Below are 113,624 nucleotides of genomic sequence, written 5' to 3' on the forward strand. Positions count from 1 at the left end.
GGTCATGGCGACCCACCGCCTCGTCGTAGATGAGTCAGTGGCGCAGGATGCCGTCCTGATGTACCAGCTTACCCACATCACGCGCGAGCGTGGCTGCTTGAGTCACGATGACCGCCTGGACGCACTGGCGGGCGCTGTGGCCGCTCTGGCGAACACGCTGCGGGTCGACGAGGATCAGGCGGTGCGGGAGATGAAGGAGGCTGAGGAGGACGAGATGCTCGAGGAGTTCATCGAGGGGTGTCTACGATCTGCTGCCGGTGAATACCAACAGCGAACCGTCTACGGGGAAGAGGTCTGGTCCTACGAGTCTGGGCGCCACCTGTGACGTCTTACGCCCCCGCGTGCTTGTCCAGGAAGGCCCGGAAGTCCAGGGCCATCTTGGCGTAGTTCACGCGTCCCCGAGGCGCGTACACCTTCGGGTCAACCGATAACCGGAAGACCTCGAAGGCGGCGGGATACATCCTCTGCATCTGCTCGACTTCGAGCCGGGCACGGGGACTCCCCGAGAAGGCCCAGAGGAGCGCGGCGATCGCCACGAGGGCAAGGACGAGTGGGATAGCGAGCATGGTCAGTACAGTTCTCTGGTGCGCCTCTGCTCCGCATTGAAGTCTGAGCATCCCTTGAGTGCCGCCTGCTGCATACCCGAAGGGGAAGCGCCACGGTACTCCTGGGACGTCCATACGTCTCGCTGGAGGGCTTGGTAAGTGTCGATGAAGCTTTGCCCCGGGCGGGCGTGTCGCAGGGTAGCCTGGGCCGTCTCAAGGCTCTCTCCGGCGTCCCGGGACACCACGGCCTCACGGGCGATCTCGGCGTAGGTCTGGCAGTCTATGATCTGCGGGCGATGTGCCCATGCGGCGGAGGTGGAGAGAAGGAGGAGCGCTGCGATGGCGGTTGTTTTCATTGTGGTCTCTCAGAGGTCCCCGGGTCGTCCCGGTGTTGGGCAGATTGTAATATCGGCTGTAAACTCCTGACAATAGAGGGGCGCCTTAAAAAATATCCCGAAAATGCGTGACAAGGTGTGTTGGCCCGCGCGGCCGCGAATCCCCCGTGGCCCCCGGGTCGGCTCATGGCCGGCACCACCCCGGAATGCTTGCTGGCGGACAGGGCGCGGGACGGACTGAGACGGCGGGCGAGTCCCCACGGCAGACCCCACGTAGCGCAGGACGGCGGGCGCAATGCCTTGCTGCATAAGGGTTTGAGGGCGATGACCATCGGACTGGTATGACGATGTTCGAGGAGGCAGGGGACGGTGGGCGGGTCTCAGGACGTCACTGGGCTGAGGGACGGCTGATGGTCAAAGCGGGTGTTTGTGAGTGCATGCGTGCACTTGCGAGCACCTGTTTTATTGCTCTCACGGTCCGGAGGCATAGGGACGTCCTAGGGACGGCTTAGGGCCGCTCCTTCGGCTTCGCCTCAGTCGCGAACAAACGAGGGACTCACCGGCCGCGCATGCCCTCCTATGACTCACCGTGAGTCCCTCTGATGGTCTCTGATCTGCCTGGGCGATTGGCGGGCGCATCGTCCCTATGAGTCATGGTGACGGCGGGCGCATTGATTAAACCGCCACAGGGTGAAGGCCTAAGCCAGTACGGGCGATTGGCGCTGTGCTTTCTCTTTTGGGTGCGGGTGCTATCGACCACTGAAGACCGGCGGGCGCATCGCTGTGAGTCACTACGCTGGCTAAGGGTCTGCCGCTCACGATCGGATTAATGTCCCCACGTTTCACTCAACTACTCAACAACTCGCTTTACATGCGCTGAGACCTGTCCTATAGTCCGTCTCACGGTGCTCAAACGCGCCACCCGACTAACGCAAGTTGCTGAGTGCAAGGGGCTTTACCATGACTCAAATCGACATCACGCTGGCTATCAACGACGCGGCGAATCACATCATCGCGAACGACTTGGACTATGCGGACCATGCTGACCTGCCGGAAGGCTACACGCTGGCCGCGCACGCTGACGGCGTCTGGATTGTGGATGCCCGCTTTACCTGCAACATGGACGACATGCCGCGCATCGTCCGCGTCATCAACGCGCCTCTCTGGGGCCGCAACTTAATCGAGTGCTGACCATGACTGACCGCATCATTGCTGCCTGCACGTATGCCGCTATCGGCCTCATGCCGTGCGTATCTGGCCTCATGGCCGTCATCGTTTTTCGTCTCTATGGGGTATGACAGGTCGAAACCCGGGACGTCTCCGGGTCCGCACGTGAGGCGTGCGCTGACGAGACCAGACACTCAACCATCAAGGGGAATCACCATGACTGACGCACGCTATAACGGCTGGACCAACTACGCTACTTGGGTCGTCGCGCTCTGGCTCGATAACGAGCAAGGGACGCAAGAGCATTGGGCGGAGCAAGCACGCGCGGCCGTCGAAGCGGAAGACTTCGATATGGACGCGGCACGGCGCACGCTGGCGGGCCAATTGAAGGACGAGCACGAAGAGGCCATGCCGCAAACCACGGGCGTCTTCGCGGACCTCATGGGTTACGCGCTGGGGTCCGTCGATTGGGACGAGGTCGCGGACCATTACATGAGCGACATCGAAGTCTATTCGTCCGGATGGAACATGCCTGGTTACATGCCGGACGAGACGCCCGCGCGGTTCCTGTCCGCTGAAGAGGCGCGTGAGTACGTAGCTGAGTCGATCGAAGATGCCTCAGAGACCGTACGCGAAGAGGATGATGCACTGTCCGCTGAGATGGCTGACGAGGCCCAGCGCGTCCGCGAGGGCGCGGGGGAATACGGGAAGACTCTTGGCGATTACCACTACTTCGTCACGCGCCTCTAAGTAGCGCGAGTCACTGTGAGGTCGAAACGCTACCTCGCGTAGCGTCTGCCGGTAGTGCCGGCACTGACGAGACCATCAAACACTGGAGAGGCACCATGCCCCGTTTTAACGGCGTCGAGTTGACGCCCGAGACCATCACCGCGACTCACGCATGGTTTGCGAACAACGCGCAAGCGTGCATCGACGAGGCCGTGTCTGGCGCGGTGCGCGTCAATGACCTTTCGTCCTATGTCGCGTGGCGGCAGCAAGACATCGACCGGCACCGCGCGGGGATCGGAGGGACGTCATTCGCCTTCCTGCAACGCGCGTACTACATCCAGACGGGCGAAAGCGTCCCTCTGTTCGCTTGAAGTAGCGCGAGTCAAAGAGGTCGAAACGCGCTACACGGCGCGTCTCACGGTTTCGCCGTGACTGATGAGACCAACACGAAGAGGTGAAGAGATGAAAGGAAAGCCGTGGTTTGCAGATCACGCGTTTGGGTATGAAGACCGCACCGTGCTCGCTGTAGAGGTCATGCTGGGTTCTGTGTCGCTTTGCGTCGATCCGACAGAGTGCGGTGCGGGGTGCATGGAGGTCATAGCGTCCGGACTGGACTTTGAGACGGCTGAAGCGTTCGCCGTGGCACTGGGGATTCACTACGGCGCGGAGGTCACGAAATGACGCCCCGTGACCGTTTCCGCAACGCCCTCTACGCTGTCGCATGCTGGTTCTGCCTCTGCGCTCCTCTCTTCGTCGATGTCCTGAAGCGGGGGTGACCCATGAACCGCTACGGATTCAAGGTGACTCACACGGACGGCGCGGTGCACTTCTGGTATGCGTATGCGGACGCAGAACGCGCGGCCTGGATTGATTTTGCGGCCCATTACGCGCCCATCACGCAAGTTTTCTGCGTGGCACTGGTGACCGACGAGAAAGAGGAGGAGGTCAATTAAAACGCGTTTTGAGCGGCCGGACGTCGAGTGACTACCACCCTATTCACCCGCCCATCCCAGAGGCACCACGGCCCGCCCAATGCCCCACGAAATGCAGTTTAACTCCGCGCCTGTCCATCAATGGACCGATATGGGGCACCTTTCTGTTGCATATCGACGAATGGACGATTTAAAGGGACGCGTAAAGTCCCGATTCGTCGGTGTAATGCAACACATCGTTACATAAGCCGGTCAGCGTTACCGGGTTCCTCAGAGCACTGGCGGCAGTTGAGCCGGAGGTCGGATTAAACCGACACAGGGTGATCTCTGAGCGTCCCTATGACTCTATAAGAGGTCTCTATGAAGAGGGGGAGCCACCCTCAGAGTCCTCCTACAGACTCATACACAGAAGTTACTTCTGAGTCTGAAGCCACGCCCTCCAATAAGAGAGGGCTGGAGATTTCATTGCTTGAGACGGGAACAGACGCATCGTATGCTTCCGATTATTTTTACTCAGGGGAAAGTGAATGACTGTGAAGTTAGAAAGGTCCGCAGAGACACTGCGCAAGCGATTCGGCCTGTGGTTGAAAGCGAAGCGCGAGGAGCATGGCCTGACCCAGCTAGACATCGCGGCGCACGTGCCTTACTCGTATCCGGTCTTTGTGAGCCAAATCGAGCGGGGTGTGTCCGCGCTACCGTCCCATGACATGCTCCAGTGGGCGGAAATACTGAGAGTGAGCCCGAAGGATTTCGCCAAGGAGTACCTCTACTTCTACGAACCCTTCATTTATGAATGTATGTTTGGAATCGACCCATATGCACGCGAAAAACTTCCCCGAGGGGGGAAAACAACTCGGAGCGCACCCGTCCCACGCACTGCGCGACGTCCATCAAAAAGCTAACGAGGCATGGCCTGAGGTCGTGGGCGAATACGAGGATGAGTACCCGGAGACTCCGTGGTTCTCATTGGGGGCTGGGGATTTTGAGATGGTGGTCGAGTCGACGGATCGCTACAACGTCCGTCTTTTCGCGGGTCACCGTCTCGTCGCCACCGACTGCATTGAGACCCTCTGGGCTGCGCTGGTCCGCGTGATGGCTGCTCAGGGGTTTAGCCTCCGAGGGGTGTGAGATGGGACTCTATAAAAGACCGGGCAGTGAAATCTGGTGGTATGAATTTGTCCTAACGGGAAAGCGTTACCGCTCGAGCACGCGCTGCACGAACAAGCGCGAAGCCCAAGCAGCAGAGGACAAGGCCAGGAAGCAGGCGCAGGACGATCAGCGTAACGAGCGCGACGGCATCCACCGCATGAGCCTCTACGAGGTCGCGCAGAAGTGGCTGGTGGCCTCGGAGATCACCCACACGGACCACAAGAACAATTTGAGCCGTGTGCGCAAATTGTTCGGCGACGAGATGCAGCAGCGCGGAACGTCGTGGGTGCTGGCAGAGGGCGCCCGCCCGGGCTTAAGTAAAGACCTGATGGTCCACGAGGTGTCCCAGGCTGTCCTAGTGGACCTCAAGAACAAGCGCCTCACGGAGAAGAACTCCGCTGGGACGATCAACCGCGAGTTGAGCCTCGTTCAGGCGCTGATGGGATACGCGCAGTCTCTGGGCGTCGTCATGCCGAGCAAGCCGATCGTGTGGTCGGAGCGGAGGAACCGCGCGGCGAGCCTGAAGATGCGCGAGACGAAAGGGAAGCTGCGGTGGCTGACCCTAGGTGAGGAGCGCAAGCTCATCGAGCACCTCGCGAAGAAGGTGGACGAGGCCCCGAAGGCTGACCGGGCGGCACAGGACGGCCTAGACCTCGCAGTGATGCTCTTGGACACCGGGGCACGCTATGAGGAGATCGCGGGACTACGTCGGGCGCAGGTGGATGTGGAGCGAGGGGAGATCAGCCTCTACCGCAGCAAGACGCGGAACGAGAGTCGCCTGAAACTCCCGCGCCGTTCCCGGGACATCCTCGAGCGGCGCATGGTTGAGACGCGCGGCCGGTCGTACGTCTTCCCGGCCCACCGCCTGACGGGCGACGGGACGACCACATGGGCGGACGAGGACACGCACCGAGGCCATTCGACCGGTACGATTCAGGCAGCGATTGAGGCGTGTGGGCTGAACGACGACCTCGGGCAGGACAAGGTGACGCCGCATACCTTCCGGGACACCTACGCCTCCCGGCTGGTCCAGGCCGGCGTGAGTCTGCTGAAGGTGAGTCACCTGCTGGGTCACGCGAATGTCAGCATGACGCAGAAGTACGCCCATCTGTGCCCAGACATGGCCGGCGCAGAGGCGGTCGCGGTCCTCGACGGGCTGCACGCGGATTAAACCGACACAGGGTGACGACCCTATCGCTGGGCAGGCGGTAGGGTTTCTTTTTGTCCCACGGTAAAGCAAGTTGATGAGTTGTGAGATACTTACGCCTTCCCGTAGTCAGGAAGGCCCGGGAGATACCCGGTGAGTTTGAAGACGGCGGTGAATTCGTACTGGCAGGACTCACAGACGAATTCCTGTAGCACGTGGACAGGTCCGACCGCACATGCGCCCATCGTGATGTCGGGTGAATTGCAGGAGGGGCAGATGGACGCTTCGGTCTCAGTCACGAGGACCATCCAGTCGTCAGAGTCGATCAAGACGGCTCCCACGGGTAGAACCGGCGGAAACGCAGTCCCCTTTTTTGTCCCACGGTAAAGTGTCCCACGCTAAAGTGAGTCGCTTTACCGAGCGGCATAAAGCTCAAGGGAATCAAGGTATTAGGTGGTGGGGCGTGAGTGACTCGAACACTCGACCTACGGATTAAGAGTCCGCTGCTCTACCAACTGAGCTAACGCCCCAACAGAAGCGAAATTATAGCGGTGGTTTTCTGGACAGCGCAAGCCCATTTGCGCAAATTTCTGAAAAATTCCTGTGCACCGCGTCATGGCGGAGAGGCCCAACCCACCTCACCCGCCCGTTATCATTGGCGAATTCCCCGCCCTACGCCCAAGCCAAAACAAACCTCATGGACGATCCCGCCATCCGCGCCTTGCTCGACAGCATTCTCGCGCCCTGGGTCAAAGACCTGCACCTCACCCCGGCCGATATCACCGCCGACGCCGTCACCCTCCGCCTGCCCCATTCCGATCACTTGCGCCACGCAGGCGGCGTCATCTGCGGCCAGGTCTTCATGGCCGCCGCCGATACCGCGATGGTCGTCGCCATCTCGCACGTGATGGGCGGTTTCTCGCCGATGACCACCGTCTCCCTGAACACCACCTTCATGCGCCCGGTAAAGTCCGGCGACGTCCTCGTCACCGCCCGCGTGCAAAAGCGCGGCCGCAATCTCGTTTTCGGCGACATCGAAATGCGCGACGCGCAAGGCGAGCTCGCCGCCCACGCCACCACAACCTACGCACTCATCAACCAATAAATGTTCGACCAAGTCGTATTCGCGGGCGGCGGCAACCGCTGCTGGTGGCAAGCCGGCTTCTGGGACGTCATCCGGCCCGAGTTGAATCTGAAGCCGCGCATCATCGCGGGCATCTCGGCGGGCGCCGCCACGGCCTGCATGCTCTACACGAACGAATCGCGCCGCGTGATGGCGTACTACGTCCACGTCCTGCGCGACAACACGAGAAACGCCTACTGGGGCAACCTGCTGCGCGGCGAGTCGGTGTTCCCGCATTACCGCATCTACCGGCAGGCGCTGCTCGACATCTTCGCGGACCGCTTTGCTGAACTCCGGCATGCGCCCGAGATCCGCATCGGCGTGTCGCATCTGCCGCGCTGGCTCGGCGCGCGCAGTGCGGTCGCGGCCGGTCTCATCGCGTACAACATCGAGAAGTACCTGCGCAAGACGCTCCATCCGACGCTCGGCCAGACGCTCGGTTTCCATCCGGAGTTCGTCAAGGCACAGGACTGCGCCACGGTCGAGGATCTCGCCGACCTCATCCTGCAATCGTCGAGCACGCCGCCATTCACGCCGATCCTGCGTCGCCAGGGCCGTCCCGTGCTGGACGGCGGCATGGTCGACAACGTGCCCGTCTCCGCGCTCGATGCCTTGCCGGGTCTCGTCCTCGTCATGGTCACGCGGCTCTACCCGCGCGAGCGCATGTTCGTCGTGCCGCATGGCGCGCAGCGGCGCATCTACATTCAGCCGTCGCGCAAGGTGCCGATTTCAAGCTGGGACTACACGAGTCCGTCCCAGATGCAACATGCTTACGACCTGGGCCGCGCCGACGCCGATGACTTCCTCGAACGCCTGCCGCGTCTCATGCAAACCGCATCGCAACCTGTCTGAAGATGAGGAGCACATCGTGGCGAAGCAGCACACCTATGAACTGACCGTCGATTGGACGGGCAACCTGGGATCGGGCACCTCCGCCTACGACGCCTATTCGCGCGATCACCTCGTGCGCATCGGCAGCAAGACGGCGATAGAAGGTTCGAGCGATCCCGCCTTCCGCGGCAATCCCGCGCGTCACAATCCGGAGGAGTTGTTCGTGGCGTCGCTGTCGTCGTGCCACATGCTCTGGTATCTGCATCTGTGCGCGACGAAAGGCATCGTCGTGACCGGCTACGTCGATGAAGCCGTCGGCACCATGCAGGAGGAAGCGCAGGGCCATGGCCGCTTCGTCGATGTGCTGCTGCGCCCGCACGTGACCATCGGCGCGGGCGGCGATTCGGCTCTCGCGGCGCGCCTGCATGAAGAGGCGCATCGCTATTGCTTCATCGCCAACTCGGTGAACTGTCCGGTCCGTTACGAGCCCGCCATCGATATATCAACGCTATGACACCGCGCTAGCGCCGTCGCACGTGCTGCAACGCTTCCTTGTTTGAGACGCTCGACGTGTCGCCCGCATCGAACGCAAGGATGTTCTTGAACGCGGCGCTGAAGTACAGCTCGTAGCTCTCGCGCTCCACATACCCGATGTGCGGCGTGCAGATCACGTTCTCCAGCCGCAGCAGGCCATAGCCTTGCAGGATCGGCTCGCTCTCGAAGACATCCACCGCCACCATGCCCGGCCGGTTGTGATGCAGCGCGTTCAGCAGCGCATTGTCTTCCAGCAGTTCGGCGCGGCTCGTGTTGACGAACAGCGCCGTGGGCTTCATCCGCATCAGATCGTCTTGCTTGACCATGCCCGTGGTCTCTTCGGACAGACGCAGGTGCAGCGTCAGCACGTCGCTCTGTTCAAAGAGCGCTTCGCGGCTCTCGGCGACCGCATGACCATCTTCACGCGCGGCAGTCTGTGAATGCTCGCGGCCATACACGAGCACGTTCATGCCGAACGCCTTGCCATAGCCCGCCACCAGCTTGCCGATCTTGCCGTAGCCCCAGATGCCGAGCGTCTGGCCGCGCAACACCTGGCCGAGACCGAAGTTCGGCGGCAGCGCCGACGTCTTCAGGCCGGATTGCTGCCACGCGCCCTGTTTGAGATTGGCGACGTACTGCGGAATGCGTCGTTGCGCCGCCATGATGAGCGCCCACGTGAGCTCCGCCGGCGCCACCGGCGAACCCGTGCCCTCGAGCACCGCGATGCCGCGTTCGGTACAGGCATCGATATCGATGTGCCCGCCGCCTGCCCGTCCGGTCTGGCTGATCATGCGCAGCTTCGGGCACTTGTCGAGCAGCTGCGAACTGATGCGCGTCCGTTCGCGAATCAGCACGAGGGCGTCGACTTCCGAAAGTCTGCTGGCCAACTGTCCGAGCCCGCGCACCGTGTTATTGAAGACTTTTACCTCATGGTCATCGAGCAGATGGAAGCAATCGAGCTTCCGGACGGCGTCCTGGTAGTCGTCGAGGATGGCGATTTTCATGGGCATTGGTTGGCTTTTGTTAGGCATCAAACGTGCTGTATTTCGGGCAAGCGCGAGAATAGAGCACTTGAATTCGGGTTAATACCGACAAATTGTGCTCCGGCGGCCCTGCTTCGATGGCATCACGGCACCCGCGCGATGCGATGTTATGCTTGACTCCCACATTTCAGGAGCCCTGTATCTCAGCGCCAAAAGAAAGAATTTCAGCGCAACTTGCGGAAACCACGGTAATCCGCGACGAGACCGGCCACTTAGTATCTCTTTTTAACAGTTTGTTCCTTCGCGACGCAAGCCGTGGAGCAGTACGGCACTTATGCTGAAGGATTCATGCCCGTGACGCCGCAACGGCTGGCGAACCGCATTTCGTGCGATGAATCCGTCCATCGCGACCGCACGAAAACGCCCGGCGGTTCGCCTCGCAAGCCTCTCGCACGCAGCGTCTGAGGGCCCAGGTTTTCATTGCAGAGAACGGAGACAAGCTCGATGAACCAGCCCGCAGTAGTCGAAGATCACAATAACAAGTCCATCGAAGTCGATGCGCCGGCGCATGTCCGGCACCGCAAGCTCATCGAATGGGTGCAGCGCATCGCCGCCGTGACGAAGCCGGACCGTATCGAATGGTGCGACGGCTCGCAGGAAGAATACGACCGGCTCTGCCAGCAGATGGTCGATGCCGGCACGATGAAGAAGCTCAACCCCGAGAAGCGCCCCAACTCTTTCCTCGCGTGCTCGGATCCGTCCGACGTGGCGCGCGTCGAGGACCGCACGTTCATCTGCTCGCAGCGTCGTGAAGACGCCGGCCCCACGAACAACTGGATCGATCCGCAGGAAATGCGCGTCACGCTCGACGGCCTGTTCGACGGCTGCATGCGCGGCCGCACCATGTACGTCGTACCGTTCTCGATGGGCCCGCTCGGCTCGCCGATCGCGCATATCGGCGTGGAGTTGTCGGACAGTCCGTACGTCGTGACGAACATGCGCATCATGACGCGCATGGGCCGCGCGGTGTACGACGTGCTCGGCGAGGAAGGCGAGTTCGTGCCGTGCGTGCACTCGGTGGGCGCGCCGCTGGCGGACGGCCGCCAGGACGTGCCCTGGCCGTGCAACGACACGAAGTACATCGTCCACTTTCCGGAATCGCGCGAGATCTGGAGCTTCGGTTCGGGCTACGGCGGCAATGCGCTGCTCGGCAAGAAGTGCTTTGCGCTGCGCATCGCCTCGACGATGGGCCGCGACGAAGGCTGGCTCGCCGAACACATGCTGATTCTCGGCGTGACGTCGCCGCAGGGGCGCAAGTATCACGTCGCGGCGGCGTTTCCGTCGGCGTGCGGCAAGACCAACTTCGCGATGCTGATTCCGCCGAGCGACCTGAACGGCTGGAAGGTGACGACCATCGGCGACGACATCGCGTGGATCAAGCCGGGCCGCGACGGCCGCCTGTACGCGATCAATCCGGAAGCGGGCTACTTCGGCGTCGCGCCGGGCACGAGCGAAAAGACCAACTTCAACGCGATGGCCACGCTGAAGGAGAACGTGATCTTCACGAACGTCGCGCTCACCGATGACGGCGATGTCTGGTGGGAAGGCATGACGGATACGCCGCCCGCGCATCTGATCGACTGGCAGGGCCGCGACTGGACGCCGGCGATCGCGAAGGAAACGGGCGCAAAGGCTGCGCATCCGAACGCGCGTTTCACGGCGCCGGCGTCGCAGTGTCCGTCGATCGACGCGGACTGGGAGAATCCGGCCGGCGTGCCGATCGACGCGTTCATCTTCGGCGGCCGCCGCTCCAACACGGTGCCGCTGGTGACGGAAGCACGCGACTGGAACGAAGGCGTCTACATGGCCGCGACGATGGGCTCCGAAACCACGGCGGCCGCGGCGGGGCAGCAGGGCGTCGTGCGCCGCGACCCGTTCGCGATGCTGCCGTTCTGCGGCTACAACATGGCGGACTATTTCGGCCACTGGCTCAAGATGGGCGAGCGCCTGGACGCGATGAACGCGAAAGTGCCGAAGTTCTTCTGCGTGAACTGGTTCCGCAAGGGCGACGACGGCAAGTTCGTGTGGCCGGGTTTCGGCGAAAACATGCGCGTGCTGAACTGGATGATTGGCCGGATCGAAGGCACGGCGCAGGGCGAGGAGCACGCGTTCGGCATTTCGCCGCGCTACGAGGACATCGACTGGGGCGCGCTCGGTTTCTCGCGCGAGCAGTTCGAACAGGTCATTTCGGTCAATGACACGGCCTGGCGCGACGAACTTGCCCTGCACGACGAGCTCTTCACGAAGTTGCAGCAGGGACTTCCGGGCGCTTTGCCGCAGGCCAAGGCAGGGATGGAGAAGCGTCTGGCGGCTTGAACCGGTTTGATCGGCGGGGCGATCAGTCGCGGCATGTGCCGGATTGGTAACGCCGATCAAATCAATCCCCAATATAGGGCCCGCCGTCGCGGGCCCGTTTTCTGCGCATCTACACCGGCAAAATCCGCCGCGCCAGCCTCGACAAAATTCCGCTTGCAGGAATCCGGCCGATCAAGCGTTGTGTGATCCGCAACAATCGGTGATCTTTCATCTGCGTAACAGGCCCCGCCGACCGTTTTTTTTCGACTTTTTCCGGTTTCCCGGCAACTTCTGCACGAAACGCCCAGTCCTAGGATAATCCTGAATTGCGTTGCAGCAGAATTCAAGCCGCATGGCGGCAGGAGTTGTCTTATGGATCATTTGCAGTCGATGAGAGTGTTCGTCCGCGTCGCCGATCTGGGGAGTTTCGCCCGGGCCGCGAGCGCGATGGACATCTCCAATGCAGTGGCGACCCGTCACGTGGCGGACCTCGAAGGTCGCCTCGGCACGCGTCTTCTGAATCGCACGACGCGCAGTCTCTCGCTCACCGAGTCCGGTCAGGTTTATCTGGAGCGGGCGCGGCAAATTCTCGACGAACTCGAAGACGTCGAACAAATGGTGGTGGCGCGCAATCACGAACCGCTGGGTTCGCTGCGAATCGTCGCGCCGGTGGTCTTCGGCTTGCACAATCTCGCGCCGGTGTTGCAGACCTACGCCCAGCGCTATCCGAAAGTCATTCCGGACGTGACGCTGGTGGACCGCCAGGTCGATCTGGTCGAGGAAGGCTTTGATGTCGGCATCGTCATCGCGCGGCAGGTGAAGAGCGCGAGCGTCGTGACGCGGCGCCTGACGACGGGTTGCATGACCGTCTGCGCGACGCCCGCGTACCTGGAGAAACACGGTACGCCGACGCGCCCCGAACATCTGCTCGAACATCCGTGCCTGAGCCTGCCTTCGGAATACTGGGGCGACGAGCGCGTGTTCACGGGTCCGGAAGGCGAAGTGCGCGTGCGGCCGCAGAACGTGATCATCGCGAACAACACCGAGATGCTGAGACAGTTCGCGCTGCTCGGCATGGGCATCGCGATCCTGCCGAGTTATCTGATCGGCAACGATACAACGCGCGGCCAGCTCGTGCGCCTGCTCGGCGATCATCAATTGCCGCAGGTCGAGATCAATGTCGCGTATCCGAGCCGGCGTCACTTGCCGGCGAAGGTGCGTACCTTCATCGATCATCTGGTCGAGCATTTCAGCCAGACGCCGAATCACCAGCTCGGCGAGCAATGGATTCGCGACGGCCGTGGCCAGCCGGTCGCGCCGGCGGCTCAGTCGCACTACGAGCACGCCGACGACGAACCGGCCCCGCCTCCGCGTGCGCGTCCGATCGATGGCGAACTGGGCCCCAAGCTCGCCAAGCCCTCACGGACGCGCGGGCGGGTGCCGGCGGCATCGCCGTTCTGAAAGGCTCGCGCCAGGCGCAGATGAAAAACAACCCCCGCGAAGATGCTTCGCGGGGGTTTTTCTTTGGGACCGGCGGAACCGGCTGAACCGCCGGCCAGGGAACTGAAACGCGCTCAGCTCGTCTTGCGCGCCGTGGTCTTCTTCGCGGCAGCTTTCTTCGCGGGCGCCTTCTTGGCGGCGGCAGGCTTGACGCGCGTGGTCTTGGCGGCCACGGCGACGTCGCTGTCGCCGGCATCGTCGCCGCCGTCCACCGGCGCTTCGGCCGACGCCGCGCCACGCTTCGCAGCGGCCGACTTCGCCGCCGGCTTGCCTTCCTTCTTCTCGAATTCGAAGCCGATCTTGCCGTCCGGCTGCTTGACGAGAAACGCCTTGAAGTTACGTCCGGTACGCGACGACTTGAAACCCGTCAGCAGGTCCGTGCGGCCTTCGCCGAGCAGCTTCTGCATCTGCTCACGCGCGATTTCCTGCTGCAGGATGACCTTGCCCGAACGGAAGTCGCAGGTCTTCGGATTCGCGACCGAGTTCTCGCACACATAGCTCATGCCGTGCTCGAACACGCGCGCCCGGCACTTCGGACAGGCGCCGACCGGCGTCTGCTCGGAGAAATCGGGCGGTTCGCCGTCTTCGCCGCCGCTGTCCTGGCCGAAGTCGAATTCGAGCTTGTAGTTCTTGATCTCGTCGTCGAGCGCGAGTTTGAGAATGGCCGAGAACGGCCGGCCCATCTTGCTGCGGAAACCCGACAGCGGGCCGATGGTCTTCTCGCGCAACAACTCCTCGACTTCCGGAATCTCGAACTGCCGGCCGCCCGGAATCTTCGAGATCGAAAATTCGCACTTGGTGCAGGCGAAGCGGCGATAGTTCTCCTTCACCTGCGAGCCGCAGTGCGGGCAGGGCGTTTCGAGCGTCGCGTAATCGCCGGGGATCGTGTCGGAGTCGTATTCCTTCGCCCGCTTGACGATGGTCTGCGTCATGCGCGCGATTTCCTGCATGAAGGCATCGCGATGCAGGTTGCCGCGTTCCATCTGCGAGAGCTTGTGCTCCCATTGACCGGTCAGCTCGGGCGCGGTGAGTTCCTCGACGCCGAGACCGCGCAGCAGCGTCATCAACTGGAACGCCTTGGCGGTCGGAATCAGCTCGCGGCCTTCGCGCACCATGTACTTTTCGCCGAGCAGCCCTTCGATGATCGCCGCGCGCGTGGCCGGCGTGCCGAGCCCCTTCGCGGCCATCGCATCGCGCAACTCTTCGTCTTCAACGAGCTTGCCCGCGCCTTCCATGGCCGAGAGCAGCGACGCTTCGTTGTAGCGCGCCGGCGGCTTGGTCACGAGGCCGTGAGCGGCGACCTTCTCGACATCGACCTTCTCGTCCTTCTGCACCGGCACGAGATTGCCGTCCTCGCCCGCGGCTTCGCGGCCGTAGATCTGCAGCCAGCCCGGCTCGACGAGCACCTTGCCTTCGGTCTTGAAGTGATGCCCAGCGACCTCGGTGATACGCGTGGTCACGAGGAATTCCGCAGCCGGGAAGAACACGGCCAGGAAGCGCTTGACCACCAGGTCGTACAGCTTCTGCTCCGGCTCGGACAGCGCCTTCGGGGCCTGGAGCGTCGGGATGATGGCGAAGTGATCGCTGATCTTCGAGTTGTCGAAGATGCGCTTGTTCGGCTTCACCCAGCCCTTGTCCAGCACCTGCTTGGCAAACGGCAGATAGTTATTGCTGTCCTTGAGCATGGTCATGGTGTCCTTGACCGTGCTCAGGTAGTCCTCGGGCAGCGCGCGTGCATCGGTACGCGGATAGGTGAGGACCTTGTGCTTTTCGTACAGCGCCTGCGCGAGACCGAGCGTGTTCTTCGCCGAGAAGCCGAAGCGGCTGTTGGCTTCGCGCTGCAAGCTCGTCAGGTCGAACAGCAGCGGCGACATCTGCGTGGACGGCTTCGATTCTTCCGTGACGGTGCCGGTCTTGCCACGGCAGGCCGCCACGACCGATTCCGCCGCCGCCAGGCTCCACAGGCGCGAATCGCGCTGCTCGGGGTCGTTCTCGACCCGCTTGAACTTCGGATCGAACCAGCGACCTTCATACAGGCCCTTCGCGGCGATGAATTCGGCGCGCACTTCCCAATAGTCGCGCGGCACGAAGCGACGGATTTTCTCTTCACGTTCAACAACGATCGACAAGGTTGGCGTCTGAACGCGTCCGACCGTGGTCAGGAAGAACCCGCCGCCCTTGCTGTTGAACGCGGTCATCGCGCGCGTGCCGTTGATGCCGACCAGCCAGTCGGCTTCGGAGCGGCAGCGGGCGGCGTCGGCGAGCGGTTGCATGTCGGCGTCGCTGCGCAGGTTCGCGAAACCTTCGCGGATCGCGGCGGGCGTCATCGATTGCAGCCAGAGCCGCTGGACCGGATGCTTGGCCTTCGCGTGCTGCGCGATCAGGCGGAAGATCAGTTCGCCCTCGCGCCCCGCGTCACATGCGTTGATGAGACGGTCGACGTCCTTGCGCTTCATCAGCTTGGTCAGCACCTTGAGGCGCGACTCGCTTTTGGCGATCGGATTCAGGTCGAAATGCGGCGGAATGACCGGCAGATTGGCAAAGCTCCACTTGCCGCGCTTGACGTCGTATTCCTCGGGCGCGGCGATCTCCAGCAAGTGGCCGACGGCCGACGAGAGCACGTAGTCGTCGCTCTCGTAGTACTCGTCATGCTTGGTGAAGCCGCCCAGCGCCCGCGCGATGTCGTTCGCGACGGAGGGCTTCTCAGCGATGATCAGGGCTTTGGACATGACTCAATAAATTTGGTAACTGGCAGCGGCCCAGTTTGGGCTGCTTCAACGACCGCTTTATAGCACAGGCTTTGCGCGGTGGGCGCCGAAGCGCGATGGCGGCGTTGCGGCCGGCTGCCTCAAAAGGTGAATTGAACATGGCGTTGCGCGCGATTCGTGCCCGCATTTTGTCCGCTCCCTGTCCCTTTTTACGCGCTCGCTTCACATCCCGCGCCGGGCCGGGCGACGGTCACGCCATGGCAAGCGTGGGCCGCAGCTTGGGCGCGCCGGCCATATCGGGCAGCGCGGTGAGATCGGTCAGCAGACGCTGGACGATCGACGCTTGCGGCAGCACGGTGCCGAAGAAACGGGTCGTGACCGAATCTTCGATCAGAATCGTCGGAAAATTTTCCACGTCGAGGTCGTCGAGAAGGTCGGCATGATTTTCAATGTCGATCCACGCGAAACAGATGTCGGGATGAGAGTCCGCCAGCGCGTTGAACCCATCCAGATACTCGCGGCACGTGCCGCACCATTCGGCGCACAGGCAGGCGACGAACAGCGTGCCGGGCTCGGCGACGCGCTCAGCGATGCGCTCGGCATCGGTATCGAGATTCAGCGCGGGCATGGTTTCAACGAAATCCTCTTGTTCGACGGCGGGGACAGCGCATTTTTTCGCGAATGTAGCATGACGCCGCGTTACGGTCGCCCTACTGCCATGTAGCGCCCGCCCGGCAGCGGCGCCACGTGGCCGCTCATCTCGAGCTGTAGCAGCATGCCTTGCAGCGCCGCGCCGTCGAACTGGGTGCGCGCGGCGAGTATTTCAAGGGTTGCCGGCGCGTGGCCGAGCGCGGCGAGCACTCGCGCGGTCTGTTCGCCGGGTTGGCTTTCCGAGGGCAAGCGCGCCGAAGCCCACGACGCGCTGACCGGCTGCGGTGCCGCGCTGCGGCTTGCGGCGGCGGTGGCTGGCGTCGGAAAGCCGAATTCCTCGAGGATCTCCTCCGGCGTTTCCACAAGCTTGGCGCCTTGCTTGATCAGCCGGTGGCATCCCTGGGCCAGCGGCGCGTGAATGGAACCGGGAAGCGCGAAGACGTCGCGCCCCATTTCGTTGGCGAGGCGGGCCGTAATGAGCGAGCCGGAGCGCATCGCAGCCTCGACGATCAGCACGCCGCCCGACAGGCCCGCAATCAGCCGGTTGCGTTGCGGAAAGTTGGCCGACCGCGCGGGCGTGCCGAGCGGCCATTCGGACAGGATGGCGCCGTCCCGGGCGATCTCGTGCGCGAGCCCGCGATGCGCAGCCGGATAGACGAGATCCGCGCCCGTGCCGATCACGGCGACGGTGCCGGCGGCGCTGCCCAGCGCGCCGCGATGCGCGGCGGCGTCGATCCCGAGCGCCAGCCCGGAAATCACGGCGAGCCCCGCGCCCGACAGCGCATGCGCGAACCGGCGCGCGTCCTCAAGACCTTGCGGCGTGGCATGCCGGCTGCCGACGATGGCCACCGCGCGTGCCTGCAGCCGCTCGAGCCGGCCTTTTGCGTACAGCAGCGCGGGCGGATCGGGCATGTTGAGCAAGGCCTGCGGATAGTCGCTGTCGGCGAGCGTCAGGATGCGGTTGCCCGGCTCGGCCGCCCACGCCAGCGCCCCTTCAATATAGCGGCCGAACGGTGTCCCTTCGATTTCGGCCGGCGGCCCCAGCACGGCTTCGGCGGCGCCCGGACCGGCGACCTGCGCGAGCGACGCGAAACTCTCCGCCAGCACTTCGCACGGCCCGCCGAAAGCCGCGAGCAACAGACGCAGAGCGAGTGGCCGCAATCCGCGGGCATGCGCGAGCCGCAGCCACGCGCGAAGTTCTTCGGCGGCGGGCGTCGAGGCGCTGGCCTCGGTCGGCGGGGCGGCGGTCGTCATGTTAAGATTTTTGATCCGAAAGGCATTGAAAGACGTCGCCTGGCCTCTTGCTCAGGCCTGATGCGACGCGTACGGGCCGCTTGCCGGCGGCGTTGAATCCAGCAGATTCACCCGCATATTTTTTGGCAGGCCGCCCCTTCCCCGCAACCTGGCCGAATGGCCGATTTACACGCGTCGCGGCGCGCGTAGACAATCCGAATCATGGCTCTGCTCAAGATACTCAACTACCCGGACAAGCGCCTGAACAAGGTGGCGAAGCCCGTCGCCGTCGTGGACGACCGCATCCGCAAGCTCGTCGCCGACATGGCCGAGACCATGTACGCCGCACCGGGCGTCGGCCTTGCCGCAACCCAGGTGGACGTGCATGAGCGCGTGATCGTGATCGACACCTCGGACGCGCATGACGAACTGATGGTCTTCATCAATCCGGAAATCGTGTGGTCTAGCGAGGGCAAGAAGGAGTGGGAAGAAGGGTGTCTGTCGGTGCCGGGCATCTATGACTTTGTGGAGCGGCCGGACAAGGTGCGCGTGAAGGCGCTCAACGAAAAGGGCGAAACCTTCGAGATCGACTGCGAGGGGCTCCTTGCCGTGTGCATCCAGCACGAAATGGATCATCTGGCAGGTCACGTGTTCGTCGAATACCTGTCTACGCTCAAGCAGACGCGCATTCGCGGCAAGATGAAGAAGCTGGAAAAGGCGCTGTAATCCATGAGCCAGTCGCTGCGTGTGGTTTTCGCCGGTACGCCCGAGTTCGCTGCCGCCGCGCTGGCGGCCATTCATGCAGCGGGCTTTGCCGTGCCTCTTGTGCTGACGCAGCCGGACCGGCCAGCGGGACGCGGCATGAAGCTGACTGCCAGCCCGGTCAAGCGTTTTGCCGTCGAGCACGGTCTGGCCGTCGCGCAACCTACGTCGCTGCGCCGCGCGGGCAAGTATCCGCAGGAAGCCGCCGAAGCCATCGATCTGTTGAAGGCCACGCCGCATGACGTGATGGTGGTCGCCGCGTATGGCCTGATCCTGCCGCAGGAAGTGCTCGACATTGCGCCGCGCGGCGCCATCAACATCCACGCGTCGCTGCTGCCGCGCTGGCGGGGCGCCGCGCCGATCCATCGCGCGATTGAGGCGGGCGACGCCGAAACCGGCATCACGCTGATGCAGATGGACGCCGGCCTCGACACGGGCGCGATGATCCGCGAAGGGCGCACGGCCATTCTTCCCGACGATTCCACTGCGTCGCTGCACGACCGGCTCGCGCAGATGGGCGCGGAACTGATCGTGGCTGCGCTGCGCGACCTGGAACGCGATGGCGCGCTGCCGTCCACGCCTCAGCCGGAAGAGGGCGTCACGTATGCCGAGAAGATCGCCAAGAACGAAGCGGCGCTCGACTGGCGACGCTCCGCCACAGAACTCGGGCGCCAGATCCGCGCGCTCGATCCCTTCCCCGGCGCGGTCGGCACGCTGGACGGCGCGGCGATCAAGATCTGGGCGGCTCGGCCCGTCGAGTCTGACGCGTCTCAGGGCGACGCCGGCACGATCGCAGAGATCGGTCCGGACGGCATTGTCGTGACGTGCGGCAGCGGCGCGCTCAGGCTCACGCAACTGCAAAAACCGGGCGGCAAGCGTCTGCCCGTGCGCGAGTTTCTTGCCGGCGCACCGCTGGTCAAGGGGCAGCGTTTCACGCTGATCTGACGGACGTTCAAACAGGCGCGGCGCTAAAATAAAGAGCGGTCAACACGCGCCTGTCTGTCTGGAGTTCCCGATGCTCGGCATTACCGGTTTCACCTTCTTCCTCATCGCTGTTTTCCTGCTGAACGTCACGCCGGGTCCCGACACGGCCTATATCGTCGGGCGGAGCGTCGCGCAGGGGCGCGGCGCGGGCGTCGTGTCGGCGCTCGGCATTTCCGCAGGCTGCATCGTGCACACGCTTGCCACTGCGTTCGGCCTGACGGCGATTCTCGCGGCATCGGCTACGGCTTTCACCGTCGTCAAGATTGCCGGCGCGATTTATCTGATTTATCTCGGCGTCCGTTTGCTGTTCGCGACGCACGAGGACACGGCCGCTTCCCGCGAGGCGCAAGCGCCCCAAAGGTCCGCGCCGAAGCCGCTGCACCGGCTGTTTGCGCAAGGCTTCATCACCAACGTGCTGAATCCTAAAGTCGTGCTGTTCTTTGTCTCCTTCTTTCCGCAATTCGTTGCCGCCGATAGTCAGCACAAGACGCTCGCCTTCCTGACGCTCGGCATGGTGTTCATTGCCATGAGCACGGTCTGGAACAGCTTCGTTGCCTGGATTGCAGGCAGCGTGACTGAACGCTTCGCCGGCAAGACGGGGGTGCGCAAATGGCTCGACCGCACGGTCGGCGGCGCCTTTGTCGGGCTGGGCATCAAGCTCGCGACGTCGCATCGATAAATCTCGTCCGGCCAATTGAATTATCGACGAACACCCCTATCTAACATTTTGCTTACAATCATCGTTCCGGCCACCTTGGCCGGGAGCACCGCGCCTCGGGCGCACCGTACATAGGGAGAGGAGTTCCGCGTATGTTCAACTGGGTCAAAACCGCGATGCTGATGGCTGCGATCACGGCCCTCTTCGCCGTGATCGGCGGCGTGATCGGCGGGTCGAAGGGCATGATGCTCGCGCTGCTCATCGCGCTGGGCATGAATTTCTTTTCATACTGGTTCTCGGACAAGATGGTCCTGCGCATGTACAACGCGCAGGAAGTGGACGAGACAACCGCGCCGCAGTTCTATCGCATGGTGCGGGAGCTGGCCACGCGGGCGCAGCTGCCGATGCCGCGCGTCTACCTGATCAACGAAGACGCGCCGAATGCGTTCGCGACGGGCCGCAATCCGGAGCACGCTGCCGTGGCGGCGACCACAGGCATTCTGCGCGTGCTGTCCGAGCGTGAAATGCGCGGCGTGATGGCGCACGAACTGGCGCACGTGAAGCACCGCGACATCCTGATCTCGACCATCTCGGCCACCATGGCCGGCGCCATTTCCGCGCTCGCGAACTTCGCGATGTTCTTCGGCGGACGTGACTCGGAAGGCCGGCCGTCGAATCCCATCGCGAGCATTCTGGTGGCGATTCTCGCGCCGATCGCGGGCGCCATGATCCAGATGGCCATCTCGCGGGCGCGCGAGTTCGAAGCGGATCGCGGGGGCGCCGAGATTTCGGGCGATCCGCAATCGCTCGCAAGCGCGCTCGAGAAGATCCACGCCTATGCGTCCGGCGTGCCGTTCCCGGCGGCGGAAGCGCATCCGGCCACCGCGCAGATGATGATCATGAATCCGCTCTCGGGCGGCGGCATCGCCAATCTGTTCTCGACGCACCCGGCCACCGAAGAGCGCGTCGCGCGCTTGATGGAAATGGCGCGCACGGGCCGCTTCTGACGCTTCCAGGCGTGTGACGAAGGCCGTTCCGGTCATGCCGGAACGGCCTTTTTTTGCGTGTCGAACATGTCTCGCCGCTGCGTGTCCGGGCGCCCGAATCCTGCACGTTACAATCCCCGTTCCACGCAAGCTGTCCGCTTGCCGTCCGACCGTTTCCGTTTCCTCATGACCGAACAGCCTTCCCGCCGGCCCGCCGCCGCGCACGCACGCCTGAGCGCGCTTCGCCTCGCGCCCGATTCACTCGGGTTCGCGCTCGATTGCGCGGCGCAGGCCGTCGGCGCGGTGCGTGCGGGCTCGGCATTGCCGGCGGCGTTGCAGACGGTCATCGCGGCATCGAAGCAGGCGAGCGCGCGCGGTGCGGTGCAGGACATCGCGTATCGCACGATGCGCCGCCTCGCCCTCGCCGACGCCCTGCTGCGCAAGCTCGTGAAGAAGGCGCCGCCGCCGCACGTCGGCAACGTGCTGTGTTGCGCGTTCACGCTACTCGCCGATGACGAAGCCCACGCCGCCTACGCGCCCTTCACCGTGGTGGATCAGGCGGTGGGCGCAATCGCGGCGCGCCGCGAATTCGCCTTCGCGAAGGGCCTGGTGAACGCAGTGCTGCGCAGCTTCCTGCGCGAGCGCGACGCGTTGATCGACGGAGCCCGCGCGCAGCCCGTCGCGCGCTGGAACTACCCGCAGTGGTGGATCGACGCGGTGCAGCGCGCGCAGCCCGAGGCCTGGGAACACATTCTCGAAGCGGGCAACCATCAGGGGCCGCTGACCTTGCGCGTGAATGCGCGCCGGGCGAGCATCGAAGCGTACCTGTCGCGCCTGCATGAAGCCCATCTCGAAGCCGATGTCGCCGGCCCGCACGCAGTGCGGCTGAGAACGCCGCTTGCCGTGGACCGCATTCCCGGTTTCGACGAAGGCGTCGTCTCGGTGCAGGACGCGGGCGCGCAAGTCGCCGCGCAACTGCTCGGCGTGCAGGACGGCATGCGGGTGCTCGATGCCTGCGCGGCGCCCGGCGGCAAGACGGGTCATATCCTCGAACTGGCGAATGTCGATCTGATCGCGCTGGAGAGCGACGCCGAGCGGGCCAGGCGCATCAGAGAGAATCTCGTGCGTCTGAAGCTCGAAGCGCACATCCAGACCGGCGACGCCGGCGAACCGGCGCACTGGTTCGACGGCAAGCCGTTCGACCGCATTCTCGCCGACGTGCCCTGTTCGGCCTCGGGCATCGTGCGTCGTCATCCGGACATTCGCTGGCTGCGGCGCGAGTCGGACATTGCCGCGCTCGTCGCCGAACAGCGGCGCATCCTGTCCGCGCTGTGGCCGTTGCTGGCGAAGGGCGGCGAGCTGCTCTACGTCACGTGCTCGATCTTTCCCGAGGAAGGCGAGGAGCAGGCCCGCTGGTTTGGAACGGTCCATGAAGATGCGGTACGATTGGACGCGCCGGGGCAATTGCTGCCGACAGCGGCGCACGCAAGCGCGGGCGCGGCGCACGGTTTACCGGACGGTACAAATCTCGCAGGCTCTGTTCCGGTCGAGGCGCCAGGCGCCGGTTCATCGTCCGGTCGGCACGCGGCGGCCATCGCGGATCACGACGGATTCTTCTACGCGCGCTTTCAGAAACGGTGACGATCAAACGCTTCCTTCCGCTCAGGCTCGCGGCTGTCATCTGGACTGCGCTGGCGTTCTGGCTGAGTTTCGCCGCGCCCAATGCCGCCCACGCCGAAACCATCGGCGTGCAGCGCGCATCGTTGCAGGCGGACAGCAACGGCTGGAGCCTCGACGCGCATTTCGACTTCGACCTCAACAGCAGCCTCGAAGAAGCCGTGAACCGCAGCGTGCCGCTCTATTTCACGATCGACTTCAATTTGTCGCGGCCGCGCTGGTACTGGTTCGACGAAGAGCCGGTCAACGTGTCGCAAAGCATTCGCCTGTCCTTCCAGCCGCTGACCAACGAATATCGCGTGTCCACGGGCGGCTTGCAGTTGCGTTTCGCCTCGCTCGACGAAGCGCTCGCCGTCATCAAGCATGTCACTTCGTGGCATGTGATCGACCGCAATCAGGTGCATGGCGGAGAAACCTATACCGCATCGGTGCGCATGCAACTCGACATCGCGCTGATGCCCAAGCCGTTCCAGATCGACGCAGTGAACAACCGCGACTGGAACCTCGCTTCCGACTGGAAGCGCTTCACCTTTACGGCGGCAGAACGTGCGAAATAGATTTCGACGCGGCCGCACGGACATGAAGAGTTTCGTTGTCCGCTTGCTGGTCTCCACGGTGGCGATCACGGCAGTGCTCCTGCTCGTGATGCTCGCGCTCGCAAGCGCGAACACGGAGTTCTTCGACCGCTACTACGGCTGGCTGTATGCGGCCAACGTCGCGGTGGCCATCGTCTTCATGCTGATCGTCATCGCCCTGTTCATCATCATCGTGACGCGGGTGAGACAGGGGCGCTTCGGCACGCGGCTGCTCGCCAAGCTCGCGTTCATCTTCGCGCTCGTCGGCGTGGTGCCGGGCGCGATCATCTATGTGGTTTCGTATCAGTTCGTCTCGCGCAGCATCGAGTCGTGGTTCGACGTCAATGTGGAAACCGCCCTCACGTCGGGCCTGACGCTCGGGCGCGGCATGCTTGAAACCTCGCTCGCCGACTTCAAGAACCGCGGCCGGCAAATGAGCGACCAGCTCGCGAGCGCGGATCCGTCGAGCCTCACGCTCGCGCTGCTGCGTCTGCGCGACCAGTACGGCGTGCAGGATGCCGTCGTGTTCGAGCGTCCGCGCGATCAATACAACCGCGAAGACCTGTCGGTGAATGGCGGCTCGTCGCGCGTGCCGGGATTGCGCACGGTCGCGCAGGCATCGGGCAACTACTACGCGCTGCTGCCTGCCAACGAGCCCACCGGCACGATGCTCAAGCAGGCGCAGGATCATCCGTATGGCGCGATCGAAGGCGAGATCGACGGCGATCCAAGCTCGAACGGGCCGAAGGGCGCATTGCGGCTGCGCGTGGTCACGAAGATTCCCGATCCGTCCACCACGACGGAATTCCAGCACGTCGACCGCTTCCTGCAGATCGAGCAGCCCGTCAGTCAGGAGCTCGCGCGCAACGCGGATGCCGTGCAGCGCGCGTATCGCGAGTATCAGGAGAAGCGCCTCGGGCGCACCGGTCTGCGCAAGATGTATATCGGCACGCTGACGCTCGCGTTGTTCCTCGCCACCTTCATTGCGATGATGCTGGCGCTCGCGCTCGGCAATCAGCTCGCGCGGCCGCTGTTCCTGCTGGCGCAGGGCACGAAGGAGGTCGCGGAAGGCGACTACACGCCGAAGCGGGAAATCAATTCGCGCGATGAACTCGGCTTCCTCACGCAGTCCTTCAACGCGATGACGCGCCAGCTGTCCGAGGCGCGCGCGGCGGTCGAGAACAATCGCATTGCGCTGGAACATTCGAAGGCTTATCTCGAAAGTATTCTCGCGAACCTGACGGCGGGCGTGTTCGTGTTCGATCGCCAGTTCCGTCTCACTACCGCGAATCGCGGCGCGGAACGCATCTTCCGCCAGCAGTTCGGCGCGCTGCTGAATCACCCGCTCGATCAGATCGGCGTGCTGGCCGAATTCGGCGCGATGGTCAGGAAGGCGTTTGCCGAACGCGATGCGGCGGCGGGCGGCAGCGATCATCGGATCGGCGACCGCGGCCACTGGCAGCAGCAGGTGGCGGTGACGGTGCCGGGCGAGAACGATCCGCTTACGCTGCTGGTGCGCGGCACGCAGCTGCTGGGTGTGACCGAGAGCGATTCCGACGATGCGGAAACCACCGGCTACGTGGTCGTGTTCGACGACATCTCCGATGTCATCTCCGCGCAGCGTTCGGTGGCGTGGGGCGAAGTCGCGCGGCGGCTCGCGCACGAGATCAAGAATCCGCTCACGCCCATTCAACTCTCGGCCGAGCGCCTGCAGATGAAGCTCGCCGACAAGCTCGCGCAGCCGGATGCCGAGGTGCTGAAGCGCGCGTCGACCACCATCGTCAATCAGGTACAGGCGATGAAGCAGATGGTCGACGACTTCCGCGAATACGCGCGCACGCCGCCCGCGGTGCTCGGCAACCTGCAACTGAACGATCTCGTCGCCGAGGTGCTGACCTTGTATGGCATCGAAGACGGCAAGACGCCGATCAAGGTCGATCTCACGAAACTGCCGGTGATCCGCGGCGATGCCACGCAGATCCGCCAGGTGATTCACAACCTGCTGCAGAACGCACAGGATGCGGTGGCGGACGTCGCGGAGCCGCGCGTGCTGCTCGAAACGAGAACAGTAGAATATGGCGAGCCCGATGCCTCAGGACATGCGCGTGTCGCGGTTCGGCTGACGGTATCGGACAATGGTCCGGGCTTTCCGGCGCGCATTCTGTCGCGCGCGTTCGAGCCTTACGTGACAACGAAGGCGAAAGGCACGGGCCTGGGACTTGCAACGGTGAAGAAGATCGTCGATGAGCACGGCGCGCGCATCGACATACGCAACCGCTCGAAGGCCGCGGATGTGGTTGAAGGCGCGCAGATATCGATCCTGTTTCTCCAGCTGGCGGACGATACCGCGGCGCCCGGCGCCACGGCATCGGGCGGCGGAGCGGCGGCGAGTCACGGAACGACAAAAGCAACAGTGCAGACAAGGGCAGCGTAAATGGCAACCATCCTGGTGGTAGACGATGAAATGGGGATCCGGGAACTGCTTTCGGAGATCCTGAGCGACGAGGGCCATGTCGTGGACGTGGCGGAAAACGCGCAGCACGCGCGCGACTACCGTCTGCAACAGACGCCCGATCTCGTGCTGCTCGACATCTGGATGCCCGATACCGACGGCGTCACCCTGCTCAAGGAGTGGGCCGCGCAGGGCAAGCTCACGATGCCGGTGATCATGATGTCGGGTCACGCGACCATCGACACGGCGGTCGAGGCGACGAAGATCGGCGCGCTCAATTTCCTGGAGAAGCCGATCGCGCTGCAGAAGCTGCTGAAGGCGGTCGAGCAGGGTCTGGCTCACGGCACGGCGCCGGCGCCGGTCGCGATCCCGGCGAAGCCGCCGGCGGGCGCGGGCGCGGTGGGCGTGCCGGTGGCCGCGGCGCTGCCGAGCGCGTCGGGCATGGGCGCCGGCTTGTCGAGCGAGGCGGCAGCGGGCGCGGCGCAAGGGCAGGCGGGACAAACGGCGTCCATCTCGTTCGACATCCCGTTGCGCGATGCCCGCGACGCCTTCGAACGCGCCTACTTCGAGTATCACCTCGCGCGCGAGAACGGCAGCATGACGCGCGTGGCGGAGAAGACCGGCCTGGAACGCACGCACTTGTATCGCAAGCTGAAGCAACTGGGCGTGGACCTCGGCAAGAACAAGAACGAAGTCTGATCCGCTGGCTTCGTCGTGTGCGCCGTGCATTCCAACGCCTCTTTGCACCGCAGCGAGCAAAAAGTTGCGTCAGGGGGCTTGAGGCGTGTGTCGGATGCTGCTATAGTTTCACCTCTTCGTTGGCCCGGTAGCTCAGTTGGTAGAGCAGCGGATTGAAAATCCGCGTGTCGGTGGTTCGATTCCGCCCCAGGCCACCAGAATATTTCGCTGCGTTATCAGTACCTTGGCGCAGCAGCAGCACCAGAAAAGGCCTCCTTCGCGAGGCCTTTTTTGCGTTTTCTGGCAGAAAATCTGGCGCGGCCACTGCGCACGGGTGCGCCCGACTGCGCACCACGCTGCCTGACTGCGCGCCCGGGCGACCGGGCCGCGCGGGATTTAAAGGCGCCGTGGCCGCGCAGAATTTAAAAGTGCCGTTTTAAACGCCCTCGCCCCGGTCATTACACGCAACTCCACCCACCAGGAGTTGCCATGTACCGCATTTCAGTTATCGCTCTTTTCCCGGCCTGTGCGCCGGCGCACCCGGCCAGCACGGTCCTCATCGGCGGGGGGCTGTAATGGCGAGCATCTACCAGGAAGGCGCCGGCTGGGCCGTGCGCAACCGCTCGCGCCACGACACGTTCTATCAGTCCGGTTTCGACTCCAAAGCCAAAGCGACGGCCTGGCTGCGCCAGCGTGAGCAGGCTATCCAAAACCGCGGCAAGCCCTACGGCCTGGGTCCCGAAAAAACCACGCTCGCCATGGCCCTGTACGACTACACGCCCGAGCGCGTGCCGTTTCTCAAGTCCGGCGACCAGTTGTGCCGCCGCCTCAATCGCTTCATTCGCTTTGGCCGCTTGCCGACCTATCAGCCGACCCGGCTGGACCGCCGCACGCAGGAAGCGCGAGGGTGTGACACGGCCACCGTGTATTTCGAACTCACCGCCGTGCCTTATGCCGTCGAACGCGTCATTCCACAGGGGCTCGACGAGCATCGGGCGGCCCTGGCGCAGCGAGCCGACACATCGGAACGGCTGCGCGAGCGGCTCGCCTGCACGAGAGTCGCAGATATCACGCGGCATCAAATCCAGGAATTTATGAATGTCCTACGGGAGGAAGGCAAGGCCGCGCAAAGCATTACCCATGAGCAGGCCGTGCTCAGGGAATTTTTCAATCACGCGCGACGACACTGGAACTGGTCCACACCGACTGAAAACCCTGCCACGCAACTGGACATGCCCGTTATCGACAACGCCCGCGACCGCGTGCTGACGCCGGACGAGCAGGCGCGGCTGCAGACTGAACTTCTGGCGTGTCGCAACCGTTACGTCGCGCCCTTCGTCGGTCTGTTGCTTGAGACCGCGATGCGTCAATCCGAGTTGCTACTCACCGCACAGTGGCGGGATATCGACTGGAAGCGTCGGGTGCTCAAGCTATGGGATGCGAAAGGGGGTGGGCGAGGCGTGCCGCTGACCCAAGGTGCATTGCGCATCCTCGAGGCGCTGCCACGAGGCGCCGATGACGACCGTGTTTTTCCGATTACGCTCGACGCGTTGGACTCTGCGTGGAACCGGGCCATTGCGCGCGCCGGCATCGAAAACTTTTGCAAACACGACCTTCGACACTGTGCGATGACCCGGTTCGCAGAGCTGCTCGGCGGCGACATTTTTCTGCTCAAGCTGTTCGGCGGACACAAGACCCTGTCGCAACTGGCGCGCTATGTGAATCCGACCGCCGCAGACGCGCTCGAGGCGGTCGATGCAGCCGAAGCGGCGCGCAATGCGCACAAAGCGCCGTTGCACGCGCGTGCGCCGTCGAGAACCCCCACGGTCGGCGACGCGGTTCGCGCGCTGGAGTCGGCTGAAGGCGAAGCGTCACGCACGGCCCCGGCGCTGCCCGACGTCAGCGCCGCGGATGCGCTGGCGCCCGACGCGGGGGCGGCGTCGGATGTGTTCGACGCATCGGCGGCGCCAGGCATCGCGGGTCCACGCGCGATGCAGGGCGGCACTGCGCCGCTGGCTGAGCAGGGGGCTGCGGAGGTCGTCTCGTTTGCGGCGTGGCGCGCACGTCATGCGGCATAAGCGGCGGCCGACGGGCTGTCGATGAAAGCGGGCGCCGGTCTCATCACAGGGACCGGCGCTTTTTGTTCGTGTCCTGCTTCGCCAGGTGGCGCGCGTGATGCCGCAGGACCGACGGCGGACCGGCCGTCGAATAAAGAAAAGCGCCGGGCTCATCCGAGCGACCGGCGCGTTGTGTTTTGAGTCGGGTCCGACATCCAGGCAGTCGGCAAGCACGGCGCAGCCGGTGAGTCCGCGCTGCGCCCGCCTCCCGACCGACGGGCCTAGCGGCGTCCCGGCTGCCATACCTCCTGTGCATGAAAAAAGCGCGCAAGCCAGGCTTGCAGCGCGGTGTCGGTCCAGAAGTTCTTTTTGCCCAGACGGGTGGGCGGCGGAAAGTCGCCGCGGGTAATCATGTTTTCGAGGCAGCGTGGAGAAACGCCCAGCTGGGTGCAGATTTCGTCTTTCGTCAACAGCGTCATTGTCATCGTCTCATACGAGGTTGGAGACGACGTATAGCACCCGCGCTCGCCGAGCCTGGCCATGACTTTAAGATTTTCCTGTCTGGCATCGCGGCGTACGAGTCGCCTATCAGGCGCCCGGCCTTTTAAATACCTGGCACGGTCTTTCATGCGGAATAGCCCGAGCCGCCGTCTCCGCTAGCCGAGCCAACCTCGCAGATTTTAAAAAGCGAGCGGGACCGTGCGACGCTTTTAAACTCCCGTCGCCACGCTGACTACACGCAACTCCACCTAACGAGGAGTTGTCATGAGTCTGTTTCGTTCTGCCGCAGCGCTGTGTGTTTCCGCTGGCACGCCGGCGCACCCGTCCATCGGTGCTTCCCTTCACAGCCATGAGTCGAAGGCGACCGAGGGGGACCCGCCCTGTAGTCTTGGTCCGCGCGAGACGACGCTCGCCATGGCGCTACGCGACTACGTGCAGCAACGCGCGCCGTCCCTCAACAACGGCGACCTGCTGCGCCGGCGCCTGCATCGTTACCTCCGGCACGCGCCGTTGGCCACCGGCGCGATTGAGCCGGTGCCGCCCGGCACCCCCGAATCCGACGAGGGGCGCGACAAGGTCCGCTCCAGGCCGGAGCAGATGGGCGCGAGGCGCGAATGCACCGAACGGCGAGAATCGGGACCACTCGGACGCGAGCGGCCACCGCGCCGCAGGACAGCAGAAAAGCTGCGCGAACGTCTCGCGCATATGACCGTCGCGGACGTCACGCGAGACGACATCCAGCAGCTCATGGACGCCCTGCGCACGGAACGTTTGTCGGCCCACGCCATCGCGTCCGAGCGGGCGATTCTGCGGGCGTTTTTCAGCCATGCGAAGACCGCGTGGAACTGGGCAGCGCCGGAAAACAACCCGGCAACCAGGCTTGACTGCCGTGCTGTCCTTTAAGGGTCTCGATTTGCAGTCACTACACACGCTGTGTTGCCATCGGGGCACACGAAACTTCTCTTTCAACGGACTGGACCGAACCGCATGATGGCAAATTACGAAGACCAAAGCGCCCGGCAGACGCGCGCAGCCTTTCTCTCGTTACTGGAAGCACAAGGGTGGCGTTATCAAATCAGCTGGCGCTGGAACCGTCGTAGCCGCGACGGTGTTGTAAAGGTTGAGGGTGACGGTGGTGACCTCATTGCCGAGCTGGGGTATTTCCGCAACACACAAACCTGGAGTGCCACCGACGGCACGCTCTATCGTCTGAGAACAGGCTCTGCCAAACATCAGGCCCTGCTTTGCGCTATTGACCAGGCTGCAGCCGCTGGCACAGGGGAGGCGGTGATATCAGGCAGGACGCCATCGGACCGCGAATACACGACAGACTGTGTTGCCCATGGGCGTGTGGCGTGCATGTCAAAGCCACAGACATTGCTGAACAGCAGACAAGCACACGCGTCGTGATGCGCGCTGACGGTCAACACTAACGCGTCATCCATGACGCACCGGGCGGAGACAGGTGGATGGACGCTGACCGTCCTGCCTTGCGCGCCCGCAACACGACGTCCGCTAATGAGGCGTCGTCACACTAGAAGGAATTCTGATAGATATGCAAGAAGTACCCGCTTTGTCGCCCGATTTTTCCGCAGACGATGGCGCGCAAGCCGCCCGGCGGCTATTTGAAATTTGCAGGCGTCATGTCGAGTTCGGCACGCGACCCATTGCGGCGTTTCTGCTGAGCCTGCATAACGCCTCGATAGCCTGTCCCGACATGTATCTGCTAAGCCGGTGGATTGATGACGACCATTTTGAGGATGTGATGACGGTCGTGCGGTGGTTTCGTGACATGCCCGGCCGACGCGACCTCATCGATATATTCGAAGGCGATGGCAAGCGACTTATTGCTGCGCTGATGCAGGACTTCGACCGCGATGCCCACGCTTGACCTGCGCGCTGTCATTGCTCGGACCGGGCCGACCCGGTCGTCCAATCGTCTGGCGCGTGACCGGACGCCCGCTCGATTTTCGAGATGACGGCATCCGGCGGGGCAATTCTACGGCTCGAGCCGGAAGGATGCGACCGAGCCGCCACAACCGGGGTCAGGCTTGTGGATATCGCGCCCGTTCGACCTCACGCATTGCCTCGGCGACCCCCGCGTGCAGTGTCCGCAGGCCATCGTCGACCTCAAGGTGCGCGTACTCCTTCATCACCGTGGCGAGCGTGTCGTGCAGCAGATGCGCGACAGTCAGATAATCCCTGGGATGTCTTTTCAGATGGTCGGTGGCAATGATGTGGCGAAAGGCGTGGCCACCGAAACCGGGGGTCTCGGGAAGATAGCGGGCCGTGACGACCTTCAGGCGCTTCGTCATGGCGTCGCCTGTCCAGGGAATACTCGCGTCGATGCCCTGTTCCCTGAGTGCGCCATTGCCCCGTCTCGGACCACTGACCGTAGGAAGGAAAAGCCGGTCGGTCTCGGCGCCGCACATGTATGGACGCGCCTCTGCCAGATAGCGACGAATCCAGGGAAAACAGGAGGGCTCAACACTGGAGTCGTAGCGCTCCCGTGCGGCGCCTTTCTCATTCTTGAAATCGGACGGCTCATATCTCAGGCGCCACTCTCCCTCCGCATTGCAATACAGATTAGGCTTCGCACCTCGGAAGCTCATCAAGCAAAGCTGACTGACTCGAAGCGGATTACTGACGAGCATTTTAAGCAGACAGACGTCGCGAATCCACGCGACGTAGTCTCGGTGGTGCGCCATCGGTGGCTCGTCTGCCTCCAGGCGTGCAATCAACTGTATCAGCACCTTCAGCGGTGAGGGCTCCGCAAGGATGCCGCTCAAGGGCTCAGCAGGGTCGCGGGAATGCACAACATTGGTGGTCCGGAGATAGGTTTTCTCCAATTCGACGAGTGCGTCGTATGACCTTCGGCAGTGGTCCCGCCAACCCGCCTCCATTGCAGCTATGTCGCGCTCCGCTAGAGCCCGTGCGAACGGCTCTCCGGCCGAGGCCAGTTCGTGGCAGAGGTCAGAGCGGTTCCAGACGAAGCCGGTGACAGGTCTCAGGTGCGAGCGCACGGTAGCGATGAATGTCAAAACCCCGTGATGGGTGACATTGCCAGCGCGTCGACGCAGCACCTGCGCATAGGCAGTCACATTCGGCACGGACGCGAGCCACCCAAGCGTGTCGCACGAGGCTTGCGGCCGGCCGCGACCCAGCGGCGCGGGAGCTACCAAGAACCCCAGGTAGCGTGAAATGAATCCATGATGCACAGCTGCCGTCGCGCAAACTTGCCCGTCGCAGAGCATTGACCAGACCACGTGATGTCCGACCGCAGCGGGTGCTTTCATTCTCCACGTATTCCGCTTGTCGGCTTCGGGCCGTGTGATGTCCGATTTGAAGCGGATAAGGTCTATCCACTGGGCATGAAATCGTTCCGTAGGCGGCAGCGAGGGTATCGGGTGGCGCCTGCGGTTTTCGCTGACGCGCATGCCAAACTTGGTCGGCTGAGGCGGGAGTGCACCTTTCGACCGCTCATAGCGCGTCCGCGTTTTGGCTGGCAGCCGTTTCGAAAGTGTGCCCCGGGGCAGACTCAGTGCGTCTTCCAGCGGAGGCAACCGGGCGACGCTGGCGGGCGGAAGCAGTACATCGCCGTTGAGCCAATTTTCCAGGCCCGCCTTTGGCACACCACTGCGCCTGCAAATCTCCGCTTTTGTGAGCCCGCTCTGGGTCACCGCCTGACGCAAGGCCTCCGAAAACGACGTGGGAAGGTTATCAACTAATATGAAGTCTTGGTAGTGCCGTTTCCAAAGCAATATCTGCTCGGCTCTGTCTTTGCATGTTCGCGGTGATGCGAGTGTTGCGTATTCATCCTGGAAGCGGCGGAATTGATTCAAGAACTCACCGCCGAATTCTTTGCCGATTGCGGCCGTGTCTTCGATTTTGAGAATTCGGGTCCACGCGTGGAGGGCAGATTTCATGTTTGCTATCTGCTGACCCGAACGGCCCTCCTGCGCAAGCTTATCTGCTACGCTCCCTTGAAGGGAGGCGTATGTCACGATGAAATGCCCGGACGCAGTGGATGGCGCGCCGTCGCCAAACGACCGGGCAGAAAGTGTTGAAAAGGTCATGGATTTCTGTCAAACAATAACGGCGCCGTTATGCGTTTTATAACGGCAAAGGTCAGCACAGGCCCATCAGGACAAGGGCCCGCCAGGGAACTGCTCATGCACACTTGGTTGATGAATTTCGCAATAACCGCCGTTATCGCATCTCGTAGAATGTGAAGGACGGCGGTAGCGTTCACGAGCACGGAAACGATTCCGCGCTTTTGTATAGCAACGCATCGTTTATATCGTTGAGCTCAATGAGACGTGCGGATTTGGCCCTTCCTGTTCGCGAGTACTTCGACCGAACTTCGTCGTGCGGAAGTGAAAAAGTGCGGACATCCTGAGATGCCGTCGAGCCCAAGGTCGGCCGCGCGCCGAGCGAACCAGAAAAAACAAATGACGGTACAGAGACCATGCAAACAAAAACAACGGGGTGCGGGTGTTTTCAGCCGAATGGCCGTCTAGTCAGCCCAGAGGTTCTGTTCGACGGAACCGATACAACGAACAGTAGCTATGGTGACGTCACGCTGAGCAGATGCCAAAACTGGTCGACGGTGTGGCTGCGATTCTTCATCGAGTACGAATCGTTCGGCCGCTCAGGTCGGTGGTACCGTGCGCCGGTCCCAGCAGAACTGGTGTCCGACGTCACGGCCGAGAACGCGATTCAAATGTTGAATACGCTGGAGCCTCGGTTCGCCGGTGGCTCTCACTTTGACTCCACCGGCTTCGAAACCAAAGCCTTGGTCGACCTGCGGCCGTAGGGACTGCAATTTGGCCTCTCCGCCAAACGCATCGGCGAGCCCTAATGCGCCGACACGCATCCCCAGAGGTTGTCAGGTCCATTGCGGTGAGGGTACTTGATGAGCGACGCGAACTTTTGGCTGTTTATAGACGACCTTCGCGACCCGCCGAGCGACAGATGGGTCGTCGTACGCTCGTCGGAGGAAGCAATTTCGCTGCTCAAGCGGCGAGGCTGCCCGGCGAAGATATCATTCGACCACGACTTGGGCGGAGACGACACCGCCATGGTCGTAGCCAGATGGTTGGTTAATGCCGACCTTGATGTCTCGGGTCGATTCATTCCTGACCATTTCAAGTTTGCGGTCCACAGTGCGAATCCGGTAGGTGCTGCAAACCTCAATGGGCTTCTCGAAGCCTACCTTTCAGTCAAGGCGAGGAATCGAAGTGCGAGTTGAGACTAGAATGCGACGAATTGTGGTGTTGAAAGCAGTAAATCAACTAGAGCTTATAGAAGGGAAGAACTTTGCACACTGTTCCCCCTCTTTTCGCGGGGATGGCGTCGGCTTGGGACCCGTGAGGCAGTGGCTTGCAACCATCGGATTGGGGGGCGCCACGCAACTGCCGGAACTGCGCCCTGTCCGTGCCCAGAGCATCGTCGAAGTGAGCTCTGCGTCGGTATTAACGGAGGCAAACATCGCCGAAAGAATGGTTGCGGAAGGCCCGCAATGAGTGCGGTTCGATTTGCGCCGTGGGTCGGTAGCCACTATTCGAGTGGCGGATTCCGCGGTTTGCGCGTGCTCCTCGTGTCGGAGTCGCATTACGGCAACATCAAGTACGAGCGCCCCGACGTCACGCCAGAAATCGTCAAGGCCTTAGCCCTCGGACTTGTACACCCACATAGCCACGGGAAGTTCGGCAGGCATCCGCATTACGCGAAGATATTTGCGGCGACGAACAATCGCTCGTCAGCCGGGATTTTTCGACGCGCGGAACGCTCCGACTTCTGGGAGAAGGTCGCCTACTTCAACTTCATCCAGCAAATGCTGCCAGCCAGCAGGAGAGAGCCTCCCGTGGACGCATGGGCGCGAGGCAAACCCGCCTTTGCGGAGGTGATTAGGGTCTTGCAGCCTCAGCTGGTGATTTGCTTTAGCTCTCGTAATGGCGCACGAGTGCGCGCTCTCTCGGGGGACGTGCCGGTCGCCGTGGTAAATCATCCGTCAGCTCGCTTTTTGTATCTGGGCGCCAATCCTGTCATCGCTGAGGGCTTCCGGTCGGCGCTCTCCCATGTAGCGTCCGGACGTTCGGCAAGTTTCGTCTCTTCCGGCACGTACACTCAATGGCTGGATGCCACCAGGAATGCTGAGCCAGCGTGCCGCAACATGTCAAAGGAAATGAGACAAGCGCGCCTTGCGCGATGGGCAGAGCAAATGGCAGATATTGACCGACTTGCTGCGCTAACGCTTGCGCAGTAGCGTGCGGAGACGCCGACAATAGGTCGGGCTGATTTTCGCATCTGACGAAAAATTCGTTGATGTCGTGAGTCTCGGGCGCGGACAAGTGCTGTGAAGTGTTTCTCTCTTATATTGGAGCGGAGACTGCCGATATCATGGGTTTGGGCCGATAAAAAAAAAGCGGTGGATTAAGACGGGGATTTGATGACAACGCTCTACGACATACTCGAAGAGGTAGCTCCAAAAAGGGCGTTACTTACCTCCTACACTTATTCGTCGGTTTGGTTTGAGGCAGGGCCCTATCCGCTCTTGCGCAAGGGAGATTGTGAGCAAATCACGGTCATGCTGGACGCGCGCGAGGCTCGGCATAGTGTGGACAACTCTTCGAGTCGATTCGGAGGAAGTCGTTATCGGGTTGTCAGCACTACACCGACCAACGATGGCAAGGGCGGGGGAATTTTCCATCCCAAAATTGCCTATCTCGAGTCCGATAGTGGCGATGTATTCGTGGTCAGCAGCGCCAACTTGACGACTCAGGGGCAGAGCCGGTCATTGGAAGTGCTGGACGCCGTTTCTGCGAGCACGAACCCTTTAGTCTTTGGTCAAATTGCCGACTTCTTCGAGTTGTTGCCGGCGCGTCTTAGTTTGTTGGCCCGTGAAGACGAGGAAATCCTCGCTCGGTTTGCCCGCAGGGCGCGCGCGCAACGTGACCTGTATGTCGCCAATGCGGTTGGTCCGCAAAAAGTCTGGTTGGTGACAACTCTGGCTGATGACGCAGGCGCGCAGTTCGTCGACCTGGCCCGCCGAAATCTGGCCGCACCTAAATCATTGACCGTACTTTCGCCATATTTTGATAAGGACGTGGGAGCGGTCGTGCGCCTGCGTGACAAGCTGGGCGTCAAAAAGGTTCAGTATGCTTTGGCCCGCAAAGATGACCGTCTGATTGCACCTTTCCTTGCGGACATTCCCAAAGGAAACAAGCCGGGATATTTCGTGGAGCCGCCGGACAACGGCCGACCCTTGCATGCCAAATGGTTCGAGCTTGTTGACGTAGAGGGCGAAGCGCTCGTGATGACGGGGTCGGTCAACGCGACGCAACAGAGCCTCTGGAACACCAACAACATCGAGGTCTCGCTGGCGCGCCACGTGGCCCAGTCCACGACAGCGGGTTGGGCGAAAACGGACGACATCCCGCAATACATCCCGTGTGAGTATCCAGCGCCCTTGGCTGCGGACACCACGGTGAATGCCGTCGCACACATCACGCGCAACTATGTTCTGGAAGTTCGTTGTTCCCCCGTGCCGCCCCCGCAAGAGTTGCAACTGAAGTTGTACCATGGCGAACATCATCTCCCGCTTTTGACTGCAGCGCTGGACGCGCGAGGGCATGCCTCGGTGAGAGTGAGCGTACAGCTGGTTCGGGATTTGCCAGACATGGCGCTGTGGCTCACCGTAACGGGAACTGATTTTGAGGCGACGACCTGGGTGAATGTCGAGCCGCAACTTAATGCCAAACCCACGCACGTTGACCTGTTCAAGTCAATTGGGCGGGTCGAAGATGATGCTTATGACGAAGAAGACGCATACTTGCTCTTCAATGCGGCACACCTGCTACTCACGCGCCGCAAGCTGCACAACAATGGACGGGCTCAGCGCAAGGAGGCGACCACGAGTGGCGCCGAAGACTCGTTGGTGTCCGAGGCTGAGTGGCTCGCAGGGCAAGGCACGGGTACGCGTAGCAACAGCCAGCCGAGCGACGAGGCCATTCGCATCTTCAAGGCGCTGGGAAAGTTGCTTGAGATGAGCGACGCGGAAATCGAAAAGGCCTTTGCCGCGAATGCAGATGATGAGGGTAATGAAGTCGGGGAGGATGACGAACCGGATACCGATTCTGTCGGTGAAGGGGAGGAAGGCGTCTCGAAGGATGAACGGCGCGTCAGCAAGCAACGGCAAAAGCGCAAAGAATCGGTGGCGCAGGCTCGGGCCGCTGTGCAATTGGCTATCGACCAACGGTTGAAGCGACCGATGCCCGACGCTTTGGCCATTCTAGTCATCCCGCAGAAAATTCGGAATCATTTGCGAATGGCGATACCGACGGCACTTCGCGGCGTTGACACGGGGCGCGAAGTTCTTGCGGAGGCTGTCCCGGTGAACATATCGTCACCCCTGATGGGGTTGCTATCCACCTTGATGGGCATGCGCTTCGGGCCGACGGTCGTTCACAATCTCTTGCCAATGGTAGCAAGCGCCGGAGCCGTTACGGCGCTGTGCTATGAACGGCGAGGGCTTCCCGTCAATTTCGACCAAATTCGGTCGTGTATCGAAATCTTCGCGGACCGACAGCTTTCGGAGGTCGATTATCAGGGCTTGTTAGAAATGGAATGGCGCGACGGACGCCTGCCGTTGATGCGCATTTTTGAAATCAAAGACTTGTTCGAGCAGACTCGGCGGATTGCATGCGCTCCACGAGTCGAAGACCGTATTGAAAGCGTGTTGACGCTGGCGCTGGAGAATCCGAAGAGCCCTGTACCGGAAGATAGCAAAGACATCGAGTATGTGGTGCAGGCGCTGCGGCGTGCTCCTGGGCGTAACCGCAAGCTTTACTCTGTTATCGTGGCAGACGAAGTGCCGGAGACGGTAGGTTGTCCGCAGTGCTATTCCACCCTCGATAAGGACGAGTTCAAGAAACTAAAGTCGGGCCGCATGGCGGTCTGCAGGGACGTGTGCAAGCGGCCCGTCTTTCTTAAGTTGGGACAGACCGCGAGTCATCTACTTTTCAGACAGGACGAGGCCTGCGTCAGAGATATCCGGGCGAAAACTTTTGACGAAGGAGCGGCTCAATGATTTCAGCTGGACCGACCTTTACGACTGTGCCAGAGCGCTCAAGCGCAGGTGATTTTCTGGGCATGGGGGCCATCGGAGAGCGGATGTACGGTGGCGTGTTTCCGGGGCTCAATAACGCTGTGCGCCACATTCGTCCCTACGCGGCCCTTTGCTGGATGGTGCATACCTTGCATCAGCGGGCGTTCGCGACCGGCGAGACGGACATCGATGTGCTTCGGGAAGACACGCAACGCGGTATCTGGAAAATTCAACTGCTGCTCAACTGGGTTGCTAAGTGCGACGCGGTGGAGGGTTATCCTGGTTACGACCGCTTTGGAGACGACCCGGACGAAGTTGAACTGCGAAAAGAAACGTGGTCGAACATCAAGGTGTCGTTCTGGGACACGGCCTGGTACAAGCCAAGTCTGCTGAACGGTTTGCGCTTTCTCAACGCGGGCACAAAACAGTATCGCGGAACATATTCATGCACGACGGCCGGGATAGCGCTGGCAGAAGCCTATGACGAGGAGGTACAGGCATTGGGGGCAGCCACGGCTAAATGGCTGGCTGACCCGCGTGAATTGCAGTGCACGAAGAAGCGACTCCAAGCGCTCAGGCCTGTGCTTGAACTGGAAAACCCCTCTGCAGGGGAGCAAAAGGCCTTCATGCGACAGTATTTTGGGGCAGAGTTCGACAGACCTTCGGAAGGCGGCCGGAACCGTCGGATGGGCTTGATGCTGGCGCTCCGAACCATTCAGGCGTTGCAGCACGAAGATGCCAGCACAACGATGGAAGACATACGGCATGCGATGGCGGCAGGCTGGACGCCGGGAGGTGCGCCTATCGATGATAAGGGCCTGGAGGGCATGCGTCTGCAATGGGCCGTTCTGCAGGTTCGGGCGTTGCAGCGGTTAGCAATGGAGACTTTGCTTGCGCTGGCTGAACGCCATGTTTTGCTTGCGGAGCAAACGGGCATGGCTAGGCAAAAGGAAGACATTGCGAACGCGATAGCGGCCTATTTGAAGCCATCTAAGGACAATGAGGTCCTGCCGACTATCCAGGAGCATTACGACTGGGCGAAAGCGGAGCAAGGCGCATACAAGACGCTGCAGGCGGCGGGCCTGGTCGACCGGAACCCGCATCTCGGGATTGCAGCGCTCAAGGCGGAGCTTCGTGGCAGTGTCGGTATGGACGAAGCCAACTGGCCCTTCAACGCCCAGCAGGCCGTCTGGACGTTGATTGTCTGTGCGATTGAAGCCGAAAATTTGTCGCGGGAAAAAGGTGCGAAGCGGCTTCTGGACTGGGACGCAGGCAAGCTATCACTCAACCGCCTTCGTAAGGCCATGATTACCTACAAGAATGAGTCGACTGAGGAATTCGCGCGGCATGTGGTGCGGCACTTTGTGATTGAACAGCATCTGAGCATCGCTACAGAACGGTCTGTTGCTGGTCTTGATGGTAAGCAACGGTTTGTGTTCTCTCCGGAGCGGGATGGCTTGGCTCGTTCTGCGGAGGTTGGCGCTGCACGCTTCGTGGACCCGCAAGAATCGTGGGATATTTTGTTCCACGCGCTCCTCTTGTTGAGGAATTGCGGAAAGCTGCGATTCGAGCCCGTCGAGGACGGACCGGCCTATACGAACCGGTTTGACGGTACGTTCACCCTGAACAACGCCGGACGACGGCTCTTGGAAGAGGCGGTTTAGGAGCTACGCGCCATCGTCAGGAACCGATACAGCGGACAGCAATTTCGGTGAAGTCAAGCTGATGGGTGCCAACGCGGTTCGAGCGTATGCCTGCGGTTCTTCATTCATTGCGAGTCAATCAGCCGCTCGTGTCGGTGGTACCGTGAGACAGTCTCGGCCGAACTTGTGTCCAATGTCACGGCTGAGAACGCGATTGAGATGTTGAATGCGCTGGAGTCGCCGTTCGCTGGCGGCTCCAGCTTCGACTCCGATGGGTTTGAGCCAAGCGGCTTGGTCGACTAGCAGCGATAGCCGGGCGGTCGAGACAAGCTGGCCAAAGTTTCACGAGCCGGTTCAGCCGGAGGCCTGGCCGACAGCCTCCAGTTCACCACCAGCCGCCGACGACTTGTCCGCGAAAGACGGCGGCAACCGCAACGAGGATGGGCGGAGAATGGCGCCGATGCAGCCGGGCACGATGACGGAAAGGGACCCGATGACAATGACGTACCGCGGGAGACCGGGGCGCACGTTGCCGCAGTTGAGGACCGCGTCGTGGCGGGGGGCCGCGCGGTTAGCACAACGCTGCGCGAGAGCAGGAAATGACCTGGCTGGTCATCCCCCGTTCTGCCGACATCGCGCGCGCGGGCTGCACTGTTTCGGGTTGCCTCGCTAGTGTGACCGTTTGAGACGATTCACGAACGCGTCTGCGACTTCCTTCGCCGTGAGGTCCTCGATGGACCGTTTTTCCAGCAGGGTGCACAGCGCGTAGATGTATGCCTCGCCGAATGCGGTGGTGAGCGCTGCGGCCGTGGTCCCGGAAATGGCGCCTCCGACCACGCTGCCCACGCCGGGTATCAGCTTCAGCAGGGCGCCCACCGCGGCCCGGCCCGCGAGCGTGCCACCAATGGCGCTCATGGACGAGCCCACTAGGGTGCCGATGAAACCCTCGCTCAGGTTCAGTCCGAAGATGGCGGAAATCGTGGCAATCATCGTCACCTGAACCGGCACGATGCCAATCGCATCAGAGAATGGAATGGGGATGGCGCCAATGCCAGCGGCAGATACTGCGGCCGCTCCCACTGCAAGGTGGCTTCGTTCGGTTTTTTTCGACAAATCGACCTTCTGGGCCGCCACAAACGCGTTTGCTTGACCCTCAGGAAAAAGCTGGGAGGTGACCTCCACCAGTTCCTTGAGACCAACGGGTAGCAGCTCATGCCCCTCATCAAGCGTCTCCCGGATTGCCCTGACCCTCACGACCTGCTTGCTTGCAGGCAGCAGCCGCTCCACTTCCTTGTCAAAGCCGTTATTTGACCGCGCCTTTGTAATGACAGCGACGGTGGGGATACGGTACCGGGCGAGTAGTTCCAGCAGGTCTGCCTCGGCCTGCTCGACGCGTCGCGAGTCCTCGGCAATGCAAATCCACGCGACATGCACATGCTGCTTGGCGTCGTCCGAACCGTTGCGGTCGCGAATCGCGTCTTCCAGCTGCTTCTTCGTGTTTTCGTAGTCGGCCACCTCGATGCCCTTCGTATCGATGATGGTCAGGGGGATGCCGGCCTTGGTGTATTCGCGGGTATTTTGCGTGACCGGCCGGCCAATGCCCGTCTTCGCTAGGTCCCCCTGGAAGACGGCGTTGACCAGCGTGCTTTTTCCGACGCCGGTCTTGCCTGCTATCAGTACGTTGGCGTGACCTACCTTCGCCTTCGCGGTTCTCAGCGCATCTTCGATAATTTTCTGAAAGTCTTGTGTCATTTGCACCTCGGGTTCCCGCCTGTCACACGTTCCCCGTGACATTGGCTGTTATCTGAATCGAATTGACAAGCTGTTCATGCGGGTTATCGGTCGAGGCATCCAATTCTTTAATGCATGCTCTCGCCGCGCCCGTCTGCGCAGCTAGCGCCTGAATCGCCCTGTGCGGTAGTGGAGGGCTCCGATGTCAGTAATCCCGAAACTGACGGGAGCCGATGACCGACCCGCGCACAGAATCAGGTAGCTTAGCCAGCCGCCGCGCACATTGGCGGAAACCGCAGCAATGCAGAGACGTCCGCCGGCAAGAGGTAAGCCGACGTCGCGGAGGCGTGCGCTCGCGAGACCGCGCCGTGGTCAGAACCTAAACTTGCTGCCATTGCAACATTCGACCCGGGAGCGAGACCGCAGGTCCAAAACTACTCGCTCTCGACCGTTGCCGCCTCCTTCACAGCCTTTTTCGCGGCGCTCCGCTTCTCTTTGGCTGCAGTCACGATACCTCGTGCCTGCTGAGAAATCTGCCCTGCCAGTTCCGGGGCGATGCGCAAAGCTTCTTTGACGATGTCAGACGACAACAACTCGTGCCATGGGCTACCGTGCGTTTCTTGGTCAACGAATCGGAGCGGTTGCTCGTCGAGTCGCGTCAGTGCTGTTGAGAAGAGACGCTTTTGGAAATCCTCATCAAGGTGCAGTGCTTCTCGACGGTAGCCTTCGTAGGCCTTCGAAATCGAAGCCTTGTAGGCATAGTCTTCCGCAAGCTTGAACCGCTGGCCGATTTGCTTTGTGGCGAGCCACGCAAACCAGACCGGCGCGCCGACTGAAAGGAGGGACACGGCAAGCCGCGTCCAGACAATGGTGGAAGTTGTTGACGCCTGAATTGCCTCGGAAAGTTGGTGCAACTGCATGCCACCGACAGTGGCTCCGGCGACAAGGGCAGCGACCAGGCCAATGACCCAAGGCAAAATCGAGCGACGTAGCGACTCCGCCCGGTCGTGGAATGCACCGGCAAGGCCCACTGCGGTCGATGCTCGCATGGCGTTCTCAGACCATTCGACAACCTTTTTGGCATTGGCGGCAGTCTCCTCAAGCTCCTTGGCGACATCTCGCGCTTCGGCGAGGATGAAATCGATGTCGCCGCCATGTCGCTGGGCCTTTTCCGTCAGCTGTTTCAACTCGGCTTGCGTTTCACGTAGCGTCTGCAGGTCTGTCGGCAATCGCTCCGCGGCAGCATGCGCTTCAAGAATCTCAGCGACCGTACCGTCGAGATTTTCGACCTTCGGCTGCAACGTGCTGCAACGTGCTTGCATCGAGCGAATCGAGTTCTGCAGTTGCCTAAGCGCTTTCTGAGCCTCTGTCGGCTCACGTCCCCGCATCGAAAGTGCCACGCGAAGCGCGCGTTCCAGCGCGTCCAGCGTAGTCAGGTAGGCCGGAACGGCCGTTACGCCATTTGCCCCGTTCCAAAACTGAGGGACAGTGCTGTTGCGCAGGAACTGCAACCGGGCGGGATATTCGTTGAGCAGACGGTGGTCTTCATCCGTCAGGTGCTCCGAGCCTTCGTCAGAGATTTGGTCGGCCAGCCCTTGGGCTCTGGCAGCAAGCTCGTCGCGGCAAATTCCGACACCCCCGAACTGATTGGTGGCGATGCTTATCGCGCGCGCATCATTCGACTCGCGGACTTGTTTTGCAAGTGCATCGAGTTCGACTTTCAGGTTCTCCAGTGTTGGGTGCAACATTCCGCCTCTTCTCCAAAAAAATAACGTGGTGCCCGTTGCCTGCGCCCATACCAGCCATAGAACTAGCACGACATTCCAATACTACATCTAGCCCTTTAGATATAGGTAAAATATACCCAAAACATAATAAATTATACCGGTAAAAAATGCCGACTCCGCGGTCGGCACATACCTTTAGCTTTTCTTGAGCAATTCGCTCAAGGACTTCGCGCCGGTGCGGTCAAGGACAGTGTCCAGGCGCGCATCAGAGCGAATTCCGGGCGCGAAGCCTTCGCCATACTCTCTACGGAGTGTGCGAACCAGCGTATCACCACGTTTCTGGCGAATTTCGCCGTTGGCATCGCGTTGACGGCCGTCGAGGCCTTTCGGGTAGTGCTTGGTCATGGCAGTTTTCCCAAAAAAGAATCGAATGAATGTCGCTCAAAGTGGCAAAAAATTTCCGCTACTCCGAACTTAAGTCGCAGTGTCGCTTCCGCCATATGAAAAGTCAAGCAAACTTTCGATGAAGAGTATGAAAAAGTTCGGAACAGTGGTATTTTTGTATCATTGGAATTGGAGGTGCAGAATGGCCACTCGGCTCGGCGAAAAGCTTCGCGAGTTGCGTAAGGGGAAGAAACTTACCCTTGAGGCTCTGGCTGCAAAGGCAGGCTTGAGTAAGAGTTATTTATGGGAGCTCGAGAACCGCGAATCGCAGCGACCCTCAGCGGAGAAGCTGATGTCGTTGGCAGACGCCTTGGGGGTCAGCTCAAGCTTTCTCATCGAAGATGACGTAGAAGCGCCGGAGCAGCACCATCTCGATGAAGCGTTCTATCGCAACTACAAAAAGCTGGACGCTACTTCGAAAGAGCGGCTGCGCAAAATACTTGATGCACTAAAGGATGACTGAGACTTCCGGGGCGATGCTGACGCCGCACAAGGCAGCGTTTCACCTGACGACCGTCCTAAACATGTACAACGTGGCGCATTCAACCGCGCGCTTTCCGGTGGACGTCCCTAACCTGGCGAAGCACTGCCATGAGTTCTTCCACTGGGACGATGCCATCGAGAAAGTCGTCGGTGCGGACATTGACAATTTCGAGGGATGCCTTGCTCGCATCGATGACGACCGTGGTTGGGCGATTCTGTACAACACTTCTATCCAATCGTCTGGACGCGTGCGCTTCACGCAAGCTCACGAACTCGGGCACTATGTCCTTCATCGAAAAGTCCGTTCGCTGTTCGAATGCACGAGCGAGGACATGTATGCTTGGCAATCAGACGAACGCAAAATCGAGTCCGAGGCGGATGTATTTGCGGCGAATTTACTCATGCCACTGGACGACTTCAGGGAGCAGATTTCAGGCCCTGTCACTTTTGGTCAACTGAGCCTGTGCGCCGAGCGATACGACGTCTCCCTGACGGCCGCGGCGCTGCGATGGGTAAGCGCCACAGACAGGAAGCTCGTTCTAATTGCTTCCAACGATGGTTACGTGCGTTGGTCAAACTCGAGCGATGCTGCGTTTAAGGGAGGTGCCTTTTTTCGGTCGAGGCGAGACCTCGTTGAAGTACCGCTGGAATCATTGACGGCCGACGTCACCGTAACGCGTGAGCTCGAAGGTGTACTGGTGCCGGCAAAAATCTGGTTCCCGAATGCCCGAACAGGAACCAAGATTCGCGAGATGAAGATAGACTCGGAACAGTATGGGGCGCTCACCCTGCTCGAGTTACCGAGCACCGAAGACGTCTGGGCGCCGTGGAGTCCCTAGCTGAAAAAGATATTGAGATGAGAACTTTAGGAATTCGCGTTGCGCCGAAGAAGGTCACATTTGTTGTGTATGACTCTGATAAGCAGGAAATGGTGAACGTCGAAGACATCGTAGTTCCCAAAGCGATGGAAACGCCCGAGCAGTTGAAATATGTCCGGAATACGATTTTGGACATTATCCGTGAGTATGGGGTTGAGCGAGCCGGCATCCGGATTGCAGAGGGGCTCGCCCAAAGCGTACCTGTGGAACGGTACGCGCTCGAAGGTGTCGTTCAGGAGGCGTTCGCAAGCAGCGAACTCCAAGGATATTTTTGTGGCCAGATTGCGAGCATGGCTCGGCGGGTGAAGCTCACTCGGGACGTGCTGAAAACGTACTTGGCCGGTGACGCGAACTACCAACGCGTTCCGGGCTGGATGGACCATTCAAAAGAGCAACGCGAGGCAATCGTTGCCGCGCTGGGAGCTGTGAATGCTTAACCTCCAGACCGAAGCAAAGCTTCATTTCGAGAAAGTGCGTGAGATTGGAGCAGAAGGTAAGAATTCGGTAGTCTTCCTTGCTCGTGACCTGCAGTTGGATGCGGAGCTTGCTGTCAAGCGCATTACGAAAGCATCGTTCAAGGATGTCGGCGAGTATTTCCGCGAGGCTAGCATGCTGTATTTGAGCGACCATGCCAACGTCGCGCCGATTCACTACGCATGCCAAGACGATGAACACATTTATCTGGCGATGCCTTTTTTCGCGGCAGGCTCGTTGAACAAGGTGTTGGAAGCGCGATTCCTGAGCGTTCGCGAAATCATCCGCTACGCGATTCAGTTCTTGAGCGGTCTGCACAACATTCATTCGAAAGGCCTGATTCACTTCGACATAAAGCCGGACAACATCATGCTGTCCAATCGGAATGAGGCGCTCGTATCTGACTTCGGTCTTGCTCAGCATATGAACGAAGACGGCCTTGCGGAGCCGGCGGCGAGCTATGTAAAAAACGTTCCGCCTGAGGGTTGGCTTCAAGATGCTCATTCGGTCCAGTTTGACATCTATCAGGTCGGACTTACTTTGTACCGGATGTGCTGCGGAAACGCTGCGTTTTACGAACAGCTCAAGGTCTTCAAGAAGCAAGAAGACTTTGCCGTCGCTGTATTTAAAGGGGAATTCCCGGACAGGAAGCGTTTTCCGGCGCATATACCGAACGCGCTCGCCCGAGTGGTGAAGGCTTGCATAGCGCCCAAGCTCGAAGACCGCTATAAGTCGGTAATCGAAGTGTCAAACGCACTGGCTGCAATCGAAGGCAACGAACTTGACTGGTTCTATACAGTGGATGCCGATGGTTCCAGAACGTGGACCAAGGAAACCGATGAGAAGACACTCGTACTCAAGGTCGATGCGAAAGACACCTCTGAGGCCACGAAACGAACCGCGCAATCTGAGCAGCGAATCAAAGCTTTTTGCTTGAAGAATATAGACGATAAAACGATTCGCAGCTTCCTCAAGGAGCATTGAGATGTCGTCGTCTATCAAGAATCGCTCGACAAACTATATGACGAGGGCGAAGTTAACTTCACCCAAACGCGTGAGGTCGGAACCCTGCTCGGAAGACGAGTTCCGGAAGAAATTTGCGTCACGGGAGTACACGATAGACAGCGCCGGATACATTCATTGGCGCGCGGCGAAGACATCGCGAGGCTAACGTTTTCGTTTGTGAGTGGCAGGTTAAAGGGGCGTCGCGAGGCGCCTTTTTTAAGTTTGGTGGTCTAAGCAAAGCGAAAGTCCGCCTGTGTTCCGGCAGACACCACGCGAGACCTCGTCAATGATTGCATGCTTCAGATTGACGACCTTTGCGATTCAATGCGGTTCGGTTGGGAACGTTAGCATGCGGCACGCTCGCTCCCACTCGCAGGTGCAGGAATCCAATGGACATCGCCACCGCCTGATACCGCAATAGCATTTGCACGCTGCGCGATTACCCCGTCGAAAAACTGATTCAATGGCAGAGTTCGTGGGACCCAGCTCACCTCATGGTGAGATGCTAGAATCGCTTCGAAGCGGGCCTGCAATGCCGGACGAACCAATGTTCGCAGAGACGGAAGTTACAAAAGCCAAGTTGCGAGGGTTTTGGTCGATGCGGCCAGCCGCAGTAAACTTCTTGTTTGCTGATGGCACGACAGTTCAGTGGGCCATAGCTGGTGCTCGGGTTTGATTCGATGCGTCGCGACTAAACAAAACAACAAACAGGAACTCCAATGGCCTACATTTCCGGCGGCCAACTCACGCTATCCCTCGAAAGCCTTCAACGATTTCATGCGTTTTTCGGAGTAACTTTCCTGTCAATGAAGCAGACAGGGGTTCAAGTAGGCACCCCTACTGTTTGGGGAAGCCAACAAGAGGAAGCGCTGCTCGCCCAGTATTTCTCGCCAAACGGTTCTCCGCCGGGCAAGCCCTACTGCGTGCCGTTTGGACGAAAAGACCCAAACACTTGGTTTTGGAAAAACTCCAAATATTCCGGCGGTACACTGCAAAGCGCACGTAGCCGTGACGCCTTCAGTCAGGCGTTGCAACACCCGACCGAGAAGGAGTGGGCCTTTGCCCCAGATTATCTCGAAAAATTGGAGGCGCTCCTTCCCTTGAAGCAGCGCATACCTGTATTTGATTTAACTGCCTGGCTGTATCGCGACAAGGACCTGCCCGCATCCCTCGACGACGTTGAATCTAGGTTTCGCGAAGAATTTAAGCTGAATGATAGCGAGTATGCCCGACTCTTCGACGCAACTCGACCGGTAGCGACACAGTTTTTTTGGCCGGAGCCAGTCCCCGAGGAGGACCTCGCCCAGCTAATCCATGGCGTACCGCCCGGTCCCTCGATGCTTGGACGCAGCGAAGCCGAGTTGATTCAACATCTCGAGCGATGGGTCACTGAGGAAGAAGGGCTCGCATTGCCAACTGGCTTCGTTCGAGCATTCTACGGCGCACTGGTTGCACAACGCTTTGTGGTCCTCGCTGGTCGACCGGGGACCGGCAAGACTGCTTTCGTAAGGGCCTTCACAGAAGGGTTGAGCCGTTTCTTTGCTAACTCTGTATCCCTAGTCGAAGTCAGCGTCGGAAGCGATTTTTCCGAGGCCGACGTGCTCGGCTACGAGAAAATTTCAGGCGGTCTCGCTGCGACAGAGTTGAGCCGAAAGCTGTTTCTGTCGGAACGACCGAGGGACGTTTATGTCATCCTGCTGGATGAAATGAATTTGAGTCACGTTGACCACTATTTAGCAAGGCTTTTGCCAGCGCTCGAAAGCGATGCGAAAGTGGAACTGCCAGGACTTGATTCTGCCTCCCTCTTCCCCCCGGACGCTTTCATTGTTGGCACGGTTAACTCGTTTCTCGAGGAGTCCACGCGCTTTGCGTTGAGCAACCCCGTCAAACGCAGGGCAAACATCGTGGAAATGCCAAATGCGCTCGGGACACTCGTTGCAGAAAATGACAGGAAAAAGTTCGACAAGGCCTGCATCGACCTGCTAAAACAAACCAAGGGGCGCATTGACAAGCGTCAAAAAGATGGCGCTCCGAGCGTTCTAGATGCGTTTCGACTCGAACGTTTAAGTGCTGCCCTCATCTCGGGCTCAGACATGCGGTCTGACTCGTTCGGAGATATTCTCTGGCGTGTCTGTCAAATCTGTTCCGGCAGCGCCGCGACTTCGCTGACATTTGGAGTCGTTCAAGACATCCTCGATTATGTGGCCATGTCAGGCAGACCGTGGCGATTGGCGCTCGGCGAGCAACTCGCAAACAAGGTTGTACCTCAATTGAGCGGTCCAGCGAATATTTGCGAGGAACTGCTTATGTACGTAGTAGCTACAGACGAAGGCGCGGGCGACTTTGGGGCTGCAATCTCCGCACTTGAAGCAATAATGCAAACAAAAGATGCAGCAACTGGTCACGTCGTATACAGGTACTGAGCGCTACGAGCGAGTTGTGCCGTGCACAGATTGGAGCGCGTCCCGGATGTATTGGTGAGCAGCGTCCAATCCCCCTGGTTCTTCAATGTGGGCGGCACGGATAGGAAGCTCAATCAGAACATTTCCTTTCGCGGCAATGATGTTTGCAGCAAGCTTGGGACCCGGATAAAGAATTCCTCCGTGATTCGTGGCAAAACTATTCAGGTAGCCTTGCATTTCGAAGAGGTCCACTTGCTGAGCCCGTGAACTCATGGAATCTAGTTTGAATTTGGCATCAAGCAATATTACTTCGCCTGCTCGCTTGCCGATGAGAATGATGTCTGGTCGTTCATCGGCAGGTCGGTTCGTCGCATCCCGCCACGACGGCAACTCCATCTTCGGCGGCTTTGTATCAAAATACATCCGCCAGTCGTCGGATGCCATCGACCACCCTTGAGGGGACCGTTTGCGCAAGTCGCGGTCTTCGGATGAGTAGCTTAGGCCTAAGGCATTACCAATAATGTGAGCCACAAACGTTTGATAAATCTCCCAGACATCCCGGACGTTCACACGAATGGACCTGGCGTACTCCATACTGTCGGAGATTCCGGAACCATATTCGGCTTGCAGGTCCCGCAATCTACCGTAACGTTGGTCGGTACGCTGAATGTGCGTTGCCATCACTGAAATTGGGCGCGCATTAGGACGAATCAGCACCCCGCTAAACAGCGCCAGTGCCCGCAACGCATGAATGCGTTCGCGAAACTGTTGAACCTCGCTACGAATGGACGCAACAACACTAGCCAAGTCGTCGCATTCGGCGGCCAACAACCAGAGGAATGCGGCAATCTGCGCGTGCTCGTCTAGCTGAGAATGACGTTCCTTTGCCGACACTACCAACCGGGAGGGCCAGTACCTCTGCTTCCCTACATTAATAGGACCGGTGTCATCGAGTTCCAGCAGACGGTGATTCTCCCTCAGTAACCGACTTGTCCGCGAGACAGAGAGCCCTTTGCTTCGCAGTGAACTTTGATGCGTTTTGAAACTACTTGTGGCGGGACGCGTCTGAATGGACCGCACGAGTTGCTCAACCTCTGGAATTCTTTCACGTAGCCAGGCATAGTGAACCTGCGGCAGCCGCACTTTACGAGTCGTACCATCGGCGGCCATATAGGTGAATTGCCGCCGGTAGCCGAAGTAGGAGCTGCTGCAGAACTCAGCCATTGACCGCACCTCTGCCCACGTGGCCTTCGCCGTGCGCGTTCGGAAATCGAAGTTGTATCTCTTGCCTTCGAGTTGCACTAACAACCTGTGGAAGCCAACCTGATTCGTAAGGTCAACGCTCCAGACCGCTAGCTTGGCGACGCGATTCCACGAAATTAGCATTCGCTGCTCGTTCAGAACCACAACCGGGCGGCTTAATGCCTCAATCGAGCAAAGAATGACGCCTTCAGATACTTCGACTTCATTCTCCCCTTGGCTCAGCTCGAATACCTCTCCTCCCTGCTCGATGCGCATGGCGGATACCATACTTACGCAGCCGCCTCGGCAGTAGCCAGCTCGCCGAATTCTTTGCGGATGCGCGCTGATGCGAAATCGGCATATTGCGACTTAAGCTCAATTCCGACAGCATTTCGACCGCTAGCCAAAGCGCTAACCATTGTCGTCCCAGAACCTGCAAAGGGGTCTAGGACGGTCCCACCCTGAGGACAACCGCACGCCAAGCAGCGGTCGACGAGCTCGCGCGGATAAGGAGCGAAGTGCGACCCCGGGTTTTCCGGGCGGGCGACGATTTTCCAAATATCTTCTTCGCCCGCGAGCCCCGACCGGTCGAAGTAGTACTTCGGCCCCTTCGAAAAGATAAAAATATTCTCATGTGTCCGCCACGGCCTGTCGTGCGCCGTGGGCTCGGGAAGAGTAGCTGGTCGCTGCCAGATAACGGAACTTCGAAGCGTCCAACCCTCCTGCTGCAGAGCGAGGGCGACACGCCATGGGATACCAATTAGGGACTTGCGCGGCAGGCCCAACCCAGGCCCATCGACCGCTCTTAGATGACGTCGCATCATATTGCGACCATTGTGCTTTTCGTCAGCGCCGTGCGGCTTTCCCTTGGCGGAGTAATAGGTATCGCCAAGATTAAGAAACAGCGTGCCATCAGGCGTCAGCGCGTCACGCAGATTATTGAATACCTCGACGAGCGCACCCACGTAGCCTTCGATGGTCGATTCATGCCCTATTTGCCCCTCGACCTCGTAGTCGCGCTGCCAATAGTAAGGTGGGCTCGTCACGATGCAGTTCACGCTGCTCGCGGGCAACATAGACAATGCAACATTCACGTCAGCATTCAAGATGCTCCAACGAAGTTCCGCGTTTGTAGTCCCGGAATGGACGCGAACATTTGTCGGTTCTGTCCCGCTCTGCGGCTCAATGTGCTGCTTCGGCTGCTCGGAGTCGGTCTGAGCAAGAGGGCCTCCACCGCAGAACTGGCGAACTGCGCTTTCGGATACACGAACCTGACCGTGTGTACCGATTCGAAACGACTGCAACTCGCCATTGCGTATAAGTCGACGTACCGTGCTAACCGAAACTTTTAGATGGGCCGCAACCTCCTTCAAGGTCAGGTTCGATTCAATCATGAGCAGAAGGCCTTACGTCGGCAAAAGTTGTTCAAAACTATTCAATGGTTAGCATTATGCGGCACCGAGCCGTCAGCAAGCAATCAAATTCAGACAGTTCTCGGCCCAGATGAGACGCCCGTTGAGCCGGGCTGTTCACGGCGGCCCCGCCAACAATTGGAAACGCCTCGAGGTCTGTCGCCATGAAGCGCCCACAGCTTATTCACTCGCGCATGTGAGCAGACGGAGATGACTTGGTGGGTGACACGCCATCCGCAGACCATGCTGCGCCCCATCTCCGATGGGGCCCTGCGGCTTGTACAACTTCCAGAGTCTCGCGTCAATTGAGCGAAGCTTGAGCGACACCATGCGCTCACGGGTCGAAAATAAGGCAACAACGCGAAGGCTGGTATGCAGAGCCCATCGACCGCTGTTGCACGGTTTGAAGCAATCGTATGAGAACGATAGCCGTCAGCTTCCGCAGCCCAAAGCGTTCTCCAACTGTCCATCCAATCAGCAGGGCCACGGCCGAGCCAGCGTAGAAGACGAGTAAAGAAAAAGCCCGCACGCAGCGGGCTGAATCCATATCAGGAGACATGGAGGAGACAGGTTAAGTATAAACCCTTACCGTGGGTTTGCAAAAGGCAACATCCTCTACGACCGAACAGCCGCCCGGGTGGGCTCAGAGTCGAGTGCTCGATGCCGAGCCGGAGCGGGTTCTGCTGGTCACTGCAGCTTGACCCGGGGCGTCAGCAATCGGCTGATGCCGTGCGCGGCAACTGAAAAAAACGGACGTTCCTGTGAGCGACGTTGTGTGCCCGGAGGATAAACATGCAGCAATCCGCGGTATGCCGGAGGAAATAAATCGAGCGCGTGCCAATCGGCAGCTGCACCTCCACAAACACACAACGCACTTCCGCCCAGTACAGTCGACCATGCCTGATTACTTGAATCGAGTCAGTTCCTTCGCAGCGGTGGGAAGCACCGCAGTTATCACCAGCACCGGGAAGAGTTCTTCGTTGAGGGTTTCGTCGCGAAATTGATGTATGCGGCCCTATGTCGGAACCATCTGGTCGCCGTCTCTGGCTTCACCACGCAATGACTGGCACGGGCGCCGTCGCCATCACAGTGGCCACTTCGCTTACATCAACGCGCGAATTTTCTTGCGGCTTCGTCGATGGCGGAACTTTCCGAAACGGAAAAGGACAGCGTCGTGCGAAGTCGCGTCGGCCAAGGAGTTTTCCGGCGTCGTCAACTGAATCGGAAGATGAATTCAGCGTTGGTCACGTACTGTCATTCGACAGACGCGGCAATCTTGCGGGCAATTGTGACAACGTCGTCGCCTATCATCACCGGCACGGGCGCAAGGTCAAACCGAGGAGCCGCGCTCTGCACGCTTGCGTAAGCGAGTCCGTCTTTGCACACAACGTCCACCCGCAAGGTCGACAAGACACTGCTATCAACGTGGGACGTATTGTGCACGAAGACTGTGAAGACGCGGGCTACGGGGTAAGGGCCGCGAGGCGACGGGTGTTGCAGAGCATCGGCAACACGTTGCCAGGTCGCCGCGGCGCATAGCGTTGAAGTGCCTTCACACGCGAGCTGCAGGCTCTCGCCAATGCAATCGCCTAGGAACACCGCAACCATAGTGAGCGCGGGCGGGTCGGCACGATTTGCGTATGGTTCGTTCATGTCGGCATTCCGCGTTCACAATACAGCGCCGCGTCTTGCGACACTCGCGCTAACTCCCGCAGAGCTCTGCGCGCAATCCGCCTTCGTCTGCGGTAGTATGCCTCGGCTCTCGAGCGCAGCACATATCGCCGACCGCCGATGGCGAACACAGGCTGAAGAACGCGCCTGCACAGCAATGCCCGCACGACATAGCCGTTGGTCACATTCAAGAGCTGCGCGACCTCGGCAACAGCCATCAGGTTCCGCGCACATTGTCTTTGTAGTCGCGCTGCCCGCAGAGAAAGTTCTACCAGTCGTGGCATACGCTCAATCCATGGTTTCCGACGGCGCTTTATTGGCCCCGTTGTCAGTGTCTACGAAAGTGCTCGATAACTCGCTTCGCGACTTCAAGTATGTTCTTGCCTTTGCCCACCGGGAGAGTTTGCGATAGCTGTGTAGCTGCTTCTTTGTAGATGACGCGGATACGGACGAGTTCACCGTCAACGACAATTTGAACGCAAGCTTCCGGTCGCGCTTCGACGTCGTTTGTGTCTTGCCGGCTCACGAATACAGTGAATCTCCTTACTTCGGGGTACGGGCCCAGGGGAAATTGATATCCGTGCGTCCTAAGCGTCGCCGATGCCCGGTCCAAGATTGCGCGCCGCGGGTCAATCTCCTCGATAGCCGTGTATAGGGGTTGAGTATTCGGTGGCTCGACCTCGTGCTCGCCTTCGTAAAGCGTCACGAACGTTCGCGACCATTGCTCAACCCAAGCTCCGGCATTTGAGAGGAGCCGACTGTATTCACTATCGTCGTTCAGGAGGTCGAGTGGTCGGTGGCCGCCCAAGCTACCTCGCCTGGACGAAAGGTAATCGAGACGGGCATCGGCAGGAGCAGGAACCAGTAGTCTGCACACCTTCCGCAATCGCTGCCGATTGAGCCTTGGGTCGGCAAGTAAAGCCGGAAAATAAACCCCGTCGTCCACCGGTATGGAAAAGAGACTGCCGCCATCAATCAGTTTGTTCAGCCGCTTCTCGCTTATGCGCAGACGTGCACATAACTCCTGACCCGATATCAAGACGCCGTCGCTTACCATTTCACGCCGGTTTCTCATAGCCTCTTCGTAAAGGCGGTCCGGAGGAGACTCGCGGAAAGTCATGGCTTAGTTGCTCCGAGCCCGGTCACCAGGATGCTTAGCCCGTTCTCGACAAAGGTGGCAGTGACGTCGGTGCTATCCACTACGTGATTCAGCTGACGCCACCGTGACCAGACATATTCAGCCGCTGGGTGGAATCCAGGTGGCCCTCTGAGCTCGTACTGCCTCCCCGAACTCGTTCGTACACGCCCGGTCAGTGGATTCACGGTATCGATGGGAGAGCTGACTCTGCCCGTGAAGCCTTCCGTCTCGCACCCGATTAAGTGGCACGTTCCAGCCGTTGTCTGCATTACGCGCCACTGAATCAGTGTGACTTTCGGTCGCTCGGCCACAGCGGCAGCGCGTCTAGTCGTCATGACTGAGTGAATCGATGACACAGATTTCTTGCCATAGCGGCAATCCTGTCGGCACTCAACGCATCGGGCACATCAGTCGATGACCTCTCGGACCAATCTGCCAAGCGGAGAACAACGTCCTCTTCAACTGGGCTTGCATTTAACGCCTTGAGACCGTCGTTCACCACTGACATGTTGAAACACCCTCCGGCATAAGGATGGATTCTTCGCTTTTCGCTGGCACGCGAGCAAGCAAAGTAGACAACGTTCCAAACGCACTTCAGGCGCGTATGGACTGAAAGCTCGGAGTTCGCCGCGTCGCGAAGAAGACCGTCAACCACGCGGGAATGTGAGCCATTGGACATTCGGCACCTTGCACCTAAGAAACCCACTGATTTTGGCGCGATTTGCGGTCCATCGCGCATTCGACAAACGACGACTTCACGGCTCTTCGCGTAGTCCGTGCCCCTACCGATATTTGCTGTCTGGCACGTAGATTTTCGTTACTCTTTCCCAATATCGGCTTTCAATAATTCCTCGTAACGCGCGGCTAACACTGCCCACTCTCGTTCCATACGCGCCTCGAAATTGGTCAAGCGCTTTTGGAGGCTTTCCACCTGTTCTGCAGATAGGGCATTCACTGACTGTAAAGCGAGTTCGGCCACTGCGTGCGCTTCGACTGCGTGCAATCGGGTGTCACGTACAAGCGCTTGCTCGATTCCGTCAAGGCTGGCTGAGCGCTCGTCCTGTGCCAACGTGATTAAGTGAAACATCGTCCGCCTCGCTAGCCATCGCAGCAAGTCTGCTCGCCAGTCAATTTCGCCCGGCATTTCGTTGGGTGATAGCGCGATAGTTTCGTTACCAATCTCGGCGGTGATTGGACGTCCAAGCGCGTACATCGTCGCGCGGGTGGTTGCGGGTACATAACTAATCGGCTGCAACCTCTCCTCCGTCAGACCACTTTTCGTCAAATTTAAACCGCAAGGTCAGTGAACCAGATGAATCTCGCTCAACTGTGCGTTGTTCGAACAACTGCCACCCGTTTTAAATCAGTGTAGACGTAATCTCTGTAGATGTAAACAATGTAGACGTAAAAGCTGTAGACTTAAAATCTGTCGACTCATTGACTGTAGATACAAACGCTGCGTTCGTGGATGCTTGCGCACCATGAACGAACCGCAAATCGCGTCGGAGCAGATGGCGCTTCGGAAGCGCCTGTCCGACAATTTAAAAAAATTTCGACTCAGGCTCCGGGTCTCGCAGGAGGGACTTGCCGACCGCGCAGGACTGCACCGGACGTATGTGAGTCAGGTAGAGCGGATGGTGACGAACATCTCGCTGGACAACATCTATCTGCTCGCGCGGGCACTCGAGTGTGACCCTGCTGAACTACTTGCGAAAAATGAAGAAGACGAGCGTACTCAGGAGCCGGCGCCAGCTGTCGTCGCCAAGAAGAGCGGCAGGCGTGCATCCCCTAAATAGCGACTCATGTCCTGTTTAGCGCCGTTGTTTAAACCTGGTGCTGTCGGGGGCGGCCGGCAGGTAAATCCGGCGTCACAAGCCGATGGGGGTTGCGTCAACTCGTCATCACATAGTCGAGGCAGAACGCAGGCGGCAAGACGAGCTTCGATGGTCTGGGCATTGGGGGTAGAGGCGTTCGACGCCACGGCGGCGACGCTCTTGGTGAAGTCGCATGCGCAGGCTGCCGCGACGATGGCAAAGACGCTGCTCGACGAACGGGGCGTCCGGTTGAACCGTTCTCAGGGACAGGTATAAAAACCCGGTCATAGACTCAGGGCTGGAGGAGAGGGCTCAAGTACCCCGCGACCAGCGTTTTGCGTCAAGCGGGCGCTCCGGACGCAACCCTGGGAGTGAGCTAGAGGGGGAGCGGGGACCGTGCTGGGTTCTGATAGTCTGGCTGGGTTGCGGCGATGCACACGACCGCGACGCCCCGTTCATCATCTCGGCACTTCAGCCGGACTAGGTGCACGCGTGGCATGGCTCAGTACCTTCCTTTTGGGGCGGGTAGGGGGGAGCTTTGCCCCGTATGCGGAAGTCCTTCAAACCCCTAACGTTTAAAACTCCCGGTTCGAGTCGAAACTCTTTTATGCCTGTCTGTTGGCTGAGTCGCAAGACGCTCATCCCGTGTGATATTGCGCGTCACTTGCCGGGTGAGCCGGAAGACGGGCTGCATAAAAGAAGCGCCGGGCTCCGGGGCAAAGCTGTCATACGCGCCGTGACCCTGCAGTGACGCATTGACCCGGGGAGTTGTCCGGACGACCTGCTTGGGTGGGGTTCAGCAATGCGCGTCGAACGCTGCGCGCCTCGCTGCAAAACGTGCGGGGAGAGGTAATGCAGTGCCGCGGTGCCTTGTTGTCGCCTTGGCGTCACGTCGCAGTACGACCCGTGTTTCGTCTAGCTGCAGGCACGTCAAGGAAGTTTCAAGCGACTGGACCGTCACGGCAACCGTCACTCGCCCCGTCGGGTTGTATCACTTAAGACCGCATGTCAGCTGGTGCTTCGCTCACTAGTCTTTTCACATCTATCTGTGGAAAACCCCGGTATGTCCGTGTGAATTGACTGTACGCCAATTCTTGATAACGTCCGAAAGCCAGAATGCTCGCGAAACTTGTTCAAGGCTTGCACGACTTGTACACGGATTTTCAAAGCCCGTATCCGACGCATAACCCGTTGACGCGATAATGAAAATACCGGTTGTCCACACGCGACCGGCGTGCTTGTTAACTGCTACTACGTTTACATATCTACATTGAATCAAATGCTGCTATAGAGTGTCATGGTCAGAACGCATTCGTGAACTGCAATGAACCGCCCTTCCGCAGCAGAACCCGGAATTTACGGCGCCCGGCCTTCACACCGCGCAGGACCCATGTCGGCCCCGTGCTGACGCATCGTCCCGCTTCCATAAGAACGTCGCGCGGCTGTGCGCACGTGACGCTTGCAACGACCTCGCTTAAGGTTGGGAGGACAGTCTGCCCGGCCGCCGTCCCATCGTCCCGCTGCACGTCATGTTTTGACGACCGACCGACCGGCACGCGGGCCACCGGGCTCTCCGGCGTCCCGTCGGCGGCAACCGGGACGCACCATGCAGTTCGGAAGCGGCCCGTCCTATGACTCCAGCAGCGCCGAAACGCGCGCGACACATTCCGTCCATTCGGTCGACAACAGGGTCTGGATTGCGTCGTTGAGTTCGTCCTTGCGTTCGTCATCGAACCACTGCTTGCTGCGCTCGGCAACCCGCTCCCGGTAACCCTTGCCTTTGCCCCACTCGTTCTCGCAGTCGCGCCAGAAGATGGCGTCCCGCTTCAGCTCGTTTTCGAACAGCGTCTGGCCCAGCAACCGCATCTTGTTGAGCACGCCATCGAACGCGGCCAGCATCACGCTCTCGGCCTGCGCAATCAGTGGCACCGCCATCGCATAGTCAGGGTTCGTGCGCAGGTTGTCGGCGATAGCCTGAAAATCCTTCAGCTTGCGTCCGAGCGAGCCGGCCGCCAGCACCCTGGCGCCGTGCCCCAGCTGGTGCCCATAGTTCAGGTTCGGCCAGTCGCCGCCGCGTCTGACGGCCGCATGGATGGTGCTGGCGTGCGCCCTCGCCAGCTCGTTTATCAGGCTCGCCTGAATCTGCTGCTTCAGCGGCGGGCAGGTCGCTTGCTGGGTGAGCCAGTTCTTTAGTTGGGCGGCCGCTTCGCGAATGACGGCCTGGGTCTGTTCGCGCTCCCGGTTCCGGATGACCTCGTGAATGTTCCCGGTGGCGTGTTCAAGCCGTTGCGCGAAGTCGTCCCGAACGCGTTGCAGCTGGGCGGCCACGAACGCCTGGAGCGTGTCGGGTGCGTCCTCGCGCGCGTTAAAGAATCCGACCGGCAGGTCCGCTAGCCCGAGGGGCTCCAGGGCGGTCGCGACCTGTTCCCCCTTGAGCTCGTAACCCTCCGCGACATCCTCGACTCGCTGGCCGGCGTCATCCTTGACCGCGAGCGCTTCCTCGGGACGGGGCAGGGCGACGATGGCGGCCTTCAGTCCGAGGTTGCGGATGCCGGCATCACGGGCGCGACTGAGCAGCAGACGCGCCTCCGCGCCGGGCGCGTTGTTGAACCCCGAGCAGAGGATGGCCAGCGAGTGCGGGTCCTGAAGGTGTACCTCGAGGTCGGCGCGCGCCGCGGTACGGTCGATACCCTTCGTGTCGATGAGCCGGGTGGTCAGGTCGGTGCCCTTGAGGAGGGTCGCCGGCACCACCACCTCGATGCGTTTCGGCAACGTGAATTCGGCGAGCCGCCCGTTGTTGACGGCCTCGAAGGTTTCCTTGAGCCAGACAAGGGGCGGCTTGCCCGTCGACGGGTCGTACCAGATGTGGCGGGCATCGCGCCGGTGGAGTTCCATGCGCGCGAGGACCTCTACCACCAGTTCACGTGCCGATGCATAGGAAGCGGCCAGCAGTTTCGCGTCGTCACGACGGGTGGTCCTGCCGTCACTCTTTTCCTTGCGCACCCGCAGGCCCGACATGTTGCGAATGGCCCGCTCGATTTCCCGCGAGATGCCCTGCCCCTCACTCTCGGCTGATTCGGTCTCCTCAGTGCCGGGCGGGATGCCCGCGTGGCTGATGTGGTCGGCAAAGTCGGTCACGTGCTGGCGGATTTCCTCGTCCGAGCACGGTTCCACGACGATGCCATACTGCGGGCCCGTGTTGAGATGCACCTCGCACACGGTGATGCCGCCGGCACCTGCTTCGAGGACCGGCTGTACAGGCGTACCGTCATCATGTACCTCCAGACCGGTCATGCGGCAGATGGCCGTGGACTTGCCGATGCCGATGCTGCCGATGAACGCGACGGTGTGTTCGCGTTTGAGCACGAGGCTCGCGAGGTACTGCAGTTCCGCCAGGTATTCGTCGAGCCGGCGCTGGAAGGAGGCGGACACATCGTCCGCGGCCGACAGCACGCGCAACTGCTGGGCCGCACGCTCGGCCTCCCACAGCAGGTCCTGGTCAGGATGGTTCAGGGGCGGCGCCGGCAACACCTCCCACGGGCGCTGGAGCCGCTCGCCGAGCTTCAGGGCGTCGTCCGTGCCGATGGCCCGCAGCACCTCGTCCAGTTCGTCCCCGTTCAGTTCGCGTTCGCCGCTTTCGACCCGGGACAGGACGGCCGGGCTCCAGGTGACCCTGCGGGCGAGTTCGGCCTGCTTGAGGCCCGCCTGGTCCCGCAGTTGTGCAAGGTAATGGCCAATCGCCATGGGAGTCTGTCCGTTCATTGCTGCCCCTTTTTTATGTTGAGGACGCATTGTGCCACACCTTGGAAACATTGCAGCAACGTTGCCAGCAATTTAAGAAACGTTGCGGGTTGCTTGACCGCCCGCCGGTCCATTGAGCGTGCCGCCGGGTGCCTCCGGCCGGTGCCCCGGTCGGGGCTTGCCTCGCGGGGCGCCAGGGGCTAGAATCTCGTCGCGTCTGGCAATTTTCTGGCAGACGCCAGTGCGGGACGGTGCGCGCGAATGCGCACGACTGCGCCCGGATACTTGTGTTTTCGAGCTGTTGCGTGTGATGACGGACCAGGGGACACGGCGGGTCTGGATTGAAAATCCGCGTGTCGATGGTTCGATTCCGTCCCAGGCCACCAGAATGCTAAAAGCCCGAGAGTCTTATCGCTCTCGGGCTTTTTCTTTGTGGCGTGTCGCCAGAGGGTCCTTCATAGGATCCAGCGCAGTTGCTTTGCAGTTGCGTTATCCGGTCCCGCGCCCAGCTCGGCGAATCCCTGCCTCGCGTGCTAAAATTCGCGCCGAATTAAGGACTTGCCTCGTCCTCGGACCCGCAAGTCCTTTTCTTTTCGACGCTCCGAGCGGTCGCACCGTGCATCGCGCGGCATCATGCGAGCTTTCCCGTTCCGCTATCGACGGCATAAAAGGGCGTGCAGGTCCGGGCGCAGGTCGCCGGCCTATACTGGACGCGCGGGGCGTCGCCGCCCGCGCCGCTCATCGCGAATTCCGGTCGTTCCGACTTCCTGACGGCGCGCGACGCCATTCTCATACACGCAGTACGGAGTTTTCACGGTGACTCGGACAGACGCTAAAGACAGTGCGCTCGTGCTGTTCTCGGGCGGCCAGGATTCGGCCACGTGCCTGGCCTGGGCGCTCGAACGCTACAGAACGGTTGAAACGCTGGGCTTCGATTACGGGCAGCGGCATCGCGTCGAACTGGAATGCCGCGACGGTTTTCGCGCCGCGATCGCGCGCGAATTTCCGCAGTGGAGCGAGCGTCTTGGCGAGGATCACATGGTCGATCTCTCGGTGCTCGGCGCGATCAGCGAAACCGCAATGACGCGCGAGATCGAGATCGAGGCCACCGCGAACGGGCTGCCGAATACCTTCGTGCCGGGCCGCAATCTGCTGTTCATGACGATTGCTGCGGCGCTGGCGTATCGGCGTGGATTGAAGGTGCTGGTCGGCGGCATGTGCGAGACGGATTTCTCGGGCTATCCCGATTGCCGCGACGACACCATGAAAGCGCTGCAAGTCGCGCTCAATCTGGGCATGGAGACGCGCTACGCGCTGGAGACGCCGCTCATGTGGCTCGACAAGGCCGACACCTGGCGTCTCGCGGAAACGCTCGGCGGCGAGGCGCTGGTCGAACTGGTGCGCGTCGAAACCCATACCTGCTATGTCGGCGAGCGCGCGGAACTGCATGACTGGGGTTTCGGCTGCGGTCAGTGTCCGGCCTGCAAGCTGCGCAAGCGGGGTTACGAGGCGTATCGCGCGGGCGAGCAGGTCACCGAAGCGCCGGTCTGATTTTTTATTCGAGGTCCACAGGGCAGTCATGACGTACGCGGTCAAGGAAATCTTCTACACGTTGCAGGGCGAAGGCGCCAACGCCGGGCGTCCGGCCGTGTTCTGCCGTTTCGCGGGCTGCAACCTGTGGTCGGGGCGCGAGGAAGATCGCGCGGAAGCCGTCTGCCAGTTTTGCGACACCGATTTCGTCGGCACCGACGGCGAGAATGGCGGCAAGTACCGCACGCCCGCCGACCTCGTCGCGAAGATCGCCTCGCTGTGGCCGGAAGGCGCGCAACACAAGTTCGTCGTGTGCACCGGCGGCGAGCCGATGCTGCAGATCGACGCGCCCTTCGTCGACGCGCTTCATGAAGCCGGCTTCGAGATGGCGATCGAGACGAACGGCTCGCTACCCGTGCTGGAGAGCATCGACTGGATCTGCGTGAGCCCGAAGGCGGACGCGCCGCTCGTCGTGACGAAGGGCAACGAACTGAAGGTCGTGGTGCCGCAGGACAATCAGCGACTTGCCGACTACGAGAAGCTCGACTTCGACTACTTCCTCGTGCAACCGATGGACGGTCCGTCACGCGACCTGAACACGCGGCTGGCAATCGACTGGTGCAAGCGTCATCCGAAATGGCGGCTGTCGATGCAGACCCACAAATACCTGAACATCCCCTGAAACGCCGTGCAGACGATCACCCGAAAACTCGAATTCGACGCGGGCCACCGCATTCCCGATCACCGCAGCCAGTGCCGTAATCTGCATGGCCATCGCTATGTGCTCGAAATCACGCTGCAAGGCGATCTCGTCGACGTGGAAGGCGCGCCGGACCGCGGCATGGTGATGGACTTCGCCGACGTCAAGGCGCTCGCGATGGAGCATCTCGTCAACCAGTGGGACCATGCGTTCATCGTCTATTCGGGCGACACCAAGGTGCGCGAGTTCCTGCAAACGCTGACGGATCACAAGACGGTCGTGCTCGACCGCATTCCGACGGTGGAGAACCTGGCGGCCGTCGCGTTCGACATCCTCGCCAACGTCTACGATGCGCATTACGGCGTCAATCTGAAGCTGAAGCGCCTGCGCCTGTACGAGACGCCGAACTGCTGGGCCGACGTCGAGCGCAGCTGAAGCGTCGGGCCGTCGCGGGCGAGAGCACGTCCGACGCCCGCGCTTGTGTCACGGTATGATCGTCCGGTAAGTCGCCACCCTCCACGGCGACACGACACGGAGCGCACGCATGCCGTCACTTCTTTCGTCGTTCTTCTCCCTGCGGCCGCGCGCAGTGTCCCTCTCACTCCACGAGGGAGCCGCGCGATGAGCACCTTCACGAATCCCATCAAGCAGCGGCTCGCCGAGCCGGGTCCCCTCTTCGGCCTGTGGCTGTCGCTCGGCAGCGCCGATGGCGCCGAAGCGCTCGCGCACGCGGGCTTCGACTGGCTCTGCATCGACATGGAGCACTCGCCGAACGATAGCGTCGACGTGGTCGCGCAACTCCGCGCGATCGCCGCCGCGCATCTGCCGAGCGAGCCGATCGTGCGCGTGCCATCCGGCGAAGGCTGGCTCGTGAAGCGCGCGCTCGATGCGGGCGCGCGCACGCTGATGTTCCCGAACGTGCAATCGGCGGAAGAGGCGGCGCGCATCGTGCGCCTCACGCAATATCCGACCGAGGCGGCGCTCGATGGCCTGCGCGGCGTCGCGGGCGCGGTGCGCGCCGCGGCCTTCGGCATGCGGCGCGATTACGTGACGACGGCCAACGCGCAGATCGTGATCATCGTGCAGATCGAATCGGTGGCGGCGCTGGACGCCGTCGATGAGATCGCGGCGACGCCGGGCGTCGACTGTCTGTTTATCGGGCCGGCCGATCTGGCGGCGAGTCTCGGCCATCTCGGCGACGGCAAGCATCCCGACGTGCAGGCCGCGATCACGAAGATCGCCGACGCGGCGCAGCGCGCGGGCATCGCGAGCGGCATCTTCGCGATGGATGCCGCCAGCGCGAAGCAGTACGCGCAGGCGGGCATCAAGCTGGTCGCGATCGGCGCCGACGTGATGTGGCTGTTGAAGGCGACGCGCCAGGCGTTGCAGGAGGCGAGATCATGAACACCGCGCGGGCATGGGTGATCGCGGCGATGAGTCTGTCGCTCGCGGCAGCTTGGGCGCATGCCGACACCGCGCCCAAGCCGACCGATCTCGCCACGCAAAACGCCGTCGCCGATTACAACGCCGGCAATCTCGCCGCGGCGCGATCGGAATTCCGGCGCGCGGCGCAGAAAGGCAGCCGGCTCGCCGAGTTCAATTACGCGATGATGCTGCTTAACGGCGAAGGCGGTCCGGCGGATGTGCCCGAAGGCAAGAAGTGGCTGCGGCGCGCGGCGGACGCCAACATGACGCACGCGCAGTACGTGTACGGCAAGATGTACGACGATGGCCAGTTCGTCGATAAGGATCCGGCGGAAGCGCATCGCTGGTTCCTGCGCGCGGCGAATCAGGGGCACGTGCAGGCGGAACTGGCGCTCGCCAACCAGTTTCTCGATGGCCGCGGCACCGCGCGCGACAACACGCAGGCGTTCACCTGGTACAAGAAGGCCGCGCAGGGCGGCGACATGACGGCGCAGTACGTGGCGGGATCGTTCTATGAACGCGGCGGCGATGGCGTCGAACGCAATTTGAACGTGGCGCGGGCCTACTATGCGGCGGCGGCGGCGCAGGGCGATCCGGCCGCGAAGCTCAAGTATCTGCAACTGAGCGCCGAGCTCGAACAGCAGAAACCGCAATAAGTCGCGGTGTGGACTAGCTCTGCATCAGCCGCTTCTGCCGCGCGACGCTCATGATCAGTCCGACCGCCACGCCGAGCGTCGCGAGCGCGGTTCCGCCGTAGCTCATGAACGGCAGCGGCACGCCGACCACCGGCAAAATTCCGCTCACCATGCCGATGTTCACGAACGCGTAGGTAAAGAACGCAAGCGTGAGCGACCCGGCCAGCAGCCGCCCGAAGAAGGTCGCGCCGTTCGCCGCGATGAACAGCCCGCGCGCGACCAGCGCCATGTAGAGGAAGAGCAGCACGAGCCCGCCCGCGAGCCCGAACTCCTCGGAGAACACGGCGAAGATGAAGTCGGTGTGCTTCTCGGGAATGAACTCCAGGTGGGCCTGCGTGCCCTGCAGCCAGCCCTTGCCCAGCGTGCCGCCCGAGCCGATGGCAATGACCGCCTGAATGGTGTGGAAGCCCTTGCCGAGCGGGTCGGAAGTCGGATCGAGCAGCGTGCAGATGCGGTGCTTCTGGTAGTCGTGCATCATCGGCCAGTTGACGTCCGGCTGGCAGATGCGGTTCTGGAACACCGCGACGCACGCAATCACCACGACGCCTGCCGCGAGCACCGGCAGGATCAGCTTGAAGCTGAGACCCGCGAAATAGATGACGAACACGCCCGCCGCGAACACGAGCACCGCCGTGCCGAGATCGGGTTGCTTGGCGATCAGCGCGACCGGCAGCATCAGGATCACGAAGCCGACCACGTAATCCCACCAGCGGATGTTGCTCTCGCGCTTCTGGTAGTACCAGGCGAGCATCAGCGGCATCGCGATTTTCATGATCTCCGAGGGCTGGATCACCACGCCGACATTGAGCCAGCGTTTCGCGCCCTTGCGCGTGAGTCCGAAGGTGGCGACCGCGATCAGCAGCGCGACGCCGACCGTATAGAGCGGCACGGCGAAGCGCATCAGGGTTTGCGGCGGGATGTTGGCGAGCACCCACATCAGGCCGAAGGTCAGCATGATGTTGCGCAGCTGGTCTTCCACGCGCCCGGGCACGTCGAGACTCGCGCTGTACAGCGTCACGATGCCGACGCACAGCAGCAGGAACACGATGAGCGCGAGCGGTTTGTCGAAGCCCGCGAACATGCGCTTGGCGCGGTCGAGCCACTCGCGCTTGTCGAATTGCATGTGCAGTTGCATGACGGTTTCCTTTATTCGTCGATGCCGCCGGTCGGCGCAAGCACGCGCACGCCGTCGTTTTCGTTGCCGCGCACCATCGAGGGCGCGCTTTCCGCCGGGCGTTTCTTCGGCACGGGCGTGCGGCCGGGCGCGGACGCGGGCAGCGCCGCGGCGGACGCGGCGCGCGGCTTCTGCGCTTTCGCCGCGGAGGCGGGCTGCGCCGGCGCCGAAGCCGCTTTCGCGACAGCGGGATTCGAGGCCGCCTGCGGCGAAAACGCCGGCGACGACTTCGCGACCGACGCGGGCAACGCAGCCGCGGCGGGCGACTCGGTGCCGCCGATCATCGGCAGGCCGGCATCAGTCGTGGCGGACGCCGCGGCGGCCACGGCAGCCGCTTCGGCGCCCGGCTTGAGGCGGTCGACGAGGTAGTAGTCGAGCACCTTGCGCGCGATCGGACCCGCCGATTCCGCGCCCCAGCCGCCGTTCTCGACGATCAGCGCAAGCGCGATCGTCGGATGGTCCGCCGGCGCGAACGCAGTGAACAGCGCGTGGTCGCGCAGATGCTCGGCGAGCGCATGGCCCTTGTAGTTCGAGCCTTGCAGCGAATAGACCTGCGCCGTGCCGGTCTTGCCCGCCGCCTGATACGGCGCGCCCGCGAACACTTTCGCTGCGGTGCCGTTGTTGACGACGCCTTCCAGCGCGCGCTTGATGAAGTCGATGTCCTTCTGCTGCACGTTGATCTTGTTGCTCGGATCGCGCACGACGACGCGCATGGCCTTGCTGATCGGATTCTCGATGTCGCGCACGAGGTGCGGCTTCATCACGACGCCGTTGTTCGCCAGGGTGGCCATCGCGTGCGCGAGTTGCAGGATCGTGAACGAGTTGTAGCCCTGGCCGATGCCCAGGCTGATGGTTTCGCCCTCATACCAGCGCTGCTGTTCCGGCCGGCGATACGCCTTGCGCTTCCATTCGGTGGACGGCAGGATGCCGCGCGCCTCGCCCGCGATGTCGATGCCGGTGATCTGGCCGAAGCCCCACGGCTTCATGAAGTTGGCCATCGCGTTCACGCCGAGGTCGTGGGCCAGCATGTAGAAGTAAGTGTCGTTGGATACGACGATCGCGCGGTTCATGTCCACCCAGCCCTGACCCGAACGCACGTCGTTGCGGAAGGTGTGACCGCCGAAGGTGTACGAGCCCGGATCCTGGAAGCCCCAGCCCGGCGTGCGCTTGTGCAGCGTGAGCGCGGCCAGCGCCATGAACGGCTTGTAGGTGGAGCCCGGCGGATAGGTGCCGTGCAGCGGCCGGTTCAGCAGCGGGTGATCCGGCGAGTTGTTGAGCGCGTCCCAGGTCTGCTGGTCGATGCCGTCGACGAAGGAGTTAGGATCGAAGCTCGGCGCCGAGACGAACGCGAGCACGTCGCCGGTGGACGGCTCGATTGCGACGAGCGCGCCGCGCTTGCCCGCGAAGGCCTGCTCGGCCACCTGCTGCAAGCCGATGTCCAGCGACAGCACGAGGTTGTTGCCAGGCGTGGCCTGCGTGCGCGACATCGTGCGCACCGGACGGCCGCCCGCCGTCACTTCCACTTCCTCGAAGCCGGTCAGTCCGTGCAGCTCGGTTTCGTAACTCTGCTCGACGCCGATCTTGCCTACGTAATCCGTACCCTTGTAGTTGTTGGCATCGAGGCGCGGATCGTAGTGGTCGGAGTTTTCGTCGTTGGCGTCGCTGGCGTCGTCGATGCGTTCCTGATCGCGCTGCGAAATGCGCCCGATGTAACCGATCACGTGTGCGGCCGTCATGCCGAGCGGATATTGCCGGAACAGCCGCGCGCGCACTTCGACGCCGGGAAAGCGGAAGCGCTGCGCGGTGAACTTGGCGACTTCGTCGTCGGTGAGACGCGTGCGGATCGGCAGGCTTTCGAAGTTCTTCGAGTCTTCCAGCAGCTTCTTGAAGCGCCGGCGGTCGCGTGAGTCGATCGGGATGACTTGCGCGAGCTCGTCGATCACTTCGTCGAGCGTGCCGTTGATCTTCGATGGCGTGATTTCGAGCGTGTACGCCGAGTAGTTCTTCGCCAGGATCACGCCGTTGCGGTCGGTGATGATGCCGCGATTCGGGACGATCGGCGCCACCGAGATGCGGTTCTCGTTCGCCTGCAACGAATACTTGCTGAAGTGCCAGACCTGCAGATACAGGAAACGCAAGCCGATCAGCCCGAAGCAGACGAACACGAACAGGCCCGCCGCCGCGACGCGGAGGCGGAACCTGGACAACTGTTGCTCGGTGTTCTTGATTTCGGTCATGCGCGTTGTGTGCTTCTTGTGTGCTTCGTGTGCGATCCGGTCGGCTCGGGTCTCGCGATTCAAGTGTAGTCCGCGCGCGGGCGCTGCATCGGCTGGCGCCAGATTGCGGCGGCGGGGCCGGTCAGATCGGGCGGGTGTCGTCCGGATCGGCGGCGCGGCGCTGCGGCATCAGCAGGAAGAAGCTCGCGACCGGCCACAGCAGCGCTTCCACGAAACCGTTGATCAGATAGCTCCAGCCCGGAAAGGCGGCGCCCGTCATCAGGCGGATCACGAACGGCACCAGATGCGCGCCGACCAGCAAAGGCGCCACGACGAACATCTGCACCGGCAGCGCCATCCACAGCACGCGACGGTGGATGGTGATCGCGCCGTAGGACAGCAGCGTGTAGGCCAGCGCGTGCTCGCCCAGCAGGTTGGCATTGTGGACGTCCATCAGGATGCCCAGCATGAACGCGATGCCCATGCCGACCTTGCGCGGCTGATGCACGTTCCAGAACAGCAGCACGAGCGCGACGAAGTCCGGCACGCCGATCAGGCGTCCCCACGGCATCAGGTTCAGCAGGAAGGCGGCGGCCAGGCTGAAGGTGATGAAGTACGGATTGACCGGCTGCAGGATGTATTGCGGGCGGTTCATCGCGCGGCTCCCGATGACGCGGGCTTGGGCATGTGCGCTTTCTTCGACGGCCGCGCCGCCGGATTCGATGCCGCCTTCGGCGCGGCGGACTTCGCGGCGGGTTTTTCAGCCGGCTTCCCTGCGGGCTTTTCCGCCGCTGCGGGCGCGGAGCCCGCAGCTGGCGCCGATGCGCCGCTGGCCCCGGCTGCCACCGCCGCCGATTTCGCCGCGGGCTTCTTCTTGCCCTTGTTTTCCTTCGCTTCCTTGGCCGCGGCGGCAGCTTCCACTTCGACCGGATTCGGCGGCTCGTTACGGTTGTAGTGCAGCACGAGCAGCTGGCGCGCGCCGCGCACCGCCGCCACCGGCACACAGACCACGCGTGCGAACGCCGTGTCGGCCTGCTTGTCGACCCGCAGCACCTTCGCGACCGGCAGCCCCGGCGGATAGATGCCGTCGAGGCCGCTGGTCACGAGGTCGTCGCCGGCCTGCACGTCGGCGCTGATGGGCACGAAGCGCAGGTCGAGCGTGTCGCCCTTCGGCGTGCCGTAGATGACGCTGCGCAAGCCCGTGCGGGCGATCTGCACCGGCACGGCCTGATCCTTGTCCGTGAGCAGTGTGACTTCCGACTGCAACGGGAACACGCGCGTCACCTGGCCGATCACGCCGTCTTCAGTGACCACCGGCGCGCCGTCCTGGATGTTCTGCTGCGAACCCTTGCCGATCACGACCTTCTGCGTGAAGGGATCGCGCGTGTCGTACTGGATCTCGGCGGGGGTTTCGTCGGTCGAGGCGCGCGATTGCAGGTTCAACAGCGCGCGCAGATGCGCGTTCTCGACGGCGAGTTGCGCCGCGTCGCCGGCCTTCACGGAGAGTTCGAGGTTCTTGTCGGCGAGCTTCTTGTTCTCGCTGCGCAATGTGGCGCTGGTCACGGCGAGATCCGCCGCGCCCATGAAGATGTCGCGCGGCACGAGCGCGGCGCGCTGCAGCGGATAGAGCCCCGCGCCGAGCATGCCGCGCACGATTTCCAGCGTGCTGAAACGCGCGTCCGAGACGAGCAGTGCGATCGCGAGGACCACAAAGAAGATCAGGCGCGCGAGCGCGGAAGGGCCTTGCTTGAAAAGGGGCGGCGGACTGTATTCCATGGTCGGCGCCGAGGGCGTGAACGGATGGATCGATGCTGCAGGCTTGGCCGCTCGAAGCGGGGCCTGCCCTACGCGGGTTCGACAACGGCCCGGACGCCTGCCGGACCGTGTTCGCGTCGCGTTACGCGGGACATTGTAGTGGCCGTGCCGGAGGCCGCGCAGATTGTCCGCGGACGGGTGTCCGCGCAAGTATCAGCGGGCGTTGCGGCGGCACTGCCACGGAGCGGCACGGAGCGTCTTACTCGTAGGAGAAGATGCTGCCGAGCTTGTCCATGCGCTCGAGCGCCATGCCCGAGCCGCGCACCACGCAGGTCAGCGGGTCTTCGGCGACGAGCACCGGCAGGCCGGTTTCTTCGGCGAGCAGGCGGTCGAGGTCGCGCAGGAGGGCGCCGCCGCCCGTCAGCATCATGCCGCGCTCGGCGATGTCCGCGCCGAGTTCCGGCGGCGTCTGTTCCAGCGCGATCTTCACCGACGACACGATCTGGTTCAGCGGATCCGTCAGCGCTTCGAGAATTTCATTGCTCGAAATAGTGAAGCTGCGCGGAATGCCTTCCGAGAGGTTGCGGCCCTTGACTTCCATTTCCTTGACTTCGGAGCCGGGGAAGGCCGAGCCGATTTCCTTCTTGATGGCTTCGGCGGTTTGCTCGCCGATCAGCATGCCGTAGTTGCGGCGGATGTAGTTGACGATGGCTTCGTCGAACTTGTCGCCGCCCACGCGCACCGAGCCCTTGTACACGATGCCGCCCAGCGAGATGACGCCGACTTCCGTCGTGCCGCCGCCGATGTCGACCACCATGGAGCCGGTGGCTTCCGACACGGGCAGGCCCGCGCCGATGGCCGCGGCCATGGGTTCTTCGATCAGGTACACCTGGGAGGCGCCGGCGCCGTGCGCGGCTTCCTTGATGGCGCGGCGCTCGACCTGGGTGGAGCCGCACGGCACGCAGATGATGATGCGCGGCGACGGCGAGAACATGCGGGATTCGTGCGCGGTCTTGATGAACTGCTTGATCATCTGCTCGGTGACGGTGAAGTCGGCGATCACGCCGTCCTTCATCGGCCGGATGGCTTCGATGTTGCCGGGCACCTTGCCGAGCATCTGCTTGGCTTCCTTGCCGACCGCCTGGATGGTCTTCTTGCCGTTGGGACCGCCTTCCTGGCGAATGGAAACGACCGAGGGCTCGTCGAGGACGATGCCTTTGCCGCGCATGTAGATCAGCGTGTTGGCGGTGCCGAGGTCAATCGCCAGGTCGTTGGAGAAATAGCTGCGCAAAAAACCGAACATTCAAAAATCCTGTCTCGCTGGGGATGGCCGTTCGTCGCTCGGAGCGCCGGAAACGGCAGCGGAAAAGTAACGGTTTGCGGGGCGGCGAACCGACGCCGCAAGCTGCAAAACCGGGAGAAAATCTACCGCAGATTGGATGGTCCGATGCAAACGTTTCTCGCAAGGGACGAATCCAGGGAGAAAGCCGCTGACAGGCCGATCCAGAGGTGAGTCGAACGTGTAATGATACCTTATAATTTGGGGGCATCTACAGGAAATGGATGGCATCCGCCGTCATCCCCAAGCCTGCTTCCGAGGGCTCCTTCCAGATTCGTAACTGGCTGACGCAGCTAGAGTTTTCGCAACTGGGGCTGTCCACGCTTTTCTCCGGTGATCCCATGTCTTTGACCCTGACCGACGTAAAACGCATCGCGCATCTGGCGCGGCTCGAACTGCCCGACCACGAAGCCGAACCCACACTCGCGCGGCTCAATGACTTCTTCGGCCTCGTCGAGCAGATGCAGGCCGTCGATACGACCGGCATCGAACCGCTCGCGCATCCGATCGAACAGATCGAGGAAGTCGCGCTGCGTCTGCGCGACGACGCTGTCTCAGAGCGCGTTGATCGCCAAGAGTTCCAGCGTTCCGCGCCTGCCGTGCAGGACGGCCTGTATCTCGTGCCCAAGGTGATCGAATAAGTCACGGCCGCCGGCGCCCTGCGCCGGACTGGGCGACACAGCGACATCGCGCGCGGCCACACCAGGACCGCGCCCATCAGGGAACTGCAATGCATCAAAAAAGCTTGACCGAATTGCGCGCCGCGCTCGACTCGAAGGACATCTCCGCAGTCGAGCTGGCGCAAACGTATCTGCAGCGCATCGAGGCCGCGAAGGACCTGAATGCGTTCATCGGCGTGGATCGCGAACTCACGCTCGAACAGGCGAAGGCCGCCGACGCGCTCATCGCCCAGGGCAATGCCGGCGCGCTGACCGGCGTGCCGGTGGCGCACAAGGACGTGTTCGTCACGCGCGGCTGGGCATCCACGGCCGGCTCGCGCATGCTGGAAAACTATGCGAGCCCGTTCGATGCCACCGTCGTCGCGCGCCTGAAGCAGGCCGGCATGGTCACGCTCGGCAAGACCAACATGGACGAGTTCGCGATGGGCTCGTCGAACGAGAACTCGTACTTCGGCGCGGTCAAGAATCCGTGGGATACGAAGGCCGTGCCGGGCGGCTCGTCGGGCGGTTCGGCGGCGGCGGTGGCCGCGCGTCTCGCGCCTGCCGCGACCGGCACCGACACCGGCGGTTCCATCCGCCAGCCCGCGTCGTTCTCGGGCATCACGGGTATCAAGCCTACGTATGGCCGCGTGTCGCGCTACGGCATGATCGCGTTCGCGTCGTCGCTGGATCAGGGCGGCCCGATGGCGCAGAGCGCCGCCGACTGCGCGCTCCTGCTCAACGCGATGTCCGGCTTCGACGAGCGCGATTCCACCAGCCTCGAACGCGAGAGCGAGGACTACACGCGCCATCTCGGCACGAGCTGGAACGGTTCGGACGACGCGAGCCAGCCGCTCAAGGGCCTGCGCATCGGCTTGCCGAAGGAGTATTTCGGCGCGGGCCTGGCCGACGACGTGCGCGCGTCCATCGACGCCGCGCTGAAGCAATACGAAGCGCTCGGCGCCACGCTCGTCGACGTCTCGCTGCCGCAGACCGAGCTCTCCATCCCGGTGTACTACATCATTGCGCCGGCGGAAGCGTCGTCGAACCTGTCGCGTTTCGACGGCGTGCGCTACGGGCATCGCGCGGCCGATTACCGCGACCTGCTCGACATGTACAAGAAGTCGCGCGCGGAGGGCTTCGGGCCGGAAGTGAAGCGCCGCATCCTGGTGGGCGCCTACGTGCTGTCGCACGGCTACTACGACGCGTACTACCTGCAGGCGCAGAAGATCCGCCGCATCATCGCGCGTGACTTCCAGGAAGCGTTCACGAAGTGCGACGTCATCATGGGGCCGGTGGCGCCGTCGGTGGCGTGGAATCTCGGCGAAAAGGCCGACGATCCCGTGCAGATGTATCTCGCCGACATCTACACGCTGTCCGTGAGTCTCGCGGGCCTGCCCGGCATGAGCGTGCCGTGCGGCTTCGGCGCGGGCGCGAACGCGCAGCGCCCGGTCGGCCTGCAGATCATCGGCAACTATTTCAACGAAGCCCGGATGCTCCAGGTCGCTGACGCGTATCAGCGCGCGACCGACTGGCACCGTAAGGCACCATCGGCAGCGGGAGTCTGATCATGCAGTGGGAAGTCGTCATCGGTCTGGAAACGCACGCGCAGCTTTCCACCGTCTCCAAGATTTTTTCCGGCACGGCCACGCAGTTCGGCGCGGCGCCGAACACGCAGGCCAGCCCCGTCGATCTCGCGCTGCCCGGCGTGCTGCCGGTGATGAACCGCGGCGCCGTGGAGCGCGCGATCCGCTTCGGCCTCGCCATCGGCGCGCACATCGCGCCGCGCAGCATCTTCGCGCGCAAGAACTACTTCTATCCGGACCTGCCGAAGGGCTATCAGATCAGCCAGTACGAGATTCCGGTCGTGCAGGGCGGACAGCTGACGATCCAGGTGCCGGCCAACGAAAAGGCCGGCAAGGAAGCCTATTCGAAGACCGTCAACCTGACGCGCGCGCATCTGGAAGAGGACGCGGGCAAGTCGCTGCACGAAGACTTCGCGGGCATGACGGGCATCGACTTGAACCGCGCGGGCACGCCGCTGCTCGAGATCGTCACCGAGCCGGAAATGCGCAGCGCCGCGGAAGCGGTCGCGTATGCGAAGGCGCTGCACGGTCTCGTGATGTGGCTCGGCATCTGCGACGGCAACATGCAGGAAGGCTCGTTCCGCTGCGACGCGAACGTCTCGGTCCGGCCGATGGGGCAAGCCGAGTTCGGCACGCGCGCCGAAATCAAGAACCTGAACTCGTTCCGCTTTCTCGAAGAAGCCATTCAGTATGAAGTGCGCCGCCAGATCGAACTGATCGAGGACGGCGGCACGGTGGTGCAGGAGACGCGTCTGTACGACCCGGACAAGCGCGAAACCCGCTCAATGCGCAGCAAGGAAGACGCGCACGATTACCGCTATTTCCCGGACCCGGACCTGATGCCGCTGGTGATCGAGGCGTCGTGGATCGAGCGCGTGAAGGGCGAGATGCCGGAGCTGCCGGCGAACATGCAGCAGCGCTTCGTCGAGTCCTACGGCCTCACGCCGTACGACGCGGGCGTGCTGACGGCATCGAAGGCGATGGCGTCGTACTTCGAGGCGCTCGTGCAGAAGGCCGGCGCGAACCAGGCGAAGATCGCCGCGAACTGGATCATGGGCGATGTGTCGGCCCAGTTGAACCGCGAGTCGCTGGAGATCGGCGAGTCGCCGGTGTCGAGCGCGCAACTGGCGCTGATCATCCAGCGCATCGCGGACGGCACCATCTCGAACAAGATCGGCAAGGACATCTTCCTGTCGATCTGGGAAGAGAAGGCCACCGACGAAGGCGCGGCGGACCGCATCATCGAGGCGAAGGGACTGAAGCAGATCTCGGACACCGGCGCGCTCGAAGCGATCATCGACGACGTGCTCGCGGCGAACCAGAAGTCGGTCGAGGAATTCCGCGCCGGCAAGGAAAAGGCGTTCAACGCGCTGATCGGCCAGGCGATGAAGGCGACAAAGGGCAAAGCCAACCCACAGCAAGTCAACGAATTGCTGAAGAAGAAGCTATCCTGAGCATCCGAATCACGCATGAACGGGCTGCTGCCGGTTAAGCCTGGCCGCAGCCCGTTTTCATTGGCGACGCCAAAGAACAGACATGGCAAAGAAACCTGAACTGGACGATTTCCGCGTCCCTTTCTTCGACGCGGACAAGAAGCTGAAGCCCTTCGACCTGAGCGCCGTCGATCCCGCCGCGAAGCCGTTCTCGCTCGGCTCGAAGGACGCGGACCGCGAACGGCTCGCGGCGATCGGCGCGCAGCTCGACGACCTGCAGGAAAAGCTCCATGCGCAGCGTCGTCAGCGCGTGCTGCTCGTGCTGCAAGGCATGGACACGAGCGGCAAGGACGGCACCGTGCGCGCGGTGTTCCATGACGTCGATCCGCTCGGCTTGCGCATCGTGCCGTTTCGCGCGCCGTCGGAACGCGAAGCCGCGCATGACTTCCTGTGGCGCGTGCACGCGCAGGCGCCGATGGCCGGCGAATTCGCGGTCTTCAACCGCAGCCACTACGAAGACGTGCTCGTGCCGCGCGTGCTGAAGACCATCGACGCCGACGAATGCGAGCGCCGTTATCGTCATATCCGCGACTTCGAGGCGCTGCTCGCGGACAGCGGCACGACGATCGTCAAATGCTTCCTGCATATTTCGAAGGACGAGCAGCGCGAACGGCTGCAGGCGCGCATCGACGATCCGACCAAGCACTGGAAGTTCGATGTCTCCGACCTCGAAGCGCGCAAGCAATGGGACGCGTATCAGGACGCCTACGCCGCCGCGCTCGGCGCGACCTCGACGGAAGAAGCGCCGTGGACCATCATTCCGGCCGACTCGAAGACGCATCGCAACCTGATGGTGGCGGAACTGCTGCTGCGCACGATGCAGGGCATGAAGCTGGAATTCCCGGCGGCAAAGGAATCGCTGAAGGGCGTGAAGGTGGAATGAGTCGGGAAGATCGAGAAGAACAACCCAGGCAACGAACCCAACAAAAAGGAAGCGTATGTTCCGCGTGATCACCGCCAATCTCAACGGCATCCGTTCGGCCGCGAAGAAAGGCTTTTTCGACTGGTTCGGCGAGCAGAAATCCGACGTCGTGTGCGTGCAGGAAATCAAGTGCTCGCAGGACGACCTGACGCCCGAATTCCTCGCGCCGCACGGCTTTCAAGGCTACTTCCAGCATGCGGTGAAGAAGGGCTACAGCGGCGCGGGCCTGTACACGCGCCATGAACCGGACGATGTGATCATTGGCTTCGGCTCGGCGGAATTCGATCCGGAAGGGCGCTATGTGGAAGCGCGCTTCGGCAAGCTCTCGGTGGTCTCCGTGTACGTGCCGTCCGGCTCCAGCGGCGACGAGCGCCAGCAGGCGAAGTATCGCTTCATGGACGAGTTCATGCCGCATCTCACCGAGCTTTCGCAAGAGCGCGAAGTGATCGTGTGCGGCGACGTGAACATCGTTCACAAGGAAATCGACATCAAGAACTGGAAGAGCAACCAGAAGAATTCAGGCTGCCTGCCCGAGGAGCGTGCGTGGCTCACGAAGCTCTTCGACGACGTCGGCTATGTCGACGTGTTCCGCACCCTCGACACGCGCCCCGAGCAGTACACGTGGTGGAGCAATCGCGGCCAGGCGTATGCGAAGAACGTCGGGTGGCGTATCGACTATCAGATCGCAACGCAGGAAGTGGCCGCCACGGCGAAGCAGACCTCGGTCTTCCGCGACATCAAGTTCAGCGATCATGCGCCGCTGACCGTCGATTACGACTGGAAACTGGGCAAGAAGAAGTAATGCAGGCGGGGCTCAGCGGCCGGACTTCTTGAACCGGCCGAGTCCCGCATAGTTCGGCAACTGGTCGATGGTCTTGCCGACCGCCTTCGCATACAGCGGCATCATGTCCGGCATGCGCTTGAGCAGATCCTGCCTGCGGTCCGGCCCGTAGGGATGCAGCCAGATGAAACCGTCGTCGCTGCGGCGCGTGCCGGTATCGATCTTGTTCCACAACGTGACGGCTGCGCGCGGATCGTAGCCCGCGCGCGATGCAATCTCGCTGCCGATGACATCGGCCTCGGTTTCGTCGGCGGGGGAATAGCGCATCGACATCAGTTGGTCGCCGATATCCGGCTGTTGCGACCCATAGTTCGACAAACCCAGATACTGCGGCATCGCGCCCGCGCCCAGTTGCGCGGCCTGCTGCCTGCCGAGCCGCTCGCGCGCGTGCTCGCGCAGCGCGTGGGCGATGTCGTGGCCGATCATCATGCCGATCTCGTTGTCGTTCAGATGAAGCCTGTCGATCAGCCCGCTATACACGATGATCTTCCCGCCCGGCAGACACACCATGCGCTCGTCGGACGACTTGATGACGTTGATTTCCCACTTCCAGTTCTTCGCGCGGTCGTTCCACTTGAGCGCGAACGGAATCTCGTGATTCGCGATGTCGCGCACGCGCTTGACCAGCGGATTCGTGTCCGGCAGAAGCGTCTTGTCGCGCTGGGCGTCGTGGATGACCTGCGCGTATTCCTGCGCGGATTGTGCTTCGAGCGTCGCGGGCGGAATCAGATTGCGAAACAGTGCGGTATTGCCGAAACGAATCTGGTTGTTCGGCGCGGTGTACGGCGCCGGCATGCTCTTCTCGTCCTGAGCGTGCGCGGACAAGGGCGCGCAAGTCGCCCATGCCAGTACGCAAAGCAAGGCTCGGCGCGAGTAAGACACCGTCATCGTTGAGTTCTCCAGGGCGCGATTTTGGGCAACAGTAACATGCCCGGCAGCGACAGCGCGACGCAGATCAGGAAGTACGGAAACCAGCCGGCCTCGCTCACGAGATAGCCGCTGCCCGCTGCGGCAAAGGTGCGCGGCACGGCCGCGAGGCTTGTGAAAAGCGCGAATTGCGTCGCGGTGTAGCGCGGGTCCGTGGTGCTCGCAATGTACGCGGTGAAGGTGGCGAGCGTGAGGCCGGTCGCGAAGGTTTCGAAGCCGTACAGCACGGCGAGCGCCAGCGGCGAAGGCCCGATCTTCGCGAGCCACGCGAAGCCGAGCGTCGCGATGATCTGCAATGCGCCGAAGATCCACAGCCCGCGCGCGATGCCGATCTTCACCAGCGCAATGCCGCCGAGCAGGCCGCCCGCGATGCTTGCCCAGAACGCGACCGCCTTGGCGATCACGCCGATCTGCGTGAGCGAGAAGCCGATGTCGAGGAAGAACTTGGTGGCGAGCGCGGTCGCCATGGTGTCGCCGAGCTTGTACAGGAAGATGAAGCCGAGCACGAGCAGGGCGGCGCGCCAGCCGTCGCGCGTGACGAATTCGTGAAACGGCTCGACGATCGCTTCGCGCAGGCTCTTCGGCGGCGTGCCGTGAATCTGCGGCTCCTTGACGACGAGGGTCATGATGAGCCCCGGCAGCATGAAGGCGGCGGTGATGATGAACACCGTCTTCCACGGCAGGAAGCCCGCGAGGATCAGCGACAGCGAGCCGGGCACCAGCCCCGCGACCTTGTAGGCGTTGACATGGACGGCATTGCCGAGGCCTTGCTCGGTGTCGGCGAGCAGTTCGCGCCGGTAGGCGTCGATGACGATATCCTGACTGGCGCCGAAGAACGCCACCAGCGCGGCCACTGCCGCCACGGACCAGATGTTCTGTTCCGGCGAGAAGAACCCGAACGAGCCGATCGCCAGCATGACGAGCACTTGCGTGACGAACATCCAGCCGCGCCGCCGGCCCGGACGCCAGCCCGGAAAGCGCGGGACGAAGCGGTCCATCAGCGGCGACCAGACGAACTTCCACGTGTACGGCAGTCCGATCAGCGCGAACAGGCCGATCTCCTTCACATTGACGTGAGCGGTGGTGAGCCAGGCCTGCAACAGGCTGAACAGCGTGAACAGCGGCAATCCGGACGTGAAGCCGAGAAAGACGCAGATGAGGATGCGCGTGTTGAGAAACGCGCGCCAGCCTGGATGTTCTTCGTGAGCGGTTAGAGCGGGCGCCTCGTGTGGCGTATCGGGCATGTCGTGTACGGGCAGTGGTCGATGCGTGAGCGCACCGGCGGCTTTTACCGGCGCTTCACGCGATAGACCGCAAGACTACCACGCCAGTTCGCGCCCCAACGGACCACCTGCCCGCCATGCAGCACCACGCGATCCAGGATCTTGATGCCCACTTCCGGCGCCAGCGCCTCGAAGTCCTCGATGGTCAGCACGCGCACGTTCGGCGTGTTGTGCCATTGATAGGGCAGCGAGCGCGACACCGGCATGCGTCCCTGCAATACCGAGAGCCGGTGCTGCCAGTAGCCGAAATTCGGAAACGACACGATGCATTGACGTCCGACGCGTACGGTTTCGCGCAGGATCGCGGCCGTCTGGTGAATGGTCTGCAAGGTCTGCGAGAGGACCGCGAAGTCGAAGCTGTCGTCCTCGAAGAGCCGCAGGCCGTCTTCGAGATTCTGCTGGATCACGTTCACGCCCTTCTGCGCGCACGCGAGCACGCCGGCATCGTTGATCTCGATGCCATAGCCCGTCACGTCGAGCTCCTCGCCGAGCAGCGAGAGCAGTGAGCCGTCGCCGCAGCCGAGATCGAGCACGGTCGAGCGCGGCTCCACCCAGCGCGCGATGGCGCGAAAATCCGAACGCAGCGCGAGCGAATCGAGTGTGTTCTGGTTCATGCGCCGATCTCCGTGGCAATGCGCTCGTAATAGGCGCGCATCAGGTTGTGATAGCGCGCGTCGTCGAGCAGGAAGGCGTCGTGGCCGTGCGGCGCATCGATTTCGGCGTAGCTCACCGTGCGCTTGTTGTCGAGCAGCGCCTTGACGATCTCGCGCGAGCGCGCCGGCGCGAAACGCCAGTCGGTCGTGAAGCTCGTGACGAGATACTTGGCCTGCGTGTTGGCCAGCGCCTTTGTGAGATCTCCGTCGAAGGCCTTCGCGGGATCGAAATAATCCAGCGCGCGCGTGATCAGCAGGTAGGTGTTCGCGTCGAAGTATTCCGCGAACTTGTCCGCCTGATAGCGCAGATACGACTCCACTTCGAACTCGACGTCGAAGTTGAAGTTGTAGGCATCGAGCGCGCCTTCGGCTCGCCGCAGCGCGCGGCCGAATTTCACGGCCATGTCGTCGTCGGAGAGATAGGTGATGTGGCCGATCATGCGCGCGACGCGCAGGCCGCGGCGCGGCTTCACATCGTGCGCGTAGTAGTCGCCGCCGTGGAAGTCGGGATCGGAGAGGATCGCGGAGCGCGCCGTTTCGTTGAACGCGATGTTCTGCGCGGAGAGCTTCGGCGTCGAGGCCACGACGATGCAATGCCCGAGCCGCTCCGGATACATCATGCTCCACGCCATCGCCTGCATGCCGCCGAGACTGCCGCCCATCACCGCTGCGAAGCGCTCGATGCCGAAGCGATCGGCCACGCGGGCCTGCGCATGCACCCAGTCTTCCACCGTGATGACGGGAAAGCGCGCGCCGTAGGGTTTGCCGGTGGCGTGATCGACGCTCATCGGGCCGGTCGAGCCGAAGCACGAGCCGAGATTGTTCACGCCGATGACGAAGAAGCGGTTCGTGTCGAGCGGTTTGCCCGGCCCGACCATGTTGTCCCACCAGCCGACGTTCTTCGGTTCGCCGGCATACACGCCCGCGACGTGATGCGAGGCGTTGAGCGCATGGCACACGAGCACGGCATTCGAGCGCGCGGCGTTGAGTTCGCCATAGGTTTCGACGACCAGTTCATAGTCGGCGAGCGACGAGCCGTTCTGCATGGCAAGCGGCTCGGTGAAGCGCAGGGTCTGGGGCGTGACGATGCCGATCGATTCCATTCATTCCGCCTTGTTCGAGCGGCTAAACGGGTGTCGGCGATGCGCGAGGGAAAGCGTGCGCGGCTGACGACCTCTTTAGCCGCATTTATAGTGAACCTCGCGATGATGCCCCGTGAGGTTCGCGCGCCCGCAATCGAGTCAGCAAATCGGCGCGTGTGAGTGGTACGAGAAAATCTCGTTAGCGAGGAAGTATAGCGGAAAACGTCATAAGGCCGCCGGGGCGGCGCCTGGCTCAGCGCATTGCGCTGCCGCGCATGCCGAGCGTCAGTGCGCGCAGCGAGCGCACCGTGCGGTCCACGTAATGCGGCCGTCCGATGCCCGGCAGGCGCGTCGACAAACCGCCGCTCGAGGTCTTCGCCACCGGCAAGTGCCCGACGATCCACACCGTGCGGATGCCGAGCCGCCGGTAACTCTTCAGATGTCCGCGCGTGTCCTCGACCAGGATCGCGTCGCGCAGATGCACGTGGGCGCGGCGCATTTCCCGGCGCAGCATCGTCGCGTCGGGCTTGGCGCGCCAGCGCTCGCCTTCGCGCATGTCCTCGATGGCGATCACGCGCTCGAACAGCCGGCCGATGCCCAGTTCCGCCATGACCGCGCGCGCATAGAGCGTCGGCGCGTTGGTGAGCACGATCTTGCGGCCCGGCAAGGCGCGCAGCATGCGCGTGAGGCCGCGCTCGGCGCGCACCATCGAAGGCAGGTCGGGAAAGGTGTGCACCACGCGCAGGAAGTCGGCGGGATCGACGCCATGATGCTTGACGAGACCCAGCAGCGTCGCGCCGTAGCGCACCGTGTAGCCGACGCGCAGCCGGTTGGCTTCGTCGATGTCCACGCCCAGCCGGTCGATGATGTACTGCGTCATGCCGCGGTTGATCGCCGGGAAGATGGCGTGCGAAGCGTGATGGAGCGTGTTGTCGAGGTCGAAGAGCCAGACAGGGCCGCGCGTTTTCACGTGACGACGGCGAGCGGGACGTTGCGGAGTCATGGTGTTGTTGCCGGGCGCCAAAGAAAACGCCCGCGCGGGGCGGGCGTCGGGAGGGATGCGATGCGGCTCAATGCGAGCGGATCATCGTGCCGAACGGCTGTTCGGTCAGGATTTCGAGCAGCACCGAATGTTCGATGCGGCCGTCGATGATGTGCACCGAGCGCACGCCGCTCTTCGCGGCGTCGAGCGCGGAGGAGATCTTCGGCAGCATGCCGCCGGAGATGGTGCCGTCCGCGAACAGCGAGTCGATCTCGCGTGCGGACAGGTCCGTAAGCAGGTTGCCTTCCTTGTCCATCACGCCGGGGATGTTCGTCATCATGACGAGCTTTTCGGCGTTGAGCACGACGGCGAGCTTGCCCGCGACGAGGTCCGCGTTGATGTTGTACGAGAGGCCGTCTTCGCCGAAGCCGATGGGCGAGATGACCGGAATGAACGCGTCGTCCTGGAGCGCCTTCACGACAGCCGGATTGATCGCCTCGACTTCGCCCACCTGGCCGATGTCGATAAACTGGCCCGGATTATCGCGATCCGGCATCATCAGCTTGCGCGCGTGGATCAGGGCGCCGTCCTTGCCGGTCAGGCCCACCGCGTGACCGCCGAAGTGATTGATCAGCGTGACGATGTCCTGCTGCACTTCGCCGCCGAGCACCCATTCGACCACTTCCATGGTTTCTTCGTCGGTGACGCGCATGCCCTGGATGAAGGTGCCCTGCTTGCCGATCTTCTTCAGCGCCTGGTCGATCTGCGGACCGCCGCCGTGCACGATCACCGGATTGATGCCGACCAGCTTCAGCAGGATCACGTCGCGCGCGAAGCCCTGCTTGAGGCGCTCTTCGGTCATGGCATTGCCGCCGTATTTGATCACGACCGTCTTGCCGTGATACTGACGGATATAGGGCAGCGCCTCGGCCAGGATTTCGGCCTTCAGGGTCGGGGCGATTTGCGTGAGGTCGGGAAGCTCGGACATGGCGGCAAATGAGGCGAGGAGCGTTTAAACACGCGGAATTGTACAGGACTGACGCGACGCAGCAGGACGAATTGCCGCGTGCCGCCTCAGCGTCTCCGGCGGGCTGCCGGGCATGCGATCATCGTTCAGGCAGAACCGTGACGAGATGATGAACATGGCTTTCGAAAAGACCGCCGCACAGACGCCGCCGGTCACGCCGGCCGGCGCACAGACCTGCGCGATTTGCGGCGCGGCGTTTCGCTGCGGCGTTTTGGCCGGCGACCCGGCCTGCTGGTGCGCGGCGCTTCCGGCATTGCCGCCCGACCGGCTGCAGGCGGGCGCTACGTGCCTGTGTCCGTCGTGTCTTGCAGCCGCGCTCGAGCGTGCCGGCCTTCCCGGTTAGCAGAGCGCATGCCGTGCCGCCCGGGTGCGACAAATCGCGCCAGATGCCGCTGCAAGCCTGATGCAAGCGGGATAATGTCGCCAGGGCGCACGCCTGTGCCCGGCGTTCCGCCACGCGTCGACGGATACTCAATCAGATGCATCGCATAACCACCACCGGACGGGTCAATCTCGGTCATCTCTTCTGGCTTCGCTCGCTCGCGATCATCGGCCAGCTGACGAGCATCGCCGTCGTGCAGATCTTCTACGGCGCGAAACTGCCGCTGCCGGCCATGCTGCTCGTCATCGCGCTCGAAATGCTGTTCAACGGCCTCACCTGGCTGCGGGTCTCGCGGGCACGGCCGGAGACCAACATGGAGCTGTTCGGCCAGATGTGCGTCGATCTCGGCGCGCTCTCGGCCCTGCTGTTCCTCTCGGGCGGCGCAACCAATCCGTTTGTCACGCTCTATCTGCCGTCGCTGGCCATTGCCGCCGCGATCCTGCCGTGGGTCATGATGACCTGCCTCGCGCTGTTCGCCGTCGCCTGCTACGCGCTGCTCAGCTACAACTACGTGCCGCTCAATATGGAGAACCCGGCCAACCTGTTCGACTATTTCCGCATGGGGCTGTGGGTCAACTTCATGGTAAGCGTCGGGCTGATCGGCTGGTTCGTCGCGCGCATGTCGCGGGCGCTGCGCGTGCGCGACGCCGCCCTCGCCGACGCCCAGCAGCGCCACCTGCGCGACGAACGGGCCGTGGCGCTCGGCGTCCAGGCCGCCACGGTGGCGCACGAAATGGGCACGCCGCTGTCGACCATCGCGATGCTGTCCGAGGAACTGCGCGATTCCGCCGCCCACGACCGCAACCTCGCGCCCTACGCCGCGGATTTCGAACTGCTCGAACAGCAGATGGCGCTGTGCACGTCGGCGCTCGCGCGCCTGCGCAGCCGCGCGACCGGACCGTCCAGCCGCCAGGCGCTGGACGAATGGCTCGCCAGCTTCATCGAGCAATGGCGGCTGCGGCATCCGCAGGTGAAGTTCGCGCAGATTGGCGCGGCGCCCGCGGAGGCGTCGATCGACGACCCGGTGGCCGTCGGCCAGATCCTCACCATCCTGCTCGACAACGCGGCGCGCGCCAGCAGTGAATCAGTGACCTTGCAGGCGAGCGCCGAAACCATCGATGCCGCGCCGTGCGTGCGTTTCGACGTCGCCGACCGCGGCCCCGGCATTCCGCCCGCGTTGCGCGTGGCGCTCGGCGCGGCGCCGGTGGACAGCACGCAGGGCGGACATGGCGTCGGTCTGTATCTGGCGTTCGCGGCGGCGGCGCGGCTGGGCGGATCGATCGAACTGCACGATGGCGAGCCGCACGGCACGCGCGCGGTGCTGCGTCTGCCGAATCGCGGCGCGGCGGCGCAGGCGGAACGAACTGAACGAAGCAAGGCGGCCTGAACTCGAATCGGGACGCTACGGGTGAATCACGGAGAAAACAGCATGAGCGATACCAACTTTCTGATCATCGACGACGACGAAGTCTTTGCCGGCATCCTCGCCCGCGGTCTCACGCGGCGCGGCTACACCGCGCATCAGGCGCACGACGCGGATGAAGCCCTGAAGCTCGCGAACCAGCACAAGTTCGGGCAGATCACGGTGGACCTGCATCTCGGCAACGATTCCGGCCTGCGGCTGGTGGCGCCGCTGCGCGATCTGCAACCCGATGCGCGCATTCTCGTGCTGACCGGTTACGCGAGCATCGCGACGGCGGTGCAGGCCGTGAAGGACGGCGCGGACAACTATCTGGCGAAGCCGGCGAACGTCGAGACGATTCTCGCGGCGCTCCACGAGCAGGCCAGCGAGCAGACGGCCGAGGAAGCCATCGAGAACCCGACGCTGCTGTCCGTGGCGCGGCTCGAATGGGAACATATCCAGCGGGCGCTGGCCGAAAACAACGGCAATATCTCCGCGACGGCGCGCGCGCTCAACATGCATCGGCGCACGCTGCAGCGCAAGCTGGCGAAGAAGCCGGTACGGCAGTAAGCGGGAAGCGGCTTTTGGGGGCATGACTGTGGCGGTCTCACGCCACAGTCAAAACGCAAACCGATCGCTCAAAAAAAACGCCCAAGCCGGGGAGGCCATGGGCGGGAATCGGAGAGTTGCAACGACACCATGCGCGAACGGAATGTGCCAACTTCGTGCGCGAACATCGACACACGCGCACAAACAGCATACGTGCCGCGTTTCCCCCTCCCTATCAGAGAACTCTCAATCAAGGGAAGGTCTGGACTCAGCCGCTGCAATCAGATCGCAGCGGCCTGAAATCCCTGCTTCTGGATCACTTGTTTACAGGCGCCTTCCAGCGCATATCCCGCCCGCGTTATCTCCTCCATACGCACTCAAGAACGTCCGACGCCCAGCCGTAACCACGCTGTGCGCGGACCGGCGTTCGCGCTGCGCTGTCCATGGACGCCGTCCGTGGAGCGTGCAAGAGGAGACATCGATGAAATGGTTTGACCGCCTGTCCGTGCTCAACAAGCTGTTGCTGTCGTTCGCGGTGGTGATCCTGTTCACTGCGTGCGTGGGCGCCACCGGCGTGGTGTCGCTCGCGAAGATGAACGGCCTGATCGGCGAGATCGGCGAACGTCATCTGGACGGGGTGTATTGGGTCGAGGAAATCAACAAGCACAAGCTCGACACGGACCTCGCCGCCGCGAACCTGACTTTCGCCGACGACGCCGGCAAGACCAAACTGAAGGAAGGCATGTCGACGTCGCTCGACGACATGCACCGCGCCTTCGAACGCGTGCGTCCGACGATTCTCTCCGCCGAAGGCGCCGCGCTCTACGATGCCGCGCATCAGTCGGTGTCGGCGTGGGAGGACATTGTGCTGATGCAGATGGGCAAAAAGCCCATGCCGATCGACGTCGACCAGATGGGCCTCATTGGCCGCGCGATCGCGTCGAGCGAGAAAGCGCGCGCTTCGCTGGAGCGGCTCGCCGACTTCAAGCGCAAGCGCGCGACCGAGGCGCGCCAGCATGCGGCGTCGGAGTACGAGACGATGCGCGCCGTGATGCTGGCGCTGGTGCTCGGCGCGATGGCCGCGGGCGCGTTGCTCGCGGTGCTGATCGGCCGGCGCCTGGCGGCGCAGCTCGGCGGCGAGCCGGGCTATGCGGCGGACATCGCCGACCGCATCGCGCGCGGCGACCTGACCACGCGTGTCGCCACGCGTCCCGGCGACGAGCGCAGCATGCTCGCGAGCCTCGGCAACATGAGCGTGAAACTGGCGGACATCGTCGGCGGCATTCGTCATTCGAGCGATTCGATCCTGCATGCGTCGCGCGAGATCGCGCAGGGCAACACGGATCTGTCGCAGCGCACCGAGGAACAGGCGGCGTCGCTCGCGGAAACGGCGTCAAGCATGGAGCAGCTCACGCAGACGGTACGCCAGAACGCCGATCACGCAGATGAGGCCAGCGGTCTCGCGCGCGGCGCATCCGACATCTCGGCGCGCGGCAGCGAACTCGTCGGCGATGTGGCCGGCACCATGCGCGAGCTGGCCGCCGGGTCGAGGCGCATGACGGACATCATCGGCGTGATCGAGGGCATCGCGTTCCAGACCAACATCCTCGCGCTGAATGCGGCGGTGGAAGCGGCGCGCGCCGGAGAAGAAGGGCGCGGCTTTGCGGTGGTCGCGGGCGAAGTGCGTGCGCTCGCGCAGCGCAGCGCGACCTCGGCGAAGGAAATCAAGGAACTGATCGAGGCGTCCACGGCGCGTGTCGACAGCGGCGCGGCGCTCGCCGAACGCGCCGGCACGACGATGGCTGAGGTCACCCATGCCGTGCAGCGCGTGACGGACATCATGGCGCAGATTTCGTCGGCATCGCACGAGCAGAGTTCGGGCATCGAGCAGGTGAACCTGGCCGTCGCGCAGATGGATCAGGTGACGCAGCAGAACGCGGCGCTGGTCGAAGAGGCCGCCGCGGCCGCCGGCGCGATGGCCGATCAGGCCGAGCAGCTGAAGCACGCGGTAGCGGTGTTCACCTTGCAGCACGCCTGAGCGGGCGGGCGCGTGGCGGGCAGGCGACGCCCGAACGGCCGTATCATCGGCTCGCTTGCCACCCGACAGCCCGCTCCGTACACTCGCGCCTGATTTTTCATCAGAGCGCCGCACGGACGGCGCTTCATCGCCGCACAGGAGGCCCGCCCATGTCCGATTCCTTCTTCCCCCGCTGGCCGGTCCAGCCCGATGCCCGCGAGGGCCGCGTGGTGGCGCCCGACGAGCGTTTGCCCTGGCCGCAGATGATCGCAATGGGCGTGCAGCACGTCGTCGCGATGTTCGGCTCGACCGTGCTCGCGCCGCTCCTGATGGGCTTCGATCCCAATCTGTGCATCTTCATGTCGGGCATCGGCACGCTGCTGTTCTTCGTGCTCGTCGGCGGGCGCGTGCCGAGCTATCTCGGCTCGAGCTTCGCGTTCATCGGACTCGTGATCGCGGTGACGGGCTACGGCGGACACGGGCCGAACCTCAACATTCCGGTGGCGCTGGGCGGCATCATCGCGTGCGGCGTGGCTTACGCGATCATCGGCGTGATCGTCGCGGCGGTCGGCACGAAGTGGATCGAGGCCTTGATGCCGCCGGTCGTGACGGGCTCCATCGTCTGCGTGATCGGGCTGAATCTGGCGCCGATCGCCGTCAAGGGCGTGATGGGCAGCAGCTTCGAGTCGTGGATGGCGCTGGTCACCGTGCTGTGCGTCGGCGCGGTCGCGGTGTTCGCGCGCGGCATGGCGCAGCGCCTGCTGATCCTGATCGGCCTCGCCATTGCGTATCTCATCTATGCGGCGCTGACCAACGGCATGAGCATGGGCAAGCCCATCGACTTCGCGGTGGTCGCGAATGCCGCCTGGTTCGGCATGCCACACTTCACCGCGCCCGTGTTCGAAGCCCCCGCGATGACCCTGCTCGCGCCCGTCGCGATCATCCTGGTCGCGGAGAATCTCGGCCACATCAAGGCGGTCGGCGCGATGACCGGCAAGAGCCTCGACAAGTACATCGGCCGGGCGTTCATCGGTGACGGTCTCGCGACGATCGTTTCCGGCTTCGCAGGCGGCACTGGCGTGACGACGTATGCCGAGAACATCGGCGTGATGGCGGTCACCAAGATCTATTCGACGCTCGTGTTCGTGATCGCCGCGCTGTTCGCGATCGTGCTCGGTTTCTCGCCGAAGTTCGGCGCGCTGATCCAGACGATTCCGGGCCCGGTGCTGGGCGGCGTGTCGATCGTCGTGTTCGGGCTGATCGCGGTGACGGGCGCGCGCATCTGGGTCGTCAACAAGGTCGACTTCTCCGACAACCGCAATCTGATCGTCGCGGCGGTCACGCTCGTGCTCGGCACCGGCGATTTCACGCTGAAGCTCGGCGGCTTCGCGCTCGGCGGGATCGGGACCGCGACGTTCGGCGCGATTATTTTCTATGCGCTGCTGCGCCGTCGCGGGGCGGGGGTGGTCTGAAGCAGGTCGCCTGCCGGTCTGCGTGAACGCGCGGACTGGCGGCGCTTACCCCGCCGTCCCCCGCTTGCGGTTCACGATCGCCGTCTCCGACAGATCCACTTCCCGCAGCAGCTTGTTCAAGGTCTCGTCGTTGATGTCCTGCGCGGCGCGCAGCCGGAGCAGCTCGGCCCGCTCCGCGCGCAGCGCCGCCATCTTCAGCCGCGTTTCCATCAATTCGCTCTTCTTCGCGGCCACGCGCGGCGCTTCGTCTTCGCCGAGCGACTCCAGCCTGCGCCGGTACATGCCCATCACGCGCGCGGTGGAATCGGCGCAGCGCGCGGAAGCGGCGGCATCCATCTCCTCGACCATTTCGTCATGACTTTCGTCGATGGCGCGAATCGCCGCCTGCGCCGCGCGGCGGCGCGCCATGCGTTCCTCCGCCGCATGCGGATTACGCTCGCGCTCGATGCCGTTCAGCATGATCGGCAGCCCGACCACCGCGATCAGCAGCGACACCAGAATCACCGCCGACGCAATGAAGATCGCCAGATCGCGCCCGGCGAGCGGCGCGCCGTTGTCGAGCGTCACCGGCAGCGAGAGGACGCCCGCGAGCGTCACCGCGCCGCGCACGCCGCTGATCGTCGTCAGCGCGAGCGTCCGAAAACCCGGCTCGGCGCTTTCGAGTCCCTGCTTCGCGGTCCGGCGCGCCGCGAGCCAGCGCAGCGAATACACCCACACGAAGCGCAGCGCATACAGCGCGACCAGCGTGGCGACCACATAACCGAGCAGCAGGCCGACCTGCGCGTTGCCGTCGCGATGCGCCTCGATCAGCGCCCGCCCGAGGATGTGCGGGAACTGCAGGCCGAGCAGGATGAAGACCATGCCGTTGAAGACGAACTCGATCATCGTCCAGGTGCTGGTCATGCGCACCCGCACCGCGCTCGGGAGGCTGGGGCGCAGGCTCTGGATGTTCATCACCATGCCCGCCGACACCGCCGCCAGGATGCCCGAGCACCCCGCGCGCTCGGCGACGACATAGGCGGCGAACGGAATCAGGATGGTCAGGATGACGCCCGCGGCGGGGTCGTCGTCCTCGGAGAACTTGAGCAGGCGCGCGGGAATCTCGGTCACGGCCCAGCTGATCACCGCGCCGATCGACAGCCCGCCCGCCGCGATGAGGAAGAAGCTGATGGTGGCGTCGCGCATCGAGAACATGCCGGTCAGCGCGGCGGCGATCGCGAATTTCAGCGCGACGAGGCCGGACGCGTCGTTCATCAGCGCCTCGCCTTCAAGGATGTTCATGAGGCCCGCCGGAATGCGCTTGCGTCCGGCAATGCCCGTCAACGCGACGGCGTCGGTCGGCGAGAGCACGGCGGCGAGCGCGAAGGCGACGGGCAGCGGCATCGACGGAATCATGGCGTGCAGGAAATAGCCGAGCACGCCGACGGTGAGGAACACCAGCCCGAGCGCGAGCATCAGGATCGCGCGGCGCTGCAGATAGAGCTCGCGTTTCGGAATGCGCCAGCCGTCGGCGAACAGCAGCGGCGGGATGAACAGCAGCATGAACAGATCGGGATCGAACGTGACGTGCAGCCCGAACTTCGGCCAGGCGAGACACGCGCCGATCGCAATCTGGATCAGCGGCAGCGGCAGCTTGACCGGCAGCAGGCTCAGGCCGAGGCCCGAGAGCGCCACGGCCAGCAGCAGGATGAGGACGGTAAAGACGATTTCCATATGTGCGCTACAGCACGACGCCTGCGCCCGACGGGCGCGCGCGGCGTCTAGCATTGACGGGACGAGCCGAAAGTTTAGCCCGTGCGTGCGCCGCAGGCAGCGATGGGGGCGCTTCCGCTTTTGCACCGATGCGGTGCGTTTGCACGACGAATGGCCTGAGGACGGTGCATTCCGGCGGCCAAAGCACGACGAAACGGGCCGCGCTTTGAGCATGGAGCTTGCTTTAGCGAAAGCCACGGGACACCGAGACTCCCGACGAGATCATCGAGGGCTGTTCTTATGAAGACGTTACGGGACGGATCCGGCAAGGGTCCGGCGGCAGCAACGACGCAAGGCACGCGCAGGTCGAGCGCGCTTCGCCGAACGCAGCAGGCGAGGGTATCGACATGGTGATCGCAAACCCCGAGAAGTCGACGATTTCCGCGCGCAGTTTCGAACTGGGCGTGATGTCGGGTTTCGACCGCTATTCGGTCGAGCATGGCGACTGGACGCTCTCCAGCGTGTTCCAGCCGGTCTTCAGCCTCTCGCACATGCGCGCGGTCGGCTATGAAGGCTTGCTGCGCGCGCACGACGGCTTCGATCGGCCGGTGTCGCCGCTCGACGTGTTCGGCCAGGCATCGCGCGTCGGCGAGGCGCTGCAGATCGACCGGCTCGCGCAGGCCCTGCACCTCGAAAACTTCAAGATGCTCGGCGCGCAGACCGAATGGCTGTTCCTCAACGTGCATCCGGGCGCGCTGACCGAGCCGTACCACGCCGCCGCGCTGATGGCGAACCTCAAGCGCCTGCACATCGAGCCGCGTCGCGTGGTGCTCGAAGTGCTGGAGCAAAGCGCGGAAGACATCGAGCGGCTCGCGCTCGCCGTGCAGCAGTTCCGCGAGCAGGGCTTCTTGATCGCGCTCGACGACTTCGGCGCCGGGCACACCAATATCGAGCGCATCTGGCAACTCGATCCGGATATCGTCAAGCTCGACCGCGTGATGCTGTCGCACGCGGGCCATAACGTGCACGCGCCGCTGTCGCCGCGTTCGATCAAGCAGCGGCAGAACATGGAGGCGGTGCTGTCGGGCATCGTGTCGCTGCTGCACGAGGCGGGCAAGCTCGTGCTGATCGAAGGGGTCGAGACGGAGCACGAAGCGCAGCTCGCGCTCGCCAGCGGCGCGGACTTCGTGCAGGGCTTTTTCTTTGCGCGGCCGCATCCGGGGCTCGCGGACGGCGCCCACGCACAGACGATCATCGGCGAGCTGACGGAACGCTATCGCTTGCAGACGGAAGCGCGGGAACGGCGCGTCGCCACGCGGCTGCAGCCGTATATCCGCGCCTTCGAGCGCGCGGCCGAGCGGCTCGCGGCGGGCGAACCGCTCGACGAAGTCTGCTGGAACTTCCTGGCGCTCGACAATGCCGCGCGGTGTTTCCTGCTCGACCAGAACGGCAAGCAGAGCGGCCGCAATGTCGTGCTGCGCGCGGATCGCGCGGCGCACGAGGCGCGCTTCCTGCCGCTGATCGACGCGCAGGGCGCCAACTGGCTGCGCCGGCCGTACTTCCGGGCGGCGCTCGGCGACCCGGAGCGGGTCCACGTGACGAAGCCGTATCTGTCGATCAACGAGGCGATGCCGTGCGTCACGCTGTCGGTCGAGACACGTTCCGGAGGGCGGCGCTGCGTGCTGTGCGGCGACATCGACTGGCTTCCCGACGATCTCGCCGACTGAACCCGCGCCTTATTTCGCCACCACGACCGGAATGCCCTTGAGCGACGCCGCGCCCTTCATCGTATCGAGGGCGGCGCGCACGGCGTCGCCGGTCGCCGCTTCGATGCCGATGCGCGCCGCCACGTCGCGCTCGCTGCGCTTGACCATCGCGACGTTGGCCAGCTTCACGTGACCATAGCCGCGCACGCGCTCGTACAGTGACGCAAGGGCGTGCACGTCCTGGGCGTTCGCCGCGTCGAGCCGGGCGAGCGCGCGCGTCATGGTGCTTTCGAAGTCATCGGCCAGGCGGCGTTCCATGCGGCGTTCGAGCGTCCGTCCGAACACATCGAGCGGCGTGCCGCGCAGCATGCGCAGCTTCGCAAGGCCGCCGAAGACCGGCCACATCCACTGGCCGAACACTTTCTTCTTGGGCACGCCGCCATGCCCCGCGTGCGACAGCGCCGGCGGCGCGAGATTGAACTTGACGGTGTAGTTCTCGCCTGCCGTGCCTTCGAACTGCGCGGCCAGCGCGGCGCGGAACGACGGATCCGCATGCAGGCGCGCCACCTCGTATTCGTCCTTCACCGCGAGCAGCTTGTAGAACGAGATCGCGATGGCGCGTGCCAGCGCTTCGTTGCCCGCCGCCGCGTTCACCAGCTTGCGGAAACGCGTGACGTACTTCGCGCCGCCGTAGGCGAGCAGGCGTTCTTCGCGATCGCGGATGAGTTCCGGCAGCGACATCTGTTCCATCGTCACGTGCGGGGCGCTCACCTGCGCCGTCAAGGCTTCTAGCGCCGTTGGGTCCGCTGCGGCCAGGCGGCCGATGGCAAACGCCAGCTTGTTCGCGCCGACCGCGACATTGTTGAGTTCCAGAGCGCGCATCAGCGCCGCGAGCGAGAGCGGCACGAGGCCGAGCTGCCACGCGAAGCCCAGCATCAGGATGTTCGCGCCGATGGTGTCGCCCAGGAAGCGCTGCGCCAGCGCCTGTGCATCGCAACTGCGCATGGCGTCGTGCGCGCCGGGACCGGCCGCGTGACGCAGCTTGTCGAGCAGGGCATCCGCGTGAAGACTGGCCTCGGGGTTCTGCACGAAGGTGGCATTCGGAATCGCGTGCGTGTTCACGACGATCTTCGTGCGATCGTGCCGGACCGTCTGCAAGGCCTCCGGGCTCGCGCCGACCACGAGATCGCAGGCGAGCAGCAGGTCGGCCTGCTGGGTGTCGATGCGCACCTGGTTGAGCAGCGCATCGGTGGCGGCGAAGCGCACGAACGACAACACCGAGCCGCCCTTCTGCGCAAAGCCCATGAAGTCAAGCACCGACGCGCTCTTGCCTTCCAGATGCGCCGCCATGCTGATGAGCGCGCCCACCGTCACGACGCCCGTGCCGCCGACGCCCGTCACGAGGATGTCGTAGGGCGCGTCGTCGAGCCGGGTTGCGGGCGGCGTCAACGCATCGACGCGGCGCGCGAGTTCCGCCGGATCGAACGCATGGCCTTCGGCCTTTTTCAGCTTCGCGCCTTCGAGCGTGACGAAGCTCGGACAGAAGCCGTTCACGCACGAATAATCCTTGTTGCACGACGACTGGTCGATGCGGCGCTTGCGTCCCAGCTCCGTCTCGACCGGTTCCACCGACAAACAATTCGACTGCACGCCGCAATCGCCGCAGCCTTCGCAGACGGCTTCGTTGATGAACAGGCGCTTGTCCGGATCGGGAAACTCGCCTTTCTTGCGGCGGCGGCGCTTCTCCGCCGCGCAGGTCTGGTCGTAGATCAGCACGGTCACGCCCGGCGTGTCGCGCAGGCGGCGCTGGACCTCGTCGAGCTGGCCGCGGTGATGAAACGTCGTGCCGCGCGGAAACTGGTCCTCGTGGCCCTGGTACTTCTCCGGTTCGTCGCTGACAACTACCAGCAGCGCAATGCCTTCCGCTTCGACCTGACGGGCGATCTGCGGCACGGAGATGCTGCCGTCGACCGGCTGGCCGCCGGTCATCGCGACGGCGTCGTTGTAGAGGATCTTGTAGGTGATGTTGGCCTTCGCCGCCACCGCCTGACGGATCGCGAGAATGCCCGAATGGAAGTAGGTGCCGTCGCCGAGGTTCTGGAACACGTGCGGCGTTTTGGTGAACATCGAGTGCGACGCCCAGTCGACGCCTTCGCCGCCCATCTGGATCAGGCCGGTCGTGTCGCGCTCCATCCACGACGCCATGAAGTGGCAGCCGATGCCCGCATGCGCAATCGATCCTTCCGGCACCTTCGTCGACGTGTTGTGCGGGCAGCCCGAGCAGAAGTAGGGCGTGCGCTTCACGGCGTCGGCGACGTTCGAGAGAATCTGCGGCGCGACCAGATCGACCACCTTGTCGCGGCGATCCAGCGCGGGCTTGTGATGCGCAAGCCATTGCGCGAACACGGGCAGCACCCGCGACGGCCGCAGTTCGCCGAGCGCGCTCAGCAGCGCCGCGCCGTCCCGCGCATGCTTGCCGATCACCACCGGGCGGGCGCCGTCGGTGCGGTTGTACAGATGCTCCTTGATCTGCTGCTCGACGACCGGTCCTTTTTCCTCGATCACGAGCACTTCGCTCAGGCCGACGACGAACTGTTCGAGGCGCGTCGTCTCCAGCGGATACGACAGCCCGACCTTGTAGATGCGCACGCCGGCGGCGTCGAGATCGGCGACGGTCAGGTCCAGGCGGCGCAAGGCTTCCATCAGGTCGAGATGGGCCTTGCCGCAGGTGACGATGCCCACGTTGGCGCGCGGACTCGGCGCGATCCACTTGTCGATGCTGTTCGCGCGCGCGAATTGGCGCACCGCGTCGAGCTTGGCGGCGAGGCGCGCTTCGATCGTCAGGCTCGGCAGGTCCGGCCAGCGGTTGTGCAGGCCGCCGGCGGGCGGCGTGAAGTCGCCGGGCGCGGTCCAGTCGCGGCGGACGGCGTCGAGATCGACGGTCGAGCCGGATTCGACGGTCTCCGAGATCGCCTTGAAGCCGACCCACGCGCCCGAGAAGCGCGACAGCGCCCAGCCGTACAGGCCGAACTCCAGCATGTCCGCGACGTTCGACGGATTCACCACCGGCATGTGCCACGAGATCATCGTCTGGTCGCTCTGATGCGGCATCGACGACGACACGCAGCCGTGGTCGTCGCCCGCCACGACCAGCACGCCGCCATGCGGCGACGAGCCGTAGGCGTTGCCGTGCTTGAGGGCGTCGCCGGCGCGATCGACGCCCGGTCCCTTGCCGTACCACATCGCGAACACGCCATCGACGGTGCGTTCCGGGTCGGACTCCACGCGCTGCGTGCCGAGCACCGCGGTGCCGCCGAGTTCCTCGTTGATGGCGGGCAGAAAGCGCACGTCGTGCGACGCGAGCAGTTTCTTGGCCTTCCACAACTGCTGGTCCACCATGCCGAGCGGCGAGCCTCGATAACCGCTGATGAAGCCGGCGGTGTTCAGGTCCGCGGCGCGGTCCTGTTCGCGCTGCATCAGCACGAGGCGCACGAGGGCTTGCGTGCCGGTCAGGAAGATGCGGCCGTGCGTGGCGCTCAGATTGTCGCCGAGTTGATAGTCCGACAGCGCGGGAGCAAGGCAGGCATCGGCGGGGACGCGAGCGTTCATGGAATCTCCGGTCTCGTTTTGGTATGTGGGGCAACGCGTCATTCTTTGCCGCCGAAAGCGGAATGTTTTTGCGCACTGTCCGGGATTCGGGCGAAATCGAGAAGCAGATGGATCAATTGCCGCTGATGCGAGAGAAATCTTCTCGATCTGGCTCGCGTGCGCGTTAACCCGGATCGTTCAGACCACGTCGGATGGAGTTTTGGGACTAACCTGAACGACACTGAAACCCGCGAAGAAGACGAGACCGATGAAGCTCTACTACTGGCCGAAGACGCGCGCCTTTCGCGCGCTGTGGATGCTCGAGGAAATGCGTGTGCCGTACGAACTCGAGTACGTGAACATTCGCGCGGGTGCGCAGAACGGCGCTGACTTCAGCCGCGTCAATCCGATGTCGAAACTGCCGGCGCTCGAGGACGGCGGCGTGCGCGTGGCGGAATCGGGCGCGGTGCTGCTGTATCTGGCGGATCGCTATCCGGACAGCGGGCTGGGCGTGCCCGTCGACGATCCGGCGCGCGGTCGTTTCCTGCAATGGATGTTTTTCACCGGCTCCTGCCTGGAGCCCGCGATGGCCGAGCGCATGACCGGCGCGCCGGGCAACACGGTGGGTTTCGGCTGGGGTGATCTGGCGCGGGTCGAGCATGCGATCGAAAGCGCGCTGGAGGAGGGGCCGTGGCTGCTCGGCGAGCAGTTCACCGCCGCCGATGTACTCGCGGCGAGCACGCTGCAGATTGCGCTGGTCGCGAAGCTGATTCCGCCGGAGGGCGTGCTGTTCGAGTACGTCGAGCGCTCGCTGGCGCGCGAAGGTCATGAGCGTGCATTGGCGATCGACCGTCGCGAGGCCGCGCGGCTTGCGCCTGCTGCTCAGGCGGGCGTGGCGCACGCGTCACGCTGAGCGGAATCAGGGAAAGGCGCGCGGCTTCGGAATGCCCGCGCCGGCTTCGATATCCGCCACGCCGCGCTGATGCGCAAGCTCGACGGCTTCGGCGCGATCAACCAGCCCTTCGTCGCCGCCGACCGTCTGCCACGCCTGCACCGCCTTGTCGTGATGGCGGATTTCGTACTCCGCGTCCCAGCGCGAGCCTTGCAGCTCGACCGGTCTCACGTGGATCGCATAGACGCCGTAAAGGAAGATCTGCTCCGGCATGGTGTCCTCCATTGCAGTCAGCAGCGGCCGCGAGGCAATCAGCCAAGCGCCGCCTGGCCGCTATAGTTCGATTTCCCCGAGAATCCGGTGCGCGAGCGCGCGCGCTTCGTCGAGTGCTTCTTCTTCGTTGCCCGAGGCGGCGTCCACTTCGAAGACCTTCGCCTCGGTGTCCTCGCCGTCGTCGCGCGTGAGCGAAACGAGGCCCTGGAACTGACCGTCGTCGATGGCGCGCACGCCGATCTGCGCGGTGTAGATGCCTTTCGTGTAGGTGGTGTCTTCCATGGTGGATACGCCTCCGGGCAAGGACGAATCCATGCTAGCACGCGGATATGCGACGCGTATGACGCCGTCCTGCCGCTTTATTTCAGCAGCGCTTCGACTTCGTCGAGCGTCGGCGAATGCGCACCCGAATGACGACAGGCCGCCGCACCCGCCGCGAGCGCGAACCTCAGATGCTCCGGCCAGTCGCCGTGGCGCGCCATCAGGCTGTAGAGCAATCCGCCGATGGAAGCATCGCCGGCCCCGACCGTATCCGCCACTTCCACGCTCGGCGGACGCGCGCTGAATTGCTCGTCGCCGGCGTAGAGCGTGGCCTGCGCGGAGCCGCGCGTGACGAGCAGGGTGGCCTGCGGATTCATCGCGCGAATCGCGGCAAGCGCGTCCGGCTCGGATTTGTCCTTGAACAGCATGTGCAGGTCTTCGTCCGAGACCTTGATGAGGTCGGCGAGCCCGGCCATGTTGCGCAGGATCGGCTCGTAGCCGTGCTCCATCAGGTTGCGGTAGTTCGGATCGAAGCTGATTTTCACGCCGTGCTCGCGCAACTGCCGGGCGAGCGCCGCCAGCGTGGCGCCGAGCGGCTGGCGCACGAGGCTGATGCAGCCGAAGTGCGCCCACTTCACCCGCTCCATCCAGCCTTGCGGCAGGCGCGACGGATCGAAGGCGAGATCGGCGCCGTTCTCGCCCATGAAGTAATAGGTAGGCGGCTGCGTCTTGTGGACGATGGCCAGCAGCGGCGGGCGCTCGACGCGCTGCATGAAGCGCATGTCGAGGCCGGACGCGACGCTGGCTTCCCACAGGTCGTCAGAAAAGTTGTCGGTGCCGAGCGAGCCGGCGCATGCGGTCGGCAGGCCGAGGCGCGCGACCGCGCGGGCCACGTTCCAGCCCGCGCCGCCCGGACGCGAGAGCCAGCTCGACACGTCCGTGCGGATCATGTCGGTGAGGATGTCGCCGGCGGAGACGAATTGCGGGAAGGTGCTGTGCTCGCTTGCCATCGATTTCACCGTGAATGTTGTGACGGGGCGAGCGCGTTCAGCACTTCGTAGCACGCGCCCATGGTGTGATAGTCGGTCTTGCCCGCGGGACTTTTTTCGTCGCCGTACTTGCGGTTGTCGCAGGTCAGGATGCGATACCACGCGCCGTATTCGTGATCGACGAAATGCGCCCAGCTGTAGCGCCAGAGTTCGTCGTAGCAGTCCCAGAAACGCTCCCGGCCCGTGCGGGCGCCGAGCAGCGCCGCCGCCGCGAAGCTCTCCGCCTGGACCCAGAAATACTTGTCGTGGTCGCAGATCGTGTCGTCGGGACCGAAGCCGTAATACAGGCCGCCGTGCCGGCTGTCCCACGCGCGGTTGAAACCGGCGTCGAACAGTTCCACTGCGCGCGGCGCGAGCCACGGCAGCGCGCGATGCCGCTCCAGGATCAGCAGGAGCTTCGCCCATTCGGTCTGATGACCGGGCTGGAAGCCCCACGGGCGGAAGATGTTCGAACTGTCCGACTCGTTGTAGTGCCAGTCCACCGACCAGTCGGGCCGGAAGTGCTCCCACACGAGCCCGTTCGACAGCCGGGCCTGGCGCAGCGTGATGTTGCCCGCGATCTTCTCGGCGCGGTCGAGGTAGACCACATGGCCGGTTGCCTCGTAGGCGGCCAGCAGCGCCTCGGTGGCGTGCATGTTGGCGTTCTGCCCGCGATAGTCGGAAAGACCCCAGTCGGGCGTGGCTTCGTCGGCGTACAGGCCGGCGTCGGCGTCCCAGAAGCGGCGCTCCATCAGCGCGAAGGTTTCGTCGATCATTGGCCGGGCTTCGTCGATGCCCGCCATCGCCGCATGCGCGCACGCGAGCAGCACGAAGGCCATGCCGTAGCAGTGGCGCGTGCCGTCGAGGGTGTGTTTCTGGCCGTCGCGCCACTCGATTTCCCAGTCGTAGCCCTCCAGCGCCGCGTCCCAGTGCGCCGCGCGCAGGAAGCCGAACGCGTGCCGCGCGTCGTCCTGATGGCGGGCGTCGCCGAAATGCCGGTACGCCATCGCGTAGTTGAAGACGAAACGCGTGCTGCTGACGAGGTGGCGCGTCGTGGGGTTGTAGACGCTGCCGTCGTCCTTGAAGAAGTGGAAAAAGCCGCCGGACGGGTCGCGGGCGTGGGGCGCGTAGAACGCGAGCGTGTCGCGCACGTGCGCGAGCAGGAAGTCGTGGCTGCGAAAGTCGATCGCGCGTTCTGCCGGCGCTGCTTCCGCGAGGGCGGGTGAGGCAGTCATGTTCATGGCGTGCTGATGTCCTGGTTCGCGTGCTGTCTTGATGCCGGTTTCTCCTGAGGGCCCGCGCCGGAACTCGCGCGCGGGATGAAGTCGACTGCGACGAGCGTATCGGCCTGATTCGGCGGCCCCGACGTGTCCTCCAGCAGCAGTTCGACGCCGCGGCGCCCGAGCGCTTCCTTGTCGATGGCGACGGTCGAGAGCGGCGGCGTGCTCTGCGCGGCGGCGGGAATGTCGTCGAAACCCACGAACGCGATGTCTTCCGGCACGCGCAAGCCATGAGCGAGACAGACCCGCATCGCGGCGAGGGCCGCTGCATCGTTATAGGCGAAAACGGCGTCGGGCAGCGGCGCGGATTGCGCGCGTGCATCGGCGATCAGGCGTTCCATGGCGTCGGCGGCGGCGAGATCGGCTGGCAGACCCGGCTGGGTCATGATTTCGAGCATCGGATCGAACAGGAGGCCCGCGTCGAAATAAGCCTTGCGATAGCCCAGCGCGCGCTGCGCGATGCTGTGATGCGCGAGCGAGCCGCCAATGAACGCGATGCGCCGCCGCCCCGACGCGAACAGATGCTGCATCGCGAGCGAGGCGCCTCGGGCGTTGTCGATGTTGACGGAGCGGAAACCCGGCGCGCGCAGGTCGATGAGCACGGTCGGGCGCGCAAGCGCATGCAGGTGCGCGAGCAATTCCGGCTCGACGAAACCCGCGACGGCAATGGCGTCGGGCGCATGGAGCCGCATTTGTTGCGCGAGATCCTGGGTGGGGCCGGCGGTGAGCACGGATGGCACCAGCCGGCGTTCGCGGCAGGCTTCCTCGAAGCCGTTCAGCACGTGCGAGAAGAATGGGCTGACGGCGAAGTTGTTGTGTTGCCGGTGCAGCAGGAAGGTCACGCGGCGAATGCGAGTGCGCAATTGCGCGGAGTCATAGCCCAGTTGCTGCGCCACTTCGACGACGCGTATGCGCGTGGCCTCGGACAGCCCGGGTTGATTTTTGAGCGCGCGCGAAACGGTGCCGATCGAGACGCTGGCGGCGCGTGCGACATCGCGAATGGTGGTGGCCATCGTAGTGTTCCTGTCTCCGCTATGGCCGGCGCGTTTGATATTTGCTGTTTATCGCGACTGCCGGGTTTATTCTGATCTCGGCGATTGTATAGTAAAAATCGCGGCAGAAAACCCGCATCAAGCTAGGAGAAAACCACGATCACCCTGATGTATAAGCGATTCCTTGCAGTTTTTTTGTTTAGTAAAACCACAAAACATTACTCCAGACCTTCGCGTTCATGGACGGATCGCGCGTCTCGCGTCCAGACGTCGAGCACCAGGTCGTCGTCCTGATAGCGGCAAAGATGCGGCAGGCTCAGGCGGTCGCGCAGCGTGGCGTGGACATCGTCGCCGATGCGCGGCCAGCCCGCGATCTCTTTGCGCCAGTGACATGCGACAACCGCGCCGGAGGCTGACAGGCGTTCGTGCAGGAAGTCGGCGACGCGCAGCAACTGCGGCTCGTCCAGGTAATAGCCAATCTCGCTCATCACGACGAGATCCACCGAGCCGGAAGGCCAGACGTCCGGCCATTGCATCTGCTCGACACTCACGTTCGCCAGGCGCGAGATGCGCCGGCGCGTGAGTTCCACGGCTTGTTCCGCGATGTCGGCGGCAAGAAGTTCGCCGCAACGCGAGGCGAGCAACGCGGTCAGTTCACCGTTGCCGCAGCCCGGTTCGAAGGCACGCGCGTAATACTCTTCGGGCAGCGCCGCGAGCGTGAGCGCCCGCTTGCGCCGTTCGTACCAGCGCTCTCTGATTTTCCAGGGGTCTTCGCTCTCCTGATACAGGTTGTCGAAGTGCTGCTTGCTCTCGTGGCCGGGCGCGCTCATATCAGTACGACCTCGAAAGGGCGCGTGAGCCGCGCCAGCACATGATCCGGCAAGACCGGTGTGCGGCCCATCGCTGCGTCGGGCTCGATCTGGCTGCGGAAGGCCTGCACGGCCCGCAGTTTGCGCGCGTGGGTTGCTTCGTCGAGCACGATCCGCCGCGCACGGCTCCAGGGCACGCGGGTGTCGTCGGGCGACGCCCAATGCCAGGTCCACAGCGGCACCTCGACACAGGGCAGCTCCAGCGCACCCGCGGCTGCGTGTACGGCACGCCCGGCGGCTTCGTGATCGGGATGGCCGTCGTTGCGCCAGGTGGTGAATACCACGTCACCGGGTTGCAGAAGCCGCGACAGGCGCTCCGCCAGGACCGGTTCGAACTGCCTGGCGCCGCCGTCCTGCAGTCCGAGCCGGACAACCTGTACCTGACGCAGATGCAGGCGTTGCAGCGCGTCCTTGGTTTCCTGCGGGCGTTCCCGTGCGAGCCGCTCGGCAGGCCAGCCATGCGAATCGGGATGGCTGGCGGTGCCGTCGGTGACGGCGACGATCAGGATGCTCCGGCTGAGTTGCGACAGCCGCGCGAGCAGTCCGCCGGTGCCGAGCACCTCGTCGTCCGGATGAGGCGCGACGATGACCGCGCGCGCGCCAAACGGCACGAGTTCCGCTGGCTCGACCTCCGGTAGCGCGCTAAGGCGGGCCCAGCCTTGCCATGCCGACTCGGGCGTACCGTCGCCGACGATGGCGCGGTCGTGGCCGTTGGTGTCGTGTTCGGATTCGGCTGGCGCTCTCGTGGTCACACTTGCCATGAAGTCTCTTCCTCCTCGATGACGCATTCAGCGAGCGCGGCTTCGTCGCGCTCTGCGTGGCTTTGTCGAATGAATACCGGTAGATCCGCCATCAACTGCGCGAAGTGCGGGTCGCGACACAACGGCCCGGCGCCCAGTGCACGCCCCGCGCGCTCGACGACGCGCGCCGCCGCGCGTTCCGCCGCGAGCCGGGCGCGCATCGCGTGTGCCATGGCGTGCGCATGCGGCTCGCGATCGATGTGCGTTGCGGTCTCGCGCAGCAGGGCGGCCGTTGCGCTGAGCGTCGTATCGATTGCGCCGAGGTGGGCGAGCTTGTAGGGCGCGGGGCGCTTGCGTACGTCGCGCGCGACGAACTGTGCGATGGCCGCCGCAGCACCAAACCAGCATGCGGCGATGCCCGCGCCGCCCTGCCAGAAACCGGGGCGCTCCAGATACGCGCGCGCGCCGCCGATGCGCCGCGCAGGGACGTGCTCGAAGCGCACTTCGACGCTTGCGCTGGCCCGCATGCCGACGGCGCTCCAGCCGGAGCCGCTGACCGTCACGCCGGGATGATCCAGCGCGACGGCGGCGATAATCGGCTCGCCTGCTTCGTTCCAGGCGGTCACGAGCGCGTGCGTGACGGATGCCGCCCCTGAGCACCAGGCCTTTGTGCCCTGCAATAGCACGGATTCGGCGCTTGCTTCGCCGAGGGCGGAGAGCCGTGCATCCGGTGGCTCGGCGGCCCACACGGCCCAGGCCTTGCCTGCTTCGGGTTCGTGGCCATCGAGCTCGGCGAGGATGGCGACGGCATCCGTGTGGCCTTCGTACAGCTTGACGACCGAGAGGTCAAAGCCGGCAACCGCGCCGAGCGCGCGCCACCGCGCGGCGGTTTCGCCTTGACCGGGCAGCGGCGGGCGGTCGAGCCGCGCGTCGATCAGTGCGCGTAGTGCCTGGCCCGTTGCCTCGGCGCTGCCGCGTTCAAACGGCAGCGTGGCAAGGAACGCGCGCAAGGCGCCCGCTTCCGCGCGAGGCGTGCCAAGTGTCTCTGCCCGATTCATTGTTTGCGCCCTGGCTGGTACGGCGCGCGTGCTGTTTGCATGGTTCCCTCACGGCTCTGCTGCGTGTCATGACAGAAGTGTGGCAAGGGACATGCCCGGCCGCCATTCAGCCGGAAGGCATAGGCAAAAGCGACGGATGTCCGTCAGCGAAAGTGTGCGAATGCCTGATGGAGCGCCGACGGTTTGGCTTATGCCATCCGGCCGAATCGACGGCGACGCGCAGCCGGCGTCAAATGACACAAAGGCCGCGCGGGGCGGCCTTCGTCAGGAATGGAGCGGGAATGGAACGGTTCAGCGTTGCGCGGGCGCACCGGCGCTTTCGCCTTTGCGCACGGGTTCAGCGGCGGTCTTGCGTGCGCCCCAGCGCTGCGCGAGCACGGCACAGACCATCAACTGGATCTGGTGGAACAGCATCAGCGGCAGGACCACCGCACCCACGGCGTGCGAAGCGAAGATCACTTTTGCCATTGGAATGCCTGAGGCAAGGCTCTTTTTCGAGCCGCAGAAGATGATGGTGATCTGGTCTGCGCGGCTGAAGCCCATACGCTTCGCGGTGAATGCCGTGATGAAAAGCGCCGCTGCCAGCAGCAGGATGTTGACGGCCACGAGGCCCGCGAGCGTGCCGAGCGAGATTGAATGCCAGATGCCTTCGTTCACTGCCTCGCTGAAGGCAACGTAGACGACCAGCAGGATCGAGCCCTGATCCACGAACTTGAGGATGGCGCGATGCGCGTCCACCCATCTGCCGATGGCCGGGCGCAGCAACTGTCCTGCGATGAACGGCACCAGCAGTTGCAGCGTGATATTGCCGACCGTGTGCCATGGCGAGCCCGTTGTTGCGCCGTGATTGCTCACCACGAGTCCGACGAGCGCAGGCGTGATGAAAATGCCGAGCAGACTCGAGGCCGACGCGCTGCAGACGGCCGCCGGCACGTTGCCCTTGGCCATCGAAGTGAACGCAATGGAGGACTGCACCGTGGAGGGCAAGGTGCACAGGAACAGGATGCCGGTGTAGAGCGCGGGCGTGACGAGCGGCGTCAGCACCGGTTTGAGTACGAGTCCGAGCAGGGGAAACAGCGCGAACGTGCTGAGCAGGACAACCACGTGCAGTCGCCAATGCGTTGCACCCGCCACGATGGCTTCGCGCGAGAGTTTTGCGCCGTGCAGGAAAAACAGCAATCCAATGGCGACGTTGGTGATCCAGTTGAACGCAACCGCTGCGCCGCCGCGGCACGGCAGGAGGCTGGCGAGAATGACGGTGCCGACGCGCGCCAGCGTGAAGTTGTCGGGAAGGAGTTTGGGCCGTGCCATTCAGGATTCTCGCGCGTGGGGAAACCGGTCGGTCATGCGTCGCGGTTCCAGCGTCGTATTAGTGAAAACCATGATTTTCGCCCGGGACGGATTGAATTGGCAAATTCATTTGCTGGAGTGATTAATGCGCGTGGCGCATGAAATCTTGCCTTTGAGCACCGCAATCTGTCCGCAGCGGACACACTTGCAGCGCTATCTTTCAGCAACAGAAAATCGACGATTTTCCTCACATGATTAAGCATCCAAAACGGCAGGTCGGAAGGAAAAACTCTGACGTAACATGGTGTTACAACCATCGAGCGGACATAACACTTTTTGGCTCGACTGCCGTCGCAGCGCCCAATAAATTGTTGAATACACCGGTTTGCAGGTCATGCCCATCCGTTTTCAGCGGCATGAGCTGACCGCTCCGACCAAAGCCGGTGGTTCGCTGAATGGGCAGGTTCGAGGCGCAAGCATCGAGCCACAATCCACCTGTTTGCGAACGAGGATATCGGTCGGATCTTGGCAGTTTCGACATGACGCTCACAGGCTTTCGCAACACGACCCGGCTTTTCGCAACCGCTGCGCTCGGCGCACTCGCGGTGGCGGGTTCGCTCGCGCTCGCGGGGCCGCGTGTCGAATGGCTGTCACCCGCAGTGTTCGACAACTCCGCCGCCAGCAGGCAATCGTTGCACTACACGCCTGTCTCGTCGAAAGACGGCCTGACGCCCGTCAGCGCCGAAGTCCGCACGGTCCCGCAGGTGGATCAGGCGGCTCCGTTGCACGGCGCCGGTTCCATTCGCGCCGACATCACCCGCTACAACGAAGAACGCAGCCTGCCGCGCCCGCCGGGACGGCCGTCGGATGCCGGCCGCGCGCCGGTCAACGGCAATTTCCGCAACTGATCGCTTGACGCTTCCTCGCGTGTCCTGAACCGGCACGTCGGGTGCGCTCGTCCGCGCGCGGAACGACAAAAAAATTTTCCGTCCAGTTCCGCTGTCATATTGACGCAATCTCGCCACAGTTAAGCGTCCGCTTTCTCATAAATATTTCCCTCCTTTATCCGCGCAAGGACAATGCGCCCTGCGCGGATGAATGTCGCATTTCAGTACTTCGCCAGGCTTGTTTTCTCTCGATCAGGCGCGCCCCTCTTGGCCGCGCGCCGACATGATCCGCGAGCCCCGCGCGGCTGACGGCGATGCGCCTCGCATGCGTCCCGGGCGCGCACGGCATGAAGTATCCGAATCGCTATACCCGCAATAACCAAAAACATTTTTGACCGGAAAAATGGTCCGTAAAGATGGTGCCGCTCCACACGCGATGCCTCTCTCGCCCATTCACCGTCAACCGGTCAGACGAGGCGAGTGCAACGCTCCTCGCCCGCCACGCATTCAATTTTCGACAAAGACAGGAGAGTTCATGAAGCCAACCGTCAACCGTGCGCCGAAGACTACGGTGAAGACAACGGTCAAGGCCACAGTGGTCGCCGCAGCGCTGCTCGGCATGTTCGCGGCGGGATCCGCGCAGGCGCAGTCGAGCGTTTCGCTCTACGGCCAGGTCGACGAATGGGTCGGCGCCACCAAGTTTCCGGGCAGCGATCGCGCATGGAATGTGAGCGGCGGCGGCATGTCGACGTCTTACTGGGGCATGAAGGGCGCCGAAGATCTCGGCGGCGGCTACAAGGCCATCTTCACGCTGGAAAGCTTCTTCCGCGCGCAAAACGGCCAGTACGGCCGCTTCCAGGGCGACACCTTCTTCGCGCGTAACTCCTACGTCGGCATTCAAGGCCCGATCGGAACGTTCACGGCTGGCCGCCTGACGACGCAACTCTTCGTCTCGACGATCCTGTTCAACCCCTTCGTCGATTCGTACGTGTTCTCGCCGATGGTCTATCACGTGTTTCTCGGCCAGGGCACGTTCCCGACCTACACGACGGACCAGGGCGTGACGGGCGATTCGGGCTGGAACAACGCGGTGCAGTACACATCGCCTGACTTCAATGGCCTGTCGGGCAGCGTGATGTACGCGTTCGGCAACAACGCCGGCGATGGCCGCTCCAAGAAGTACAGCGCGCAGTTCCTGTATTTCCACGGCCCGTTCGCGGCCACCGGCGTCTACCAGTACGTCAACTTCAACAACGCGCCGGGCGACCTGCCGACCTCCAACGCCTTCACGATCCCCGGCTTCAAGAGCCAGAGCGTAGGCCAGCTGGGCGCGTCGTTCGACATGAAGTTCGTCAAGTTCTTCGCGCAGTACATGTACACGAAGAACGACATCGATGTCGGCACCTTCCACGTCAACACGGGGCAAGGCGGCGTGACCGTGCCGCTCGGCCCGGGCACGGTGATGGCGTCCTACGCGTACTCGCGCAGCAACGGCGGCCTCGATCAGACGCACAAGAGCTGGGCGCTCGGCTACGACTATCCGCTCTCGAAGCGCACCGATGTCTACGCGGCCTACCTGAACGACAAGTACACCAGCATCTCGTCGGGCGATACCTTCGGCGTCGGCATCCGCGCGAAGTTCTGACACGCGCGTTTTTTGCGTCGACAAACGAAACACCGCGCCTCGTGCGCGGTGTTTTGTTTTCAGCAGCCGGCGATCGAAACCGGAAAGCGAAACTCAGCCGATCGCCAGCCGCGCTTTCGCGTCGTCGTATTCGCTCTTCAGCCGGGCGACGAGTTCCGCGACGCTCGGCACGTCGCTCATCAGTCCGACTCCCTGTCCCGCGCCCCAGATGTCCTTCCACGCCTTCGCCTTGGGATCGGCGAAATTCATCGCGGTCTTGTCGGAGACGGGCAGCGCGTCGGGGTCCAGGCCCGCGTTGACGATGCTCTCGCGAATGTAGTTGCCGTGTACGCCGGTGAAGAGATTGGTGTAGATGATGTCGGCGGCATTCGCCTCGACGATCGCGCGCTTGTAGCTTTCCTGCGCATGCGCCTCCTGCGTGGCGATGAAGCGCGTGCCCATGTACGCGAGATCGGCGCCCATGGCCTGCGCCGCCAGAATCGAGCCGCCGTTGGCAATGGCGCCCGACAGCACGATGGGACCGTCGAACATGCGCCGCACTTCGCCGACGAGCGCAAAGGGAGAGGTCGTGCCCGCGTGTCCGCCCGCGCCGGCCGCGACGAGGATCAGCCCGTCGACGCCGGCTTCGAGCGCCTTCTGCGCGTGCCTGATATTGATGACGTCATGCAGGACGATGCCGCCATACGAGTGCACGGCGTCAATCATTTCCTTGACCGGCGCGCGCAGGCTCGTGATGAAGATCGGCACCTTGTGCTCGACGCATACGCGCACGTCCTGTTCGAGCCGTGCATTCGACTGGTGAACGATCTGGTTCACCGCAACCGGCCCGATGACCGCGTCGGGATGGGCTGCCTTGTGCTCGGCGAGCGACGCCTGGATCTGCGTGAGCCATTCATCGAGCATTTCGGCGGGGCGGGCATTGAGCGCCGGGAACGATCCGACGATGCCTGCCTTGCACTGCGCCAGCACCAGTTCCGGATAACTGACGATGAACATGGGCGAACCGACGACCGGCAAGGCAAGGTGCTGCAGGATGGCGGGCAGGGCCATGGCACGAGTCTCCAGAAAGGGGCGCGAGCGGTGTTGAGTGATTTTACGAGCAAGGGTCGCGTTGCGGCACGCACGATCGCGTGCCGCGAACGGTCGTTCGATTGTAAATGAAACAGGCTGCGTGACCACTCGGGGCGTTCCCGAAGAAGTCTTCGGTTTTGCGGTTTCATGGCGCTGCCGCCATCAGTCACGGAAGCCCCGCGCCTACAATGTTCCGCAACGCCACGAGCCCATAACAACCATGTCTTTCGCAGACTACGAAACGTTCAGCGTTGCTGCAGGAGACGTCGATATCGTCGGAATGAAGGGCGGCGACGGTCCTCCGCTGCTGCTGTTGCATGGACATCCGCAAACTCACGAGATCTGGCATCGATGTGCCGATGAACTGGCTCGCCATTTCACGGTGATCGCCACCGATCTGCGCGGTTACGGCGCATCGGGCAAGCCGCCCAGCGACGCGCGGCACACCCCCTATTCGAAGCGCGCGATGGCCGCCGATCAGGTCGCGGTAATGCGCCATTTCGGCTTCGAACGTTTCCTGGTGTGCGCGCACGATCGCGGCGCGCGGGTCGCTCATCGCATGGCCCTGGATTTTCCCGACGCGGTGGACCGGCTGATGCTGCTGGACATCGCGCCGACGCTCGCCATGTATGAAGCCACTGATCGCGCCTTCGCGACCGCGTACTTCCACTGGTTCTTCCTGATTCAGCCGGCGCCGTTGCCGGAACTGCTGATCGGCGGCAATCCCGACGCCTATATCGAGCGCGTGATGGGCAACCGTCACGCAGGCCTCGCGCCGTTCGCGCCGCATGCGCTGCAGGCGTATCGCGACGCGCTGAAATCGCCGGGCGCGATCTTCGGCATGTGCGAGGACTATCGCGCGTCGGCGGGCATCGACCTCGAACACGATCGCGCCGATCTCGAGCGCGGCCTGAAGATCGGCTGTCCGTTGCGCGTGCTGTGGGGGCAGGAAGGCGTGATCGCGCAATGCTTCGATGCGCTTGCCGAGTGGCGGCGCGTCGCGCGCGACGTGAGCGGCCGCGCATTGCCGTGCGGGCACTATATTCCCGAGGAACAGCCGGACGCCTTGCTCGCCGAAATGCTCGCGTTCTTTGCCGCCGAATCCGCCTGAACCGCGCAACGGAACATCGTCTTACACGGGGTCAGGTGAGCGAAAATGTTCTGTAGGGAAAGCACCGATGCACGTGAAAATGTGTCGCGCTACGATACGCTGGACGTTGATCACGTCCCTATGATTCCGCCGCTTGCCGTAGCTGACAAGCGGCTTTCTTTTTGAGCGCGTGGTCCTGGCAATGCGCCTGTTCAGGCCGCCGACACACACTCGCCGCTCACCTTCACCGCACCGCTGCGCGCCAGTTCCCCGACGATCTTCTCCAGCAACGCCCGCTGTTGCGCGGCAGGCGCGAGCGCTTCGGCGGCGGCGCGCATCGCGCGGGCCTCCGCGGTCATCGCGACGATGGCGTCGAGCGTCATCGTGCGGACTTCCATCAGCCGGAACACGATCAGCACCTTGAGCGCGTTCTTCGCGTTGCGGGCCGGGTCGGCTTGCAGATAGTCGAGCCGCGACACGGCGGTGTCGAGTGCGCGGGCGACGTCGGTGAACGGCGCGCCATGGCCCGGAATCACGACATCGATATCGAGCGTGGCGATCAGATCCAGCACCGCGCGCGCTTCCACGAAACCGCTCTCGCCTTCCAGTTCCGGAAAGATCACCCCGAAGCCGTTTTCCCACAACGCGTCGGCGCTGATCAGCACGCGCATTTCCGGGCAATACAGCATCAGCGAATGCGGATCGTGACCCGGCGCGCCGAGCGCGTTCCACGCGAAGCCGCCAAGTTCGAGCGTCGCGCCCTGCGCGAGCGTGCCGCTCAGGGCGAAGCGCTCGCAGTGCTGGCCGGTCGCGCGAAAGGACAGCGCCTCTTCGTCCCAGGCGCGCACGGCCTGCGCGTCGCCGGCGGGCACCAGCGTGTCGCACGCGTAGATCCGTTGCAGCAGCGCGTTGCCGCCGCAGTGATCGGAATGAAGATGTGTGTTGACGATCAGGTCGAGCGGACGCGCGCCCAGTGTCTGCTGCACCAGGGCGAGCGTCTGCGGCGCGTGCGCGGCATAGCCGGTGTCGACGACGGCCGTGCCTTCGGCGCTCGCGAACAGCACGTTGTTCGACGAGAGCCAGCCCCGTTCGAACACCGTCATGACTTCACGCAGCGGCTGCGGCAATGGATTCATGTCGTGCGCTCCAGCGGCATCACGACGATGGTCGCGGTCGCCTCGATGACCGTCTCGCCGGACTGATTGCGCGCACTGCCTTCGAGCTTCACCAGGTCGCCGTTGAGGCTGGCTTTCCATTTCGCGTCGATGACTTGCCAGCGCATCGTCAGCGTGTCGTTCGCTTTCACCGCGCGCCTGAGACGGATGCCGAACTCGAGGCCGAGCGGCTGCGCGAAGGTCGAGAAATGCGCGGCGATCAACGCCATCAGATGCGCGGTCGGCTGCGTACCCGACGCGATCAGCGAGCCGAAACGGCTGGCGCGCGCGTAGGCGTCGTCGTGATGCAGCGGGTTCGTGTCGTTGACGAGCGTGGCGAACTGCCGGATGGAGTTGGGCGGCAGCGTAAGCGTCGCTTCGAACGATGCGCCGATCGTCACGACACGCGCACCCTGGCGACGGCTCTCCACGCGCGCCAGCACCGCGCGTTTCTCGCTGTCGCCGCACGATGCCCAGGCGGCGATCTCGTCGATGGTGCGCAGGCAGCCTTCGCAGAAACCCGTTTCCGGATTCATGCGGCAGACGTCCACGCACGGCGACGCCACGTCGCTCATGATTCCGCGGTTTCGCGCAGGGCGACGTCGGCCACCGGCGCGCCGGTCAGCTCGATCAGTTCCTGCGGCGACAGATTGAACACCGCATGCGGATGACCGGCCGCGGCCCACAGGCTGTCGAGCGCGAGCAGGTCGGCGTCGATCAGCGTGACCGGCTCGACCGCATGGCCGATCGGACAGACGCCGCCGATCGCGTAGCCGGTCTTCTCGCGCACGAACTTCGCGTCCGCACGCGCCAGTTCGCCCACGCGCGCGGCCACTTTCGCTTCATCGACGCGATTCGCGCCGCTCGCGATCACCAGCACGGGCGCATCGTCCTTGCGCCGGCGAAACAGAATCGACTTGGCGATCTGCGCGACCGAGCAGCCGAGCCCGGCCGCCGCTTCGGCCGAGGTCTTGCCGGTCTCGGGCAGCATCACGACATCATGCGGATGGCCGCGTTCCTTGAGTAACAGCGCGACGCGGCGCGCGGATTCAGGCAATTGATCGATCATTGGGGTTTTCCGGAGGTCAGACACAGGCTGCGGCGCCGTCGCGTTTCCTGGTGAGGAGCGCGCGGCCCGCGCGCGAAGAACTGGTCTTGCCGATCGCGCGCGAAATGAAGTCACCGATCTCGATGAGTTCATCGAGGTCGATGCCCGTCTCGATGCCCAGGCCGTTCAGCAGATACACGACATCTTCCGTCGCGACGTTGCCCGTCGCGCCCTTCGCGTACGGACAGCCGCCCAATCCCGCTACCGACGCGTGAAAGATCTCGATGCCTTCGAGCAGCGACGCATAGACATTGCCGACGGCCTGACCGTAGGTATCGTGAAAATGGCCGGACAAGCGCTCGCGCGGAAATGCCTTCGATGCCGCCGCCATTACTTCGCGCGTGCGCTTCGGCGTGCCGACGCCGATGGTATCGGCGATATCGATTTCGTCGCAGCCGAGCGCCTTGAAGCGTTCGACCACATCCAACACGGACGCGACGCTCACTTCGCCCTGATACGGACAGCCGAGTGCGCACGAGACGCTGCCGCGCAGACGGATGCCCGCTTCCTTCGCGGCCAGCGCGACCGGTTCGAAGCGCGCGACGCTCTCCGCGATGCTGCAATTGATGTTTTTCTGCGAGAAGGCTTCGCTGGCCGCGCCGAAGATCACGATTTCGTCGGCTTGCGCTTCGAGCGCGCCTTCGAAGCCGCGCATGTTCGGCGTGAGCACGGAGTAGATCGTGCCCGGACGACGCTCGATGCCGGACATGACGGCGTTGGCATCGGCCATCTGCGGCACCCATTTGGGCGACACGAACGAGGTGGCCTCGACATTCACGATGCCCGCCCGCGCGAGCCGGTTGACGAGTTCGATCTTGGTCTCGGTGGGCACGAACTCTTTCTCGTTCTGCAGGCCGTCGCGCGGCCCGACTTCGACGATCTTCACTTTGGCTGGAATCATGCTTGTCTCCTGAAGAGGATTGTGGCGCGTGGCGCTTGCCGAATCATGATGCCGCCATTTTCCGGTTTACTCGCCGCGATTGCCAGAGAAGACTTTTTTGGCAGCAATTCAAGGACTCGGGCAGTGACCGCCGTTGGCAAGCACGTCGCCTGCAATGCACTCGCATGCATGCGGCGATGTGGACGCTCACGGCAGCCGCGAACGCCGAGACTGCGATAAACCTGAGCGAAGTCAATCGCATTGTGCAAATTCGTCCCGCCACGGGGTCGCTCGGCAGAGGGCTTAAACAAAATCCGGCCTCCGAAGTGAAACGTATCGACGGTACATACCGTGTCCGGTCTGTTCTCGAGGCTTTCACTTCGCTTTTACGCGACCCGAAGATGAGGCAGCTCAATGAGATTCGACTTGCTTCCACTCACCGAAACTCAGGCGCGGGCCGTCAGGCATGCCGTCCCGGCCTCTGGTCGGCGCGCGGTGTTTTGATTGCCAGGCGTGCCCGACAGCGAACGTCTCGCGCGCGCTGACACGGGTCGCCGAACAATGCCAGGCCTTGCGCTGGCGCGTCGTCGACAGCGAGGACGGACCACGGTATCAGGTGCACGAGTACGGGCTCAACAAGCTGGAAGTCATCGATCTCGACGTTGCCGACGAGTTGGGCGTGATATCGACGATCAGCATGCTCGGCGACCGTCCCTTGCGGATCGACACAGGCGCGCCGTGGGCAATGACGTTGTTGCGTGGCCAGACAGCAAGCTTCCTGGTGTTCGTCTGTCATCCGGGCCTGCTCGACCGCTTTTCGCTGCAGCCGCTCTTTCGCGCTTTATCCCAAGCGTTTTCGGATGAGCCGGTCGATGCAAGACTCAGTCTCGATCAGCAAGCCTTGGCTTCTGCAGATCGACACAGTCGGTCGCGATGACCATTTCTTCCACGCCGGCGGGAATTCGCTGCTCGCTACACGCATGCAGGCCCGGGTGCTTGCCCGTACCGGACTTGCATTCCAGATGTCCGCGTTCTACCGGTCGCCGACGATCTCGGGGCTCGTGGCAGGCGCAGCGCGGGACGACATCGCGCGGGCCGTCGCCGATGCTGCTGCTCCGGTTGCTCCGGACGTCGGTACTCATCGCGAAGCGGGCGCGAAGTCGATACGCAACGTGATCGTGACCGGCGCGAGCGGTTTTGTCGGCATTCATTTGCTGAGTGAACTGACGCGTCAGCTCGACCGGGTGTTCTGCCTGCAACGCTGTGACACGGCTCGTGCGGGGCATGCGCGGCTCGAGCGCGAAGCGCGCACCGCGGGACTCGCGATCGACTTCACGCACATGGAGGTCGTGCAGGCGGATCTGACGCTGCCCCAGGCCGGCCTTTCCGACGCGGACTGACACCGTCTTGCGGGCGAAGGCGATGCCGTGTGGCATTGTGGCGCGCACGTGCACCATCTGCTTGGCTACAGCAGCCTGAAGGCGGCGAATGTCGACAGCACGGAAAACCTGTTGCGCCTGGCCGTGACCACACGCCGCAAACCGTTCTGCTTCGTCTCGACCATGTCGGTGCCGCTGATGCTCGAAGGCGTAGCGAGTGCGGAGGAACAGGTCGGCACGGAGCGGCCGGCCTCCGACAATGGCTATCTGCTGGGCAAATGGGTCAGCGAGCAGCGTGTCGCCGCCTATGCCCGCGCAGCGGGCTGCCGGTGACCATCGCTCGCATCGGCAACGTCACCGGCCACAGCAAGAGCGGCTACAGCAACTATCGTAACGATCACTTCTGGCTGTTCAACCAGAGCTGTGTGCAATTCGGCGCGTACCCGGACAACGGACAGACGATC

General features: G+C 62.9%; 103 protein-coding genes and 2 tRNA genes (2 of these 105 only partly in view). 62 read left to right on the top strand and 43 right to left on the bottom strand.

All coding sequences use genetic code 11. From position 1 onward, the window contains the following. A protein-coding gene (terL, locus tag QCE62_RS00300; RefSeq protein ID WP_309912982.1) for a phage terminase large subunit crosses the window boundary here: on the top strand, window positions 1-325 show its end. 1,538 nt of this gene lie to the left of the window's left edge; only the last 325 of its 1,863 coding nucleotides appear in the window; its start codon lies beyond the left edge, outside the window; it ends in the stop codon at window positions 323-325. 4 nt (window positions 326-329) lie between these two features. Here terL and QCE62_RS00305 read toward each other — a convergent pair whose 3' ends face one another. After that, window positions 330-566, bottom strand: a complete 237-nt coding sequence (locus QCE62_RS00305) for a hypothetical protein (RefSeq protein WP_309912985.1) — start codon at window positions 564-566, stop codon at window positions 330-332. Between the two features lie 1,274 nt (window positions 567-1,840). Here QCE62_RS00305 and QCE62_RS00310 point away from each other — a divergent pair. The 7 genes from QCE62_RS00310 to QCE62_RS00340 all read left to right on the top strand — a co-directional run bounded on the left by QCE62_RS00310 (window position 1,841) and on the right by QCE62_RS00340 (window position 6,028). After that, window positions 1,841-2,071, top strand: a complete 231-nt coding sequence (locus tag QCE62_RS00310) for a hypothetical protein (protein ID WP_309912986.1) — start codon at window positions 1,841-1,843, stop codon at window positions 2,069-2,071. 192 nt (window positions 2,072-2,263) lie between these two features. Further along, a complete protein-coding gene (locus QCE62_RS00315) occupies window positions 2,264-2,797 on the top strand; it encodes a hypothetical protein (RefSeq protein ID WP_309912989.1) in 534 nt (177 codons plus the stop codon). Between the two features lie 95 nt (window positions 2,798-2,892). Continuing rightward, the gene (locus QCE62_RS00320) at window positions 2,893-3,147 is read left to right on the top strand and encodes a hypothetical protein (RefSeq protein WP_309912992.1); all 255 of its coding nucleotides are present in this window, start codon (window positions 2,893-2,895) and stop codon (window positions 3,145-3,147) included. Between the two features lie 91 nt (window positions 3,148-3,238). After that, the gene (locus QCE62_RS00325; RefSeq protein ID WP_309912995.1) at window positions 3,239-3,457 is read left to right on the top strand and encodes a hypothetical protein; all 219 of its coding nucleotides are present in this window, start codon (window positions 3,239-3,241) and stop codon (window positions 3,455-3,457) included. 98 nt (window positions 3,458-3,555) lie between these two features. Then, a complete protein-coding gene (locus QCE62_RS00330) occupies window positions 3,556-3,729 on the top strand; it encodes a hypothetical protein (RefSeq protein ID WP_309912998.1) in 174 nt (57 codons plus the stop codon). A gap of 780 nt (window positions 3,730-4,509) precedes the next feature. Further along, on the top strand, window positions 4,510-4,836 hold the full coding sequence (locus tag QCE62_RS00335; RefSeq protein ID WP_309913000.1) for a hypothetical protein: 327 nt from the start codon (window positions 4,510-4,512) through the stop codon (window positions 4,834-4,836). A gap of 1 nt (window position 4,837) precedes the next feature. Beyond that, window positions 4,838-6,028, top strand: coding sequence for a site-specific integrase (locus QCE62_RS00340; RefSeq protein ID WP_309913002.1), 1,191 nt, complete (start codon window positions 4,838-4,840; stop codon window positions 6,026-6,028). Window positions 6,029-6,458: 430 nt separating this feature from the next. On the opposite strand, the gene QCE62_RS00345 is transcribed toward QCE62_RS00340, so the two are convergent. Further along, window positions 6,459-6,534, bottom strand: a tRNA-Lys gene (locus QCE62_RS00345). Window positions 6,535-6,701: 167 nt separating this feature from the next. Here QCE62_RS00345 and QCE62_RS00350 point away from each other — a divergent pair. Genes QCE62_RS00350 through QCE62_RS00360 form a run of 3 tightly spaced genes read left to right on the top strand, consistent with a single transcriptional unit; the run spans window position 6,702 to window position 8,472 of the window. After that, a complete protein-coding gene (locus QCE62_RS00350) occupies window positions 6,702-7,109 on the top strand; it encodes a PaaI family thioesterase (protein ID WP_309913004.1) in 408 nt (135 codons plus the stop codon). Further along, the gene (locus QCE62_RS00355) at window positions 7,110-7,979 is read left to right on the top strand and encodes a patatin-like phospholipase family protein (RefSeq protein ID WP_309913005.1); all 870 of its coding nucleotides are present in this window, start codon (window positions 7,110-7,112) and stop codon (window positions 7,977-7,979) included. Window positions 7,980-7,995: 16 nt separating this feature from the next. Further along, the gene (locus tag QCE62_RS00360) at window positions 7,996-8,472 is read left to right on the top strand and encodes an OsmC family protein (protein ID WP_309913006.1); all 477 of its coding nucleotides are present in this window, start codon (window positions 7,996-7,998) and stop codon (window positions 8,470-8,472) included. Window positions 8,473-8,479: 7 nt separating this feature from the next. On the opposite strand, the gene QCE62_RS00365 is transcribed toward QCE62_RS00360, so the two are convergent. Then, window positions 8,480-9,496 (bottom strand): D-2-hydroxyacid dehydrogenase family protein, encoded by a 1,017-nt coding sequence (locus tag QCE62_RS00365; protein WP_309913011.1) that lies wholly within the window; start codon window positions 9,494-9,496, stop codon window positions 8,480-8,482. 483 nt (window positions 9,497-9,979) lie between these two features. On the opposite strand from QCE62_RS00365, the gene QCE62_RS00370 reads away from it, so the two are divergent. Together QCE62_RS00370 and QCE62_RS00375 are read left to right on the top strand one after the other, a co-directional pair. Then, complete coding sequence (locus QCE62_RS00370; protein WP_309913014.1) at window positions 9,980-11,851, top strand: phosphoenolpyruvate carboxykinase (GTP); 1,872 nt, start codon at window positions 9,980-9,982, stop codon at window positions 11,849-11,851. A 351-nt stretch (window positions 11,852-12,202) separates the two neighbouring features. Beyond that, window positions 12,203-13,291: a LysR family transcriptional regulator gene (locus QCE62_RS00375; protein WP_309913017.1), complete on the top strand. Its 1,089-nt coding sequence runs from the start codon at window positions 12,203-12,205 to the stop codon at window positions 13,289-13,291. Window positions 13,292-13,404: 113 nt separating this feature from the next. Here the strand turns inward: QCE62_RS00375 and QCE62_RS00380 are convergent, their stop codons facing one another. The 3 genes from QCE62_RS00380 to dprA form a co-directional block, all read right to left on the bottom strand. Beyond that, on the bottom strand, window positions 13,405-16,059 hold the full coding sequence (locus tag QCE62_RS00380; RefSeq protein WP_309913019.1) for a DNA topoisomerase III: 2,655 nt from the start codon (window positions 16,057-16,059) through the stop codon (window positions 13,405-13,407). A gap of 229 nt (window positions 16,060-16,288) precedes the next feature. Continuing rightward, window positions 16,289-16,666 carry a thioredoxin family protein gene (locus QCE62_RS00385; RefSeq protein WP_309913022.1) on the bottom strand — a complete coding sequence of 126 codons (378 nt, stop codon included), beginning with the start codon at window positions 16,664-16,666 and terminating at the stop codon, window positions 16,289-16,291. Between the two features lie 71 nt (window positions 16,667-16,737). Next, window positions 16,738-17,943, bottom strand: coding sequence for a DNA-processing protein DprA (dprA, locus tag QCE62_RS00390; RefSeq protein WP_309913025.1), 1,206 nt, complete (start codon window positions 17,941-17,943; stop codon window positions 16,738-16,740). Window positions 17,944-18,144: 201 nt separating this feature from the next. On the opposite strand from dprA, the gene def reads away from it, so the two are divergent. From def to QCE62_RS00440, 10 genes are all read left to right on the top strand, one after another. Next, window positions 18,145-18,648: a peptide deformylase gene (gene def, locus QCE62_RS00395; RefSeq protein WP_309806926.1), complete on the top strand. Its 504-nt coding sequence runs from the start codon at window positions 18,145-18,147 to the stop codon at window positions 18,646-18,648. Between the two features lie 3 nt (window positions 18,649-18,651). Then, a complete protein-coding gene (gene fmt, locus QCE62_RS00400) occupies window positions 18,652-19,629 on the top strand; it encodes a methionyl-tRNA formyltransferase (protein ID WP_309913028.1) in 978 nt (325 codons plus the stop codon). Between the two features lie 70 nt (window positions 19,630-19,699). Then, complete coding sequence (locus QCE62_RS00405; protein ID WP_309913030.1) at window positions 19,700-20,347, top strand: LysE family translocator; 648 nt, start codon at window positions 19,700-19,702, stop codon at window positions 20,345-20,347. Between the two features lie 131 nt (window positions 20,348-20,478). Next, window positions 20,479-21,333, top strand: coding sequence for a zinc metalloprotease HtpX (gene htpX / locus QCE62_RS00410; RefSeq protein ID WP_309806929.1), 855 nt, complete (start codon window positions 20,479-20,481; stop codon window positions 21,331-21,333). Between the two features lie 165 nt (window positions 21,334-21,498). Further along, window positions 21,499-22,953, top strand: a complete 1,455-nt coding sequence (gene rsmB / locus QCE62_RS00415; RefSeq protein ID WP_309913033.1) for a 16S rRNA (cytosine(967)-C(5))-methyltransferase RsmB — start codon at window positions 21,499-21,501, stop codon at window positions 22,951-22,953. Then, window positions 22,950-23,546, top strand: coding sequence for a DUF4390 domain-containing protein (locus QCE62_RS00420; RefSeq protein ID WP_309913035.1), 597 nt, complete (start codon window positions 22,950-22,952; stop codon window positions 23,544-23,546). Before rsmB ends, QCE62_RS00420 begins: the two co-directional genes overlap by 4 nt. A gap of 22 nt (window positions 23,547-23,568) precedes the next feature. Continuing rightward, window positions 23,569-25,998 carry a PAS domain-containing sensor histidine kinase gene (locus QCE62_RS00425; RefSeq protein ID WP_309913038.1) on the top strand — a complete coding sequence of 810 codons (2,430 nt, stop codon included), beginning with the start codon at window positions 23,569-23,571 and terminating at the stop codon, window positions 25,996-25,998. Then, window positions 25,999-26,715: a response regulator transcription factor EsaR gene (gene esaR / locus QCE62_RS00430; protein ID WP_309913040.1), complete on the top strand. Its 717-nt coding sequence runs from the start codon at window positions 25,999-26,001 to the stop codon at window positions 26,713-26,715. A 121-nt stretch (window positions 26,716-26,836) separates the two neighbouring features. Then, a tRNA-Phe gene (locus QCE62_RS00435) sits at window positions 26,837-26,912 on the top strand. Window positions 26,913-27,269: 357 nt separating this feature from the next. After that, entirely contained in the window at window positions 27,270-28,772 is a 1,503-nt protein-coding gene (locus tag QCE62_RS00440) for a site-specific integrase (protein ID WP_309913044.1), read from the top strand. Between the two features lie 260 nt (window positions 28,773-29,032). On the opposite strand, the gene QCE62_RS00445 is transcribed toward QCE62_RS00440, so the two are convergent. Next, the gene (locus QCE62_RS00445) at window positions 29,033-29,230 is read right to left on the bottom strand and encodes a helix-turn-helix domain-containing protein (protein WP_309913047.1); all 198 of its coding nucleotides are present in this window, start codon (window positions 29,228-29,230) and stop codon (window positions 29,033-29,035) included. 286 nt (window positions 29,231-29,516) lie between these two features. On the opposite strand from QCE62_RS00445, the gene QCE62_RS00450 reads away from it, so the two are divergent. From QCE62_RS00450 to QCE62_RS00460, 3 genes are all read left to right on the top strand, one after another. After that, window positions 29,517-30,155, top strand: coding sequence for a hypothetical protein (locus QCE62_RS00450; RefSeq protein WP_309913050.1), 639 nt, complete (start codon window positions 29,517-29,519; stop codon window positions 30,153-30,155). A gap of 84 nt (window positions 30,156-30,239) precedes the next feature. Continuing rightward, entirely contained in the window at window positions 30,240-30,662 is a 423-nt protein-coding gene (locus tag QCE62_RS00455) for a hypothetical protein (RefSeq protein WP_309913052.1), read from the top strand. Window positions 30,663-30,807: 145 nt separating this feature from the next. Then, window positions 30,808-31,143, top strand: coding sequence for a hypothetical protein (locus QCE62_RS00460; RefSeq protein ID WP_309913054.1), 336 nt, complete (start codon window positions 30,808-30,810; stop codon window positions 31,141-31,143). A 154-nt stretch (window positions 31,144-31,297) separates the two neighbouring features. Here the strand turns inward: QCE62_RS00460 and QCE62_RS00465 are convergent, their stop codons facing one another. Further along, window positions 31,298-33,178, bottom strand: a complete 1,881-nt coding sequence (locus QCE62_RS00465) for a hypothetical protein (RefSeq protein ID WP_309913056.1) — start codon at window positions 33,176-33,178, stop codon at window positions 31,298-31,300. 542 nt (window positions 33,179-33,720) lie between these two features. Here QCE62_RS00465 and QCE62_RS00470 point away from each other — a divergent pair. The 5 genes from QCE62_RS00470 (at window position 33,721) to QCE62_RS00490 (ending at window position 40,025) form a co-directional block, all read left to right on the top strand. Continuing rightward, window positions 33,721-34,068: a hypothetical protein gene (locus tag QCE62_RS00470; protein WP_309913059.1), complete on the top strand. Its 348-nt coding sequence runs from the start codon at window positions 33,721-33,723 to the stop codon at window positions 34,066-34,068. Between the two features lie 99 nt (window positions 34,069-34,167). After that, on the top strand, window positions 34,168-34,503 hold the full coding sequence (locus tag QCE62_RS00475; protein ID WP_309913062.1) for a cyclic-phosphate processing receiver domain-containing protein: 336 nt from the start codon (window positions 34,168-34,170) through the stop codon (window positions 34,501-34,503). 270 nt (window positions 34,504-34,773) lie between these two features. Further along, window positions 34,774-35,520, top strand: coding sequence for a hypothetical protein (locus QCE62_RS00480; RefSeq protein WP_309913064.1), 747 nt, complete (start codon window positions 34,774-34,776; stop codon window positions 35,518-35,520). Window positions 35,521-35,703: 183 nt separating this feature from the next. Next, window positions 35,704-38,343: a hypothetical protein gene (locus QCE62_RS00485; RefSeq protein ID WP_309913067.1), complete on the top strand. Its 2,640-nt coding sequence runs from the start codon at window positions 35,704-35,706 to the stop codon at window positions 38,341-38,343. Further along, window positions 38,340-40,025, top strand: a complete 1,686-nt coding sequence (locus QCE62_RS00490) for a hypothetical protein (protein ID WP_309913070.1) — start codon at window positions 38,340-38,342, stop codon at window positions 40,023-40,025. Before QCE62_RS00485 ends, QCE62_RS00490 begins: the two co-directional genes overlap by 4 nt. Window positions 40,026-40,673: 648 nt before the next feature. Here QCE62_RS00490 and QCE62_RS00495 read toward each other — a convergent pair. The 3 genes from QCE62_RS00495 to QCE62_RS00505 all read right to left on the bottom strand — a co-directional run bounded on the left by QCE62_RS00495 (window position 40,674) and on the right by QCE62_RS00505 (window position 43,867). Beyond that, window positions 40,674-41,756, bottom strand: coding sequence for a GTPase (locus tag QCE62_RS00495; protein ID WP_309913073.1), 1,083 nt, complete (start codon window positions 41,754-41,756; stop codon window positions 40,674-40,676). A 413-nt stretch (window positions 41,757-42,169) separates the two neighbouring features. Then, window positions 42,170-43,483: a hypothetical protein gene (locus QCE62_RS00500; RefSeq protein WP_309913076.1), complete on the bottom strand. Its 1,314-nt coding sequence runs from the start codon at window positions 43,481-43,483 to the stop codon at window positions 42,170-42,172. A 174-nt stretch (window positions 43,484-43,657) separates the two neighbouring features. After that, window positions 43,658-43,867, bottom strand: a complete 210-nt coding sequence (locus tag QCE62_RS00505; RefSeq protein WP_309913079.1) for a hypothetical protein — start codon at window positions 43,865-43,867, stop codon at window positions 43,658-43,660. 181 nt (window positions 43,868-44,048) lie between these two features. Here QCE62_RS00505 and QCE62_RS00510 point away from each other — a divergent pair, with 181 nt between their 5' ends. From QCE62_RS00510 to QCE62_RS00530, 5 genes are all read left to right on the top strand, one after another. Next, window positions 44,049-44,369, top strand: coding sequence for a helix-turn-helix transcriptional regulator (locus tag QCE62_RS00510; protein ID WP_309913082.1), 321 nt, complete (start codon window positions 44,049-44,051; stop codon window positions 44,367-44,369). Beyond that, window positions 44,362-45,228, top strand: coding sequence for an ImmA/IrrE family metallo-endopeptidase (locus tag QCE62_RS00515; protein ID WP_309913084.1), 867 nt, complete (start codon window positions 44,362-44,364; stop codon window positions 45,226-45,228). Before QCE62_RS00510 ends, QCE62_RS00515 begins: the two co-directional genes overlap by 8 nt. Beyond that, window positions 45,216-45,704, top strand: coding sequence for a hypothetical protein (locus QCE62_RS00520; protein ID WP_309913087.1), 489 nt, complete (start codon window positions 45,216-45,218; stop codon window positions 45,702-45,704). The genes QCE62_RS00515 and QCE62_RS00520 overlap by 13 nt, the downstream gene beginning before the upstream one ends. Then, window positions 45,697-46,725 carry a serine/threonine-protein kinase gene (locus QCE62_RS00525; protein WP_309913090.1) on the top strand — a complete coding sequence of 343 codons (1,029 nt, stop codon included), beginning with the start codon at window positions 45,697-45,699 and terminating at the stop codon, window positions 46,723-46,725. Before QCE62_RS00520 ends, QCE62_RS00525 begins: the two co-directional genes overlap by 8 nt. Before the next feature lie 740 nt (window positions 46,726-47,465). Next, window positions 47,466-49,169 carry an AAA family ATPase gene (locus tag QCE62_RS00530; RefSeq protein ID WP_309913093.1) on the top strand — a complete coding sequence of 568 codons (1,704 nt, stop codon included), beginning with the start codon at window positions 47,466-47,468 and terminating at the stop codon, window positions 49,167-49,169. 3 nt (window positions 49,170-49,172) lie between these two features. Here QCE62_RS00530 and QCE62_RS00535 read toward each other — a convergent pair whose 3' ends face one another. The 4 genes from QCE62_RS00535 to QCE62_RS00550 all read right to left on the bottom strand — a co-directional run bounded on the left by QCE62_RS00535 (window position 49,173) and on the right by QCE62_RS00550 (window position 55,866). Further along, window positions 49,173-50,666 carry a hypothetical protein gene (locus QCE62_RS00535; protein ID WP_309913095.1) on the bottom strand — a complete coding sequence of 498 codons (1,494 nt, stop codon included), beginning with the start codon at window positions 50,664-50,666 and terminating at the stop codon, window positions 49,173-49,175. 14 nt (window positions 50,667-50,680) lie between these two features. After that, the gene (locus QCE62_RS00540) at window positions 50,681-51,784 is read right to left on the bottom strand and encodes a DNA methyltransferase (RefSeq protein WP_309913099.1); all 1,104 of its coding nucleotides are present in this window, start codon (window positions 51,782-51,784) and stop codon (window positions 50,681-50,683) included. A 2,017-nt stretch (window positions 51,785-53,801) separates the two neighbouring features. After that, the gene (locus QCE62_RS00545) at window positions 53,802-54,593 is read right to left on the bottom strand and encodes a hypothetical protein (RefSeq protein ID WP_309913103.1); all 792 of its coding nucleotides are present in this window, start codon (window positions 54,591-54,593) and stop codon (window positions 53,802-53,804) included. Window positions 54,594-55,428: 835 nt separating this feature from the next. Further along, window positions 55,429-55,866, bottom strand: a complete 438-nt coding sequence (locus QCE62_RS00550; RefSeq protein ID WP_309913106.1) for a hypothetical protein — start codon at window positions 55,864-55,866, stop codon at window positions 55,429-55,431. Between the two features lie 226 nt (window positions 55,867-56,092). Between QCE62_RS00550 and QCE62_RS00555 the strand changes: the two genes are divergently transcribed. Together QCE62_RS00555 and QCE62_RS00560 are read left to right on the top strand one after the other, a co-directional pair. Further along, on the top strand, window positions 56,093-56,407 hold the full coding sequence (locus QCE62_RS00555) for a helix-turn-helix transcriptional regulator (protein WP_309913109.1): 315 nt from the start codon (window positions 56,093-56,095) through the stop codon (window positions 56,405-56,407). Window positions 56,408-56,554: 147 nt separating this feature from the next. Beyond that, a complete protein-coding gene (locus tag QCE62_RS00560; RefSeq protein WP_309913112.1) occupies window positions 56,555-56,701 on the top strand; it encodes a hypothetical protein in 147 nt (48 codons plus the stop codon). Between the two features lie 1,353 nt (window positions 56,702-58,054). On the opposite strand, the gene QCE62_RS00565 is transcribed toward QCE62_RS00560, so the two are convergent. Then, window positions 58,055-60,169, bottom strand: coding sequence for a helix-turn-helix transcriptional regulator (locus tag QCE62_RS00565; protein WP_309913114.1), 2,115 nt, complete (start codon window positions 60,167-60,169; stop codon window positions 58,055-58,057). A gap of 813 nt (window positions 60,170-60,982) precedes the next feature. On the opposite strand from QCE62_RS00565, the gene queC reads away from it, so the two are divergent. The 5 genes from queC (at window position 60,983) to QCE62_RS00590 (ending at window position 64,477) form a co-directional block, all read left to right on the top strand. Further along, window positions 60,983-61,717: a 7-cyano-7-deazaguanine synthase QueC gene (gene queC, locus QCE62_RS00570; protein WP_309806934.1), complete on the top strand. Its 735-nt coding sequence runs from the start codon at window positions 60,983-60,985 to the stop codon at window positions 61,715-61,717. Between the two features lie 28 nt (window positions 61,718-61,745). Next, window positions 61,746-62,378 (top strand): 7-carboxy-7-deazaguanine synthase, encoded by a 633-nt coding sequence (queE, locus tag QCE62_RS00575; protein WP_309806935.1) that lies wholly within the window; start codon window positions 61,746-61,748, stop codon window positions 62,376-62,378. A gap of 6 nt (window positions 62,379-62,384) precedes the next feature. Continuing rightward, window positions 62,385-62,831, top strand: a complete 447-nt coding sequence (gene queD, locus QCE62_RS00580; RefSeq protein WP_309806937.1) for a 6-carboxytetrahydropterin synthase QueD — start codon at window positions 62,385-62,387, stop codon at window positions 62,829-62,831. Between the two features lie 186 nt (window positions 62,832-63,017). Beyond that, window positions 63,018-63,800, top strand: a complete 783-nt coding sequence (locus QCE62_RS00585) for an aldolase/citrate lyase family protein (RefSeq protein WP_309913117.1) — start codon at window positions 63,018-63,020, stop codon at window positions 63,798-63,800. Beyond that, window positions 63,797-64,477: a tetratricopeptide repeat protein gene (locus QCE62_RS00590; RefSeq protein WP_309913121.1), complete on the top strand. Its 681-nt coding sequence runs from the start codon at window positions 63,797-63,799 to the stop codon at window positions 64,475-64,477. The genes QCE62_RS00585 and QCE62_RS00590 overlap by 4 nt, the downstream gene beginning before the upstream one ends. A gap of 13 nt (window positions 64,478-64,490) precedes the next feature. Here the strand turns inward: QCE62_RS00590 and rodA are convergent, their stop codons facing one another. From rodA to QCE62_RS00615, 5 genes are all read right to left on the bottom strand, one after another. Next, the gene (gene rodA / locus QCE62_RS00595) at window positions 64,491-65,639 is read right to left on the bottom strand and encodes a rod shape-determining protein RodA (protein ID WP_309919514.1); all 1,149 of its coding nucleotides are present in this window, start codon (window positions 65,637-65,639) and stop codon (window positions 64,491-64,493) included. Window positions 65,640-65,662: 23 nt separating this feature from the next. Beyond that, a complete protein-coding gene (gene mrdA / locus QCE62_RS00600) occupies window positions 65,663-67,927 on the bottom strand; it encodes a penicillin-binding protein 2 (protein ID WP_309913124.1) in 2,265 nt (754 codons plus the stop codon). Between the two features lie 121 nt (window positions 67,928-68,048). After that, on the bottom strand, window positions 68,049-68,561 hold the full coding sequence (mreD, locus tag QCE62_RS00605; protein WP_309806941.1) for a rod shape-determining protein MreD: 513 nt from the start codon (window positions 68,559-68,561) through the stop codon (window positions 68,049-68,051). Beyond that, entirely contained in the window at window positions 68,558-69,682 is a 1,125-nt protein-coding gene (gene mreC / locus QCE62_RS00610) for a rod shape-determining protein MreC (protein ID WP_309913127.1), read from the bottom strand. Before mreC ends, mreD begins: the two co-directional genes overlap by 4 nt. Window positions 69,683-69,920: 238 nt before the next feature. Continuing rightward, a complete protein-coding gene (locus tag QCE62_RS00615) occupies window positions 69,921-70,964 on the bottom strand; it encodes a rod shape-determining protein (protein ID WP_004189550.1) in 1,044 nt (347 codons plus the stop codon). 377 nt (window positions 70,965-71,341) lie between these two features. Here QCE62_RS00615 and gatC point away from each other — a divergent pair, with 377 nt between their 5' ends. The 5 genes from gatC (at window position 71,342) to QCE62_RS00640 (ending at window position 76,462) form a co-directional block, all read left to right on the top strand. After that, window positions 71,342-71,641, top strand: coding sequence for an Asp-tRNA(Asn)/Glu-tRNA(Gln) amidotransferase subunit GatC (gene gatC / locus QCE62_RS00620; RefSeq protein ID WP_309811305.1), 300 nt, complete (start codon window positions 71,342-71,344; stop codon window positions 71,639-71,641). An 89-nt stretch (window positions 71,642-71,730) separates the two neighbouring features. Then, window positions 71,731-73,227 (top strand): Asp-tRNA(Asn)/Glu-tRNA(Gln) amidotransferase subunit GatA, encoded by a 1,497-nt coding sequence (gene gatA / locus QCE62_RS00625; protein ID WP_309913129.1) that lies wholly within the window; start codon window positions 71,731-71,733, stop codon window positions 73,225-73,227. Continuing rightward, a complete protein-coding gene (gene gatB, locus QCE62_RS00630) occupies window positions 73,227-74,699 on the top strand; it encodes an Asp-tRNA(Asn)/Glu-tRNA(Gln) amidotransferase subunit GatB (RefSeq protein ID WP_309919516.1) in 1,473 nt (490 codons plus the stop codon). The genes gatA and gatB overlap by 1 nt, the downstream gene beginning before the upstream one ends. Window positions 74,700-74,781: 82 nt before the next feature. Beyond that, window positions 74,782-75,621: a PPK2 family polyphosphate kinase gene (locus QCE62_RS00635; RefSeq protein ID WP_309913131.1), complete on the top strand. Its 840-nt coding sequence runs from the start codon at window positions 74,782-74,784 to the stop codon at window positions 75,619-75,621. 55 nt (window positions 75,622-75,676) lie between these two features. Continuing rightward, window positions 75,677-76,462 (top strand): exodeoxyribonuclease III, encoded by a 786-nt coding sequence (locus QCE62_RS00640; protein ID WP_309913133.1) that lies wholly within the window; start codon window positions 75,677-75,679, stop codon window positions 76,460-76,462. Window positions 76,463-76,474: 12 nt separating this feature from the next. Here QCE62_RS00640 and QCE62_RS00645 read toward each other — a convergent pair whose 3' ends face one another. The 6 genes from QCE62_RS00645 to argB form a co-directional block, all read right to left on the bottom strand. Further along, window positions 76,475-77,296: a M48 family metallopeptidase gene (locus QCE62_RS00645; RefSeq protein WP_309913135.1), complete on the bottom strand. Its 822-nt coding sequence runs from the start codon at window positions 77,294-77,296 to the stop codon at window positions 76,475-76,477. 89 nt (window positions 77,297-77,385) lie between these two features. Then, window positions 77,386-78,672: an AmpG family muropeptide MFS transporter gene (locus tag QCE62_RS00650; protein ID WP_309913136.1), complete on the bottom strand. Its 1,287-nt coding sequence runs from the start codon at window positions 78,670-78,672 to the stop codon at window positions 77,386-77,388. A gap of 44 nt (window positions 78,673-78,716) precedes the next feature. Next, the gene (metW, locus tag QCE62_RS00655) at window positions 78,717-79,325 is read right to left on the bottom strand and encodes a methionine biosynthesis protein MetW (RefSeq protein WP_309913138.1); all 609 of its coding nucleotides are present in this window, start codon (window positions 79,323-79,325) and stop codon (window positions 78,717-78,719) included. Then, window positions 79,322-80,467, bottom strand: a complete 1,146-nt coding sequence (locus tag QCE62_RS00660; RefSeq protein ID WP_309913140.1) for a homoserine O-acetyltransferase — start codon at window positions 80,465-80,467, stop codon at window positions 79,322-79,324. Before QCE62_RS00660 ends, metW begins: the two co-directional genes overlap by 4 nt. A 232-nt stretch (window positions 80,468-80,699) precedes the next feature. Then, on the bottom strand, window positions 80,700-81,449 hold the full coding sequence (locus tag QCE62_RS00665; protein WP_309913142.1) for a pyrimidine 5'-nucleotidase: 750 nt from the start codon (window positions 81,447-81,449) through the stop codon (window positions 80,700-80,702). A gap of 67 nt (window positions 81,450-81,516) precedes the next feature. Beyond that, window positions 81,517-82,416: an acetylglutamate kinase gene (argB, locus tag QCE62_RS00670; RefSeq protein ID WP_309806951.1), complete on the bottom strand. Its 900-nt coding sequence runs from the start codon at window positions 82,414-82,416 to the stop codon at window positions 81,517-81,519. Between the two features lie 154 nt (window positions 82,417-82,570). On the opposite strand from argB, the gene QCE62_RS00675 reads away from it, so the two are divergent. The 5 genes from QCE62_RS00675 to QCE62_RS00695 all read left to right on the top strand — a co-directional run bounded on the left by QCE62_RS00675 (window position 82,571) and on the right by QCE62_RS00695 (window position 88,277). After that, entirely contained in the window at window positions 82,571-82,798 is a 228-nt protein-coding gene (locus QCE62_RS00675; RefSeq protein WP_309913145.1) for a cysteine-rich CWC family protein, read from the top strand. A 136-nt stretch (window positions 82,799-82,934) separates the two neighbouring features. Next, complete coding sequence (locus QCE62_RS00680) at window positions 82,935-84,224, top strand: ATP-binding protein (protein ID WP_309913148.1); 1,290 nt, start codon at window positions 82,935-82,937, stop codon at window positions 84,222-84,224. A gap of 42 nt (window positions 84,225-84,266) precedes the next feature. Continuing rightward, the gene (locus QCE62_RS00685) at window positions 84,267-84,809 is read left to right on the top strand and encodes a response regulator transcription factor (RefSeq protein ID WP_309806955.1); all 543 of its coding nucleotides are present in this window, start codon (window positions 84,267-84,269) and stop codon (window positions 84,807-84,809) included. Between the two features lie 460 nt (window positions 84,810-85,269). After that, complete coding sequence (locus QCE62_RS00690; protein ID WP_309913150.1) at window positions 85,270-86,826, top strand: methyl-accepting chemotaxis protein; 1,557 nt, start codon at window positions 85,270-85,272, stop codon at window positions 86,824-86,826. Window positions 86,827-86,975: 149 nt separating this feature from the next. Further along, entirely contained in the window at window positions 86,976-88,277 is a 1,302-nt protein-coding gene (locus QCE62_RS00695) for a solute carrier family 23 protein (RefSeq protein WP_309913152.1), read from the top strand. Between the two features lie 45 nt (window positions 88,278-88,322). Here the strand turns inward: QCE62_RS00695 and QCE62_RS00700 are convergent, their stop codons facing one another. After that, entirely contained in the window at window positions 88,323-89,990 is a 1,668-nt protein-coding gene (locus QCE62_RS00700; protein WP_309913155.1) for a Na+/H+ antiporter, read from the bottom strand. 386 nt (window positions 89,991-90,376) lie between these two features. On the opposite strand from QCE62_RS00700, the gene QCE62_RS00705 reads away from it, so the two are divergent. Beyond that, window positions 90,377-91,696 (top strand): EAL domain-containing protein, encoded by a 1,320-nt coding sequence (locus QCE62_RS00705; protein ID WP_309913158.1) that lies wholly within the window; start codon window positions 90,377-90,379, stop codon window positions 91,694-91,696. A 9-nt stretch (window positions 91,697-91,705) separates the two neighbouring features. On the opposite strand, the gene QCE62_RS00710 is transcribed toward QCE62_RS00705, so the two are convergent. After that, a complete protein-coding gene (locus tag QCE62_RS00710; protein ID WP_309913161.1) occupies window positions 91,706-95,284 on the bottom strand; it encodes an indolepyruvate ferredoxin oxidoreductase family protein in 3,579 nt (1,192 codons plus the stop codon). A 247-nt stretch (window positions 95,285-95,531) separates the two neighbouring features. Between QCE62_RS00710 and QCE62_RS00715 the strand changes: the two genes are divergently transcribed. Beyond that, window positions 95,532-96,176 carry a glutathione S-transferase gene (locus tag QCE62_RS00715; protein ID WP_309913163.1) on the top strand — a complete coding sequence of 215 codons (645 nt, stop codon included), beginning with the start codon at window positions 95,532-95,534 and terminating at the stop codon, window positions 96,174-96,176. A gap of 6 nt (window positions 96,177-96,182) precedes the next feature. On the opposite strand, the gene QCE62_RS00720 is transcribed toward QCE62_RS00715, so the two are convergent. The 9 genes from QCE62_RS00720 to QCE62_RS00760 form a co-directional block, all read right to left on the bottom strand. Then, on the bottom strand, window positions 96,183-96,428 hold the full coding sequence (locus QCE62_RS00720) for a hypothetical protein (protein WP_309806962.1): 246 nt from the start codon (window positions 96,426-96,428) through the stop codon (window positions 96,183-96,185). 60 nt (window positions 96,429-96,488) lie between these two features. Then, on the bottom strand, window positions 96,489-96,710 hold the full coding sequence (locus QCE62_RS00725) for a hypothetical protein (protein WP_309913166.1): 222 nt from the start codon (window positions 96,708-96,710) through the stop codon (window positions 96,489-96,491). Between the two features lie 77 nt (window positions 96,711-96,787). Next, window positions 96,788-97,699, bottom strand: a complete 912-nt coding sequence (locus QCE62_RS00730) for a carbohydrate kinase (protein WP_309913169.1) — start codon at window positions 97,697-97,699, stop codon at window positions 96,788-96,790. Between the two features lie 5 nt (window positions 97,700-97,704). Then, window positions 97,705-98,958, bottom strand: coding sequence for an AGE family epimerase/isomerase (locus QCE62_RS00735; protein ID WP_309913172.1), 1,254 nt, complete (start codon window positions 98,956-98,958; stop codon window positions 97,705-97,707). Next, window positions 98,955-100,010 carry a LacI family DNA-binding transcriptional regulator gene (locus QCE62_RS00740; protein WP_309913174.1) on the bottom strand — a complete coding sequence of 352 codons (1,056 nt, stop codon included), beginning with the start codon at window positions 100,008-100,010 and terminating at the stop codon, window positions 98,955-98,957. The genes QCE62_RS00735 and QCE62_RS00740 overlap by 4 nt, the downstream gene beginning before the upstream one ends. A 197-nt stretch (window positions 100,011-100,207) precedes the next feature. Then, window positions 100,208-100,819 (bottom strand): class I SAM-dependent methyltransferase, encoded by a 612-nt coding sequence (locus QCE62_RS00745; RefSeq protein WP_309913177.1) that lies wholly within the window; start codon window positions 100,817-100,819, stop codon window positions 100,208-100,210. Beyond that, window positions 100,816-101,619 (bottom strand): PIG-L family deacetylase, encoded by an 804-nt coding sequence (locus QCE62_RS00750; RefSeq protein WP_309913180.1) that lies wholly within the window; start codon window positions 101,617-101,619, stop codon window positions 100,816-100,818. The genes QCE62_RS00745 and QCE62_RS00750 overlap by 4 nt, the downstream gene beginning before the upstream one ends. Then, on the bottom strand, window positions 101,607-102,656 hold the full coding sequence (locus QCE62_RS00755) for an acyl-CoA dehydrogenase (RefSeq protein WP_309913182.1): 1,050 nt from the start codon (window positions 102,654-102,656) through the stop codon (window positions 101,607-101,609). The genes QCE62_RS00750 and QCE62_RS00755 overlap by 13 nt, the downstream gene beginning before the upstream one ends. Before the next feature lie 291 nt (window positions 102,657-102,947). Further along, window positions 102,948-103,967 (bottom strand): bile acid:sodium symporter family protein, encoded by a 1,020-nt coding sequence (locus QCE62_RS00760; RefSeq protein ID WP_309913185.1) that lies wholly within the window; start codon window positions 103,965-103,967, stop codon window positions 102,948-102,950. A 518-nt stretch (window positions 103,968-104,485) separates the two neighbouring features. Between QCE62_RS00760 and QCE62_RS00765 the strand changes: the two genes are divergently transcribed. After that, window positions 104,486-104,854, top strand: a complete 369-nt coding sequence (locus QCE62_RS00765; protein ID WP_309913187.1) for a hypothetical protein — start codon at window positions 104,486-104,488, stop codon at window positions 104,852-104,854. 514 nt (window positions 104,855-105,368) lie between these two features. After that, entirely contained in the window at window positions 105,369-106,478 is a 1,110-nt protein-coding gene (locus tag QCE62_RS00770; RefSeq protein ID WP_309913190.1) for a porin, read from the top strand. A gap of 93 nt (window positions 106,479-106,571) precedes the next feature. Here QCE62_RS00770 and QCE62_RS00775 read toward each other — a convergent pair whose 3' ends face one another. Further along, window positions 106,572-107,528 carry a nitronate monooxygenase family protein gene (locus QCE62_RS00775; protein WP_309806975.1) on the bottom strand — a complete coding sequence of 319 codons (957 nt, stop codon included), beginning with the start codon at window positions 107,526-107,528 and terminating at the stop codon, window positions 106,572-106,574. Between the two features lie 241 nt (window positions 107,529-107,769). Here QCE62_RS00775 and QCE62_RS00780 point away from each other — a divergent pair, with 241 nt between their 5' ends. After that, on the top strand, window positions 107,770-108,660 hold the full coding sequence (locus QCE62_RS00780) for an alpha/beta hydrolase (RefSeq protein WP_309913193.1): 891 nt from the start codon (window positions 107,770-107,772) through the stop codon (window positions 108,658-108,660). Window positions 108,661-108,851: 191 nt separating this feature from the next. Here QCE62_RS00780 and QCE62_RS00785 read toward each other — a convergent pair whose 3' ends face one another. The 4 genes from QCE62_RS00785 to QCE62_RS00800 are packed head-to-tail and all read right to left on the bottom strand — an operon-like array spanning window position 108,852 to window position 111,802. Continuing rightward, window positions 108,852-109,775, bottom strand: coding sequence for an MBL fold metallo-hydrolase (locus tag QCE62_RS00785; RefSeq protein ID WP_309913196.1), 924 nt, complete (start codon window positions 109,773-109,775; stop codon window positions 108,852-108,854). After that, complete coding sequence (locus tag QCE62_RS00790; RefSeq protein WP_309919519.1) at window positions 109,772-110,329, bottom strand: MaoC family dehydratase N-terminal domain-containing protein; 558 nt, start codon at window positions 110,327-110,329, stop codon at window positions 109,772-109,774. The genes QCE62_RS00785 and QCE62_RS00790 overlap by 4 nt, the downstream gene beginning before the upstream one ends. Before the next feature lie 35 nt (window positions 110,330-110,364). Then, window positions 110,365-110,862, bottom strand: coding sequence for a YbaK/EbsC family protein (locus tag QCE62_RS00795; protein WP_309806979.1), 498 nt, complete (start codon window positions 110,860-110,862; stop codon window positions 110,365-110,367). A gap of 16 nt (window positions 110,863-110,878) precedes the next feature. Then, window positions 110,879-111,802, bottom strand: a complete 924-nt coding sequence (locus QCE62_RS00800) for a hydroxymethylglutaryl-CoA lyase (protein WP_309913199.1) — start codon at window positions 111,800-111,802, stop codon at window positions 110,879-110,881. 445 nt (window positions 111,803-112,247) lie between these two features. Here QCE62_RS00800 and QCE62_RS00805 point away from each other — a divergent pair, with 445 nt between their 5' ends. The 4 genes in view from QCE62_RS00805 to QCE62_RS00820 are tightly spaced (at most 27 nt apart) and all read left to right on the top strand, a layout consistent with a single transcriptional unit that may run on beyond the window. Then, window positions 112,248-112,718: a hypothetical protein gene (locus QCE62_RS00805; protein ID WP_309913202.1), complete on the top strand. Its 471-nt coding sequence runs from the start codon at window positions 112,248-112,250 to the stop codon at window positions 112,716-112,718. Then, on the top strand, window positions 112,654-113,181 hold the full coding sequence (locus tag QCE62_RS00810; protein WP_309913205.1) for an SDR family oxidoreductase: 528 nt from the start codon (window positions 112,654-112,656) through the stop codon (window positions 113,179-113,181). Before QCE62_RS00805 ends, QCE62_RS00810 begins: the two co-directional genes overlap by 65 nt. 27 nt (window positions 113,182-113,208) lie before the next feature. Then, window positions 113,209-113,493 carry an SDR family oxidoreductase gene (locus QCE62_RS00815; protein ID WP_309913207.1) on the top strand — a complete coding sequence of 95 codons (285 nt, stop codon included), beginning with the start codon at window positions 113,209-113,211 and terminating at the stop codon, window positions 113,491-113,493. After that, on the top strand, window positions 113,490-113,624 hold the beginning of the coding sequence (locus QCE62_RS00820; RefSeq protein ID WP_309913209.1) for an SDR family oxidoreductase. The gene runs 411 nt beyond the window's last position; 135 of the gene's 546 nt are visible here — the first part of the coding sequence; it begins with the start codon at window positions 113,490-113,492; its stop codon lies beyond the right edge, outside the window. Before QCE62_RS00815 ends, QCE62_RS00820 begins: the two co-directional genes overlap by 4 nt.

Origin of the sequence: Caballeronia sp. LZ033, from assembly GCF_031451265.1 — a bacterium.
GTDB lineage: Bacteria > Pseudomonadota > Gammaproteobacteria > Burkholderiales > Burkholderiaceae > Caballeronia.

Excerpts from the sequence above, each read along its gene's own strand:
- QCE62_RS00510 (WP_309913082.1), top strand. The coding sequence starts at position 44,049 with ATGGCCACTCGGCTCGGCGAAAAGCTTCGCGAGTTGCGTAAGGGGAAG.
- QCE62_RS00525 (WP_309913090.1), top strand. The coding sequence starts at position 45,697 with ATGCTTAACCTCCAGACCGAAGCAAAGCTTCATTTCGAGAAAGTGCGT.
- QCE62_RS00760 (WP_309913185.1), bottom strand. The coding sequence starts at position 103,967 with ATGGCACGGCCCAAACTCCTTCCCGACAACTTCACGCTGGCGCGCGTC.
- QCE62_RS00790 (WP_309919519.1), bottom strand. The coding sequence starts at position 110,329 with ATGAATCCGGAAACGGGTTTCTGCGAAGGCTGCCTGCGCACCATCGAC.
- QCE62_RS00440 (WP_309913044.1), top strand. The coding sequence starts at position 27,270 with ATGGCGAGCATCTACCAGGAAGGCGCCGGCTGGGCCGTGCGCAACCGC.
- QCE62_RS00450 (WP_309913050.1), top strand. The coding sequence starts at position 29,517 with ATGAGTCTGTTTCGTTCTGCCGCAGCGCTGTGTGTTTCCGCTGGCACG.
- QCE62_RS00705 (WP_309913158.1), top strand. The coding sequence starts at position 90,377 with ATGGTGATCGCAAACCCCGAGAAGTCGACGATTTCCGCGCGCAGTTTC.
- QCE62_RS00765 (WP_309913187.1), top strand. The coding sequence starts at position 104,486 with ATGACGCTCACAGGCTTTCGCAACACGACCCGGCTTTTCGCAACCGCT.
- QCE62_RS00465 (WP_309913056.1), bottom strand. The coding sequence starts at position 33,178 with ATGAAATCTGCCCTCCACGCGTGGACCCGAATTCTCAAAATCGAAGAC.
- QCE62_RS00470 (WP_309913059.1), top strand. The coding sequence starts at position 33,721 with ATGCAAACAAAAACAACGGGGTGCGGGTGTTTTCAGCCGAATGGCCGT.
- QCE62_RS00495 (WP_309913073.1), bottom strand. The coding sequence starts at position 41,756 with ATGACACAAGACTTTCAGAAAATTATCGAAGATGCGCTGAGAACCGCG.
- rsmB (WP_309913033.1), top strand. The coding sequence starts at position 21,499 with ATGACCGAACAGCCTTCCCGCCGGCCCGCCGCCGCGCACGCACGCCTG.
- QCE62_RS00810 (WP_309913205.1), top strand. The coding sequence starts at position 112,654 with ATGCAAGACTCAGTCTCGATCAGCAAGCCTTGGCTTCTGCAGATCGAC.
- QCE62_RS00310 (WP_309912986.1), top strand. The coding sequence starts at position 1,841 with ATGACTCAAATCGACATCACGCTGGCTATCAACGACGCGGCGAATCAC.
- QCE62_RS00645 (WP_309913135.1), bottom strand. The coding sequence starts at position 77,296 with ATGCCGGCGCCGTACACCGCGCCGAACAACCAGATTCGTTTCGGCAAT.
- QCE62_RS00730 (WP_309913169.1), bottom strand. The coding sequence starts at position 97,699 with ATGGCAAGCGAGCACAGCACCTTCCCGCAATTCGTCTCCGCCGGCGAC.
- QCE62_RS00455 (WP_309913052.1), top strand. The coding sequence starts at position 30,240 with ATGATGGCAAATTACGAAGACCAAAGCGCCCGGCAGACGCGCGCAGCC.
- mreD (WP_309806941.1), bottom strand. The coding sequence starts at position 68,561 with ATGAACCGCCCGCAATACATCCTGCAGCCGGTCAATCCGTACTTCATC.
- QCE62_RS00515 (WP_309913084.1), top strand. The coding sequence starts at position 44,362 with ATGACTGAGACTTCCGGGGCGATGCTGACGCCGCACAAGGCAGCGTTT.
- QCE62_RS00780 (WP_309913193.1), top strand. The coding sequence starts at position 107,770 with ATGTCTTTCGCAGACTACGAAACGTTCAGCGTTGCTGCAGGAGACGTC.
- argB (WP_309806951.1), bottom strand. The coding sequence starts at position 82,416 with ATGTCCGAGCTTCCCGACCTCACGCAAATCGCCCCGACCCTGAAGGCC.
- QCE62_RS00675 (WP_309913145.1), top strand. The coding sequence starts at position 82,571 with ATGGCTTTCGAAAAGACCGCCGCACAGACGCCGCCGGTCACGCCGGCC.
- fmt (WP_309913028.1), top strand. The coding sequence starts at position 18,652 with ATGAGCCAGTCGCTGCGTGTGGTTTTCGCCGGTACGCCCGAGTTCGCT.
- QCE62_RS00540 (WP_309913099.1), bottom strand. The coding sequence starts at position 51,784 with ATGATTGAATCGAACCTGACCTTGAAGGAGGTTGCGGCCCATCTAAAA.
- QCE62_RS00425 (WP_309913038.1), top strand. The coding sequence starts at position 23,569 with ATGAAGAGTTTCGTTGTCCGCTTGCTGGTCTCCACGGTGGCGATCACG.
- QCE62_RS00530 (WP_309913093.1), top strand. The coding sequence starts at position 47,466 with ATGGCCTACATTTCCGGCGGCCAACTCACGCTATCCCTCGAAAGCCTT.
- QCE62_RS00480 (WP_309913064.1), top strand. The coding sequence starts at position 34,774 with ATGAGTGCGGTTCGATTTGCGCCGTGGGTCGGTAGCCACTATTCGAGT.
- QCE62_RS00380 (WP_309913019.1), bottom strand. The coding sequence starts at position 16,059 with ATGTCCAAAGCCCTGATCATCGCTGAGAAGCCCTCCGTCGCGAACGAC.
- htpX (WP_309806929.1), top strand. The coding sequence starts at position 20,479 with ATGTTCAACTGGGTCAAAACCGCGATGCTGATGGCTGCGATCACGGCC.
- QCE62_RS00340 (WP_309913002.1), top strand. The coding sequence starts at position 4,838 with ATGGGACTCTATAAAAGACCGGGCAGTGAAATCTGGTGGTATGAATTT.
- QCE62_RS00690 (WP_309913150.1), top strand. The coding sequence starts at position 85,270 with ATGAAATGGTTTGACCGCCTGTCCGTGCTCAACAAGCTGTTGCTGTCG.
- QCE62_RS00320 (WP_309912992.1), top strand. The coding sequence starts at position 2,893 with ATGCCCCGTTTTAACGGCGTCGAGTTGACGCCCGAGACCATCACCGCG.
- QCE62_RS00445 (WP_309913047.1), bottom strand. The coding sequence starts at position 29,230 with ATGACGCTGTTGACGAAAGACGAAATCTGCACCCAGCTGGGCGTTTCT.
- mrdA (WP_309913124.1), bottom strand. The coding sequence starts at position 67,927 with ATGACCGAAATCAAGAACACCGAGCAACAGTTGTCCAGGTTCCGCCTC.
- QCE62_RS00315 (WP_309912989.1), top strand. The coding sequence starts at position 2,264 with ATGACTGACGCACGCTATAACGGCTGGACCAACTACGCTACTTGGGTC.
- QCE62_RS00555 (WP_309913109.1), top strand. The coding sequence starts at position 56,093 with ATGAACGAACCGCAAATCGCGTCGGAGCAGATGGCGCTTCGGAAGCGC.
- metW (WP_309913138.1), bottom strand. The coding sequence starts at position 79,325 with ATGAACCAGAACACACTCGATTCGCTCGCGCTGCGTTCGGATTTTCGC.
- QCE62_RS00680 (WP_309913148.1), top strand. The coding sequence starts at position 82,935 with ATGCATCGCATAACCACCACCGGACGGGTCAATCTCGGTCATCTCTTC.
- QCE62_RS00700 (WP_309913155.1), bottom strand. The coding sequence starts at position 89,990 with ATGGAAATCGTCTTTACCGTCCTCATCCTGCTGCTGGCCGTGGCGCTC.
- QCE62_RS00305 (WP_309912985.1), bottom strand. The coding sequence starts at position 566 with ATGCTCGCTATCCCACTCGTCCTTGCCCTCGTGGCGATCGCCGCGCTC.
- QCE62_RS00560 (WP_309913112.1), top strand. The coding sequence starts at position 56,555 with ATGGTCTGGGCATTGGGGGTAGAGGCGTTCGACGCCACGGCGGCGACG.
- QCE62_RS00735 (WP_309913172.1), bottom strand. The coding sequence starts at position 98,958 with ATGAACATGACTGCCTCACCCGCCCTCGCGGAAGCAGCGCCGGCAGAA.
- QCE62_RS00695 (WP_309913152.1), top strand. The coding sequence starts at position 86,976 with ATGTCCGATTCCTTCTTCCCCCGCTGGCCGGTCCAGCCCGATGCCCGC.
- QCE62_RS00795 (WP_309806979.1), bottom strand. The coding sequence starts at position 110,862 with ATGATCGATCAATTGCCTGAATCCGCGCGCCGCGTCGCGCTGTTACTC.
- QCE62_RS00370 (WP_309913014.1), top strand. The coding sequence starts at position 9,980 with ATGAACCAGCCCGCAGTAGTCGAAGATCACAATAACAAGTCCATCGAA.
- esaR (WP_309913040.1), top strand. The coding sequence starts at position 25,999 with ATGGCAACCATCCTGGTGGTAGACGATGAAATGGGGATCCGGGAACTG.
- QCE62_RS00750 (WP_309913180.1), bottom strand. The coding sequence starts at position 101,619 with ATGGCAAGTGTGACCACGAGAGCGCCAGCCGAATCCGAACACGACACC.
- QCE62_RS00660 (WP_309913140.1), bottom strand. The coding sequence starts at position 80,467 with ATGGAATCGATCGGCATCGTCACGCCCCAGACCCTGCGCTTCACCGAG.
- QCE62_RS00385 (WP_309913022.1), bottom strand. The coding sequence starts at position 16,666 with ATGCCCGCGCTGAATCTCGATACCGATGCCGAGCGCATCGCTGAGCGC.
- QCE62_RS00635 (WP_309913131.1), top strand. The coding sequence starts at position 74,782 with ATGGCAAAGAAACCTGAACTGGACGATTTCCGCGTCCCTTTCTTCGAC.
- QCE62_RS00565 (WP_309913114.1), bottom strand. The coding sequence starts at position 60,169 with ATGGCGATTGGCCATTACCTTGCACAACTGCGGGACCAGGCGGGCCTC.
- QCE62_RS00725 (WP_309913166.1), bottom strand. The coding sequence starts at position 96,710 with ATGGAAGACACCACCTACACGAAAGGCATCTACACCGCGCAGATCGGC.
- QCE62_RS00500 (WP_309913076.1), bottom strand. The coding sequence starts at position 43,483 with ATGTTGCACCCAACACTGGAGAACCTGAAAGTCGAACTCGATGCACTT.
- QCE62_RS00405 (WP_309913030.1), top strand. The coding sequence starts at position 19,700 with ATGCTCGGCATTACCGGTTTCACCTTCTTCCTCATCGCTGTTTTCCTG.
- QCE62_RS00505 (WP_309913079.1), bottom strand. The coding sequence starts at position 43,867 with ATGACCAAGCACTACCCGAAAGGCCTCGACGGCCGTCAACGCGATGCC.
- QCE62_RS00585 (WP_309913117.1), top strand. The coding sequence starts at position 63,018 with ATGAGCACCTTCACGAATCCCATCAAGCAGCGGCTCGCCGAGCCGGGT.
- QCE62_RS00800 (WP_309913199.1), bottom strand. The coding sequence starts at position 111,802 with ATGATTCCAGCCAAAGTGAAGATCGTCGAAGTCGGGCCGCGCGACGGC.
- QCE62_RS00325 (WP_309912995.1), top strand. The coding sequence starts at position 3,239 with ATGAAAGGAAAGCCGTGGTTTGCAGATCACGCGTTTGGGTATGAAGAC.
- QCE62_RS00490 (WP_309913070.1), top strand. The coding sequence starts at position 38,340 with ATGATTTCAGCTGGACCGACCTTTACGACTGTGCCAGAGCGCTCAAGC.
- QCE62_RS00770 (WP_309913190.1), top strand. The coding sequence starts at position 105,369 with ATGAAGCCAACCGTCAACCGTGCGCCGAAGACTACGGTGAAGACAACG.
- QCE62_RS00715 (WP_309913163.1), top strand. The coding sequence starts at position 95,532 with ATGAAGCTCTACTACTGGCCGAAGACGCGCGCCTTTCGCGCGCTGTGG.
- rodA (WP_309919514.1), bottom strand. The coding sequence starts at position 65,639 with ATGCAATTCGACAAGCGCGAGTGGCTCGACCGCGCCAAGCGCATGTTC.
- gatC (WP_309811305.1), top strand. The coding sequence starts at position 71,342 with ATGTCTTTGACCCTGACCGACGTAAAACGCATCGCGCATCTGGCGCGG.
- queE (WP_309806935.1), top strand. The coding sequence starts at position 61,746 with ATGACGTACGCGGTCAAGGAAATCTTCTACACGTTGCAGGGCGAAGGC.
- QCE62_RS00485 (WP_309913067.1), top strand. The coding sequence starts at position 35,704 with ATGACAACGCTCTACGACATACTCGAAGAGGTAGCTCCAAAAAGGGCG.
- dprA (WP_309913025.1), bottom strand. The coding sequence starts at position 17,943 with ATGACGACCGCCGCCCCGCCGACCGAGGCCAGCGCCTCGACGCCCGCC.
- QCE62_RS00685 (WP_309806955.1), top strand. The coding sequence starts at position 84,267 with ATGAGCGATACCAACTTTCTGATCATCGACGACGACGAAGTCTTTGCC.
- QCE62_RS00720 (WP_309806962.1), bottom strand. The coding sequence starts at position 96,428 with ATGCCGGAGCAGATCTTCCTTTACGGCGTCTATGCGATCCACGTGAGA.
- QCE62_RS00745 (WP_309913177.1), bottom strand. The coding sequence starts at position 100,819 with ATGAGCGCGCCCGGCCACGAGAGCAAGCAGCACTTCGACAACCTGTAT.
- QCE62_RS00355 (WP_309913005.1), top strand. The coding sequence starts at position 7,110 with ATGTTCGACCAAGTCGTATTCGCGGGCGGCGGCAACCGCTGCTGGTGG.
- QCE62_RS00650 (WP_309913136.1), bottom strand. The coding sequence starts at position 78,672 with ATGCCCGATACGCCACACGAGGCGCCCGCTCTAACCGCTCACGAAGAA.
- QCE62_RS00475 (WP_309913062.1), top strand. The coding sequence starts at position 34,168 with ATGAGCGACGCGAACTTTTGGCTGTTTATAGACGACCTTCGCGACCCG.
- gatA (WP_309913129.1), top strand. The coding sequence starts at position 71,731 with ATGCATCAAAAAAGCTTGACCGAATTGCGCGCCGCGCTCGACTCGAAG.
- QCE62_RS00740 (WP_309913174.1), bottom strand. The coding sequence starts at position 100,010 with ATGGCCACCACCATTCGCGATGTCGCACGCGCCGCCAGCGTCTCGATC.
- QCE62_RS00545 (WP_309913103.1), bottom strand. The coding sequence starts at position 54,593 with ATGACTTTCCGCGAGTCTCCTCCGGACCGCCTTTACGAAGAGGCTATG.
- QCE62_RS00460 (WP_309913054.1), top strand. The coding sequence starts at position 30,808 with ATGCAAGAAGTACCCGCTTTGTCGCCCGATTTTTCCGCAGACGATGGC.
- QCE62_RS00640 (WP_309913133.1), top strand. The coding sequence starts at position 75,677 with ATGTTCCGCGTGATCACCGCCAATCTCAACGGCATCCGTTCGGCCGCG.
- QCE62_RS00330 (WP_309912998.1), top strand. The coding sequence starts at position 3,556 with ATGAACCGCTACGGATTCAAGGTGACTCACACGGACGGCGCGGTGCAC.
- QCE62_RS00775 (WP_309806975.1), bottom strand. The coding sequence starts at position 107,528 with ATGGCCCTGCCCGCCATCCTGCAGCACCTTGCCTTGCCGGTCGTCGGT.
- QCE62_RS00615 (WP_004189550.1), bottom strand. The coding sequence starts at position 70,964 with ATGTTCGGTTTTTTGCGCAGCTATTTCTCCAACGACCTGGCGATTGAC.
- def (WP_309806926.1), top strand. The coding sequence starts at position 18,145 with ATGGCTCTGCTCAAGATACTCAACTACCCGGACAAGCGCCTGAACAAG.
- QCE62_RS00665 (WP_309913142.1), bottom strand. The coding sequence starts at position 81,449 with ATGACTCCGCAACGTCCCGCTCGCCGTCGTCACGTGAAAACGCGCGGC.
- QCE62_RS00710 (WP_309913161.1), bottom strand. The coding sequence starts at position 95,284 with ATGAACGCTCGCGTCCCCGCCGATGCCTGCCTTGCTCCCGCGCTGTCG.
- QCE62_RS00590 (WP_309913121.1), top strand. The coding sequence starts at position 63,797 with ATGAACACCGCGCGGGCATGGGTGATCGCGGCGATGAGTCTGTCGCTC.
- QCE62_RS00785 (WP_309913196.1), bottom strand. The coding sequence starts at position 109,775 with ATGAATCCATTGCCGCAGCCGCTGCGTGAAGTCATGACGGTGTTCGAA.
- QCE62_RS00535 (WP_309913095.1), bottom strand. The coding sequence starts at position 50,666 with ATGCGCATCGAGCAGGGAGGAGAGGTATTCGAGCTGAGCCAAGGGGAG.
- QCE62_RS00755 (WP_309913182.1), bottom strand. The coding sequence starts at position 102,656 with ATGAATCGGGCAGAGACACTTGGCACGCCTCGCGCGGAAGCGGGCGCC.
- QCE62_RS00805 (WP_309913202.1), top strand. The coding sequence starts at position 112,248 with ATGCCGTCCCGGCCTCTGGTCGGCGCGCGGTGTTTTGATTGCCAGGCG.
- QCE62_RS00350 (WP_309913004.1), top strand. The coding sequence starts at position 6,702 with ATGGACGATCCCGCCATCCGCGCCTTGCTCGACAGCATTCTCGCGCCC.
- mreC (WP_309913127.1), bottom strand. The coding sequence starts at position 69,682 with ATGGAATACAGTCCGCCGCCCCTTTTCAAGCAAGGCCCTTCCGCGCTC.
- QCE62_RS00375 (WP_309913017.1), top strand. The coding sequence starts at position 12,203 with ATGGATCATTTGCAGTCGATGAGAGTGTTCGTCCGCGTCGCCGATCTG.
- QCE62_RS00365 (WP_309913011.1), bottom strand. The coding sequence starts at position 9,496 with ATGAAAATCGCCATCCTCGACGACTACCAGGACGCCGTCCGGAAGCTC.